Consider the following 115343-nt stretch of genomic DNA (forward strand, 5'->3'; position numbering starts at 1 on the left):
CCCCGGTCCAGCCCACCGGCGCCACCCTGAGCTGCACATCCGCCCCGGGCCACCGGCCCGCCGCCAGCAGCACCGCTCCGCTGCGCCGCATCACCGCCCGCAGCCGTCGCACCGCCCGCTCCGGCACCCGTACTGAAGCGCCGACGAGCACCACCGGCACCGACTCCAGCAGGACGGCGAGCACCTGGGCCGCGCGCGACCCCGGGTCGCTCACCACCAGACCGGTGGCCAGATCCAGACCGGCCTGTGCCGCCGCCAGCCCGCCCAGCTCCGGCACCCCGACCGCCGCCCACGCCACCGATTCCGCCGCCGCCAGAGCGGCCAGCGCCAGCAGCAGCGGCAGATCCCCGCCCGCACCCACTGCGGTACCAGGGCGAATACCTCCTCCTGGCAGCAGGCCGGAGAGCGGCGACACCACCGCACCGGCTCCCGCACCTCGCGCCTCGACTACCTGCTGACCTGTCCACACTCTTCGATATTCGCTCGAACGTTCGAATAATTCAAGCCAGCTCATCCGGTGCCCGGGTACGGTTGACCGTGTCCCGTCGCACTGAAAGTCGAGTGTTCTCACTGAACGCGAGGCGTCGTATCCGGCGACCGGTCTTCGGCCGGAGTCGTCCGCGTCGGCGCCGGTCCGGCTACTCCCCGGGATGTGCCCGGCGTTCGACGGTGATGTCGGTGGACCCGTCGCGCACCGCCCGCTCGGCCTCGACCGGGTCGGCGCCCGCGAAGACCAGGATGTCCGTGGCGACCAGCCGTACGCTCTCCCGCACCGCGACCGGCACGGCCGAGCCGCGTTCCGGGGCGTCCCGGACGATGTCCAGGGTGCGCCGGGCGGCGTGCTGGAACACGGCATGGCTTCCGCGCGCCTCCGCCAACGTGTCCAGGACCCCGGACAGCCCCCGTACCGTGGTGGCGAACGCCTTCCTGTGGCCGGGGTCGAGGATCGTGGCGCCCCGGATGAGGGTGAGGCAGCTGTTGCCGAGCAGGTCCAGATAGCGCGTGGCGGCGGTCTCCTGCTGGATGGGCTCCCGTCGGCCGCGCCAGCGCGGGGTCCGGCGGGCGACGGCGATCGCGTCGTCACGGGTACGGCCGAGGTCGTTCAACAGGGTGTAGACCGGGCGCAGTTCCTTCCACGGCTGGTCCTCCCGCTCATCGGCCGAAGCGTCCAGCGTCCGGGCCGCCAGCTCCAGCGCACGGCCCAGTCCCTTCAGTGTGGCGGCCTCGGTCCGCCTCAGCAGGGTGAACGGGTGCGGGGGGAACAGGACTTGGCTGAACACGAGCGCGACTCCCGCTCCGAGCAGGGCGTCCAGTACACGGTCGATACCGGCCTGCTGTCCGGCCGCGACGGAGATCACCGCGCCGACGGCGGCCTGCGCCATCGTGATGCGCTCGCCGTCGATGAGGAGCGCCACGAGGAGCGCGCACAGCACGGCGGCGCCGACCGCCGCGTCGCCGTGGCCGAGGAAGCGGAAGGCCACCTGCCCGACGACCACGCCCGCGATGACCCCGGACATGACCCGTACCGCGTTGGTGCCGCGCCCGCCGACCGGTGTGTTGAGGGCGACGAGGGTCGCGATCGGGGCGAAGAGCGGAACGTGGTGGTCGAAGACGTTCCCGGCGATCCACCAGGAGAGCGCGGCCGCCGCGGACTGCTGGAGCACCGGCCACAGATTGCCCTTGACGCGCGACCATGCCTCGTACATCGTCCTCCCTCCACGCCCCGGGCAGGGACGGTTCGCGGCGGGGTGCTCAGCCGGCCGGTTCGCCGCCGGGTCCGCGCTCCCCGGCCGGGCGGGCGTCGTCGAACAGGCGGGGGCCCAGCTCGTGCCAGCTCCGCAGCCCGGGAAGGCGGTCACCCGCTTCCGGGCCCCAGCTTCCGGGCGCGTACGGCAACGGCGGCTCGATCGGGTCGAGGACGGGGCCCACGATGCGCCAGCACTCCAGGACGGCGGGGAAGAAGGCGAAGCACTCGGGGTCGCCGACGACGGCCCCGTGCAGGATGTTCTCGTACGGGAGTTCCTGCCGCCCCAGCACTTGCGCGAAGTCGACGCCGATGGGCACGGTCAGCGGTCCGTCGGTGCTTCCGGGCTTGTTCAGCATCAGGTCCGCCCGGATGCCGGTGTCGCCGTCGATGCGGAAGCGGATGGTGTTCGGCGGCGTCTGGACGCCGTCGCCGCCGAAGAGTTCCAGCGGAGGCTTGCGCAGTTCGACGACGACCTCGGTGGCGGAGACGGCCAGCGCCTTGCCACTGCGGAGGTAGAAGGGGACGTCGGCCCAGCGCCAGTTGTCGACGAACATACGGGTCGCGAAGTAGGTCTCCGTGGTGGAGCCGGGCTTGACGCCCTCGACGTCCTGGTAGCCGTCGTACTGGCCGCGAACGGTCACGGCGGGGTCCATGGTGCGGGTCGCGTGCAGGGCCCGCCACTTCTCCAGCCCCTGCGCCTGGGCGTTGGTGGCGCTCGGCGGTTCCATCACGAGGAGGGCCAGGACCTGGAGCATATGGTTCTGGACCACGTCGCGCAGACAGCCCACCGCGTCGTAGAAGGAGCCGCGGTCGGCGACGTCGAAGTCCTCGGCGAGGGTGATCTGCACATTGTCCACGTAGGCGCGGTGCCAGATCGGCGCGAGCAGCGTGTTGGCGAACCGGGAGACCATCAGGCTCTCGACCGCGCGGTTGCCGAGGAAGTGGTCGACACGCAGCAGATGGGCGTTGTCGAAGTGGGCGGAGAGTTCGTCCTGGAGCTTTCGCGCGGAGTCGAGGTCGTGGCCGAACGGCTTCTCCACCACCAGCCGGGCGTTCCGGTTCAGGTCCTCGGCGGCCAGCGAGCCGGCGACCTCGGTGAACAGCGACGGCGGGATCGCCAGGTAGTACGTCACGAAGCCGCGCCCGGCCACGGCCTCGCGCAGCCGGGTGAAGGTGGCGGCGTCGGCGAAGTCCCCGGTGACGATGGACAGATTCGCCGCGAACCGGGCGAAGACCTCCCCGTCGATGTCCGTGCCCTCGGCGGTGACCGCCTCCCGCGCGTGCCGGCGCAGGGCGTCGTCGTCCCAGTCGGTGGCCGCCACCCCGATGACGGGCACGGTGAGCTTGCCGGACTCGGTGAGCCGGTACAGGGCGGGCAGCAGCATCTTCTTGGCGAGGTCGCCGGAGATACCGAAGAGCACCAGGGCGTCGGCCCGCTCCATCTCGGGCGGACTGAGCAGGGTTTCGGTCATCACGACCGTCCTTTCCGGGGGGTGGCCGCATTCGAGGGGTCGTCCGGCGTGCCCTGGTCGCGCCCGAAGCGGGCGTTCAGCGCCGCTTCGATCTGTTCGGGGTCGCGGCCCTTGGTCTCGGGCAGGTAGCGGCCGACGAAGAAGAACGCGGCCACGCAGATCGCGGCGAAGATCCAGAAGGTCTCGCCCTGGCCGAGGGCGGAGGCCACGGGGAGGAAGGCGAGGCTGACGACGAAGTTGGAGATCCAGTTGACCGCCGTGGCCACGCTGGATCCCTCCGCCCGGACGGACGGCGGGAAGATCTCGCCCAGCAGTGTCCAGAACACCGGGCCGAGGCCGCCGGCGTAGGCGGCGATGTAGATGACCATGAACAGCAGCGTCAGCACCGAGTTCATGCCGACCACGAACGCCAGCCCCAGCGTGAAGATCGAGACCGCCATGAGGGCCAGGGAGACGAGCACCATGACGCGGCGGCCGGCCCGGTCGACCAGGCGGATCGCGACGAGCGTCATGACCAGGTTGATCAGGCCGATGAACACGGAGTAGAGGATGGAGTTCGACGCGTTCAGACCCGTCTGCTGGATGATGGTCGGCGCGTAGTAGATGATCGTGTTGATGCCGCCGAACTGCTGTACGGCTGCGAGGGTGAGGCCGACGACGAGGGCCGGACGCAGGTCGGGCGTGAGCAGCCTCCTGGCCGTCCGGCCGGAGGACTCGGCGTTCCGCTTCTGCTGCTCGCGGTCCTCGGCGATCCGGTGCTGGGCCCGGGCGACCAGGGCGTCCGCCGTGGCCTCGTCGGCGACCGAGGCGATCCCCTTGCGCGCCCTCTCCGCCTGGCCGTGCGCGATGAGCCACTGCGGCGACTCGGGCAGGAACCACAGGGTCGCCGCCACCATGAGGGCGGCCGGGACCGCGCCGACGGCGAACATGGCCCGCCACATCTCGCTGCTGGAGAAGGCGAGGTTGACCAGGTACGCGATCAGGATGCCGAGGGTGATCATCAGCTGGTTCATCGTGAGCAGGCGGCCGCGGATCTTCGTCGGTGAGATCTCGGAGAGGTAGACCGGAACCGTCGCCGATGCCGCTCCGACCGCGAGGCCGAGGATGATACGGCCCACCATGAGGACGGGGTATCCGTTCGCGGTGCTCGCGATCGCCGTGCCGATGATGAACACCACGCCGATCAGGCCGAGGGTCTTCCTCCGGCCGAGGCCGTCGGAGAGCCGGCCGGCCGAGGTGGCGCCGATCACCGCGCCGATGAGCAGCACGCTGACCACGCTGCCCTGCTCGAAGGAGTTCAGGTCGAAGTCCTGCTTGATGTACAGCAGGGCGCCGGACACAACCCCGGTGTCGAAGCCGAACAGGAAGCCGCCCAGAGCGATCGCGGCCGCCCAGCGGGTGATCTTCCGCTGACCCTCAGCCGGGATCTCGGTGAGCGGCCCATGGGTGCCCGGTTCCTTGGAAAAGCCCTGGACCATGTCGCTTCCTCCGTCGTGAGCGGGCTCGCCCTGGCCACATCACCACCTTTCCGGACGAAAGGACGGTGGCGTGAAGCAATCGGGTGGCTTGAGGACAAAATGAACTGGACACCTGGCGGCCACGACGGGCCGGCGCTCGCCCGCAATCGCCGCTCCGGCAGGTGATACCGCTCCGTCCGGCCGAGCGGCGCGAGGACGGCGCGGGTGCGGCCGTCGCGCAGTTTCCGGGTCGGGTCAGCCGTGGAGGACGCCCCAGCCGCCCGCGTACGACTCGCCCGGGGCCAGCCGGATCAGGTCGGTACCGCTGCCCAGGGCGTTCGGCGGTCCCGTCATCGGCTCGACGCCGATGCCACGGCGGTGCGAGGCGGGCGGCACCTGGTCCGCCGTGTAGACCTCCAGCCATGGCTGGGCCTCGTCCAGCCAGAATCGGGTGGCGCGCCGCGAGCCTTCCAGGCGGACCCAGGCGCGCCCGTCGGCGTCGCGGTCGAGACCGGTGAAGGCGACGTCGATGGCCTGCGTCCCGATACGGCGCGGGGTGGTGAAGTCGTACTCCGTGCCCGAGACGTCGACCGTCGGGCCGGAGGGGAGCATCCGCGCGTCGACCGGCTGGTAGCGGTGGCCGGGCAGGGTCAGCACGCAGTCGTCGAGCGGTTCGCCGACCGTCAGGTAGGGGTGTGTGCCGTGGGCGTACGGGGCGGGGCGCGTGCCGGCGTTGCGGGTCACGAGCCGGACGGTGAGGCCCGTACCGGCGTCCAGGGTGTACGTGACCTCAAGGTCGAGACGGAACGGGTAGCCCGTCGACCCGTGCAGGCTGTAGGCAAGGGTGACGGCGTGCGGTTCCTGCCGGACCGGCCGCCAGGTCGTCCACCGGACGAGTCCGTGGATCGCGCAGTCCAGCTCGGGTTCGGAGACGTCGAGCTGGTGCTCCGTGCCGTCGAAGGTGTAGCGGCCGCGGTCGACCCGGTTGGGCCAGGGGATCAGCAGTTGGCCGAAGGCCGCCGGGGCCGGTTCGTCGGGGCCCTACGAGAGCAGGAGCGGTTCGCCCCGGTGGCTCAGCTCGCGCAGGCCCGCGCCCGCCTCGGTGACGGTCGCCGCGTAGTCGCCGGCCGTCAGCCGGTACTGCTCACCTGTGGTGTTCTCGCTCATGGACAGATGGCTGTCCCCCAGGAGGCGGAGTGCTGCCGGTCGGGGCCCGGTGTCGGCCGATCGGGCGGGTTTCCTGCTCCGTACGGCTCCGTTCCGGTATCGGCCCGGAAGCCTCTCAGCCTGTCTCCTCGTGGCCTGACTTCCGTCGGCGGGACGCGGGTGTCTCACGGGCGATGACCAGGCGGTCGTCGGCGCGGACGGTGCCGATCCGGGAGTCGCTGTACCGCAGGGGCTTGCCGTCGCGGACCACGGCCAGCACCGACTCGGCGATCTGCCGGGGATCGCGGCCGACCTCCGCCGGTTCCGGAGAGCGTTCGGCGACCTCCAGTCCGAGTCCGGCGGAGAGCAGCTCTTCCAGCACCGTGCCGACCGAAGGGCTCAACGATGCGACGCCGAGCAGGTGTCCGGCCGTCTCGGAGGACGTGATGACGTTGTCCGCGCCGCCTTCGCGCAGCAGGGCGACGTTCTCCGCGCGGGCCACGGAGGCGGTGATGACGGCGGTGGCGTTCATCCGTCGGGCGGTCAAAGCCGCGAGGACGGCGGTGTCGTCGCTCGCGGTGGCGATCAGCACGTGCCCCGCCTTGCCCAGCTCCGCCCGAGCCAGCACGTCGGAGCGAGTCCCGTCGCCGACGATACCGACGAGGCCGTGCCGGTTCGCCTCACCGACGGCGGACGCGGCGACGTCGACCACCACGATCTCCCGGGGCTGGGTGCCCCGTGCCCGCAGGGTGGCCACCGCGGCCCGGCCCTGGGTGCCGTAGCCGACCACCACGATGTGCTGTCGCACCTTGCTCCTCCAGGTCTGCTCGCGCCATTCGGCCCGGGTCCGCTCCGTCAGCGCGCTGATCGTGGTGCCGACCAGGACCAGCAGGAAGCCGAGGCGCAGGGGGGTGATCACCAGGGTGTTCACGATCCGTGCCGAGTCGCTGGCCGGGACGACGTCCCCGTACCCGATCGTGGTCAGGGTGACGGCCGAGTAGTAGAAGCTCGTCAGCAGACCGAGAGGGTGTCCGGTGGAGTCGCGGTAGCCGCTGCGGCCGAGGTAGACGACCACCGTGCCGAGGAGGATGAGCCCGAAGGCGAGGGCGAGCCGCGACACGATGATCCGGAACGGTCCGCGCGGCCGGTAGGGGAACCCGAACCGGGACCGCCGGCCGGCCCGGTCCTCGCCCTGAACGTCCACAGGGCCGAGTCTCCGGCACAACCGGAACGGCGACCACCGGAGGTGACCTCAACGACGGCGAGCCCTCCGCGGCTGATCTCACCGCCCGCCACCCGCGTCTCGCTGAACTGTCTGGTCTTCCCTGGGCCGCGCTCGCCCACTACGCCAGGTCGAGACCACGTGCACGAGGCCGCGAATCGGCCCGTTCGGCCATAACGGCTGACCGCGCTGTCCCGGCCGGCCCTGCTGCGGCTACGCCTCGACCTGGCGGCCGGACGCGGAAGCGACGGATCAGCCGCGGAGCGGCAGCAGCCGGGGTACGGCCCGGACGTAGACCACCATGCCGATGACCTCGACCAGGGTCTGGGTGACCACGACCACCGCGGCGACGGCCAGCGCGTCCGGCAGCGCCAGGGCGAGGGGCAGGACGACCAGGGAGTTGCGGGTCGCGCCGGTGAACACGATCGCCCGTCCGTCGCGGGCGGCCAGGCGGAACAGGCGGGCGACGCCGAGCCCGGCGAACGCCATCACGAGCAGGAACGCGACGTAGAACGGCACGACACGGCCCACGTCGCCCAGGCTGCCCGAGTCGCCGAGCTTCGGTACCTGGGAGGCGACCACGGTGAGCAGGACGGCGGCCATCAGCGGCACCATCGTCGTGCCCGCCGCGTCCGCGGCCTGCTGTCCGGCCGGGCGGCGTGCGGCCCACGCCTGGGTGAGCCAGGCCAGCGTGAGCGGAACGACGATCAGCACGACGAACGCCTCGACGAACGGTCCGGCCTCCACGACGTCGGCCAGGTCCGGGCCCATGAACAGGAACAGGTAGACCGGCAGCAGCACCATCTGGGCGAGGAGCAGCAACGGGGTGGCGGCGAGCAGGCGTTCGCTGCTGCCGCCGGCCAGCCCGCTGAAGACGATCACGTAGTCGATGCACGGGGCCAGCAGGACCAGCAGCACGCCGAGGCGGACCGCCCGGTCGTCCGGGAGGAAGGTGAACATCGCGGCGACCACCAGCGGCACCACGACGAAGTTCACCACCAGCGTCGCCGCCAGGAACCGGCCCGCCCGCACCGAGCGCACCAGTTCAGCGGCGGGCACCTGCAGGAACGTCACGTACAGCAGCGCGGCCAGCACCGGGTTGATCGCGCGCTCCAGGCCCGGCCCCGCCCCCGGCACGGCCCAGCCCACCAGATCCCCGGCGGCCAGAGCACCCACATAGACGGCGACCTGATGGCGCTCCATACCCGCGACCAGACCGGACGGTGACGACAACGTACGTACTCCTCGCGGGGTGGGTGGGGAACAGGCGCGGCGGTACCGGGTCGGCCGCCCGGGGCGTGTCCGGCGGATCAGGTCGGATCAGGTCAGACGCAGGTCGATCCAGTGCACGGTGTCGCCCTCGCGCAGCAGGTAGCGTTCGAGCTCGACGAAACCGTGCTGTTCGGCGAAGCGCAGCCCGTCCGGATTGGACGCCAGCACCACCGTCTCGATCACCTGGGCGTCCAGCGCACGGGCCTGGCCCAGGGCACGTTCGTAGAGCCGGGTGCCGAACCCGCGGCGGCGGTGCTCGGGCAGAACGCGCGCGATGACCGTCGCGGTGGCGCCGTTGTCCTCGGTGGGCGGGCGCACGGTGGTGCATCCGATCAGGACGTCTCCGAGGTAGGCGACCTCCATACGGTTTCGGCCGGTGCGGGCACGGACGTCGTCGAGCGACAGCACGTCGCCGGGGATGATCAGGTTATGGACGTACTGCCAGTCGCGGACGGAGGCGTCGTCCACCGCTTGGATTCGAAGATCGTTCACCGGAGCAGCAAAGCGGTGTCCGTCGTGCGCGTCAACCGGCGGTGCGGCCGAGCGACCCGCCCCGCCCGGGGGCCGGGAGACTCCGACGGGTTCACGATTCGTCGGCCGCGGTGTCACCGGAGGGCAGCACCGCCCTCCTTCTGCGGTACACCACTACTCCGCACACCGCGAGCAGGGCTGCTGCCACGGCGGACACCCCGAAGGCCGTCCGCTCGGCGAAGAGCCTTCCCAGCACTTCGAGCACGCCGAGCCCCGCGGTCGCGTAGATCAGCGCCCAGGCCGCTCCGCCCACGAACAGGGCGGGGAGGTAGCGGGACAACGGCATGCGCATGCTGCCCGCGAGAAAGTTGGCGGCGGTCTGGAATCCGACCGTCAGGAAGGAGACGGCCACCATCGGCGCGCCCCACCGCTGGATCGCCCGCTCGGCACGCCGGAACTTCGCCGACGAGATCCGTTCGGCGAACCTGCTGCGCCGGGCGCCGGCACCGGCGAGCCATCCGACGGCGAACGTCCCTCCGGCGCGGAGCAGGACGATGACGTACAGGGCTCCGGCCGCGAGCGCGATCCTATCCACGGCGCTCCGCCCCGGGCGCAGGCCCGAAACCCGCGTTTCCCGTTACCCGCATGAGCGTTCCCGCCCCATCGGGTGCACGACGCGCACGAGCCCGGTCACCGTCTCTCACCTGAGCCCCGCCCCTGCCTGTTCCGTCCGCCGGGTTCCCGCCCGAGGCGCCGAACCCGAACCCGCACGCCCGGGTCCTATGCCCAGGCAAGGCCAGCCTAACCGAACGCGCTTACGCCGGATCGGGGAGCCTGGTCAGCGGATGCCCGTCTCAGGTCAGGAAGTCCTTCGCGTCGACGGCCAGGACGGCGGTCTCGCGGAGCAGAGGTGTCGCCTCGTGCGGCAGCGGCTCGGCACAGCCCTCCGGGCCGTTCAGGTTCCGATCGAGAGGTACTCCGTGGTGCGGACGATGCGCTCGCGCTCGGCGAACGAGGCCAGTTGGTCGCGCACCGCGGAGCTGTCGCCGTCTCGGTTGATCGCCTCCAGCGTCTGCCGGACGGCGGTGATCACACTGCGCTGGAGATCCGAGGGGACGATGATCAGGCGGTACCCCAGCTCACGCAGGCGGTCCCGGGGGACCAGCGGAGTCTTTCCGCCGTGGAACATGTTGATCAGTTTCGGCTGCGGGATGCGCGCGGCGATCTCTTCGATCTGCTCCACGCTCTCGGGGGCTTCGACGAAGATGACGTCCGCACCCGCCTCCAGGTAGGCGTGCGAGCGCTCGATCGCGCTGTCCAGACCTTCGGTCGCGATGGCGTCGGTACGCGCGATCACCACGAAGTCCGGGTCCTGGCGCGCGTCGACGACAGCCCGGAGCCTTGCCGTCATCTCTTCCGTGCTCACCAGGGACTTGTCGTCGAGGTGTCCGCAGCGCTTGGGGAACGTCTGGTCCTCGATGTGCAGCCCGGCCACGCCCAGCCGCTCGAAGAGCCGGATCGTGCGGACGGCGTTCACGGCGTTGCCGAAGCCGGTGTCGGCGTCCACGATGACCGGCAGGCCGGTCACCTCCACGATCTGCGCCAGCCGGTCCGCGACCTCGGTGAGGCCCAGGAGCCCGATGTCCGGCACCCCGCGGCTACGGGCGATGGCTCCCCCGCTCGCGTACAGCAGCTTGCTGCCGCTCTCCTCCACCAGCCTCGCGGTGAGTCCGTCGTACGCCCCGGGCGCGAGGTGGATGTCGTCGCTCTCGATCATCCGGCGGAGGCTGGTCGTGGGGCGCATGGGGATGGGCTCCTCGGTGCTGGGGTGCGGGTGCACAAGCCGGGGGGGGGAGGCCGGGTGCCGATGGGGGCGCGCGGCTTCGGGCGCTTCCTGTATACAGGCTGTATACAGGAAGCGCCAGGGTTGACTTGCGAAGAGGGTCCGCCACCCGGTCCCATGTCGCCGGCAGGCAGGTACACATGTGGTCGGACTGCGAGGCGGCCGCACCCACAGGGGAGCCCATGAACCAGAGCACACGCGCCTACGAACGCCTCCGCAAGGAGATCGTCGACTGGGAACTGCCACCCGGCACCCACTTGAGCGAGATCCGGCTCGCCGAACGCCTCGGAGTCTCGCGCACTCCCCTGCGCCAGGCGCTGCACCAGCTGGCCGGAGACCATCTGGTCAGGATGGTGCCCGGCCGCGGGGCCTTCGTCATGGAGATCGCGCTGGAGGACGTCCGCCACCTCTTCCAGCTCCGTGAGGCGCTGGAGACCTATGCGGCACGCCTGTGCGCGCGTGCACCGCATCGCACCGGCTTCCGCGAGCTGGAGCGGGAGTTCCGCGAGCGGCACACGGCGCTCGCCGAGGAAGCCACGTCGGCGCGGATCGACGACTACTACGCGCTGGCCCAGCGACTCGACGAGCAGACCGACCGGGTCGCCGGGAATCCGCACCTGGCCGGTGCCGTGCGCTCGTTGCGTACCCAGCTCCGCAGACTGCGCCGGATCGCCCGTCGTACACCGGAAAGGCTTCTGCGCTCCGCCGATGAGCACGCGCTGATCTGCGGTGCGATCGCCGACGGGGACGAGGGGCGCGCTGCCGAGCTCACCGCCGCGCACATCAACAACAGCCTGCGCAACATTCTTGAGGCCATGGCTGAGGACGTGGGCCGGACGGGCCCGACGGTGGCCGAGGTCCGCTGAGTTCCGGGCCGCTCCCCCGGCGAGGCCGCCCCGGTCGGTCGCGGGTGGGTCCTCAAGAACCTTCGGCCCTGCGAAGTCCGGCGCCTTCCACCGGGTACGGCACATAGGTCCGCCGGTCCGGATCGATGGCGAGTCTGCCGCCCGCCGGGGGCCGGGCCCGCTGTGCGCAGTCGCGGCGCTCGCAGATGCGGCAGCCGAGGCCGATCGGGGTCGCCGCCCTGGGGTCGTCGAGGGCCACGCCCTCGGCGTAGACGAGGCGGTGGGCGTGGCGGAGTTCGCAGCCGAGGGCGACCGCGAACTCGGCGCGCGGGGCGTGGTGGCTGTAGCCGCCGCGGGTGATCGTACGGGCGACCCAGAAGTAGCGCTTGCCGTCCGGCATTTCGGCGACCTGGGTCAGGGTCCGGCCCGGCGCGGAGAACGCCTCGTAGACCGTCCACAGCGGACACGTACCGCCGAGGCGGGAGAAGTGGAAGTCGGTCGCGGACTGCCGTTTGGAGATGTTCCCGGCCCGGTCGACCCGGAGGAAGGAGAACGGCACTCCGCGGTGCCCTGTGCGTTGCAGGGTGCTCAGGCGGTGGCAGACCGTCTCGAAGCCGACGCCGAAGCGGGCGGACAGCAGCTCGATGTCGTAGCGGACGGACTCCGCGGCGGCGTGGAAAACGGTGTACGGCATGAGCAGGGCGCCGGCGAAGTAGTTCGCCAGGCCGATGCGTGCCAGCGCGGCCGACTCGGGCGAGGTCAGCTCCGGTGCGCTGTCCGCGAGTCGGTCCATCAGCAGGCGCTGTTCCAGGAAGGCCAGTTGGGTGGCGAGTTGGAAGGCCCGCTGGCCGTCGCTGAGCCAGGGGGAGAGAAAGAGGAGGCCGGTGTCGGGGTCGTAGCGGCGGGCGTCGGCGGCGCGGCCCGGTGCGGCCTGGACGACGTGGACGCCGTGGCGTTCGGCGAGCAGCGTCGTGAGGGGGTCGGCGGCCCGGCCCGGACGCAGGCCGAGGGCCTCGGAGGTGCGCTCGGCCGCCGTGTCGAGGAGGCCGAAGTGGTTGTGGTGCGCGTAGAAGAAGTCACGGACCTCGTCGTGCGGCTCCGCCGGCGGCAGCAGTGTCCGTCCCGTTTCCGGCGAGGCGAGCGCGGCCGCCTGTTCGGCGGTTTCGCGGTAGCGCAGGTGCAGGGCCACCAGCGCGCGGGCCACCTCCGGGTGGTCGCGGGCCGCCTCGGCGATCTCCTCGACGGCCGGCGCCGTCACCCCGCACGCCTCGTCGGCCAGGGCCGCGCGCAGATCGGCCGCGAGACGGTCGCCCGCGGCCTCGGAGAAGAACTCCGCGTCGACTCCGAAGACCTTCGCGATCCGGAGCAGCACGCTCGCGGTCAGCGGCCGCTGTCCCAGCTCGATCTGGTTGGCGTAGCTGGCGGAGATGCCGAGGGCGCGGGCCATGTCGACCTGGTTCATGCCCCGCTCGCGGCGGAGGCGGCGGAGCTTGGAGTGCGCGTAGACCTTGTGCTCGGTCGCTCGTCGGGCCACGTGGTCCCTGGTCCCTCCTGGTCGGGTGCCTTCCGGATGCGGCGTACGGGGGCGAGGTACGAGGGCGGCGTACGGAAGCCGCGTACGGGGCGGCGTACCGGTGCGGAAGTACTTGCGAACATAGCATCCGCCTTCTTCGCAACATTCGCAGATTCGCAGCTCATTCCTGTAGAGGCTCCACAGATTCGACAGGTGGTCGCGGGGCTCCGGAGCAGGCACTGTCCTTGACGTCAGCTCCGACAGCACCGAACACGTTTTGCGAGGAGTCCCGTGATCGACCACCAGGTACGCGTCCACCCCAGCGCCGCCCGGCTGCCCCGCGAGGAGCAGCTCGCCTGGAAGCTGGCCGTCGTCGCCACCGGCACCCAGGAGGCCGGAGAGCTCGACCCGGAGGCGTCGGCCATGGCCGCCAACCGGATCGTCGACAACGCGTCCGTCGCGGTCGCCTCCCTGCTGCGCCGCCCGGTCGCCGTCGCCCGCGCCCAGGCCCTCGCGCACTCCGCCGCCACGCCCGGCGCGTCGGTCTTCGGCTCCACCGGCCGGGTCTCGCCCGAGTGGGCGGCCTGGGCCAACGGCACCGCCGTACGGGAGCTGGACTTCCACGACACCTATCTGGCCGCCGACTACTCGCACCCCGGCGACAACATCCCGCCGCTGCTGGCGGTCGCCCAGCACACCGGGCGCTCCGGCGCCGACCTGCTGCGCGGGATCGTCGCCGCCTACGAGGTGCATGTCGCCCTGGTGAAGGGCATCTGCCTGCACGAGCACCGCATCGACCACGTCGCCCACCTGAGCGCCGCGACGGCCTGCGGCCTGGGCGCCCTGCTGCGGCTGCCGACCGGGACGGTGTACCAGGCCGTGCAGCAGGCGGTGCACACGACCACGGCCACCCGGCAGTCCCGCAAGGGCGAGATCTCCAGCTGGAAGGCGTACGCCCCGGCCTTCGCCGGCAAGGCCGCGATCGAGGCCGTGGACCGGGCGCTGCGCGGGGAGACCTCTCCTTCGCCGGTCTACGAGGGCGAGGACGGGTTCCTGGCGTGGATGCTCGACGGCCCGGGGTCCGACTACACCGTCCGGCTGCCCGGGCCCGGCGAGCCGCGGCGCGCCATCCTGGACACGTACACCAAGGAGCACTCCGCGGAGTACCAGGCCCAGGCGCTGATCGACCTGGCGCGGCGGCTGCGCGAGAAGACCGGGCCGCTGGAGAAGGTGCGCTCCGTGGTGCTGCACACCAGCCACCACACCCACAACGTCATCGGCTCCGGTGCGAACGATCCGCAGAAGTACGACCCCACCGCCAGCCGGGAGACCCTGGACCACTCGGCGCCGTACATCCTGGCCGTCGCCCTGGAGGACGGGGGCTGGCACCACGAGCGCTCCTACGCCCCCGAGCGCGCCGGCCGTCCGGAGACCGTCGCGCTCTGGCGGAAGGTCACCACGGTCGAGGACCCGGAGTGGACCCGCCGCTACCACGACCCGGACCCGGAGCGCCGGGCCTTCGGCGGCCGGATCGTGGTGACCCTGGAGGACGGCTCGGTGGTCGAGGACGAACTCGGTGTCGCCGACGCCCATCCGGCCGGTGCGCGTCCCTTCGACCGGCCCGCCTACGCCGGCAAGTTCCGCACCCTCGCCGAGGGGATCGTCGCCCCGGACGCCCAGGATCGCTTCCTTCTCGCCGCCGAGCGCGTCGCCGAACTGTCCACCACCGGCCTGGACGGACTCTTCCCGGCCGTGGGCACCGAGGCCGTCGCCGCGTACGACGCCGCCCTCCCCCAGGGCTTGTTCTGATGAACGATCCGGAGGCACACCCCATGAGCGTCACCGCACCGGACATCCGCCGCGGTCTGGCCGGTGTCGTCGTCGACACCACCGAGATCTCCACCGTCATCCAGGAGACCAACTCCCTGACCTACCGGGGCTACGCGGTCCAGGACCTGGCCGCCCACCGGGCCTTCGAGGAAGTCGCGTACCTCCTGTGGCACGGCGAGCTGCCCGACGACGCGCAACTCAACGACTTCCAGGCCCGCGAGCGCGCTCTGCGTCCGCTGGACCGCAGCACGCTGGAGCTGCTGACCCGGCTGCCCGGCACCTGTCATCCGATGGACGTGCTGCGCACCGCCGTCAGCTTCTTCGGCGCGGAGGATCCGCTGGAGGACGACGGAGCCCTAGCCGCCAACCGGGCCAAGTCCCTGGCCCTGCTGGCGAAGCTGCCCACGGTGGTCGCCGCCGACCAGCGCCGCCGCCGAGGTCTCGCGCCGATCGCGCCGGACCCGGAGCTGGGGTACGCGGAGAACTTCTTCCACATGTGCTTCGGTTCGGTGCCCGACCCGGAAGTGGTCCGCTGCTTCGAGATCTCCCTCACGCTGTACGCGGAACACAGCTTCAACGCCTCGACGTTCACCGCACGCGTCGTCACCTCCACCCTCTCCGACCTCTACAGCGCGGTGACGGCGGCGATCGGCGCGCTGAAGGGCCCGCTGCACGGCGGGGCCAACGAGGCCGTGATGCACATGCTCAACGAGATCGGCGACCCGCGGCGGGCCGGCGAGTGGCTGGACGAGGCGCTGGCCTCCCAGCGGAAGATCATGGGCTTCGGCCACCGGGTCTACAAGCACGGCGACTCCCGGGTCCCGATCATGCAGGAGGCCCTCGACCGCCTGGTCGCCCGAGCGGGCGACCCGGAGGTGACCCGGATGGCCACCCTGCACGCGGCCCTGCGCCACGCCATGGTCACCCGCAAGGGCATCCACCCGAACCTGGACTATCCGGCCGGGCTCGCGTACCACCTGATGGGCTTCGACATCCCGGTCTTCACACCGATCTTCGTGATGAGCCGCATCACCGGGTGGACCGCCCACATCACGGAACAGCTCTCCCGCAACTCGCTGATCAGGCCGCTCGCCTCCTACGACGGCCGCGAGCAGCGCCCGGTGCCGGCCGCCTGAATCGGCATTCGCACCCGAGCGGCCCTCCCCCGGCCCTACGATGCGTTCTGCCCGGACCTCGCGGCCCGGGCCCACAAAAGAATGCGCGCACAGCTGGGGGAAGCCGGTGGGAATCCGGCGCTGACCTGCAACCGTGAACGGCGTTCCACACGCCGTGAGTCGGAGTACCCGGAGGTGCGGTGTGCACCGCTTCTCACTGTCATGGTCTGCAGGACGAAGCCCCAGCCCGGCCCGGCACCTCCGTGCGCTGTCCTGAGGGACGCCGCGTGGTGTGCGCGGGTGAGGGTCGGCGGGTTCGTGTCGGCAGACCCGAAGATCCCATCGGGAAGGCACTTCATGCGCCGGACACTCACCCACCGCTCCGCGATCACCTCGGTCGCCCTGGCCCTCGCCCTCGCCGCCCCTTCCGTGGCGCTCGCACAGGAGCAGGCACAGGCACAGCCCACGTCGAACACCAACAAGGCCGTCAAGGTGACGGTCACGGTCCAGGGTCCGGACGGGCTGCTGTTCAAGGGGAAGGTCAGAACCAGAGGTCACGACGTCACCACGGCGACCGGCGGCACCCACCGGTGCGACGGCACCAATGGCGGCGCGAACCCGTCGAGGGTGCCCACGCCGACCGCCGCGCTGGACGACGCGGCCAAGAAGAACGGCTTCGCCTGGGACGGAGCGTGGTACGCGTCTTTCGACGACTTCTCCGTCGACACGATCAAGAACGTGAGCGGTGGCGGTTCCGCCTACTGGAACATCGCGGTCAACGGCACCCCCACCCCGGTCGGTGGCTGCCAGTTCAAGATAGGCGCCGGTGACCGGGTGGCCTTCACCTGGACGTCTTTCTAGTCGGTCACCTCGTCCTCCCCCTCCTCCGCGCCGGGCCTCAGCACCCGAGCCGAATCGAGCAGCGCCTCGACCACCTCGTCGAGGTCGAGGCGCCGCTCGACGAGGCGCAGTTCGGGCAGCCCGGCGCGGGTGGTGACCCGGGGCGGGGCCAGCAGGCTGCAGCAGTCCTCGTCGGGGAGTACGGAGACGTCGGCGGTGCCGATGGAGCGGGCCTCGTCGATGATCTCCTGCTTCTCCCAGGCGAGCAGCGGGCGCAGCACGGGCAGCGCGGCCGCCTCGTCCACGGCGGCCAGGTTGGCCAGCGTCTGGCTGGCCACCTGGCCGAGGCTGTCGCCGGTCACCAGTGCCTCGGCGCCGGTGCGGGCGGCGAGGGCGGCAGCCGTACGCACCATCAGGCGGCGCTGTGCGACGACCTGGAGCCGGCCGGCCCCTGCCACGGCGAGCTGTTTCTGCGCCTTGCCGAGGGCGATGACGTGCAGGTCGCCGGGTGGCTGGTAGCGGTTCAGTTCCCGTGCCAGTGCGTACGCCTTGTACACGGAGGCCGGGTTGGTGTATGGGGCCCCGTTGAAGTGGACGAAGTCGCAGGCCAGGCCGCGGCGCATGGCCCGGTGGGCGGCGACGGGCGAGTCGTAGCCGCCCGAGAGCAGCACCAGGGCGCGCCCGCTGCTGCCGACGGGCAGCCCGCTCAGGCCGGGGAGACGTTCCCAGGAGACGTAGGTCTCCTTGCGGTCGATCTCCACGGTCAGGCGGACGTCCGGCCGGGCCAGGTCGACCCGCAGGCCGGGCACCGCCGCCAGGACGCGGGCGCCGACCTCGGCGTCCACGCGGGACGAGGTCAGGGGGAACCGCTTGTCCCGGCGCTTGGTCCGTACGGCGAAGGTGGTCCCGTGCCGTTCGGGACCGCTCAAGGCGTCCACGGCCGCGGCGACGATGGCCTCCAGGTCGCTGGGGACGCGGACGGCCGGCTCGACCGAGTTGAAGCCGATCACCCTGCGCGCCCGCTCGACCAACGCCTCCCGGGGGACCTCGCCGCCCAGTACGGTCACGTTCTGGGCGGTCTTGATCCAGGTGGAGCCGCCGATGCCGCGCAGTGCGACGCGCAGGTTGTCGTGCAGCCTCTCGACGAAGAGGTGCCGGTTGCGGCCCTTGAGGAAGACCTCGCCGTGCTTCAGCAGCACGCAGGGGCCCGGCGACCCCGAGTCGGCGGCCCGGGGTGCGGGCAGGTGGCCGGTGGCTGACATGGGCATCGCTCAAAAGTCCCAGTCGTCGTCGGCGGTGTCCTCCGCCTTGCCCATGACGTACGACGACCCGGACCCGGAGAAGAAGTCGTGGTTCTCGTCGGCGCCGGGCGACAGCGCCGCCAGGATCTCCGGGTTGACCTCCGTCTCCTTTGCCGTGAAGCGGGCCGGGTAGCCGAGGTTCATCAGGGCCTTGTTCGCGTTGTAGCGGACGAAGACGGCCACGTCGTCCATCAGGCCGAGGGGTTCGTACAGCTCACCGGAGTACCGGAGTTCCAGCTCGTACAGCTCCTCCAGCAGCTCGTGGGTGAAGGCCCGCACCTCCTGCTGTCCGGCCGGGGACAGCTTCTCCAGACCGCGCTGGTACTTGTAGCCGGAGTAGTAGCCGTGCACGGCCTTGTCGCGCAGGATCAGCCGGATCATGTCGGCCGTGTTGGTGAGCAGGGCGTGCGTGGAGAAGTGCAGCGGCAGGTAGAAGCCCGCGTACAGCAGGAGGGAGGACAGGAGCGTGGAGGCGACCTTCCGCTTCAGCGGGTCGTCGCCGTAGTAGTGCGCGAGGACCTTCTTGCAGCGCTGCTGGAGTACGTCGTTGCCGACCGCCCAGCGGTAGGCGTCGTCGATCTCCCCGGTGTTGGAGAGGGTGGAGAAGACCGAGGAGTAGCTGCGGGCGTGCACGGCCTGCATGAAGGCGATGTTGGTGTACACCGCCTCCTCGTGCTCGGTGCGGGCGTCCTGGATCTGCACGATCTCGCCGACGGTGGCCTGCAGGGTGTCGAGCATGGTCAGGCCGGTGAAGACCCGCATGGTCAGGGTGCGTTCCCCGGCGGAGAGCTTCTGCTGCCAGGCGGAGAGGTCGCCGGAGAGCGGGACCTTCTCGGGCAGCCAGAAGTTGGCGGTGAGCCGGTTCCACACCTCCAGGTCCTTCTCGTCGGTGACGCGGTTCCAGTTGATCGGGCGGAGCCGGGCAGCCGGGTCGTGGCGGTAGGACGGCGGGGTGACCGAGATGTCGGTCACCGGGGCGGGGGTGGTGGTCATCGTGGGTACCTTCGGGTGCGTGCGGCGGGCGGTCACAGGGTGCAGGAGAGGCAGTTCTCGATCTCGGTGCCTTCCAGGGCCTCCTGGCGCAGCCGGATGTAGTAGAGGGTCTTGATGCCTTTGCGCCAGGCGTGGATCTGCGCCTTGTTGAGGTCGCGGGTGGTCGCGGTGTCCCGGAAGAACAGCGTGCAGCTGAGGCCCTGGTCGACGTGCTGGGTGGCTGCCGCGTAGGTGTCGATGATCTTCTCGTAGCCGATCTCGTACGCGTCCTGGAAGTACTCCAGGTTGTCGTTGTCCAGGTGCGGGGCCGGGTAGTAGACGCGGCCGAGGCGGCCTTCCTTGCGGATCTCGATCTTGGCTGCGACGGGGTGGATGGAGGCGGTCGCGTCGTTGATGTAGCTGATGGATCCGGTGGGCGGGACGGCCTGGAGGTACTGGTTGTAGATGCCGTGCGCCCGGACGGACGCCTTCAGCTCCCGCCAGTCGTCCTGGGTCGGCAGCTGAACGCCGGCCTCGGCGAAGAGCGTGCGGACCCGGTCGGTGGCCGGCTCCCAGGCACGCTCGGTGTACTTGTCGAAGTACGAGCCGTCGGCGTACGCGGAGTGCTCGAACCCGTCGAAGGCGGTGCCGCGTTCGATCGCGATCCGGTTCGAGGCGCGCAGGGCGTGGAAGGCGACGGCGTAGAAGTACAGGTTCGTGAAGTCGACGCCCTCCTCGCTGCCGTAGTGGATGCGCTGCGAGGCGAGGTAGCCGTGCAGGTTCATCTGGCCCAGGCCGATGGCGTGCGAGCGCTCGTTGCCGTGGGCCACGGAGGGCACGGCGTCGATGTCCGACTGGTCGGAGACGGAGGTCAGCCCGCGTACGGCGGTTTCCACCGTCGCGCCGAGGTCACCGGAGCCCATGGCGGCGGCGATGTTCAGCGAGCCGAGGTTGCAGGAGATGTCCTTGCCGACGGTCTCGTAGTTCGCCGCGGCGTCGTAGGTGCTGGGTGTGTTGACCTGGAGGATCTCCGAGCACAGGTTGGACATGTTGATCCAGCCGGGGATCGGGTTGGCCCGGTTCACCGTGTCCTCGAACAGCAGGTACGGGTAGCCGGACTCGAACTGGAGCTCCGCGATCGTCTTGAAGAACTCCCGCGCGCTCAGCACGGTCCTACGGATCCGCGGGTTGGCCACCAGGTCGTCGTAGTGCTCGCTGACCGAGAGGTCGGAGAGCGGCTTTCCGTACTCGCGCTCGACGTCGTACGGCGAGAACAGGTGCATGTCCTCGTTGCGCTTGGCGAGTTCGAAGGTGATGTCGGGCACGACCACGCCGAGCGAGAGGGTCTTGATGCGGATCTTCTCGTCCGCGTTCTCCCGCTTGGTGTCCAGGAACCGCATGATGTCGGGGTGGTGGGCGTGCAGATACACCGCGCCCGCGCCCTGCCGTGCGCCGAGTTGGTTGGCGTAGCTGAAGGAGTCCTCCAGCAGTTTCATCACGGGCACGACACCGGAGGACTGGTTCTCGATCTTCTTGATCGGCGCGCCCTGCTCGCGGAGGTTCGTCAGCAGCAGCGCCACTCCGCCGCCGCGCTTGCTGAGCTGGAGCGCGGAGTTGATGCCGCGTCCGATGGACTCCAGGTTGTCCTCGACCCGCAGCAGGAAGCAGGAGACCAGCTCACCGCGCTGCGCCTTGCCCGCGTTGAGGAAGGTCGGCGTCGCGGGCTGGAAGCGGCCGGTCATCATCTCGTCCACCAGCGCGGAGGCCAGCTTCTCGTCCCCGGCGCCGAGGAACAGCGCGGTGGCGACGACGCGGTCCTCGTACCGCTCCAGGAAGCGCGAGCCGTCGAACGTCTTGAGTGTGTACGAGGTGTAGTACTTGAACGCCCCGAGGAAGGTACGGAACCGGTGCTCGTGGGCGTACGCCTGCCGGTACAGGCCCTCCAGGAAGCTCCAGTCGTAACGCCGGAACGGCGCCTCCTCGTAGTAGTCGTTGCCGATCAGGTGGTCGATCTTCTCCTTCAGCGACCCGAACTCCACCGTGTTCGGGTTGACGTGCTGGAGGAAGTACTGCCGGACGGCCTCGCGGTCCTGGTCGAACTGGATGCGGCCGTCGCAGTCGTACATGTTCAGCATGGCGTTGAGCGCGTGGTAGTCCCGGCGGGTGCCGACCGATTCACGCTCGGCGGGCGGCGCGGTGATCGTCGTGCTGATGATGCTCATGCCCTCGGCCGTGCCAAGGGTTCCTGTCGTGTCCAAAACTTCCGCAGCCCTTCCCTCACGGCACGGACATCGCGGTCCGTGCCCAGCAGTTCGAATCGGTACAGCTCCGGGACCCCGCACTTCGCCGAGATGACCCGGCCGGCCAGGCAGTAGTCCACGCCGAAGTTGGTGTTCCCGGAGGCGATCACTCCGCGCAGCAGCGCTCTGTTCGCCTCGACGTTCAGGAAGCGGATCACCTGTTTCGGGACCGCGCCGGCGCGTTCACCGCCGCCGTAGGTCGGCACGATCAGGACGTACGGCTCGGTGGCCTCGGGCATGCCCTCGCGACGCGGGTGCAGGGGGATGCGGGTGGCAGGCAACTCCAGCTTCTCCACGAAGCGTTTGGTGTTCTCCGAGACGCTGGAAAAATAGATCAGACCGCTCAACGGTCGCCGCCTCCTCTCGCTCGTTCCTGTCTCCGTCGTCCGAGGACCGGAGGGGAGCGGCGGCACGTGAGGCGGAGAGCGGGGCGGCGATGAAGGCATGCCGGGCCCGGCTCCGTACGACGGCCACGCGACCCTCCCTCGGGGTCTCGAAGCGCGTGCACCGCATACGGGTGCACGCGCCGGTGGCAGGTCTTCGGACTCGCGGGCCTGTTCTGACGTACGTCAGGACGCCTAGTGGCCGTCGCTTCCCGGGCCCGTTTCCCGGACCCAGTGCGTTGTGACGGCGTTCGTTCCCGCTCACCGCTGCGGGGCAGTCCCGGATTTGCACCGGGTTCCCTCTTGCCTCGCGGGGCACAACCGTGCCCCGCGAACCACCAGCAACGACAACACTACATCTGGAGGGTTGGCGATGCACGCAACCCCAGATGTTGTGTTGCGCGACGAAGTTAGGTATACCTAACCCCTCGGCGGTCGGCTCACCCCTGCCCTCGTGCGCCCGCACGCCTCCCCGACAGGCCGAAGCGTCGCAAGCCGCTCCACATGACGCTTCTGCGGGATCATGGGAGACGCCGCTACTTGGCTCACGAGGAGGCAGACATGAAAATGCTGATCAACGTTCCCGAGACGGTAGTCGCCGATGCCCTGAGGGGTATCGCAGCAGCGCACCCCGAGCTGACCGTCGATGTGGAGAACCGGGTCGTCGCCCGGAAGGACGCGCCCGTGGCGGGGAAGGTGGGGCTCGTCTCCGGGGGCGGTTCCGGGCATGAGCCGCTGCACGCCGGGTTCGTCGGGCCCGGGATGCTGTCGGCCGCCTGTCCCGGGGAGGTCTTCACCTCCCCCGTGCCGGACCAGATGGTGCGGGCGGCGGCGGCCGTCGACAGTGGGGCGGGGGTGCTGTTCGTCGTCAAGAACTACACCGGTGACGTGCTCAACTTCGAGATGGCCGCCGAGCTGGCCGAGGACGAGGGGGTCCAGGTCGCCCAGGTGGTGGTGGACGACGATGTGGCCGTGAGCGACAGTACGTTCACCGCCGGGCGACGCGGTACGGGAGCGACGCTGTTCGTCGAGAAGATCGCCGGAGCGCTGGCGGACGAGGGCGCTCCGCTGGAGCGGGTGGCCGCGGTCGCGCGGCAGGTGAACGGGGCCTCGCGCAGCTTCGGGGTGGCGCTCGGCGCGGTCACCACGCCGGCCAAGGGCAGCCCCACCTTCGATCTGCCCACCGGGGAGCTGGAGTTGGGCATCGGGATCCATGGGGAGCCGGGGCGTGAGCGGCGGCCGATGATGACGTCCGGGGAGATCGCCGACTTCGCCGTGAACGCGATCCTGGAGGATCTGCGCCCCACCGGTCCGGTGCTGGCGCTGGTGAACGGCATGGGGGCGACACCCTTGCTGGAGCTGTACGGGTTCAACGCCGAGGTCCACCGGGTGCTGTCCGAGCGGGGCGTTCCGGTGGCTCGTACGCTCGTGGGGAACTATGTGACGTCGCTCGACATGGCAGGCTGCTCGGTGACGCTGTGCCAGGTCGACGAGGAGCTGCTGCGACTGTGGGACGCGCCGGTGCGGACGGCCGCGCTCCGCTGGGGCTGCTGAACCACGGGCCGGATCCCGTGACCGTGTACGCGACCCCGGCACGGGGCCGGTCGGCCGTACTGCCCGTGCCGCCGGGACGATCGGTCCCGGCGGGACCGAGGAACAGGAGATCATGTGCTCGACACCGACTTCTTCCGCCGCTGGATGACCGCTGTCGCGGCGTCCGTGGAGCGTGAGGCGAACCATCTGACGGAGCTGGACTCGGCGATCGGGGACGCCGATCACGGCAGCAATCTTCAGCGCGGCTTCACGGCGGTGACGGCGGTGCTGGAGAAGGACGCGCCCGCCACCCCCGGTGCGGTGCTCACCCTGGCCGGACGGCAGCTCATCTCCACCGTCGGCGGGGCGTCCGGTCCGCTGTACGGGACGCTGCTGCGCCGTACGGGCAAGGCGCTCGGCGACGCCGACGAGGTGACGCCGGAGCAGTTGGCGCAGGCGTTCGCGGCGGGCGTCGCCGCGGTGGGGCAGCTGGGCGGCGCCCAGGCCGGGGACAAGACGATGCTCGACGCGCTGCTGCCCGCGGCGGAGGCCCTCGCCACCTCGTTCGACGGGGCGGCGAACGCGGCTCGGGCGGGCGCGGAGGCGACGGTGCCGTTGCAGGCGCGCAAGGGCCGGGCCAGCTATCTCGGCGAGCGCAGCATCGGGCATCAGGACCCGGGCGCGACCTCGGCGGCGCTGCTGGTCGAGGCCCTGGCGGCGACCGCGGACGGAGTGGGCGCATGAGCGACGAGGCGCAGGTGGGCATCGTGCTGGTCTCCCACAGCGGTCCGGTCGCCGAGTCGGTCGCCGAGCTGGCCCGTGGGCTCGCCGCCGGAGGGGTGACCGCGCCGGTCGCCCCGGCCGGTGGGCTGCCGAACGGCGCGCTCGGGACGAGCTCGGAGCTGATCGGCCGGGCAGCCGCCTCGGTGGACCGGGGCGCGGGCGTGGCGGTCCTGGTGGATCTGGGCAGCGCGGTCCTCACGGTGAAGGCCATGCTCGCCGAGGGCGATGAGCTGCCCGAGAACACACGGCTGGTGGACGCGCCGTTCGTGGAGGGCGCGGTGGCCGCCGTGGTGACCGCCTCGGCGGGCGGCGACCTCGCGGCGGTGGAGGCGGCGGCCTCGGAGGCGTACGGCTACCGCAAGACGTGACGCCTCGCGTGGCGCCCCGCACTCCGCCGCAGCAAACTTGACGACATGTCGACCGGCAGGCGCAGTGCGGGGCTTCTTCTCTTCCGGGTCACGGACGCCGGGGGCGAGCGGGATGTCGAGGTGCTGATCGGGCACATGGGCGGGCCGTTCTGGGCGGCTCGGGAGGCCGCCGCCTGGTCGGTGCCGAAGGGCGAATACGGGTCGGAGGAGAGCGCGGAGGCGGCTGCTCGCCGGGAGTTCACGGAGGAGCTCGGGGTTCCGGTGCCGCCGGGTGAGTGGATCGCGCTCGGCGAGTCCCGGCAGCGCAGCGGCAAGACGGTGACCGTGTGGGCCCTGGAGGCGGAGCTGGACGTGGCGTCCGTCGTGCCGGGGACGTTCACGATGGAGTGGCCGCGCGGTTCCGGCGTGCAGCAGGAGTTCCCGGAGATGGACCGGTTCGCCTGGTGCACGCCGGAGCAGGCCGCCGAGCGGCTGATCGCCGGTCAGCGGGTCTTCGTCGACCGGCTGCGCGCTCAGGTGCGCGGGGCGGCCGCCTCCCCCGACGCGTAGGCCGGGGCCGGGGCCGGTGCCGGAACCGTGCCCACCTGGCGGCCGGCCCGCAGTTCGAGGACGTCGCCGGTGAAGCGGGACCGGAAGCTGCGGTCGTGCGAGACGACGACGACCGCGCCCCGGTACTGGTCGAGGGCCTGCTCCAGCTCCTCGACCAGGCTCAGCGCGATGTGGTTCGTCGGCTCGTCCAGCACCAGCAGATCGGCCGGCCGGGTCACCAGCCGGGCCAGGGCGAGCCTGCGTTGCTGGCCGACGGAGAGGGACGCGACGGGCACGTCGAGGTCCTCGGGGCGGAACAGCCCGAGGGCCAGGAGCTCGTCGGCGTACTCGTCGGGGAAGCCGGGGCGGCCCGCCGCGAAGGTGGCGAGCAGGGTGCGCCGGGTCGGCCGGGCGGGCAGTTCCTGCGGGAGGTAGCCGATGCGGGCACGGCGGGTGACCGTGCCCGTGTCGGGGGCCAGGTCGCCCGCGAGGACCCGCAGCAGGGTGGTCTTCCCGGCTCCGTTCTCGCCGGTCACCAGGAGGCGGGCTCCCGCTGCCACGCGCAGGGAGGGGAGACGGAGGCGGTCCCCTACGGAGACGTCGTCCAGCTCCACCAGAGGCCTCGCACCGTCCGTCGTACCGGTGGCGGCTCCGGTTGCGGTTCCGGTAGCGGCTCCGGTCGCGGTGTCGGCTCCGGTTCCGGTTCCGGTGCAGTCCGCGGTGCCGGTGGCGGTCGCGGTTGCGGTGGCGGTTCCGGTGCAGTCCGCCGCGCCGGTGGCGGTGGTGACGGTCGGGCGGCCGGTGAAGGCGAGGGGGCGGGGCGGGGGCGGCACGGGTGACCTGCGCAGGGCGTCCAGCCGGGTCCGGGCGGACCTGACCTGGCCGGACAGCTTGGCCTCGTGCGAGCGGCGGTGCTTGCCGAAGCCCTGTTTCGGGTCCCCTCCGGTGGCGGCGAGCCGCGCGCCGGCCGCCTCGACCAGCTCCTCGGTACGGGCCAGCTCCGCCAGGTACTCCTCGTGCTCCTGGGCCCAGCGGCGGCGGGCGGCGGCCTTGGCGGTGCGGTAGCCGTCCCAGCCGTCCCCGTACCGGGTGACCGTGCGCAGGTCGCGGTCGACCTCCAGGATCACCGAGGTGACACGCTCCAGGAACGCCCGGTCGTGGGTGACCGCCACGACGGTGCCCCGGTGGGCGCGCAGGTGGTCCTCCAGCCAGCCGACGGCACGGGCGTCGAGGTGGTTGGTCGGCTCGTCGAGCAGCAGCAGTTCGGGGGCGGCGGCCAGGACGCAGGCGAGGGCCAGCCGGGACCGCTCGCCGCCGGAGAGCGTGGCGAGGGCCCGGTCGCGGGTGAGGTGGGCGAGGCCGAGTCCGTGCAGAGCCGCTTCGGTGCGGGCGTCGGCCCGGTAGCCGTCGCGGTCCTCGTAGGCGGTGAGGAGGTCTCCGTACGCGGCGAGTTCCGCGTCGGTGGGCCCCGGGTCGCCGGGCTTCCGCTCCGAGAGGCCCGCCTCCGCCTCGCGGATGCGGTGTTCGAGGTCGCGCAGTTCGGCGAGGGCCGCGTCGACGGCGTCCTGCACGGTGTCGGCCGGGTCGAGGGCGAGGGTCTGGGCGAGGTGGCCGGTGCCACCGGGGAACCGGACGGTGATCTCTCCGGTGTCCGGTTGTTCCGCTCCGGCCAGCAGCCGGAGCAGGGTGGACTTTCCGGAGCCGTTCTCGCCGATGACGGCGGTCTTCTCACCGGGCCGGACGGTGAGGGTCACCTGGTCGAGTACGGAGCGGTCCCCGTACGCCTTGGAGACGTCCTTCATGGCCAGTTGAGCGCGGTCGCGCTGGGGGTGCATGGGTGCCTTTTCCCTGGGTGACGGCCCGCGACGGCGCGCACGGGGGCGCGACGCGGTGGCGGGGCGTGGATGCCGGACGGCGGAGGGGACGGCGGCGGGCGCGCGGGGCGACATCGATGCCGGCATCGGCACCGTCACCGGGCGTCTCAGTGGGACGCGTGGTGCGGCGCGCGGCGGCCGTCCGGGCCGGGAATCAGCGGAAGAAGTAGAAGCGGTACGAACCCATGCGGGCCAGTTTAGCGGCGGCCGGCCGGCCACGCCGAGAATTTCCGCCCGTCCCGGCCGTCCCGGAGCCTGGGTTGGGGCAGGCTCCGGGACGGCCGGGCGGGCGGGACCGGAGGAGGACCGGGGCGGCGGGACCGAAGGGGGGCCGGGGCGGGGTCAGCCGCTGGGGAGGATGACGGCCCGGCCGTTGATCCTGCCGTCGTGGAGGCGCTCGTAGGCGAGCGGGGCCTCGTCGAGGGAGTACGTCTCCACATGGACGTCCACCGCCCCGGCGTGGGCCAGGTCGAGGACCTCGGCGAGTTCCTTGCGCGAGCCCCAGTAGGGGGCGCTGACGTTGGTTCCGTACGGAAGCGTCCCGAAGCCGACCGGGAGCGCGCCGCCGCCGATGCCGACGATGGTGACGTCGCCGTCCACGCGGGCCACGGCCCCGGCGGTCCGCACGGTGGGCGGCGCTCCGACGAAGTCGAGGACCACATGGGCGCCGAGTCCGCCGGTCAGTTCCATGACGCGGGCGGCCGCCTTCTCGTCGGAGAGAACGGCTTCGTGCGCGCCGACGGTCCTGGCCAGGGCGAGCTTGTCCTCGGTGACGTCGAGGGCGATCACCCGGGCGGCCGTCATGGCGCGCAGCAGCTGGATCGCGACGTGGCCGAGACCGCCGGTGCCGATGACGACGGCGGTGGAACCGGGCACCAGCTTCGCCCGGGAGCGCACGATCGCGTGGTACGGGGTGAGTCCGGCGTCGGTGAGGGGCACCGTCTTGACCGGGTCGAGGTCGCCGATCGGGATCAGATGGCGGGGGTCGTCGACGATCATGTACTCGGCCATCGCGCCGGGTGCGCCGAGTCCGGGCGGCATGATGCCGAGCTCCTTGGCGCGCAGGCAGTAGTTCTCCTTGCCCTCGGCGCAGTTCACACAGGTGCCGCAGCCCCATGGCCCGTACAGCGCGACGGAGTCGCCGACCGCGAAGCCGTCGACGCCGTCACCGAGGGCGGCGACCGTGCCGACGCCCTCGTGGCCCAGGGTGAGGGGCAGCGGGAAGGGGATCTGGTCGGCGGGCCAGCTCATCACGGCGATATCGGAGTGGCAGACGCCGGCGGCGGTGCCCTTCAGCAGGACCTGGCCGGGGCCGGGCTCGGGGTCCGGGACGGTGACCACCTCGGGGGCGGCGCCGACGGCTCGGTACTGAACGGCTTTCATGGGGTCTCCTCGCCTCTTCTTTCTTGCTTCTCTTCGTTCTCTTCTTCGCCCCGTGCCCCGTGTTCTCTTCGTTCTCTTTCTCGCCCCGGTGTCCCCCGTCCGCCACTCGGGGCCCTCGGTCACGGGGCGGAGTAGCCGCCGTCCACCAGGTGGTAGCTGCCGTGGATGAAGGAGGCCTTGTCGGAGAGCAGGAAGGCGGCGAGTTCGGCGACCTCCTCGGCGGTGCCGAGCCGTCCGGCCGGGTGGAGGGAGATCAGGTGCTCGCGGGCCCCCGGGTCGGTGTTCCGCAGGAGCGGGGTGTCGATAAAGCCGGGGCCGACCGCGTTGACCCGGACGTTCTGCCCGGCGTATTCGAGCGCCGCGGTCTTGGTGAGGCCGACGACGCCGTGCTTGGCCGCGACGTAGGCGGGCGACCCCGCGAAACCGTTGGTGCCGAGGATGGAGGACATGTTGACGATCGCGCCGCCGCCCGCCGCGACGATGGCGGGCAGTTCGTAGCGCATCGAGTAAAAAACGCCGCTGAGGTTGGTGGCGACGACGCGGTTCCAGTCCTCGACCGGGTACTCGCCGGTGGGGCTGCTGGGGCCGGCGATGCCGGCGTTGTTCACGGCCAGGTGGAGGGCGCCGAAGGTGTCCACCGCGAACCGCACGCCCGCTTCGACGGAGGCCGGGTCGGTGACGTCCATCGCGACGGCGGCGGCCCTGGCTCCGGTGCTCTCCAGCTCGGCCGCGGCCTTGCGCGCGTTCTCCTCGTCGTAGTCGGCGACGACGACCGCCGCGCCGCCGGAGGCGAGCCGCCGGGCCAGGGCGAGACCGATGCCGGAGGCGCCGCCGGTGACGAGGGCGGTGCGGCCCGCGAACTCGTCCGAGGCGGCGGTCGCGGCCGCGGGGGTGGCGCTGTGGTCGGTGGGGGTGCTCATGAGCTTGCCTCTGTTTCTGCTGCTGCGGTAGCTGCTTCTGCTTCTGCTACTTCTGCTGTGGTGCGGTGCTGTTCCGGAGCGGGGCCCGGTGCGCCGAGCAGGTCGGCGGAGAGCGCGTCGAAGGCCTCGGTGACCAGGTCGGGCAGGGCGTCCGGGCGGCCTCCGCGCACCCAGGCGGCCTGGGCGGCGAGCAGGGCGCCCGCTCCCGCGGCGACGGTCACGGCGGGCCGGATGTCCTGCCGCGGATCGACGCCGAGCCGGTCCGCGACGATGGCTACCGAGTCCTCCTGGGCGTCCACCCGGATGTGGTGGAAGGCCGCGTAGAGGGTCGGCTCCTCCTCGGCGACGACCAGCAGGTCGAAGATCCGGGGGCGGCGGTGCCAGGGCTCCGCGCCGGGGTCGGCGAGCCAGTCGAGGACGGCGCGCCGGTAGGCGAGGAGCGGTGGTTCCGGGGCCGGCCGGGCGCGCAGGGCCGCGTTGATGCGGTCGCCGTCGCCCCGCAGGGAGTCGAGGGCGGCGGCCTCCTTGCTCGTGAAGTACCGGCTGAACGTACGGCGGTCGACGTCCGCGGCCTCCGCAATCTCCTCGACCGTCACGTTCCGCAGCCCCCGGTCGAGCACCAGCTCGAACGCGGCCTGCGCCAGGGTGTCGCGGGTGCGGCGCGCCTTGCGGCTGCGTCGTTCCGGGATCTTCCGTTCCGGAGTCATAGATGCACCGTACACCTGACAATGTCCCCACGCGACATAAGTCTCGTGGGGACATCCAGGGTGGCTGGTGCTGAGGGCTGTCAGACCGCCGCTACGCGCAGGGCGTCCTCGCCGGCGGTCTCGGGCCGACGGCCGCCGTCGACGGGGGCGTGGCTCAGGGCGAGCGCGGCGACGTCGTCGCGCCGGACGCCTCCGGAGAAGTCCTCCAGGTCGACGTGGAGCGCGTCGAGCAGTTCGCGCGGACCGTGCCCGGCCCAGGCCCCGACCCGCTCGTCCAGCGGGTAGAAGTCACCGGCGGTGTCGCGGGCCTCGGTCACCCCGTCGGTGACGACGAGGAGTGTCGCGCCCGGCGGGAAGTCGAAGGACTCGGTCGTCCGGGCCTCCCGGCTGAGTCCGGCGAGGCCGAGGGGGACGTACGTCCGGTGGAGCGTGACGGCCGAGGCCCGGCCGTCGTGCAGCAGGCGCGGCGGCAGGTGGCCGCAGTTCACGGCCTCCACCCGGCCGCTCCCGTCGAACCCGAGCACCAGCGCGGTCACGAAGCGTTCGGCCTCACCGGTCTGGGCGGAGAACACGTTGTGCCGGACGACGGCGTCCTCCAGCGCCTCCACCACCCCGGTGAGCGTGGGTTCGCGGATGGCCGCCTCGCGGAACGCGGCGATGGCCGCGAATCCGGCGCCGATGGCCGCGAGGCCCTTGCCCTGGACGTCACCGATGATCACGCGGGTCCCGTGGGGCGACTCGACGACCTCGTAGATGTCGCCGCCTACGAAGCGGTCCTCCTCGATCGGCTCGTAGAGGCCGTGCGCGAGGACGTGGCCGGTCGCGACGGGCAGCGGTCGCAGGATCTGGCGTTGCAGGGTGACGGCGGCGGAGCGCAGCCGGGCCATCTCCGTGGCGTGCCGGATGCGCGCCGCGCAGGCGGCGACCCCGAGGGCGCAGGCCAGTACGGCGAAGCCGATGCCGAAGACGAAGTCCCAGAAGGTGCCGTCCGCGCCGGCCCGGAAGCCGACGACGACCGCGGTGATCCACACCGCGACCCAGATGGTCTGGCGGAGGCTGCAGTAGACGGAGGCCAGCGCCGGGACGACCACGAGCAGCGGTACGACCCGCAGGTCGTTGCCCGTCCTGATGTCGAGGAACACGACCAGCAACGTCAGCAGCGTGAGACCGCCGACCAGCGTCCAGTTGCCGATCCGGCTCCGGGACACCGACGCGGCGCCCGCGTCAGGGCCGGGTACGGCACCGCTCCGGTGCCGTACCCCTCTCTGCTTCCGCGCCTGTTTCGGAACCTGCCTCAGTGCCATGTCCAGCAACCTCATGGGCACGGCCTGTCCTCCCGCTGGTGTCTCGGCGCCGCCCGCAGTTTCGGCCGGTCCCTTCCAGTTGACCGGGGCGCGGGCGTTCGCACAGGAGGGCTTAGGACCCTGAGGGGGTGCCGAAGGTCCCGTTCGGGACTTCCGGCCCGGGACCTCCGTCCTCCTGCCGGGGTGCCGCAGGTCCCGTCGTACGGGTACCGGCGGCCGGTTCCGGCGGCCCGGTCAGCGCAGCGAGGGCCTGCGGTTCCCGTCGGCCGACGGAAGCGTGGCGGGGACGAGGGCGGAGATGAATTCCGTACGCCGGCGGAGCCGGAAGCCGAGGGACTCGTAGAGCCGTACGGCCCCGGTGTTCGAGGCGGACGCATGCAGGAACGGCGTCTCGCCGCGCTCTCGGATGCCGTGTGCGACCGCCAGGACCAGTCGGCTCGCCAGCCCCTGCCCCCGTACGGACTCGTCCGTGCAGACGCCGCTGATCTCGGTCCAGCCGGGCGGGTGCAGCCGCTCCCCCGCCATCGCCACCAGCGCGCCGCCCCGGCGGATGCCGAGATAGGTGCCCAGCTCGACCGTGCGCGGCAGGAAGGGGCCCGGGCGGGTGCGTTCCACCAGGTCCAGCATCTCCGGCACGTCCTGCGGGCCCAGCAGGACCGCCTCCGGGTCGGGTGCGGCCGCCACCGACGTGTCCACCAGCTGAACGCCCTCGGCCCGGAAGATGATCTCCCAGTCCTCCGGCGGCTGCGCCTGGAACGCGGCCAGGGCGACCGAGCCGCCCGGTCCGGCGAGCGCCGCGACATCGGCCCAGTCCTGGGCGTCCGGGGCGTCCGGGAGCCCGATCCAGGGGGTGACGTCGACGGGGTAGCGCAGGACCCGCCCACGGCTCTCGGCGAAGTGGGCGTGCGGACCGGTGAGCGAGGAGCGGGCGGGGTTGTCCAGCGGGTGGAGCCGGGATGGGGTGTGGGCCCGGGGCCCGGTGTGGTTCTGGGGCATGGTCTTCCTCGTTCCGTCCTTCGCGTCGCGCGGTTCCTCGGCGGCGGGCGCTCGGCGCCGGGAGCGACACGCCCGCCGACAGCGGAAAGTCGATGGATCCGACCCGTATTCCGCGTGGGACGTCTGTTCATGACACCGCAATCAATGGGGCGCGTGGATGCGCCTGGTGCGCGCCCGCTCGGGCGAGGGTGCGCGCCCGCGTGGACCAGCAGCGAAATCGACTCATCCGTAGGCCAATACGCGCCTGTCCGGTCCCAACGACCGCCTGCCTGTGGCACTCTGGTGGCGACCGCCCCACCGGGCTCCCCCGTACCGGTGGGGCGGTTTCTGTGCCTGCCGGTGGCTCGCACCTCTCCCTGACGGCGCTTCAGAGCCGAACCCTGCCTGTTTTCGGCCAACTCGCACCGTGTGGCCAGATCAACTCCCTCCTTCACGCATGAGAGTCGTACCCCTGGGCAGGCGAACAGACCTCAGGGCCCACGAAACCAGGAACCAGGGAGCGTGAAGCGACATGACCGTGCACAACGCGCAAACCGCGCAGGCGGCCGGTACGGAGCGGGCAGGCGGCGCCGAGGAGCTTCCGTGGATCGAGGATGCCGGGAAGATCGCCCCGATGGACGCGCGCCGGCTCTCGCGTCTCTTCTTCGACCGCCTCCAGGTCCTGGAGGAGGGCACGCACGAGTACCAGTACGCGCGCAACACCCTCATCGAGATGAACCTCTCCCTCGTGCGCTTCGCCGCCAACCGCTTCCGCAACCGGGGCAGCGGCGACATGGAGGACATCGTCCAGGTCGGCACCATCGGACTGATCAAGGCGATCGACCGCTTCGACCTCTCGCGCGAGGTCGAGTTCACATCGTTCGCCGTGCCGTACATCGTCGGGGAGATCAAACGGTTCTTCCGTGACACGAGCTGGGCGGTGCACGTGCCGCGACGCCTCCAGGAGCTGCGGGTCGACCTCGCGAAGGCGAAGGAGTCCCTGGCGGGCGACCTCGACCGGGACCCCACGGTGCGGGAGCTGGCGAAGGACCTGGGGATCGAGGAGTCCGAGGTCACGGAGGGAATCGTCGCCTCCAACGGCTATACGGCGGGCTCCCTCGACATGCCGACCGACACCGCGGAGGCCGGGCCCGGCCAGAGTTCCGGGCGAACCTTCGCCGATGTGCTGGGCGAGCCGGACCCCGCCATGGAGACCGTGGAGAACCTCCACGCCCTCGCGCCCCTGCTGGGCGAACTGGACGAACGGGAGCGTCGGATCATCGACATGCGCTTCGGGCAGGAGATGACCCAGGCGCAGATAGGCGCGGAGCTCGGGATCTCGCAGATGCATGTGTCCCGGCTGCTGAGCCGGATGCTGGGCAAGCTGCGGAACGGGATGCTCACCCAGGAGTGACCTGGCCATCGCGAGCCGCGGAAGGGGCGTTGCGGTTCTGACTGATGCATCAGTCAGAACCGCAACGCCCCTTCTTTTCCAGGTCAGCCTCTGCCTGTGTTGAGGTTTTCTCAACACAGGGCTACGGTGGTCGACCATGCAGCAGGACGAGGTGGCCGCACGGGTCCGACAGGTGATCGACGAGGCGGGTGTGAGCGCGCGCGAGTTCGCGCGGCGGATCGTCATCGATCCGTCGAAGCTGTCCCGTTCCCTGAACGGGACACGTCGCTTCACCGCCGCCGAACTGGCCCGGATCGCGGACATCGGCGGCGTGGACGTCGGCCTGCTGATCGGCACGACGGGCGGTGCGGCGGGCAGCGCGACGGCGGGTGTGGCATCAGAGGCATCAGCGGTTTCGCCCGTGCGTTCCCCGTCGGCCACCCGCCCGGCCTCGCCCTCGCCCGAAGGCGGCAGGCCCCTGCAGATCGTGCGCGAGACCGTCCGGCTGATCGCCGAGCGCGGGTTCCATGCCGTGCGGGTCGCGGACATCGCCGCGGCCTGCCACACCAGCACGGCCGCGATCCACTACCACTTCCCCGGCCGTGACGAGCTGCTCGAAGCGGCGGTCCGCTGGTGCATGGACGAGGACACCCGTCGCCGTGCCGACGCCACGGCCGGTACCCGTCATGCCGGGGACGAACTGCGCCTGCTGATCGAGCTCCAGACGCCCCGCACCGAACAGCAACGGCGGCAGTGGTGCGTCTGGCTCGACCTCTGGGCCGAGGCCGCCCGGTCCACCACGGTCGGACGGCTCCATGTGGAGTACTACCGCCAGTGGCGCGGGACGGTCGCCGACGTGATCCGTCGCGGCGTCGAGCAGGGCGTGTTCCGTCCGGTCGACGTGGACGGCGCGGCCCTCGCCCTCACCGCGCTGATCGACGGACTGGCCTCCCAGGTCCTGGCCACCGAGCCCGGCCTCCCGGGCACCGGCGCACAGTCCATGCACGACGCGCTGACCGCCCACGTGGACGCCTGCCTGACCGCGCCCGACCCCACCAGCTGACGCCTCGCACCCCTCGTACCCCTAGTTCCCCGAGCTTCCCCAACTCCCGAGAGGAGACGTTTTCGTATGCCCGTGAACCAGGACGTCATCATCACCTGCGCCCTCACCGGAGCCGGCGACACCGTCGGCCGCAGCCCCCATGTCCCGGTGACGCCCGAGCAGATCGCCGCCTCCGCCGTCGAGGCCGCCGGCGCCGGGGCGGCCGTGGTCCACATCCACGTCCGCGAGCCCGAGACCGGCGCGCCCTCCCGCGATCCCCGCCTCTACCGGGAGGTCGTCGAGCGGATCAGGGAGACCGGCACCGATGTGGTCATCAACCTGACCGCCGGGATGGGCGGTGACCTCGTCATCGACCCGGAGGCCCCGCTCCGGCAGCTGCCGGGCACCGACCTGGTCGGCGGTCTCGACCGGCTGCCGCACGTCGAGGATCTGCTGCCGGACATCTGCACCCTGGACTGCGGTTCGCTCAACTTCGGTGACGGCAGCAACCTCTATGTCTCCACCCCCGACATGCTGCGGACCGGCGCGAAGCGCATCCAGGAACTCGGGGTCCGGCCCGAGCTGGAGATCTTCGACACCGGGCAGCTGTGGTTCGCCAAGCAGCTCCTCGCCGAGGGGCTGCTCGACGACCCCACGGTCTTCCAGCTCTGCATGGGCATCCCGTGGGGCGCGCCCGCCGACCCGGGCGTCCTCCAGGCGATGGTCAACATGCTTCCGCAGGGCGCCCAGTGGGCGAGCTTCGCGCTCGGCCGGATGCAGATGCCCTGGGTCGCCCAGTCGATCCTGCTCGGCGGACACGTCCGGGTCGGACTGGAGGACAACCTCTATCTGGGCAAGGGCGTCAAGGCCACCAACGGCCAGTTGGTGGAGCGCGCCGTGCGGATCACCGAATCGCTGGGTTCCCGCGTCGCCACGCCCGACGAGGCACGCGAGAAGCTCGGCCTGCGCCCGCGCGCCTGACCACATCGCCTCACCCCTCGCTCCCCCTCCCCCACATCCCCCCGCAGCCCCCACCCTTCCCCCACCTTCATTCCGGAGTGTCGCCCGTGACTGTCACCCCCTCCCCTGCCGCCGCCGACTGCCCCGCCGCCCCCTGCGCCCCGGAGGACGTACGCCGAGTGGCGTGCGTCGGGGCCGGGGTGATCGGCGGTGGCTGGGCGGCCCATTTCCTCGCCCGCGGTTACGACGTCACCGCCTGGGACCCGGCTCCGGACGCCGCCGTCCGGCTGCGTCGGCTCGTCGCCGCCGCCTGGCCCGCGCTGGAACAGCTCGGCCTGGCCGACGGAGCGTCGCAGGACCGGCTGACCGTCACCGCGACCCTCGAAGAGGCCGTGGCCGAAGCCCAGTTCGTCCAGGAGAGCGCCCCGGAAAAGCTGGACCTGAAGCGCGATCTGCTGGCCCGGCTGGACGCCGCCGCGCCCGCCGGTACGGTGATCGCCTCGTCGACCTCCGGCTATCCGATGACGGACATGCAGACGGAGGCAGCCGACCCCGGGCGGCTCGTCGTCGGGCACCCCTTCAACCCGCCCTACCTCATCCCCCTGGTCGAGGTCGTCGGCGGTGACCGGACCGCGCCCGCCGCGGTCGACTGGGCGTCGCGCTTCTACGCCGTCGCGGGCAAGTCCGTGATCACCATGGACCGCGAGGTGCCGGGCTTCATAGCCAACCGGCTCCAGGAGGCCCTGTGGCGCGAGGCCCTGCACATGGTCGCCAACGGAGAGGCGACCGTACAGGAGATAGACGCGTCGATCACCGAGGGGCCGGGGCTGCGCTGGGCCGTGATGGGCCCGATGCTCACGTTCGCGCTCGCAGGCGGCGAGGGCGGGATGGCCCATATGCTCGACCACTTCGGCCCGTCGCTGAAGTCGCCCTGGACCCGGCTCGAAGCACCCGAACTGGACCGTGCCCTGTACGAGGCGGTGGTGGCCGGCTGCGAGGAAGCCGCGGACGGCCGGAGCATCGCCGACCTGGTGGCCGAGCGGGACCGCGGCGTCATCGACGTCCTGCGGGCCACGGGCCGACTGCCCCGGTCCGCCGAGGAGGCGACCCGATGAACGAGCACACCAACCCCGGGCACACCAACCCCGAAGGCACCGGCCACGAGGACACCGGCGTCGAGGAGACGACCGTGACCGACGACGCCACGGAACTCCCCCTGATCCACCGGACCGTGCGGCCCGAGTGGATCGACTACAACGGGCATATGAGCGAGGCGTTCTACGTCCTCGTCTTCGGGTACGCCACCGACGCGATGATGATCGAGACGGGTCTGCACGCCGGCTACCGGGAGAGCACCGGCTGCTCGCTCTACACCGTCGAGTCGCATCTGCGCTATCTCCGCGACGTGGCCGAGGGTGCCCATCTCGCCGTCCGCACCCGCCTGTTGGGGGCGGACGCGAAGAAGGCGCGCTTCTGCCACGAGCTGTACGTGGTCGACGCGCCGGACGCCGTACCGGAGCCGGAGGCCGCCCCGGTGGCGACCAGCGAGCTGCTGGCGCTCCATGTGGACCAACGGGTCGGCCGCACCGCCCCGTTCCCGGATTCCGTACGGGAACGGCTGACCGCGCTCGTCGAACCGGCGCCCGAGTGGGCGGGCCGCTCGATCGCCGAGGTCCCGGCAGCCCGCTGAGCCGACCCCGGCCCCGTCAACGCCCCGTCGACGCCCCGTCGACGCCCCGTCGACGCTCGCCGTCACCGCCTGTCCTGGCGGTGGCGGCGAGCGGCGGTTCCGGGGCCGGGCATGGCGTCTCCGTTGCCGCCGTATTGCGGGGCATGAAGGGTCGTTGCGGGTTCGTGGCCAAGCGGGCGACACGCTTCCGAGGGCGCGGAGTGCGGCCTACGGTCCGTATTCAGCCCGTCACCGCCCCCGTGCGAGGTACCACATGAGCCAGCCCCTCGACTCCGTCACCGCAGGCCACACCCCCGAGGACCAGAACCGGCAGGACCCCGGCGCCGCCTGGTCGTTCGAGACCAAGCAGATCCATTCCGGCGCCGCCCCGGACCCGACGACCGGTGCCCGCGCGGTGCCGATCTACCAGTCGACGTCCTTCGTCTTCCGCGACACGCAGCACGCGGCCGACGTGTTCTCGCTGGCCGAGCCGGGCAACATCTACACCCGCATCCACAACCCCACCCAGGACGTCCTGGAGCAGCGCATCGCCGCTCTGGAGGGCGGGGTCGCCGCCGTCGCGCTGGCCTCGGGGCAGGCCGCCGAGACGCTGGCGATCCTGACGCTGGCCGGGGCCGGGGACCACATCGTCTCCTCCCCGTCGCTGTACGGCGGCACCTACAACCTCTTCCGCCACACGCTTCCCCGCTTCGGCATCGAGGTGACGTTCGTCGAGGACCCGGAGGACCTGGAGTCGTGGCGGGCCGCCGTCCGGCCCGACACGAAGGCGTTCTTCGCCGAGACGCTCGGCAATCCGCGCGGCGACGTGCTGGACGTCCGGGCCGTCGCGGACACCGCGCACCAGGCCGGGGTGCCGCTGATCGTCGACAACACCGTGCCGACGCCCTTCCTGCTGCGGCCGATCGAGCATGGCGCGGACATCGTGGTCCACTCGGCGACCAAGTTCCTCGGCGGGCACGGTACGACGATCGGCGGCGTGGTCGTGGACGCCGGCACGTTCGACTTCGGGGCGCACGCCGAACGCTTCCCCGACTTCCAGGAGCCCGACCCGAGCTACCACGGACTGCGCTACTGGCCCGATCTGGGCCCGAGCGCGTTCGCGGTGAAGCTCCGGGTGCAGCTGCTGCGCGACCTGGGCCCCGCCCTCGCGCCGCACTCGGCGTTCCTGCTGCTCCAGGGCATCGAGACGCTCAGCCTCCGGCTGGAGCGGCACACCTCCAACGCGCTGGAGCTCGCCCGTTGGCTGGAGCGGCGCGACGAGGTGTCGGCCGTGCACTACGCGGGGCTGGAGTCGAACCGCTGGTACGAGGCCGGGCAGCGCTATCTGCCGCGCGGGGCCGGGGCCGTGCTGGCCTTCGAGCTGACGGGCGGGGCGGAGGCGGGCCGACAGTTCGTGGACGCCGTCGGGCTGTTCAGCCACCTCGCCAACATCGGTGATGTACGCAGCCTGATCATCCACCCGGCCTCCACCACCCACAGTCAGCTCACCGAGGAGCAGCTCATCGCCACCGGCGCCACGCCCGGTCTGGTGCGGCTCTCGGTGGGGCTGGAGAACGTGGACGACCTCAAGGCCGATCTGGAGGCGGGGTTCCGGGCCGCGAAGGCGGCGTCCTGAACCGGACGGCCGCGCACCGCGCACTCCCCCTCGCGCCGGCCTCCGGCGGCCGGCGCGAGGGGGACCCGCCCGGTCGTCGTCGCTGGGCGGCGATCGAGGATCCGCTGCCCCTGGAGTCCGGAGTCCGGCTGCCGGGGGTGCGCCTGGCCTACGAGACCTGGGGGCAGCGGGCGGCGGACGGCTCCAACGCCGTACTGGTCCTGCACGCGTTGACGGGCGACAGCCATGTCGCCGGGCCCGCGGGGCCGGGCCATCCGACACCCGGCTGGTGGGACGCGCTGGTCGGTCCGGGCCGGGCGCTCGACACCGACCGCTGGTTCGTCGTCGCGCCCAACGTCCTGGGCGGCTGCCAGGGCAGCACCGGCCCTTCCTCCCCCGGCCCGGACGGCACGCCGTGGGGGTCCCTCTTCCCGTATCTGAGCGTGCGGGACCAGGTGGCGGCGGAGGCGGCGCTCGCCGATGTGCTGGGCATCGACCGGTGGGCGGCCGTCCTCGGCGGGTCGATGGGCGGTATGCGCGCCCTGGAGTGGGCGGTGAGCAGACCCGAGCGGACCGGTTCGCTGCTCGTGCTGGCCGCCCCGGCCGCCTCGTCCGCCGATCAGATCGCCTGGGGTTCGGTGCAGATCGGCGCGATCCGCTCCGACCCGGGGTGGCGGGGCGGCGACTACCACCGGGCGCCCCCGGGCGAGGGCCCGCACCGGGGCCTCGGGCAGGCGCGCCGGATCGCCCACATCACCTACCGCGGCGAACCCGAGCTGGACGCCCGCTTCGGCGGCCGGGCCCAGCCCGGGGAGGAGCCCGCGCACGGCGGCCGCTACCGGGTGGAGTCCTATCTCGACCATCACGCGGACAAGCTGGTGCGCCGGTTCGACGCGGGGAGCTATGTGACGCTCACCGAGGCGATGAACGGGCACGACGTCGGCCGCGGCCGGGGCGGGATCGCCCGTGCGCTGCGGCGGGCGGACATGCCCGCCCTGGTCGCGGGGGTGGACTCGGACCGGCTGTACCCACTGGCGCAGCAGGAGCGCCTGGCGGCGCTGCTGCCGGGGGCGGACGCGCCGCGCACCATCGTCTCGCCCTGCGGGCACGACGGCTTCCTCATCGAGACGGAGCAGGTGGGCACGCTCGTACGGGAGTTGCTCGCGCCGCGCACACAGCCTCGCACCGCCCCCCCGCCCCCCGCCCCCATCCCCACGTCACCCCTGACCCGATCTGACCTGACCTGACCTGACCTGCGAGGAGTTTCCATGAGCCCGGTGCCGACCGAGGACGCCTACGACCGGATACGGATGCGGCAGTGGTCCCGGGGCCGGGCGCGCTCCGCCGGGATCGAGCGCCGCGATCTGCTGAAGCTGGTCGCGGCCGCCTCCGCGGCCGTGCCGCTCGCCTCGGTCGCCGCACCGGCGCAGGCGGCCGACGGGCTGCCCGGGGTGGTCAAGCCGCTGCCCCCGGAGCTGTTCACGCTGCGCGGCACCAACGCGGAGACGAACTTCGACGCCCTGCGGGGCACCGGCCTGCTCACCCCCGCCGACCGGTTCTTCGTACGCAACCACACCGCCACCCCGCGCATCGACCGGGCCGACTGGAAACTGACGGTCTGGGGCGACGGGCTGCGGGGCGGCTCGGTGGACTTCACCTTCGCGGATCTGCGGGCCCTGCCCTCGGTGACGCGGACCGCGTTCGTGGAGTGCGCGGGCAACGGGCGCAGCTACTTCACTTCCCAGCAGGGCCAGACGGTCAGCGGCACCGCGTGGACGCTCGGGGCGATCGGGACGGCGCGCTGGCGCGGGGTGCGGCTGGCGGACGTGCTGCGCCGGGCGGGAGTCGGGCGGCACGCGGTGGACGTCCTGCCGCGCGGCCTGGACGCGGAGGTCGTCACCGACGGGGTGAACCTGGGGCGGGTGCGCCGTCCGCTGCCCGTGGCGAAGGCGCTGGACGACGTCCTGCTCGCGTACGAGATGAACGGCGAGCCGCTGCCGCCCGACCACGGCTACCCGGTCCGGCTGATCGTGCCGTCGTGGGTGGGCATCGCCAACATCAAGTGGGTCGGCGACATCGAGGTGAGCGCCGAGCCGCTGCTCACGCCGTGGAACACCGGCCTCTATCGGCTGTTCGGTCCCGGGCATCCGCCCGAGGGCAGCGCGCCGCTGGCCCGGCAGACGTTGAAGAGCGCCTTCGAACTGGCCCCCGGAGCCTCGTTCCGCGCCCACCGGCGCGCGCTGCTGACCGGGCGTTCCTGGTCGGGCGGGGCACCCGTGCGGGCCGTGGAGGTCAGCACCGACGGGGGTGCGCACTGGCGCGCGGCCCGGCTGCGGGACGAGCCGCGGGCCGGGAGCTGGGTGCGCTGGACGGCCGACTGGGTGCCGAGGGAGCGGGGGCCGGCCGTGCTGCTGGCGCGGGCGACGGACCGTTCGGGGCGCAGGCAGCCGGTGGCCACCGCGCACAACACCCAGGGCTATCTGTTCGACGCGGTGGTCCGGCACCCGGTGACGGTGGGCTGAGTCCCGTCACGCCGCCGGGCGGGCCCCGGCCAGTACGGCGCTGTGGACGGCGCGGGCGATGCGCGCGCCCCAGGTCGAGCGGGGTCCGGCGAAGGGTTCGCCGCCGTCGGGCCCCGGTTCGGGGGCGGCGACGCACACGGCGTCCGTGGGGGTGCCCGAGCAGTCGAGTCCGGCGTCCAGGAGGGCCTGGACCTTGGCCTCGGTGGCGGTGGCGACGGCGTTGACGAGGGCGGCGTCGGAGAGCGCGACGGGAAGCGTGACGACGATGTTGACCGTGCCCGGCCGGAACGGGGGCGCCTGGGCGCCGTCGGGGGCCGCCGCCCAGCCCCGTACGCCGAGACCCGCCGTGACGGTCGCCGCGACACCGCCGTCGTGGCCGGTCGTGTACGCGGCGACGTCGGCGGCGGTCATCAGCCCGGCGCCCGGGCCGGTGAGCCCCTCCGCCGCGGCGATCTCGGCGAGGTGGCGGTCCGGGTCGAGGCGCGGGTAGCCACCGGGGACCTGGGCGTTGAGGACCCAGGCCCGGGGGCCGATGCCGCCGCCGAGAACCGCGCTGCTGCAGACCCGGACGCCGGGCCCCAGCCGCCAGAGGAGGTGGTGGAGGCGGTGCCCGTCCTCGGACCGGGCGCGCAGTTCGCCGCGTTGCGCGGGCAGCCGGACGCGTACGGAGGAGATGGCGCACCCCTGGTGGCTCGGCGGGTCGGCGGGTTCGGCAGGTCGGCGGTGGTCCGTCGTCCGACCGGTCGCCGTGGTCCGCCGTTCGGCCGCCACGGTCCGCCGATCATATGCCGGAGCCGCGCCCTCACCCGATTGGCCTAACGGGTGCCGGGGCGGCCCGGCACCGCCGCACGGGGCCGAGGCCCCGCACCGGGCGTCCGGGGGCCTCGATCCGGGCAGGCGGGCGGTTGCAGCGTGCATGCGGGTGAGGCGCGATGGAATCCGGACGCGCCACCTCCGGTGGAGCCAACCACAGGGCGTGCCCGAGAGGAGGAATCGGTTATGGGAGCCGCTGACGGTTTCACGGATTCCGGAGAACTCGACGGTCTGACCGTGTACGACAACGACGGCGAGAAGGTCGGCAGTGTGGGCCGGGTGTACGTCGACGACGACACCGGCAAGCCCGACTGGGTCACGGTCAAGACCGGCCTGTTCGGCATGAAGGAGAGCTTCGTCCCGCTCGCCGGAGCCCGTCGAGTGGGCTCCGACCTGCACGTCGCCCATCCGAAGGACAGCGTCAAGGACGCACCGCGGGTGGACGCGGACGCGCACCTCTCCGTCGCGGAGGAGGAGGAGCTGTACCGGCACTACGGCCTGACCAGGAAGTCCGGCAACCTCGGCGACAACCGGTCGTCCGGCATGGACGCGCCGACCACCGCCGGGACCGGGGCGATGGGCGCGGCCGGCGCCGCGGGCGCCGCGGGCGCGGCAGGTGGGACCGGAACGGCCCCCGGAGCCAAGGCGACCGGGAAGGCGACCACGGCCGGGACGAGCGCCGGGATGGCCGGCGCGGGAACGACAGGAGCTGCGGGCATGGCAGGAGCAGGCAGCGGTACGGGCAGGCACCGCGACACGGACGCCTCCACCACGGCACGCCCGCTGGCGGGCGCCGGAGCGGGCACGTCCCGGGCGGCCGACATGAGCGGCAAGGAAGAGATGATCCGCTCCGAGGAGCAGCTGCACGTCGGCAAGGAGGAGTACGAGAGCGGCAAGGCGCGGCTGCACAAGTACGTGGTGACCGAGGAGGTCACCCGGACCGTGCCCGTGTCCCACGAAGAGGTACGCGTGGTCCGCGAACCGCTCCAGCCCGGTGAGAAGACCACCGGGACGACGGACTTCGGTGAGCAGGACGTCGAGGTCACCCTGCACGCGGAGCGCGCCACCGTACGCAAGGAGGCCGTGCCGGTGGAGCGGGTCCGGCTGGAGACCAACCGGGTCACCGAGCAGAAGGAAGTCTCCGCCGAGGTCCGCAAGGAGAAGATCGACTACGCGGACGGCAAGGACATGGGCACCGGCAAGGACGCCGGTGGCGAGTTCGGCCAGGGGCGACGCCGCTGACCAGCCCCCCAGGTGGCCATACGGCCGCTCCCACGTCCTCGGCCGCCGGGCGGACTCGTACACGGGTCCGCCCGGCGGGCTGTCCGGCGCCGTGCGCGCTCAGCGGCGTACCGGGAGGACCGTACGGCGCTCAGCGGCGCGGCAGGAACCGTACCGAGGGGCGTCCTTCGGGTCCTTCCGGGGTGACGACCGCCCGGACCCCGTAGACGTCCTCGATGAGTTCGCCGGTGATGACCTCGGCCGGGGTGCCGCCCACGACGACCCGGCCGGCCTTCATCACGGTGATCCGGTCGCAGAACATCGCGGCGAGGTTGAGGTCGTGCAGCGCGACGACGCTGGTGACGGGGAGTTCGGCGACCAGGGCGAGCAGGTCCAGCTGGTGCTGGATGTCGAGGTGGTTCGTCGGTTCGTCCAGGAGGAGTTCGCGGGGCTGCTGGGCCAGGGCCCGGGCGATCTGGACGCGTTGGCGTTCGCCTCCGGACAGGGTGTGCCAGGACTGGCCGGCCCGGTCCGTGAGCCCGGTGCGCCGCAGTGCCTCGGCGACGGCGTCCTCGTCGGTGCGGTCGGGGGCGGACCAGGCGCGCCGGTGCGGGATGCGGCCGAGGCGTACGACGTCCAGGACGCTGAGGTCGACCTGAGTGACCGCGTGCTGGTCGACGACGGCGATCCGGCGGGCGACGGTGCGGCGGCCGAGGCCGGCGAGGGGGTTCCCGTCCAGGGTGACGACACCGGTGGCCGGGGCGAGGAGGCCCGCGAGGATGCGCAGCAGGGTGGACTTGCCGGAGCCGTTGGGGCCGATGAGTCCGACGGTGGAGCCGGGCGGCGGGGCGATGTCCACGCCGTCGAGGATGAGCCGGCCGCCCGCCTCCCGGCCGACCCGCTCGGCGCGCAGGCCTCCGGAACCGTTCGTGGTGCGGCTCATGACGTGCTCCGGGTGCGGTACAGGACGAGGACGAAGGCGGGGACGCCGATCAGCGCGGTGACGACGCCGACCGGTACCTCCTGCGGGTCCAGGACGGTCCGGGCGAGGGTGTCGACCCACACCAGGAAGATCGCCCCGGCGAGCGCGGTGACCGGGAGGAGCCGCCGGTGCCCGGAGCCGGTGAGGGCGCGGGCCGCGTGCGGCAGGACCAGGCCGACGAAGCCGATCGCCCCGGCCGCGCTGACCAGGGCGGCGGTCAGCAGGGCGGTGGTGCAGAGCAGCACGATCCGGGTGCGGGCGACGTTCACGCCGAGCGCGGCGGCGGCGTCCTGCCCGAAGGCGAACGCGTCGAGCGTACGGGCGTGGGCCAGGCAGACCACCAGGCAGACGGCGAGCACGGCGGAGCAGAGGGCGACCTCGCTCCAGCCGACGCCGCTGAGCGAGCCGAGGAGCCAGAACAGCACCCCGCGGGTCTGCTCGGCGTCGGCGGAGGTCATCACGACGAAGGAGGTGAGGGCGGAGAAGAGCTGCATCGCGGCGACGCCGGAGAGGACGACCCGGTCGGTGGAGCCGCCGAGGGTGTGGCTGAGCAGCAGCACCAGGGCGAACGAGCAGATGGCCCCGACGAACGCCCCGGCCGACAGCGACACCGCTCCCCCGCCGACCCCGAGGACGACTACCACGACCGCCCCGGTCGAGGCTCCGGAGGAGACGCCGAGGACGAAGGGGTCGGCGAGCGGGTTGCGCAGCAGGGACTGCATCACCGTGCCGCACACCGCGAGCCCCGCGCCGCACACGGCGGCGAGGAGGGTGCGGGGCATACGGAGGTTCCAGATGATGCCGTCCCGGATCGGGCTGAGGTCGCCGACGCCGAACCCGAGGTGCGCCGCGACGGCGGACCAGACGTCGGGCACCGAGATCCGGGCGGGCCCGATGGTCACGGCGACCGCGACGGAGAGCAGCAGGAGCAGGACGCCGCCGACCCAGAGGAGGACGGCGAGCGGGCCGCCGCTCCACACCGGCCCGGACGGCACGGCGACCGGCTGCGGGGCGGCGGCGACGGGTTGCGCGGCGGCCGGGCGCGCTTCCGTCGCGGGGATCGCAGGCGGCGCGGGCTCCGCCGCCCTCCGCTTCGCGGCACTCACCCCGTGAGCCCGAAGTCGCGCAGTCCGGCCGCGACGCGCTCCAGGCCCTCGACGGTCCGGATGGTGGGGTTCATGGCCTGGCCGCTGAGCAGCACGTAACGGCGGTTCTTGACGGCGTCCATCGTCTTCGTGACCGGGTTGGACTCCAGGAACTCGATCTTCTTCTCGGCGCTCTCGGCGGTCTGCATCATACGGCTCAGGTCGCCGATGACCAGGACGTCGGGGTTGCGGTCGGCGACGGTCTCCCAGCTGATCTGGGGCCATTCGTCGTGGGTGTCGTCGAAGACGTTCTTCGCGCCGAGCTCCTTGGTGATGACGCCGGGGGCGCCGCAACAGCCCGCGAGATAAGGGGCCTTGGAGTCGGAGAACCAGTAGAGGAGGGAGGCGTCCGAGGCGTCGACGCCGTCGGTGGCCTTGGCCACGCGGGCCCGGAGCTTCTTCACCAGGGCGTCACCGCGCCCGGGGACGCCGAACACCCGGGCCAGCTCGCGGACTTCCGTGTAGACGCTGTCCATCGTCAGCGGTGCGGTACGGGCTCCGTCGCCGCCGCCGCTGTTGTCCTTGCCGACGCAGTCGGCGGGCGAGATGTAGGTCGGGACGCCGAGCTTCTCGAACTGTTCGCGGGGCGCGACGCCGCCCTTGGCGAGGGTCGAGGCGAAGGAGGCGCTGAGGAAGTCGGGCTCCTTGTCGAGGACCTTCTCCGAGGAGGGCCGGTTCTCCGATATGCGCTCGACGCCGGCGTTGGCCTTCTCCAGGCCCTTCATGACCGGGTCGCTCCAGGTGGCGGTACCGGCGAGCCGGTCGGCGAGCCCGAGCGAGAGCAGGATCTCGGTCGACCCCTGGTCGACGGAGACGGCCCGCTGGGGCGGAGCCTTCACGGTGACGGTGCGCCCGCAGTTCTTGAAGGTGAGCGGGAAGCCCTCGGCCTTCTCCCCGTCGGCGGCCCCGGTGCTCCCGCCCTCGCCGCAGGCGGTCAGCAGCAGGAGCCCCGCGGCGAGCAGGGCGGCGGTACGTATCGGGGCGGGAGTGGCCGTGGACAGCACGAAGGACCTCTGTGTCTCTGGGCCCAGCCGCGGAGCCCGTCGTACGTTCCCGCGCCACGGTGCGGGCGCGGGCGCCAGCAGGTCTTCGGACTCGGGTTCGTCCGGGCGGGACGCCTTCCCAGAGCACGTGGGTGCTCCAGTGGCCGTGGCCCCGCCCGTCCCCCTCACCGCTGCGCGTCAGTTCCGGTTTCGCACCGGATTCCCTGACCCCGTCGCTGGGGTTCGACTGGCCCCGGCAAGCTATCACGCGTCTTCCCGCAGATCAGACGCGGTGCGGCGGCCCGCTGGGCGCGGGGCCGGTGCGGCGCGGGATCGGCCCGCCGCACCGGCCCGGCGGACTCCGCCGTTACGGAGCCTGGAGGGCGATCACCGCGTTCTGACCGCCGAAGCCGAAGGAGTGGCTGACGGCCCGCCGTACGGGCACCTCGCGCGGGGTCTTGGTGACGCAGTCGATGTCGAACCCGGGCGCGGGGGCGTCCAGGTTCGCGATCGGCGGGACCACCCCGTGCTGGAGCGTGAGGATCGTCAGGCCCGCCTCGATGGCGCCGGCCGCCCCCATGCAGTGGCCCAGTACGCCCTTGGGGGCGGTGACGGGCGGCCGGTGCGGATAGGCCCGGCCGATGATCGCGGCTTCGGTGGCGTCGTTGAGGGGTGTCGACGTCCCGTGCGCGTTGACGTGGTCGACGTCTTCGGGCCGCCAGCCCGCGTCGTGCAGCGCACCGTCGACGGCCGCCCGCGCGATGTCCCCGGAGGGGTGGGGGCTGGTGGGGTGGTGGGCGTCGGTGGTGGCGCCGGTGCCGGCGATCAGCGCCCGGGGGGAGGCTCCTCTGGCCCGGGCGTCCTCGGCCCGCTCCAGGACCATGATCGCCGCGCCCTCGCCCATGACGATCCCGGCCCGGTCGGCGGCGAAGGGCCGGCAGAGGCGGGCGGGGTCGCCGTCCCGCAGCGCTGCCGCGCCGGAGCGGGCGAAGCCGGTCATCGCGACCGGGAACACGATCGACTCGGTGGCCCCGGCGATGGCGATGTCGCAGTGGCCCAGCGTCAGCATGTCCCGGGCCACCGACAGGGCGGTCACCCCGGACGAACAGGCCGTGCACGGGGCGAGGCTGGGGCCGGTGGCCTTCATCCGGATGGCGATCTCGGCCGCGGGCATGTTCGGGATGGTCAGCAGGATGCCCGAGGGCGAGGTGGCCTCGGGGCCGCGCCGCTCCAGGGCGACGGCCTGTTCGGTGAGTCCGGCGGACCCTCCGCTGCTGGTGCCGACCACGACGGCGACCCGGGCTCCGTCCCAGTGCTCGGGGTCGAGCCCGGCGTCGGCGACCGCCTCCCGGGCGGCCAGGACGGCGAACTTGACGTACCGGCCCATCCGGAAAGCGGTCCGGCCGCCGACCGCGTCGTCGAGGTCGATGCCGGAGACCGTGCAGGCGAAGTCGACGGCGCAGCCGTGCAGTTCGGGGACGGTGCGGGCGGGTGACTCCCCGGCGCAGACTCCGTCCCAGGTGGTGTCGGTGGTGTGGCCGACCGGGGTGATCATGCCCAGCCCCGTGACGGCGACGGCGGGTCGCTTCATCGGGTGTTGCTCACCGGCACCGTGGCCTCGGCCGCCGCGCTGCCGACGGCCGCGTCGATGTACGCGGAGATGTCGGCCAGCGTGGCGTCCTTGTACAGCTTCTCCGAGTCGGCGTCGACGCCCAGCGTCTCCTTGATGATGACGGCGAACTCGGCGACCGCGAGGGAGTCCATCTCCAGGCTGTCCATCGTGGACTCCGGCAGGATCTCGGCGGCGGGCACCTTGAACGTCCCGGTGAGTACCTCGGTGATCTTGGGGTGGATGGTCTTCATGGCGATTCCTCTCATCGGCATTTCGTCGGCATGGCGCCGGCTCGGGCATTTCCTGTGCGGCGGGTGGTCGAACGCAGCGACCCACCGCCCGAAGTAACTGGATGACGATCTTCCGGTTACGCCTTGGGGCGAACCGATTCGTCTACGCTCACCTGCGGCTTCTCGAACCATCGGGAGAGCATCGAGGTGGTTCCCCAGTACGCCAGCAGGACGCCGCGGGTGCCGAGCGCGGCCACCTTCTCGCGCAGCGGACGCCTCCGGCTGCCGCAGACGGGCCGCTCGAACTCCGCCGCGCGGCCCCGGATTCCCGCCCTGCGGCCCCGGTGCCAGGGCCCCTCGGGGTCGTCGTAGACATCCGCGTATCCGGGTCCGGCGATCGGCCAGTCCGACATCAGGCGCTCGGGAAGCGCGAAGGAGCCGACCAGGGCGGGGGTGTGCGCGGCCACGGCGGCGACCGCCTCCTCCACCGTGTCGGGCAGAAAGGTGACCTGATCGGCGGTCAGCCGTCCGGAGGCGAGCAGGTCGCCGCTGTTGCGGGCGATCCACTGGAGCGCGAAGAGCCTGCGCAGCTCGGTCAGCCGCTCGCGCGCCTCGCCCTCGGGCAGCGCGGCGACGGCCTCGGCGTACGCTTCGTCCGCCTGCCGGTAGGCGTACGCCTCGACGCCGCGCAGCGCGGCCGGGGAGGCGGCGTTCCAGCGGCCGAGCGGGTCGCCGGGCGGGGCGGCGCTCATCCGCGTCCGGGCGCGGGCGAACCAGAGGTCCTCCACGGCCGCGACGAGCCGGCCGAGGAAGGCGGGATCGTCGAGCTCGCCGGGGCCGTCGTCGGCGGCCGCTTCCCGGGCGGTGGCGCTGAACAGCATCTCGGCGGCGGCCTTGGCGTGCACGGCGAGGTTGTCGCCCTCGGCGGTGATCGCGCCCTCGATGCCGGTGAACAGTTCGGTCATGCCGTTGTTCTCCAGGAGCCCCTGGGCGCCGCACCGTTCACGGCATTCGACGATGACGCCGCGCGCCTGCCAGGTGATCCACCCCTTGGCGACGGCCACCAGGCGCTCCGCCTCGTCCCGGTCGGCCTCCGGGGCCGACTCCCAGCGGTCCAGGGCCCTGCGGTGCAGCAGGCTCATCGCGTAGACGGTGGCCATCGCCCCGGCCAGCGGCCCGTGGTGGGTGCGGTGCGCGTACACCGGGACCCGCTGCGCGGCGCGCGATCCGGAGATCATCCGGTGACCGGCGTAGCGGACGGCGATGGCCAGGGTGACCCGGGCGGAGCCGACCGCGCAGGCGCTCATGGAGAGCTTGCCGGGGGTGACCCGGCCGATGGAGGTGAGGAACCGCCTTCTGCGGTTGGGGATTTCGCTGTGGAAGCGGCCGTCGTCGCCGATCCGTCCCTGCTGTCCGGCGAGCAGCGCGTCACGCGGGACGAAGCAGCGGTCGAAGGAGGTCAGACAGTGGTCGACCGGGGAACCCATCCGGGCGGGCAGCCGGCGCACCCGGACGCCGGGCAGGGCGCGGTGGGCGTCGGTGAGCGGGGTGAGGAAGAGGAAGACTCCGCGGTCGGCGCCGTCGGCGAGCAACCGGGCTGCCACCACACCGGACTTGGGGCCTCCGGCGGGGCTGGTGTTGGGCATGAACTTCTGTGCACCGGCGTGCGGGGTGTGCAGGACGAAGCCGTCGCGTTCGGGGTCGTACGTCGCGGTGGTCTCGACGGACGCCGCGTCGTTGCCGTGCGCCACCTCCGTACAGAGGAAGGTGCCCACGCGCCGCAGGGCGAGGAAGTCCGACAAGTCGCGCAGCGTGCCCGCGTCGTGGTCGAGGAGGCTGCCGAGGAAGAGGTTGTAGTGGATGCCCGCCACGGTGGTCAGCGCCGGGTCGACGGGGCCGAGCCATTCGTGCAGGGCGGCCAGCGCCCGGGGGTCGGCGGCGAGCCTCGCGCCGCTGTCGAGCGCGTTGTTGAGGATGCGCATCCGGTGGTAGGAGAGGGCGAGTCGTTCGTCGGGGGTGCCGCCACCGGGGCGGCGAAACGGTTCTGTTGTGAGCAGCCGCCGCCAGAAGCCGTGTTCCTGACGGAAGTTCGGTCCGAAGAGCACTGCGGTGAGCAGTTCGTTCGTGGACGGCGGGGCCGCGTCGTTCATCATGACGGTCACAACACAGTAACGATCAAGGAACGGCGAGGACACCCCCCGCCGTCCCGAAATGCCCCCGTTTATCAGGCGCGTTGGAAGGCGAGGGCGACGTTGTGGCCGCCGAAGCCGAAGGAGTGGCTCAGCGCCCGCTCGACCCGCTGCTGACGGGGCTCCTTGGTCACGCAGTCGAGCGGGAAGGCGTCGGGCAGCGCGTCCAGGTTGGCGATCGGCGGAATGGCGGAACGTTCCAGCGTCAGGACGGTCGCCACCGCCTCGATCGCGCCCGCCGCCGCCAGGGTGTGTCCGACGACGCCCTTGGGCGCGGTCACCGGCGGCCGGTGCGGGAAGAGCCGGGAGATGAGGGTGGTCTCCATGGCGTCGTTGAGGGGTGTGGAGGTGCCGTGGGCGTTGATGTGGTCGACGTCGCGCGGCGTCCAGCCCGCCTGGTCGAGCGCCGCCTGGACCGCCCGCTGGGCGCCGTGTCCGTCGGGGGCCGGGGCGGTGGGGTGGTGGGCGTCCGTGCTGGACCCGGCCCCGGTGAGCAGGGCGCGTGGACGGCCGCCCCGGGCGCGGGCCCCGGCCTCGCGCTCCAGGACGAGCATCGCCGCGCCCTCGCCGATGACGAAGCCGTCGCGGTCGGCGGCGAACGGGCGGGACGCGGCCGCCGGGTCGCCGGTGCGGGTGGACAGCGCGCCCATCCGGGCGAAGGCGGTGACCACCAGCGGGGTGAGCACCGATTCCGCGCCGCCCGCCACCACCACGTCGCAGCTGCCGCCGAGCAGCAGATCGCGGGCGACGGCGACGGCGGTGGCCCCGGAGGCGCAGGCGGTGGCGGGGGCGAGGCTCGGGCCGCCCGCCTTGAGCGCGATGGCGACCTCGCCCGCCGCCGCGTTGGGGATCATCATCGGGACGAGCAGCGGGGAGACCGCCTCGGGCCCCGAGGCCGCCAGCCTGGCGGCGTTGTCGACCAGTACGGAGACCCCGCCGACGCCCACGCCGAGGACCACCCCGACCCGGCTGCCGTCCCACCGCGCCGGGTCGAGGCCGGCGTCGGCGACGGCCTGCCGGGCGGCCACCAGGGCCAGCTTCACGAACCGGGCCATCCGCCACACCGAGCGGCCGCCCACCGCCGCGTCCAGGTCGATGCCGTCCACCGGGCAGGCGAAGTCCACCGGCAGACCGGCGAGTTCCTCGCACCGCCGGGCGGTGGAGTGCCCGGAGCACAGCCCCTCCCAGAAGCTGTGCTCGTCCGCCCCTGCGGGTGTCACCAGGCCGACCCCCGTCACCGCGATGGCGGTGCCGGCTCCGGCCTCGGTGCCCTGATCAGCGGGGAGCGACATGCTGTGTTCCTTCCGTAGAATCCGTGGAAATGGTCTGCGGGGTCCCCGGCCAGCGAAGTGCCGCCGAACCCCAGGTCAGTCCGCCCCCGAAGGCGGTGAGCAGCACCCGGTCGCCGGCGCGGAGGCGGCCCTCGTCCGCCGCGTCGGCCAGGGCCAGCGGGATGGAGGCGGCGCCGGTGTTGCCGACCCGCTCCAGATGGGTGACGCAGCGCTGCGGCGCGATGCCGACCCGCTCCGCGACGGCGCGCAGGATCCGGGCGTTGGCCTGGTGCGGCACGAAGCGGTCGACCTCGGCCGGGTCCCAGCCGACCCGGTCCAGGAGCGTCCGGCAGGAGCCGGTCATCCGCTCGACGGCGTGCTGGTAGACGGTGCCGCCCTGCATCCGGAAGAACCCGTCGCCCAGGCCCGGCGGCTTTCCGCTCGCCCGTGCGCGGGCCCCGCCGCCCGGGACGGTGATCAGCTCGTAGCCCGTACCGTCGCTGCCCAGGTCGAACGCGAGCAGTTCCCCGGGGTCGCCGGAGTGCCCGGCCGCCACCAGGGCGGCGCCCGCCCCGTCGCCGAAGACGACGCCCGCCGAGCGGTCGGCCGGGTCGAGCCAGGTCGAGTAGACGTCGGCGCCGACCAGCAGGACCCGCCCGTAGAGGCCCGATGCGACCAGACCGTGGCAGACGGCGAGTCCGTAGACGAAGCCGCTGCACACGGCGGCGAGGTCGAGCGCCGGTACGGTGCCGAGTCCGAGCCGGGCCGCGAGCGCGGGGGCGGTGCCCGGACAGAGGTGGTCGGGGGTGGCGGTGGCGAGGACCACCGCGTCCACCTCGCCCGCCGCCGGGGCGCGCGCCAGCAGCCGGGCGGCCGCCTCGTAGGCGAGGTCCCCGGTGGCGACGCCCTCGCCGGCGCGGTGCCGGCTGCCGATGCCGGTGCGACGGCGGACCCAGGCGTCGTCCACGTCCCAGTCGGCGGGCAGCCGGTCGTTGCCGACCGGTTCCCCCGGCACCCAGCCCGCCACGCCCTCCAGCACCGCCGTGCGCGTCCCGGCCGCTAAGACGCCCGCCCGCGTCCCCGGTTCCGTACCGCTGTCGGCCGTCCGTCTCCTCGCCACCCGTTGCCCCGATCCCGTTGTCGTACTGCATCGGGTTGACGAACGGCGGAACGTCTCACGAGGGTGCGTTCGACTGCGCCGAACGGGTCATGACGAGGCGTCAGTTACGAGTGAGGGCTTTCCGGAGCTCGTCCGGGCCGGGCGGGTTGGCCCCTGCCCGGGAGACGGTCACGGCGGCGGAGGCCACCGCGTGACGCAGGACGCCGACCACCGTGTCCCGGTCCACGGCGCGCAGCCGCTCGCGCGCGTCCGGGCCGAGGAGGCCGTGCCCGGCGAGGGCGTGGAGCGTCCCGGACATGAACGCGTCGCCCGCGCCCACGGTGTCGGCGACCTCGACCGCCGGCGCCGCCACCGTGACCCGGCCGCCGGGCAGCACGGCCAGGGCCCCGTCGCCGCCCCGGGTGACGAGCACGACGGCGGGCCCGCGCCCCAGCCAGCGGGCCGCGACCTGTTCCGGCTCCTCCCCCGGATACAGCCACTCCAGGTCCTCGTCGCTCGCCTTGACCAGGTCGCTCAGAGCGACGTACTCCTCGACCCGGCGCACGGCCGCCGCGTGGTCGCCCATGAGGCCGGGCCGGACGTTGGGGTCGTAGCTGACGGTCGCGGTGGCCCGGGCGGCGCGCACGAGGTCCAGGACCGTTGCGGACCCGGGCTCCACCACCGCGCCGATCGACCCGGTGTGCACATGGACCGGGGCGGGTCCGACGGCGACCGGGGCGAGGGTCCAGGAGACGTCGAAGGCGTAACCGGCCTGCCCGGCCCCGTCCAGGGTGACGGCGGCCGACGGGGTGGGAGCGGTGGAGCCGTCGGTGCGGACGTCGACCCCGCCGGAGACGAGGTGTTCGCGGATGAGCCGCCCGTTCTCGTCCGGGCCGAGCTGGGTGAGCAGGACGGCGCGGTGGCCGAGGCGGGCCAGGCCGTACGCGACGTTGGCGGGGCTGCCGCCCGGGTGGACCCGGTCGGCCTCGTCCGGCAGCCGGACGATGTCGGCGACGCATTCACCGATGACCAGCAGTTCGCTGTGGTCGAGCATGGGGGTCGGTTCTCCTAAACTGCCGTGACATGGGTGTCCTGGTAGGCGGCGCGGCCTCCGAACACATTCAGCCCGATCCTGCCCCGTCCATGGGCTCCGTCGGCGGCGTCGATGACCGTACGGTCGCCTACCAGCACCTCGATACGGGTGGAGCGGGCGCGGATCCGCAGCGGCAGCGTGCTCCCGGTGCGGACGAGCAGGGGCGCCTCGGCGAGGACCGTGCTCCGCCCGCCGTCCCTGCGGAAGAGCCGGACGGTGCGCAGGTTCGGGTCCAGGTTGACCGCGTAGCCGTCCGCCGCGTCGGCGGAGGCCCGCAGCAGGAACGAACCCGCACCGCCCTCCGCCGGGCCGGGGCCGCCGAACCGGACCAACGTGGTCAGCTCGAAATCCGCGTACTCGGTGCTGGACAGCGCGGTGGAGTCACGGTCGAACTGTCCTGTCCTGCCCGCGCCGGTGGTGGTCCAGCGGCCGGCCGGAAGAACGGTCAGGGTGCCGAGGCCGCTGTTGCGGAACTCCCCCGCGGCGGGCTCCGGGTGGTCCGGGTCCTGGTCGGTGACACGGAAGACGTCCGCCAGCCGGTGCACGTCGAGGGTGACGATCCGGGCGGCGCCCCCGGTGGCGTAGAAGGACATGCCCTGCGCGTCCGGTTCCGGCAGGAGCAGGCTGGTGAGGGTGGCCCGGCCGTCGCCGCCGAAGACCTCGACGGCGCTGGTGTCCATGAACAGGTGCACGCGCAGGCGCCGTTCACCGTCGACCGTGGTGAGCGGCAGGGGTGTGGAGCTGCGGCCCGCGAAGTGTTCGGTGAAGTCCGCCGGGCCGCTCGCCGTCCGGTCCACGAAGAGTTCCCCCGCCCCGGTGTCGTAGCCGATCGTGGTGTGGCGGGCCCCGTTCGTGCGGAGCCGGAGGCCGAACTCGGTGGCCGCGCCGGAGGCGGGCAGGGCGATCTCCGCCTCGATCTCGTAGGAGCGGCCGCGCATCCCGGCGAGGGGGTCGGGTGAGCCCGGGCTCACGGTGACGTCCTCGATACGGGTGCGGTCCCGGCGCAGGGCGCGGGTCTCGGCGGCCGGTCGCTGGACAAGTCCGGTGCCGGACAAGGTCAGTTCGCGAGGCAGCCCGAGCTGGCCGTTCCACTCCCCGGTGGGGGCGCTGAAGGGGTAGTCCCAGTTGCTGAGCCAGGCGAGCTGCACGCGCCTGCCGTCCGGCAGGCCGGCGAAGGTCATGGCGGCGTAGTAGTCGCGGCCCGCCTCGGCGCGCAGCGGGGTGCCGGGGGTGTTGGTGGTGGTGAAGGTCGTGCCGTCCCAGTCGCCGAGGAAGTATTCGGCGGCCGACCCGTCGGTGCGGCGGACGGCGCCCGTGGAGATCGCCAGGACCCAGCGCGGCTGCGCGTCGTCGCCGTCGAGGGGCAGCGGGAAGAAGTCCGGGCACTCCCAGACGCCGCCGGTCACCCAGTCGCCGTAGCCGAAGGAGGAGCGGTGGGCCCAGGTGAGGAGGTCGGTGGAGGTGAAGAAGCGGACGTGGTCGCCGCCGGAGACCGCCATCACCCACTGGCCGTGCTTCTCGTCGCGGACGACCTTCGGGTCGCGGAAGTCCCAATCGCCGTCCGGACCGCCGGGGTTCTGGACGACGGGGTCCGGCCCGTGCCACTCCCAGGAGCGCCCCCGGTCCTTGCTGAACGCGATGCGCACGCTCTGGTTTCCGCCGGGCCGGTCCGGGTGGTAGCTGGTGTAGTAGGCGATCAGTCCGCTGCCGCCGCCGAAGAGCCCGCTGGTGTCGTCGGTGTCCGCCACGCACGACCCGGACCAGGTGTGGCCGTGGTCGGAGACGGGCAGCGCGACAGGCAGCTGACGCCAGTGCAGGAGGTCGGTGGAGACGGCGTGCGCCCACTCGCCGGAGTCCTGGTGGAAGAGGTGGTATTCGCCCTCGTGGAAGACCAGCCCGTTGGGGTCGCTGGTGTGCGAGGCGAGCTGGGTGTAGTGCTGGGCCGGGCGGTGGGGGCCGGTGAACCAGTTCTGCGGGGTGCGGGCGCGGACCTCCTGGAAGTGCGCGGTTCCGCCGGTCGACGTCAGGGCGGTCGTCGCGCCCGTGGTGCGGGTGACGGTGGCCTCCAGGACGGGGACGCCGTCCACGGTCACGGCGATGTCCCGGCCGAGCGCCCGCACCTCGGTCCGGTACGTGGCCCCGGCCGTGTACGGGCGTACGGGGAAGGGAGCTTGAGCGAGTACGGTGCCGGCCGCGCGGTCCAACAGGCGTACGCCGGTGGCGTCGAGCCGGGCCTCGTAGCCACCGCTCCCCCGGGCGTCCGCGCGCACGATCAGGCCCACGGTGGTGGCGCCCGCCGGACGGAGGTCGGCGCTCAGCAGGATGTCTCCGGAGGCGAAGGGGGCGGTGCGCAGGGCGGTGGAGCCCTCGGCGCGGATGCCGCGCAGGTCGGGGGTCCAGGTGCCGGAGGCGGTGGCCCAGCCGTCGAGGTCCGTGACCAGGTCGGTCAGGGCGAGGTTCTCGAAGGAGGCCGTGCCGCCCGAGACCGCGACGCCGAAGCGGCCGGAGGCGTGGGCGGTGTCGGTGGCGGTGATCACCGGGGCGTAGCCGTCGGGGGCGATGAAGTCGCTCTGCCAGCGGACCCGCAGCTCGGGCCCGTCGGCGCGGACGAGCAGGCGGTAGACCCGCCCCGGCTCGATGGCGGTCTCGTGGGTGCCGAGCGTGACGTCGCCGTCGATACGGTACAACCGCAGTCGTTTCAGGTGCGGTTGGACCTGCACGCCGTAGCCGGTGGCGCCCGTGGCGTCGGTCCGCAGGAGGAGCGTCGCCGTGGTGCCGGGGTCGTGGATCTGGAGGTCGGCGCGGTACTCGGTGTCGTACGCCGAGGTCTCCGCGACGGCCCGGCAGCCGTCGCCCGGCTCGGGCCGCACGTGCCAGCCGAGGGCGGTGGCGTCCCAGGTTCCGCCCTGGGTGCGCCAGCCGGTGGCGGTCGTGGTAACGACTCCGGTGAGGCCGGGCGGCCCGAAGAGGGCGGTGGCGCCGGTGACGCGCAGGCCGACGACGCCGCGGGTGTGGGCGGTGTCGCGGGCGGTGAGGACCTGGGCGCCGTCGAGTTCGACGGTGAGCAGGGGGCCGTCCATGGCGAGGGCGAGCCGGTGGGCGGTGCCGGTGCGGAGGTCTGCGTGGGCCGGTGGGGCGAGGTCGCGGCCGGTGGCGAGGTCGTGCAGCCTGACGCGGCCGGTCCTCGGCTCAAGGGCTGCCGCGTACCCGCCGGTGCCGTCGGGGGCCGCGCGCACGACGAGCGCCGCGGTCGCGCCGGGGTCGACGGTGACCTGGGCCGCGTAGCGGGCGACGGCTTCGACGCGCTGCTCGCTCAGAGCGAGAGCGGGCCGGTCCGCCGTGGCGGCCGCCCGCCGGCCGCCGTCGGCGCTCCGGGTCCAACTGCCGGTCAGGGCCAGCGGGTCGGGGATGGGGACAGGCGTCGGGTCCGGTGCGGGTGCGCCGGTCCGTGCCGCGGCCACGGCTCGGCCGATGAGGGGCAGCGGGGTCAGCAGGGTCAGTCCTGTCGTCGAGATGAGCGCGCGCCGAGAGATGGACATCGTCGTCTCCTCAGAGGGGTGGGTTGAGGGCCGTTCAGGGCCAGAGCGGGCGCGGTCCGTCGAAGATCGCGGCCATCTGCCAGGCGTCGAACCGTGCCACGGCGATCTCGCCGACCGCCTCGATGCCCACTCCGAGGGCGTCGGGCAGGGTGGGGTAGATCCGGGCGGTCAGGGCCCGGCCCCCGGCGAAGACCTCCAGCGCCGAGTGGTCGACGAGGATGCGCAGGTCGACCTCGCCGCTGTCGTTCAACGGCAGCTCTCCGTAACGGGGTTCGGTGTCGACGGTGGGGTCGAGACTGCTGGCCTCGCGGTGCAGGCGCAGGGTGCCGGTGCCGTCCTGCGCCCGGGCCACTTCGACGACCGTGCGCTCGGACCCGTCGCCCGAGGCTCGGACGGTGACGCGGGCGGCGGTGCCGGGGGCGAGGCGCAGGGTGGCCTCGATGTCGAGCTGGTCGCCGCGTACGGCGTCGAGTGAGGCGTACGTGCCGTCGGCGACGGGGAACGCGCCGGCATGGACCGACTCGCGGCGCAGCCGGGCCAGTTCGGGGACCGGGGCCTGGGCGAGGCTCCCGTCGGCGGCGCGTGTGACGACGCGGGGCAGCGACATCACCCCGCACCAGCCGGCCCGCGCCGTGGCGTCCTCGTCGCGGCCCTCCTGGAGCCAGCCGAACATGATGCGGCGGCCCCGGTCGTCGCGGGTGGACTGCGGCGCGTAGAAGTAGCGCCCGCCGTAGTCGAGCCGGTGCAGCCGGTCCGGGGTGAAGGTGTCGCCCTCGTAGCGGCCGGTCCAGTACAGGGGGTGGTGGGTGGTGCCCTCGTCCCAGGCGGAGAAGGCGAGGATGTCGGCGCCGTCGACGCGGAACAGGTCGACGCACTCCCACATCGTGCCGGTCCAGTCGGGGTCGGCGGCGCTGCCGGTGGACGCGTCGCCGGTCAGCAGCGGTCCGACGTACCGCCAGCTGCGCAGATCCTCGGACTCGTACAGGAAGGCCGTGCCGCCCAGGCCCCGGACGCCGGAGCCGACCAGATGCCGCCAGCGACCGTCCTCGCGCCAGACGCAGTGGTCGCGGAAGGCGGTGAGGTCGCCCGGCGGCGGGGCGGCGATGACCGGGTTGGCCGGGTCCTTGCGCCAGGTGCGCAGATCGGGCGATCCGGTGGCCACGCAGGGGAGTTCACGGTCGCCGTGCCGGCCGGAGTAGACGAGTGTGGGGGTGCCGGCGTCGTCGACGAGGACGCCGGACCAGCAGCCGTCGCGGTCCGGGCCCTCGGCGCCGGGCACCAGGGCCACGGGTCCGTCGGTCCAGGTGACGAGGTCGCGGCTGGTGGCGTGGCCCCAGTGGATGCGGTGGTGGGCGGCGGCGAGCGGGTTGTACTGGTAGAAGAGGTGGTAGACGCCGTCGCGGTGGGCCAGCCCGTTGGGGTCGTTGAGCCAGCCGCCGGGGGCGGTGAAGTGGAAGCGGGGCCGGTGCGGGTCGAGCACGGCACGCTCGGCCAGGCCCTGCGGCGCGTCCTGGTGGCGGGCGCGGGGCAGGGTGAGGTCGTGGGTCATGGTCAGCCGTTCTCGGTTTCCGGGACCGGCGCCGTCAGGACGCGGCGCGCGGTGGGGGTGGCGGGGGCGTAGAGGTGGCAGCGCACCCAGTGCGGTTCGCCGTCGTCCTCGCCGATGACATGGCGTACGGGGGTGGTGCGGCTGCAGGCGCCCTCGTCGGCGTACGGGCAGGACTCGGGGGTGAGGACGGCGGCGCGCAGGGCGGCCCGCCGGACCGGGTCGTAGGGCTCGGTGCGCTCCGGGTCGGGGACGGCGGAGAGCAGGAGCTGAGTGTAGGGGTGGGCGGGCCGGTCCATCAGGGCGAGCGAGTCGCCGCCCTCGACCAGTTCCCCGGCGAACAGCACCTGGGTCGTGTCGGCGACGTAGCGGGCCGAGGCCAGGTCGTGGGTGATGTGGAGCATGGAGATGGAGCGCTCGTCGCGCAGCCGGCGCATCAGGTTGAGGATGCCGACGCGTACGGAGACGTCGAGCATGGAGGTCGGTTCGTCGGCGAGGACCAGGCGCGGGTCGACGGCCAGGGCCCGGGCCACGGCGACGCGCTGGCGCTGCCCTCCGGAGAGTTCGTGCGGGTAGGACTGGAGCATGTCGGCGTCGAGTCCGACGGTGGTCATCAGCTCGCGCAGATCGCTCTCCTCCGCCGGCTTTCCGTGCAGCAGCAGGGGGCGGCGCAGGAAGTGCTCGACGCGGTGGACGGGGTTGAGGGATCCGAAGGGGTCCTGGAAGACCATCTGGACAGCGCCCCGGTAGGCCCGGGACGCGCCGCGCTTCTGGGTCTTCAGCACATCCTGGCCGTCGAGGCGGATCTCGCCCCGGGTCGGCTGCTCCAGGCGGGTCAGGCAGCGCGCCAGGGTGGACTTCCCGCTGCCGGACTCGCCCACGAGGGCGACGATCCGCCCGTACGGGATGTCGAGGTCGACGGCGTTCAGCGCCCGGTGGCGCGCCCGGGAGAAGAGCCCTCCGGAGGTGAAGTCCTTGGTGAGACCGCGCACGCTCATCACCGGCGTACGGGTGGTGGTGGCGGGTGCCTGGGGCGTCATCGCGGGCCTCCGGCGGTACGGGCGACGAAGCGGCCCTCGGCCACCTCGCGCAGATCGGGGATGCGGTGCGAGCAGTCGGACCGGTCCTCGGGGCAGACGGCGTGGAAACCGCAGTTGTCGGCGGTCCTGGGCGCGTCGGAGAGTCCCGAGAGGTGGACGCGGGGGCCGGTGAGCGGCGGGAAGGCGCCCATCAGGGCCTGGGTGTACGGGTGCAGGGGCTCGGCGAACAGGGCCTTGGCGGGGGCGAGTTCGACGAGGCGTCCGCCGTACATCACGCCCATGCGGTGGGAGAGCTCGATCATCAGCGACATGTCGTGGGTGATGAACAGGACGGAGAAGCCCAGCTCGCGCCGGAGGTCGCCGATCTGCGCCATGATCTCCTGCTGGACGACGACGTCCAGAGCGGTGGTCGGCTCGTCCATGATGAGGAGCGAGGGCTTCAGGGCGACGGCCATCGCGATGACGACGCGCTGGCGCATACCGCCGGAGAGCTGGTGGGGGTAGGACTTCAGCCGGGCGGGGTCGATGCCGACGAGTTCGAGGAGCTCGCCGGAACGGGCCCTGGCGTGGCGCTTCTTGAGCTTCTCGTGGGTGGTGAAGATGTCACCGATCTGCTCGCCGACGGTGAGGACCGGGTTGAGGGAGTTCATCGCGGACTGGAAGACCATGGCGATCTCGCGCCACCGGAAGGCGCGCAGTTCGCGGGGGTCCATGGCGAGGACGTCGCGGCCCTTGAAGGTCACGGAACCGGTGATGGCGGCGGGCGGCTTCAGCAGGCGCATGATCGCGTTGGCGACGGTCGACTTGCCGCAGCCGGACTCTCCGGCGAGGCCGAAGACCTCACCGGGTCCGATGGAGAAGGAGATGTCGTCGGCGCCGAGGACGCTGCGGCCGTCGCCGCCGTACGCGACCCGCAGGTTCGTCACGTCCAGTACGGGTCCGTCGAAGGACGAGGTCATGGTTCAGCTCTCCTTCCGGGCGCCGGCCGGGTCCTCGGTGACCGCCGGGGGCCCGGTGTCGACCGGTGCTTCGGTGGCGGCCGGGGTCTTGGGGCGGCGGGCGCGCAGCCGGGGGTTGGTGATCTCGTCGACCGCGTAGTTGGCCATCGCGAGGGCGAAGGCGACCAGGGCGATGCAGAGGCCGGAGGGGACGAAGACCCACCAGGCGCCGGTCATCAGGGCGCCGTCGTTGCCGGCCCAGTAGAGGTTGGTGCCCCAGCTGACGACGGAGGCGTCGCCGAGGCCGAGGAACTCCAGACCGGCCTGGGCGCCGATGCCGAAGATGACACAGCCGAGCAGGGTCGTCATGACGACCGAGGCCATGTTGGGGAGGATCTCCCGGAACATGATCCGCAGCGGGCGTTCGCCCGAGACGACGGAGGCGGCGACGAAGTCCTTGCCCCGGATCGACTTGGCCTGGGCGCGGAGCACCCGGGCGGAGCCCGCCCAGCCGGTGATCACCAGGACCAGGATGACGGTGGTGGTGCCGGGCGGCATGAACGCGGCGAGGATCACCAGCAGCGGTACGCCGGGCACCAGCAGGAACACATTGGTGATCAGCGACAGCAGGTCGTCGGTGATGCGGCCGAAGTAGGCGGCCGCCATGCCGACGAGCACGGCGAGCGCGGTGGCGGCGAGCCCGACCGAGAAGCCGACGAGCAGGGAGCTGCGGGCGCCCCAGAGAGTCAGGGCGAGGACGTCCTGCCCCTTGGCGGTGGTGCCGAGCGGGTGGGCGGCGGAGGGCTCCGAGGCACCGGTGCTGTTGATCCTGGACGGGTCGCCGGGGGCGATCACCGGGGCCAGGACCGCGAGCAGCACGAACACCGCGAGGACGGCGGCGCCGAAGAGGGCCTTTCGGTTGGCGAGCAGGGCGCGGAGCAGTCCGGCCCGGCCGCGCCTCGGCGCGGGCGGGGCGGCGGCGGCGCGTTCCCCGGAGGCTGTGCGGGTGTCGAGGACACTCATGGGGTCTTCTCCTTCTCAGCCGCTCAGCGGACGCGCACGCGCGGGTCGAGTCGGACGTAGACGAGGTCGACGAGGAAGTTGGCGACCAGCACGGCGGCGGTGATGGTGAGGAAGATCCCCTGCATCAGTGGGTAGTCCAGCCCCTGGACCGCCGCGAGCAGTTGGAAGCCGACGCCGGGGTAGGCGAAGACGACCTCGGTGAGCAGTGCGCCGCCGACGACGAAGCCGAGCGCCATGCCGAAGTTGGTGACCGAGGGGAGCATGGCGTTGCGGGCGGCGTAGCGGAACATGATCCGTCCGGTGGAGAGGCCCTTGGCCTCGGCCATGGTGATGTAGTCCTCGGCCGCGGTGGCGATCATCGTGTTGCGCATGCCGAGCATCCAGCCGCCGACCGACACCAGGACGATGGTGAGGGCGGGGAGCACGAGATGGGAGGAGGCGTTGGAGATGAACGTCCAGGACAGCTCGGGGCTCAGCCCGACGTCGAAGGCGTGCCGCAGCGGGAACCAGCCGAGCACCATGCCGAACAGGTAGAGCGCGCCCATGGCGAGCCAGAAGTACGGGAACGACCCGGCGAAGACGAGCAGCGGCGGGAAGACCGAGTCCAGGACGCCGCCTCGCCGCCAGGCGGCGAGGATGCCGAGGAGGTTGCCGATGACGACGGCGATGACCAGCGCGGTGCCTCCGAGGAGCAGGGTCCAGCCGATCTGGGAGGCGATGACCTCGGAGACGGGGGTCGGGAAGCGGGACAGGGAGATGCCCATGTTTCCGGTGCAGACGTCACCGATGTAGTCGATGTACTGCCGCCACATCGGGCGGTCATCCAGGCCGAAGAGCCGGCGGATCTGTTCGATCTGTTCCGGCTGCATCTGGCTCTGCGAGCGGGCGAACATCCGGGAGACGGGGTCGCCCGGCATGAAGCGCGGGAGCAGGAAGTTGAGGGTGATGGAGGCCCAGAAGGCCAGCAGGTAGAAGCCCAGGTTGCGCAGGAGGTAACGCACGGGGTCCCTCTCTGTGTGGCTGTGAGGGGCCGGCGTCCCCGCCGGAAGGTGCGACGGGGTGGGGACGCCGGGTGACGGGGGTGGGTCAGCGCTTGACGGGCTTCAGGCTCGTCAGGACGAGGACGGTCGTGTCGCCGCGGTTGGTGAGCGTGGCGTAGGGGTTGTCCTCGGTGGGCCAGCCGGTGAACCGGGTGTCGGTGTACGAGCCCCACTCCGGGCCCGGGAAGAGCGGCACCACGGGCGCCTGCTCGTCGAAGAGCCGCTGGAGGGCGTCGATCTGCTCGCGCTGGCCCGCCGCGTCGGAGGAGGCGGCGAAGGTGTCGAGGAGCGCGTCGGCCTTCTTCGTCCCGAAGCGGTGGTAGTTGTTCAGCGCCCGGGTGCCGACGGGCTTGACCGACTCGGTGGACAGGGTGTTGCGGTAGAACTGGTACGGGGTGGCCCCGTTGTCGCTCCAGACGATGCCGGTGTCGTAGTCACCGGTCTCGTAACCGCTCACGACCGCCGCCCAGTCGGGCGACTTCACGGTGGCGGTGACGCCGATCTCCGCGAGGTTCTGCTTGATGATGTTGGCGACGGAGAGCCAGTCGGAGGAGGCGGAGCCGACCGAGATGTCGAAGGCGAACGGCTTGCCGTTCTTGAGGGTGCGCTTGCCGTCCTCGCCCTTCTTGTATCCGGCCGCGTCCAGCGCCTTGCCCGCGGCGACCGCGTCGTGCTTCGTCCAGGTGCAGGATTTCGCCAGGGACTTGTCGCGCCATGTGTCGTAACCGCCGGACAGGCCGGTGCAGTCGGCCGGTTCGGTGTAGCCGTTCATGCCGACCTTCGTGACGCTCTCCCGGTCGACGGCCTGGCTGAGGGCCTTGCGCACCGCCGTGTCGTCGAAGGGGGCCCTGGTGGTGTTCATCGTCCACTCGACCAGCGAACCGGTGCGCGGGTACCAGTACTTGTTGTGCTCGGGGTTCTTGGCGACGAAGCTCTTGTCGATGTCGGGGATGAAGGACTGGGTCCAGTCCGCCTCCCCGTTGACGAAGGCGAGGTTGGCGCTGTCGTTGCCGGAGAAGCCGAGGACCCGGATGCCTTCGACGGCCTGCTTGTCCGGCTGCCAGTACTCGGGGTTCTTCCGCAGCTCGTAGGACTGGCTCTGGAAGGCGGCGACCTGGGTGTACGGGCCGGTGCCGACCGGGTTCGGGTTGGTGTCCTTCGCCGGGTCCTTCACCTTCTCCCACACGTGCTTGGGCACGATGACCTGCTTGCCGAGTTCGAAGACGCCCGGCGAGTAGGGCTTGTTGAGCGTGAAGACGACCTTCCCGGCCCCTTCCGCCCGCGCCGACTCCAGGTACTCGTAGCCGCCGAGCAGCTTCTTCTGGAGGGCGAAGGTGTACGCCACGTCCTCGGCGGTCAGCGGCTTGCCGTCGGACCACTTGACGCCGGGGCGCAGGGTGAAGGTGACGGTCTTCCCGTCGGGAGCGGTCTCCCAGGAGGTCGCCAGCCACGGGGTGGTCTTCCCGTCGGCGGGGTTGTAGACGAGCATCGCCTCGTAGACGGCCTGGCTGGTGAGCGGGGCGACCACCTGGCCGGGGGCGAACGGGTTGAAGTTGCGGGTGAAGGTGGCGAAGTCCTCACGGGGAATGGTGAGGAGCTGCTTGCCGGAGGTGTCCGCCGCACCGGACGCCCCGGCGCCGCTGCAGCCGGAGAGCAGCAGGGCCGTGGCGGCGGTGGCGAGCAGGGCCGCTCTCCGGGCACGCCGGACACGCCGGGCACGTATCGACGATGACATAATGAGGTCTCTTCTCTCTCTTCACATGGACCGAAGACGGGTGAGGATTCCCGTCGGGCTGATTCGCAGTCAGACCGACGAGCGTTCGATCAGCGGGCAGTCGACCGTCACCTGTGTGGTGTCGAGCGGCTCGCCCGCTGTGAGAGCGCCGAGCATGTCGACGCCTTTCGCCCCCATGACTTCGAACGGCAGGGCGACCGTGGTGAGGCCGGGCCGCAGGTAGGCGGCGATGAGTTCCTGGTTGTCGAAGCCGATGACGGCGATGTCGTCCGGGATACGCAGTCCGCGTTCCTTGATGGCGTCGTAGGCGCCCATGGCCGTGCGGTCGTTGCCGCAGAACAGCGCGGTCGGCCGGTCGGAGCGGTCCAGCAGGGCGCGGGCGGCGGCGTATCCGGCGTCGGCGGTGGCGTGCCCCGGGGCGATGAGGCCCTCGTCGATCGGAAGACCGGCCTCGCGCAGCGCCTGCTCGTAGCCCTGGCGGCGTCCGACGGCCGCCGGAATGCCCGCGTCCAGGTTGATGAACCCGATCCGCCGGTGGCCCGCCTCGATGAGCCGCCGGGTCGCGGTGCGGCCGCCCGCGACCTCGTCGGGGACCACCGAGGGCAGGGCGCCCCGGGCGTCGAAGCAGTTGACCAGGACGACCGGGACCTCGCGGGCGGCGGGCGGCAGGGTGACGGCCCGGTGCCAGGTGGTGGCGTACAGCAGCCCCTCGGCCCGCTGCTCCAGGAGCTTGTCGAAGGCGGCGGCCTCCATGGCGGGGTCGCTGTCGCCCGCCGTGATGAGCAGGAACTTCCCGTCCGCCCAGGCCCGGTCCTGCGCCCCCTTGATCACGTCGACCGCGAAGGGGGCGGTGACGATCTCGGTGATCAGCCCGTACCACTCGCTGCGCTTGGCGGCGAGCGCCCGCGCCCCGGCGTTGGGCCGGTAGCCCAGCTCCGCGATGGCCGCGCGGATCCGGGCCCGGGTCTCCTCCGGGATCGCGGCATCCGCCCGCCCGTTGAGGACGAACGAGACCGTGGTGCGCGAGACCCCCGCACGCGTGGCGACATCGCTCATCGTCACGCGACGCGCGCTGCTGCTGGCCACTTTGCCTACCCTCTGCGTCCCGCCGATGGCGGACCGTTCCTGGTTACGCGCTTTAGTAACGCGCGTTAGTACGATGTTGCACGCAAGTTACGAGCGGTGAACCAGCGGTGTCAAGGGGTCTGCCGGACAGCGTTTCCACAAGTGTGCCGGACAGGGGTCCCCGGACGGGGCTTCTACGGGCGGGCCGACACCGCTGCGGAAGCTTCCGTCTCCGTGTGCGGTACAGCACCCGGGAGCGGCTTCGCGGGAGCGGCGCGGCGGACCCAGAGCAGGGCTCCGGCCATCACGACAGCGGCGGCCAGCAGCCAGGGCAGCGGGCCCGTGGGCAGGGTGCCGGCGGCCAGTCCGGCGCCGGCGGCGACCAGTTGCAGGGAGAGCGACTGGACGGAGAGGGCGGTGGCGCGGCCCGAAGCGTCGACCCGGCGGTGCAGCAGGTCGTTCTCGTTGGGGCCTGCGGCTCCGAGGCCGAGGTACACCAGCCCGTAGCCGGTGACGGCGACCGCCGTGGCGAGCGTGCTCATCGAGTGCGCGGTGAGGCCGAGCAGGGTCAGGCCCAGCGCCACCAGCCCGAGGCTCGCGAGCACCGCACGCTCACTGCCGCCGGTGAACCGGGCGACGAACGGGGCGAGTTGACTGCCCAGGGCGTGGCAGAGGTATCCGGCGCAGGCGAGCCCGGCGAAGACCAGGGCCCCGGACTCGGCCGTTCCCATGACGGCGGCGGCCCGGCCGGGGGTGAGCAGTTCGAGGGCCGCGAGCGCGGCTCCGGCGGCGCTCGCGGTCAGCAGGATCCGCCGGATCAGGGCGTCCCGGGCGCCGAGCCGGAGACCGGCGGCGATGGCCGCGGGCACTCCGCCCACGACCCGGCGCAGCGTGGTCCGGGGCCGGGGCGGTTCGGGCAGAGCGCTGAGCACGTAGAGCACGAAGACGACCTCGATCAGCGCGCCGAGCAGGGCGGGCACGGAGAGCGGGATGACCAGGCCACCGGTCGTGTCGGCCAGCCACTCCCCCGCGCCGGGGGCGAGGCCGAGCAGCCAGGGCAGCCCGCCGCCGAGCAGGGTGCCGAGCGCGAGGGCGGCCGAGGTGGCGGAGCCGCCGCGCGCCAGGCCCGTACGCAGGTCGGCGTCGGGGCCCGCGTGGGCGTGGACGGTGTCGACGTACCAGGCCTCGGCGGGCCCGCTGGACAGCGCGCGGGCGAGGCCCATCAGCCCCATGCCGAGCACGATGGCCCAGGCCGCCGCGCCGAGGCCGATGAGGGTGAAGGCGGCGAGGTTGAGCAGCCCGGCGACGGCCAGGGCGGGGCGTCGCCCGATGACGTCGGACAGTCCGCCGGTGGGCAGCTCCATCGCGGCGGCCGTGAGGGAGTGGACGGCGTAGAAGGCGGCGACGGCGGCGAGGCCCACGCCCCGTTCGGTGAAGAGGAGGACTCCCGTCGCGATGGACATGCCGATGGGAAACCAGAAGAGGAAGGAGACCGTGACGAACCGGCGGCGCGTGGTCGCGCCGTCCAGGCCGTGACCGGTGGCGGCGGTGGCGGTGGCCGGTCCGCCGGTCATGAGGCGTCTTTGGCAGCGGTGGCGTCCGGGCCCGCGGCGTCCGTCGCCCCGGATTCGGCGGGGGCGTCCGCGCGGTCCTGACCGGCCACCGGGTCCGGGGCCAGCGGGAGTCCGGCGGCGAACAGTACGACCTGTTCGGCGCGGGGGTCTTCGGCGTCGCGGGCGGTCAGCTCGTCCGTCTTCGCCCGGAACACCCCCCACAGCTCGGCGAGCGATTCGGGGGTCAGCCGGGGCATGAAATCGTTGACGCCCGACGGCTCCTGCCACTCCCGGCCCAGCCGGCCGCTCTCCAGGTCCGCCTCGTGGCGGTCCAGCGACCGCTGGAGGTGCTCGATCTGACGGCGGTGCAGGACACTGAGGAGCGTGCTGCCGCCGGGGCTGCGGCGCATCGCCTCGTTGCTCCACGAGGTCATGTCGTGCACGGACTTCCAGCGCCGCTCCCGGCTGTCGCGGTGGTCGGCCTCGACGACGAACGCGTACTTGGCGAGCACCCGCAGGTGGTAGCTGGTGGAGGCCGAGGACTCCCCCGTCCTGACCGCGAGCTCGCTGGCGGTGGCCGGGCCGTGCTGCCGCAGCAGCCCGAGCAGGGTGAGGCGCAGGGGGTGGGTGAGGGCCTTGAGGGCGGCCCCGTCCTGTGCCGGATCGAGTACGCGACGACCGCCTTCGCTGTCCATGACCGCAGCGTAGAACGGGAAGCACACTTTCCCAAAGTATTTTTGCAGAATATTTTTGGGAAACTTGGGCGGCGGTGGTCGGCGGTCGGACGGCGACGGTCAGGAGTCGGCGGGAACCTCCCGCCGCACCCGGAGAACCTCCATCACATCCCGGCACCAGTCACGGTTGGCGCGCTCGAAGTCCCGCCCACGTCGGCAGGTGAGATACGGGCCGACACGCGCGCCGCGGAGCAGGAACTCCGCCTCGTCCAGACCGTCGCGCATCCTGCGCAACTGCTCCTCGAACAGTGCGGCCTTGGCCTCGGCGAACGCGTACCGCTCGGTGAGGCGCTCGATCAGCACATCGGCGTCGAGGTGGTCGGCCGCCTGGACCTGGACCAGCAGGTCCTCCCGCAGGAACGCGGGCTTGGCGGCGGTGGACGCGAAGCTCTCCAGCTCGGCCAGCCCCTCGCCGGTGACGCGGAACAGCCGCTTGTTGGGACGCGCCTCCTGGACGACCTCGCGCCCCGCGACCAGACCCTCCTTCTCCAGCCTGGCCAGCTCCGCGTAGACCTGCTGCGGCAGGGCGTGCCAGAAGTTCGCGACGCCCGCCGCGAACGCCTTCGTGACCTGGTAACCGCTCAGCTCCTCGTCGAGCAGCGCCGCCAGCACCGCGTGGCGCAACGCCATCGGATCGCCTCCCTCTCCACCCTGTCCGGAACACCGAGCCTCATGATAGTCATGAAACTGACTAGTCACTTTCATGACTATGCAACGCGCCTCAGCGAGGGCGCACCTCATCGAGGAGGATCTATGACCACCGCAGTGGACCGCTTCCGCGCCGCCGTCGACAGCCGCGACCTCGGCGCCCTGGACGATCTGTTCACCGAGGACATCCGGCTCTACAGCCCGGTGAAGTTCACCCCGTTCGAGGGCCGGCCGGCGGTGCTGGGCCTCTTCGGCGTCCTGCTGCGCACCTTCGAGGACTTCCGGTACGTCGGTGAGTTCGCGGGCGCCTCGCAGACGAGCGCCGACGGGTCCGAGGCCCCGTCGGCGGTCCTGCTCTTCCGGGCCACGGTCGGCGGCAAGGAGATCCACGGCATCGACCTCCTGCACCTGGCCGAGGACGGACGCATCAAGGAGTTCACCGTGATGGTCCGTCCGGCCTCCGCCGTCCAGGCGCTGGGCGAGGCGGTGCTCGCCGGACTGGTCGCCGACGGCCTCGTCCCCGCCCCGTAGAACCCGGGGCTCAGCTCGCCCGCGCCGCCTCCAGGGCGTCCGCGACCAGGCCCAGGAACCGGGCGTGGTCGCGGGGCCCGTAGAGGGGCTCGGGGTTCCACGGGACGACGGGCGTCGGCGCGCCCTCGCTCCCCCGCAGTTCCTCCAGCGGGGCGGCGTGGGCGCGGATGTCGGTCAGGATCACCTCGGGGCGCAGCGCGAAGGTGTCGGAGCGGTTCTGCGTGGACCAGTTGGCCCCCGGGCCCTCGGCCGGCTCCACGACCTGGACGCCCAGTTCGGTGAGTACGCGTAGCTCGGGCCACATCCTGGGGCGGGCGACATGCGCCTGGTCCGGGCCGGCCGGGGAGAGGGCGAGCACCCGGGGCGCGTCGCCGGACGTGGCGGCGACGACGGAGCGCAGCCGCTCCCGGGCGGCGTCCAGCTCCCGGTCCGCGCCCGGCCGTTCCGTGGCGCCGAGCGAGCGGGCCAGCGCGGCGAACCGGTCGCCGATCTCACCGAACGTACGGGCCTGGCTGACGTCGAGGACGACCACCGGAACCCGCTCCTCCAGCGGCTTGGCGGTCTCGGGGGCCAGCCCATAGACATGACCGCCGCCGTAGCTGACGGCCACCACGAGCTCCGGTCCGGTGCTCAGCAGCCGCTCGACGTCGAGGGCGGCCCCCGCACCGACGTACTCGACCTCGTCCAGCGGCAGGGTCCCGGTCTTCGCCGTGTCGGGGTCCGGCCCGTCGTGGTCGGAGCCGAATATGCCCACCGGCCGGATTCCGAGGTCCCACAGGGTGGCCCCGGCCTGAACATAGGCCAGCACCCGCTCCGGCGGCCGGGGGGCCGTCGACTGCTGACCCCGGTCGTCGGAGAACCGCCATTCGCTCTGTTCCGTCACGTCACACACGCCCCTCTGCCGCCGACTGCCGTTCCATTCGTGCGAGTTCGTACACGTGTACCTGCCCACCTCGTCGCCCCCACACCCCTCTGGCCAGGGAACAAACGTCCGTCAGCCGGTTTCGGCCACGATGGGCGGCACCCGTCACCGAATGTTAGAAATGAGGCACCCTCAGTCATCGGGCAGCCCCATGCCGGCCCCCTCCGGACGGAGTCAACTCCCCATGCGCGCGACCTTCTTGAAGGCAGCTCTGGCCGTCGGCGTCGTCGCGTCGCTCTGTGCGGCCTCGGCGGACGCGCCGGCCACGGCAGGGGTCACGGCACGTGCGGCGGCGGGAGCGGCGAGGACGGCGCGGTGTCCGGTGGTCGACGTACTGATCGTCCACACACCGAAGGCCGCGAAGCGGGTCGGCGGCGAGCACCGGGTACCCGCCTCGGCCCAGCGGATCGCGACGCGGATGAACCGGTCCCTGGCGGCGGGCGGGCTCTGCGGCATCATCCGCGTCGTCCACCCGTACACGGCGACCGACTACGAGGGCTCGGAGGAGTTCCGTACAGTGCACGCCACCCTCAAGGACCACACGGCGGGGTTCGGACGGCAGGTGCACGAACAGCGCGCGCGGTACGGCGCCGACCTGGTCACGCTCGTCGTGGACCGGCCGCAGCGGGGCGGCGGCACGGCGGACTACACACCGGCGCTCGACGCCTCGACGGACGAGTTCGCCTACGCGGTCGTCGACGTCGACGGGATCGACCTGGATTCGGCGAGCCACGAGATCGGCCACAACCTGGGCCTCGCCCATGACCGCACGACGCTGGCGGGCAACGCGGACGGCTCGATGAGCGTGAGCCGGAACCGCCCGTACAACACCGGCTGGATCACCGAGGACGGCAAGCGCTACACGATCATGGCGTACCGCTCCGCGTGCGGGGACCACTGCCGGCGGATCAGCCGGTTCTCCAGCGCGACGCAGACCTGGAAGGGTCACCGGCTGGGCGACGCGGACAACGACGGTGTGCGGGTGCTGCGCGAGACGATGCCGATCGTCGCCGGATACCGCGACAAGGCCTGACCCGGCCGCGCCCGGAGGACGTCCCGCCGGTCAGGGGCAGGGGCGCTTCCCCCGATGGCGTACCACCCGTTGGCGCGTCACCCATGGGCGCGTCACCCGTTGCGGGGGCGCGCGCCGTCCAGCGTCAGGTCCACGATCCGGCGCGCGAGCCCCCGGTCCAGCGGCGCCCCGGTCAGCAGGACCCGCGCGAACAGCGGCCCGGCCAGGGTCTCGGCCACCAGCCGGGGGTCGGTGTCCGGGGCCAGCTCGCCGCGCTCGACCCCGCGCCGCACGATGTCCTCGCCGCGCTCCAGCCGGGCGTCCCAGTACGGCAGCCGCTCCGCCTCGACGGACCCCGCGTCGGGCGAGGCGCCGAGCTGGAGCAGGGCCGCGCCCTGCGGCGAGGCGAGATAGTCCGAGACCGCCGACATCAGCTGGGTCAGGTCCTGGCGCACGTCCCCCGTGTCGGGCGCGGGCAGCGCGTCGTCGGCGTGCGAGCCGAGGGCGTCGAGCAGCAGGTTCTCGCGGGTCTTCCACCGTCGGTACACCGAGGTCTCGTGCACCCCCGCCGCCCGGGCGACCGCCGCGACCGTGGTGCCGGTGAGCCCTTCCGACGTGAGCAGGTCGACGGTCGCCGCCAGTACGGCCTGTCGCATGCGTTCGCCCCGGCGGCGCAGCGGCGCGGGGCTCTTCTCGGTGGTCACCCGCGAACCATATCGCAGGGCTACTTGCTTTAAGGAGAGGCCGGGCTTACGTTTCAAAGCAAGGCGACTTGCGATAGCTCGCCGATCCGAACCGTAAGGACCCGTCATGGAACGCATGCGCGCCGCGCGTCTGCACCTCCCCAGCCGCACGCTCACCGTGGAGGAGGTGGACAGGCCGACGCCCGGCCCCGGCGAGGTGCTGGTGAAGGTCGGGGCGGCGGGGGTGTGTCTCTCGGATGTGCATCTCGTCGACGGCACCCTGAGCCCGATGTATCTGGAGGGGGACACGGTCACGCTGGGCCACGAGGTGGCCGGGACCGTGGCGGAGCCGGGGCCGGACGTCGAGGGCTGGGCGGTCGGTGACCGGGTGGTCCTCCAGGCCGGCGAGGAGCGCCGGGGCCGGACGTACACCCGGGGGGTCGACTACGACGGCGGCTGGGCCGAGTACGCCCTCGCCGGCGCGTCCACGCTCGTCGCCCTGTCCGACTCGCTGCCCTTCGAACAGGCCGCGATCATCCCGGACGCGGTCTCGACGCCGTGGGCGGCGGTGACCGCCACCGGTGACGTACGGGCGGCGGAGGCCGTGGGCGTCTGGGGGGTGGGCGGTCTCGGCGCGCACGCCGTGCAGCTGCTGCGGGCGGTGGGCGCGCACCCGGTCGTCGCGGTGGACCCCGCCCCGGCGGCCCGGCGGCGGGCCCTGGAGTTCGGGGCCGACCTCGCGCTGGATCCCGCCGATCCGCTGTTCCGCGAGAAGGTGCTCGGGGCGACGGGCGGTGCGGGCCTGGCGGCGGCGTTCGACTTCGCCGGGGTGCCTCCGGTCCGCGAGCAGGCGCTGACGGCGCTGGCGCCGAAGGGGCGGCTGGTGCTGGTGGGGCTGACCGACCAGCCGCTGACCGTGCCCGACGGCACGCTGTTCAGTTATCTCCAGCACCGGATCCTGGGCCACTACGGCTCGGAGGGCCACCATGTGCCGCAGCTCGTCCGGCTCGCCGAGGGCGGTCGGCTGGACTTCTCCCGGTCGATCACCGATGTGCTGCCGCTGGACGATGTGGCGTCGGCGGTGCGGCGGATGGAGACCAAGGAGGGCGACCCGGTCAGGATCGTTCTGCGGCCGTGACGGGCTCGTCCGGAGCCGCCACGACCGACTCGTCCGAAGCCGCCCCGGCGGACTCGTCCGCGGCGGCCGTGACGGGCTCGTCCGCCGCGGTGCCGGATTCCCGTTCCCGCTCCGGCTCGCGCCGCTCCAGCTCGACGTTGAACTGGGCGCCGGCCAGCAGGGACAGATTGGCGAACCAGACCCAGATGAGGAAGACGACCAGCCCGGCGAGCGATCCGTACAGCCTGCTGTAGCTGCCGATGCGGGTCGCGTACAGCGCGAATCCCGCCGAGGAGGCCAGCCACAGGAAGGCGGCCAGGACGCCGCCGGGCAGGCCCCTGCGGATGCCGCGCGCGGAGCGCGGGCCGGTGCGGAAGAGCACCAGGATCAGACAGGCGACGAGGCAGAGCAGCACCGGCCATTTCAGGACCGCCCACAGGGTCTCGCCCCCGTGCGGCAGGCCGATGCGACGGCCGAGCCAGCGGGCCAGCGGGCCGGTCAGGACCAGCGCGAGGGCACTGGTCATCAGCAGGACGAGCAGACCGATCGCCGAGACGACGATGATGTGGGCCTTGCGCAGCGCCGGGCGGGTGTCCCGCACCTGGTGCATGGCGTGCATCGCCCGCCGGAACACCGCCAGATAGCTGCACGCGGACCACACGGCGCTCACGCTGCCGGTCGCCACGAGCACCCAGACGGCGGTGCGCTGCTCGGTCGCCGCCTCCAGCGGGCGGCGCAGCGCCTCGCCGGACTCCGCCGGGGCGAAGGCGGTGATGTCGGCGATCAGGGCACTGGTCGCGTCGGGGTTGGCCAGGCCGATCACGGACACTGTGACCAGGAGCGCCGGGAGCAGGGAGAGGATGGCGTAGTACGTCAGGGCGGCGGCCCAGTCGGTGACGTCGTCGTTCCACAGCGAGACCGGGGTGCGGCGCAGGGCGGTGCGCCAGCGGCGGGGTGCGGCGCGTCCGGCGGTGGGGGTGGCGCTTTCCGCGGCGGACGCGGTCTGGGTGGGCAAGCTGGTACTCCGGGGACGTGGGCGGACGCTGTGGGCGGTGTGGCCGGTCCGTTCCCGGACCCGCCTACCCCGCTCGATCCTCTCCTGCCACGTCGCGGCCGATGCACACCCCTCCCGGCCGGGGACCCTCCGGCGCCCCGGAGGGTCAGTCGTTGACGGCCGTGAGCAGGACCACGGCGTCCTGGAGCGCCAGCAGCCCGTGCCGTTCCTGCGGGATCGGGTGCAGGGTTCCGGCGGGCAGTTCGGCGTCGCCGGAGGCGGCGGTCAGGCGGACGCTGCCGCGCAGCACGAGGAGCGAGGCGGCGGGCGGCGCGTTGTGCTCGTCGAGTGCCGTCCCCTCGGTGAGGGCGATCACCGTCTGCCGCAAGGGGGGCTCCTGGAGCAGCAGGTGGGCACTGCGGCCGTGCGCGGAGGCGCGGGCCGCGGTCAGATGTTCCTCGGCGAGTGCGTTGAGGTCGTCCATGTGCCCACTGTGCCGCAGCCGTGGCGGCGCCGCGATCCACGGGCTCAGCGGGGCGCCTTAGCGGTGGAGCCGCGCACCACCAGCTCCGGCTCGAACAGCAGCTCGTCGGGCGGGACCGAGCCGCCCTGGATGCCCGCGCAGAGCAGTTCGACGGCGGCCCGGCCCATGGCCTCGATGGGCTGGCGGATCGTGGTGAGCGGGGGTTCGGTGCAGTTCATGAACGCCGAGTCGTCGTAGCCGACGACCGAGACGTCCGACGGCACTCCGAGGCCGCGCCTGCGGGCCGCCCGCACGGCCCCGAGCGCCAGGGGGTCGCTGGCGCAGATGATGCCGGTGACGCCCCGCTCAAGAAGTCGGGAGGCCGCCGCCTGGCCGCCCTCCAGGGAGAACATCGAGCGCTCGACATGCGCCTCGGCCAGCTCCCCGCCGGTGGCCGACGCGACGGATCGGGCCGCGGCGAGCTTGCGGCGCGAGGGCACATGGTCGGAGGGGCCCATGACCACGCCGATGCGCTCGTGTCCGAGGGAGGCGAGGTGGCGCCAGGCGCGCTCGATCGCGACCGCGTCGTCGCAGGAGACGCAGGGGAAGTCCAGTCCTTCTATGGGGGCGTTGATCAGGACGACGGGGATGCGGCGCTCGGCGAGCCGGTGGTAGTGCTCATGGGCCTCGTCGGCCTGGGCGAACAGGCCGCCGGCGAAGACCACTCCGGAGACCTGTTGCTGGAGCAGGAGGTCCACGTAGTCCGCTTCGGAGACTCCGCCCTTGGTCTGGGTGCACAGCACGGGGGTCAGGCCCTGCTGGGCGAGGGCGCCGCCGATCACCTCGGCGAAGGCGGGGAAGATCGGGTTCTGCAGTTCGGGCAGGACGAGACCGACGAGCCGGGCGCGCTCGCCGCGCAGTTGGGTGGGCCGCTCGTAGCCGAGGACGTCCAGGGCCGTCAGCACGGACTGCCGGGTGGTCCGGGACACCCCGGGCTTGCCGTTGAGCACCCGGCTCACCGTGGCCTCGCTGACCCCAACCTTCTTGGCAACCTGAGCAAGTCGTCGCGTCATGCCGCAAGACTAGCGTAAGCACTGCAAACAATTGACTTATCAACGCAAGGATTGCGCACATAAGGGACGCTTCCCAGCCATCGGGAAGCGTCCCCTTGCCGATGCGTGCGGCCTCTCCGGCGGCCTCTCCCTCGACCTACGGGTTGGTGATGATCTTGAAGGTGGAGGTGGTGTTCCTGACGTCCTGGGCGTTGTCGCTGAGCTTCAGACCGTTGAAGGTCACCTCGCCGACGGCGGGACCCTGCCCCGCCTCCGGCATCTCGTTGGCCCACAGTCCGAAGCCGGACTTGGCGTCGAAGGCGTCACCGCTCTTGCGCGCTCCGGAGATGGAGACGTCGGTGAGCACGGTGTCCTTGATCGGGAACTGCGGCTGTCCGCCGACGTAGTTCGTCTGGAACATGATCCCGCTGTAGGTGGGATCGACGATGTCGACGTTGTCGATGCGAATGCCCTGGAACACCTTGGACGCCGAGAACAGCCAGATGCCGGGGAAGGTCTGCGTTCCCCAGAAGTGACCGCCCGCGCGCACGATCGAGATGTTCTCCAGCCTCGTCGGTTCGGTCCCGAAGCCGTTCATCGGGTAGCCGAAGTCCAGCGAACTGACCGTGATCCCGGAGTACACCAGGGTGTCGGCGATGTGGATGTTGCGGAAGGTGTTGTCGTAGCCGCCGTAGACGGCGACTCCCGCCGCGCGCCAGGTGAGGATCGAGGTCAGGTTCTCGTAGACGTTGTTCTTCATGTCCGCGCCGCCGGCGTCGATCGCCGAGAAGAGCGCGAAGCTGTCGTCACCGGTGGCCCGCGCCTCGTTGTTGGTCACGAGGTTGTCGGTGGACCCGTTGGTCATGTTGACGCCGTCGGCGAACATGTTGCGGATCCGGGAGTTCTTGATGGTGACGTCGTCGGTGTTGGCGCCCCAGTAGAGGCACACCATGTGCTCGTTCCAGATGTTGTCGATCACGATGTCCGACACATTGGAGAAGTCGAACACCTTGCCCGGCCCGTCGATCCGGGACGTGTAGTTGCCGAAGTACGCGAAGTTCGCGAACGACGACCCCTTGGCACTGGCCTCGGCCCGGAAGCCGATGTCGGTGTTGTCCTGTGTGGCGGGGGCGTTGAACCGGGTGTACCAGGGCCCGGCACCGACCACCTGGACGGCCTTGCCGTACACCTGGAACTTGCTCGCCGTGCTGTACTCCCCCGCCGGCAGGTAGACGCCCACGAGGGTGCCGGTGGTGTCCATGCGGACCTTGTCCAGGGCGTTCTGGACGTCCTGGTGGGTGAACCCGGCCGGCACGGTGTACGTGGCGGGGTCCGGGTTGGCGACCGGTGCGACCTGCTCCAGGTTGATGAAGTCGATCGCGTACGTGGAGGTGTTGGCGCTGTCCTTCTGGAGCCGGATCTTCGATCCCGCCGGGACGGTCTTGCCCAGCATCACGTTCGCCTCGTCGTAGATGTGACGGGGCGCCCCGGAGCCCGGGGAGTTGCCGGGGGCGGTCTCGTTCCCGTACAGCCAGGCGTACTTGGAGGTGAGGTCGATCGCCTTGAGGAAGACGCCGTCCACATAGACGTTCAGCGTGGAGTCGATGCCGTCGCCGCCCGGGGCGTCGGGGATGGAGAACCGGGTCACCAGGGTGTTGGTCGAGGCCCTGGTGGTGAACTCCACGTAGTTTCCGGTGTTGTTGAGCGTGACGGCCTTGCGTCCCGAGGCCTCGCCCGCGATATCGCCGACGGTCCGGTTCGGGCCGACGACCTGGGCGCCGCCACCGGTCGTACCGTCCTCCGCCTCGTACATGTCGTACGGCATGTTGGCGCCGCGTCCGACGAAGAGCGCCTGGGCGGAGGTGTTGTTCTCGCGCTTGACCGGGAGTTCGTTGGCGTCGTCCGCGATCACGGTCCGTACGGTGTACGAGCCGTTGGCCGCGGTCCAGGTGCCGAGCGAGACCGGTGCGGCGGTGGCTCCCGCCGCGATGGCCCCGTTGTGGGCGCCGGTGAGCGTCTTCACCGTGGCGCCCTTACTGTCGACGAGGGTCAGCGTGATGCCGTGGCTGCCGCCCGCCGAGGCCACCGTGCCCTGGTTCTTGAGCGCGACGGAGAAGGTGACCGTGTCGCCGGCGGACGCGGCCGAGGGCGAGGTGGTGACCGCGGCGGCCACCAGGTCGGAGCTGGAGACCGGCTTCACGACGAGCGGTGCGGCGCTGGTGTAGGTGTTGTTGGTCTCGTTCTGCTCGATGACCTCGTCCGCCGGGTCGGCGACCGCGCTCAGTGCGTAACTGCCCGCGTTCCGGGCCCCGATGGAGGCGCTGACCTCGGTGGAGGCGCCCGACGCCAGTGCCCCGACGGAGGCCGTGGCGACCTTGCTGGAGCCGAGGCGGAACTCGACCTCGCTCGCCGGGGCGGCGAGCGCTCCGGCGTTGCGGACGGTCGCGGTCAGGGTGACCTCGTCCGTCTCGACCGGTGCGGCGGGGTCGGCGGTGATGCCGGTGACCTGGAGGTCCGGGTTGGCCGCCGGAGCGCCCAGCACCTGGAACTCCGCCACCTGGCCGGCCCCGGAGCCGCTGTTGGCGGTGAACTTCAGCTGGATGTCGGCGACGCGTGCGGTGACCGGGATGGTCACCGTGTTGCCGGACGCGGGGCTGAAGTCGTAATCCTTGGCGGCGGAGAGGGAGTTGAAGGACGAGGAGTTCTGTTCGCGGCCGAGGACCTCGATCCGCTGGGTGCGCGGACCCCAGCTGCTGTCGGGGTTGAGCTTGACGACGATGTTCTCGGTGTCGGCGTTGGAGCCGAGCTTCACGGTGAGGGTGTTCGGGTAACTGCCGCCCGCGCCCTCCCAGTAGGTGGAGGTGCTGTTGTCGTTGGCGTTCTCCGCGACGAAGGTGTGGACCACGGAGGAGGCGGTGATCGGCTTGTTCACGGCGAGGTTGGACGCCGAGCCGCTCTGCCCGTTGCGGGTGACGGTGTTGCTGTCGCCGGAGACGTTGCCCGCCGCGTCCCTCGCCCGTACGACGTAACTGACCGTCGTGGACGCCGACCGGCTGTCGGTGTACGTCAGCACATCGCCCGCGACACTGCCGCGCAGCACGTTGTTGGCGTAGACGTCGTAGCCGGTCACGCCCTTGTTGTCGGTGGACGCCTGCCAGGTCAGCTTGACCGAGCCGCTCGACGGTTCGGTGTACGCCAGCGCGGAGGGTGCGGTGGGGGCCTGGGTGTCGCCGGTGTCGCCGCTGCGGGTGACGGTGTTGCTGTTGCCCGAGACGTTGCCCGCCGCGTCCTTGGCGCGGACGAAGTAGCTGACGTCCTGCCCGGCCGGGCGGGTGTCGGTGTACGTGGTGACGTCGCCCGCGACGCTGGTGAGGAGGGCGCCGTCGGCGTAGATGTCGTAGCCGGTGACGGCCTTGTCGTCCGTCGACGCCTTCCAGGTCAGCCGGATCTGCCCGGTGTCGGGTTCGGTGAACGCGAGTCCGGTCGGTGCGGTCGGGGCCTGCGTGTCGCCGGTGGTGGGCCCGTAGATCTCCAGCTCGGCCAACTGGGCCGCCTGTGCCGCGGTGTTGGCGGTGAACAGGACGCGGACGTAGCGGGTGGTAGTGGCGTCGAAGGTGATCGTCGCCGACTGTCCGCCCGCCGCGTCGAAGCGGTGGCCCCTGGACGCGGTGAGGTCGGTGAAGTCCGTGCCGTTGGCGCTGGCCTGGAGCTTCAGGGTCTGACTGCGCGCGGCCCAGCCGTCGGGCAGCCGCAGGACCACCCGGTCCACGCCGAGCGATGCGCCCAGGTCCGCCTGGATCCACTGCGGGAACCGGTCGTCGCGGCTCGCCCAGTAGCTGTCGCGGTTGGCGTCGTTGGCGTTGGCCGGGGTCTGCGCGCCGTTGCTGCTGCTGGCGGTGAGGGTCTTGCCCGCGGCGAGGTCGGCCGAGGACTCACCCGCGCCCCGGACCTCCAGTTCGGAGAGCTGGGCCGCCGGCCAGCCGGTGTTGGCGGTGATGTCGACGCGGACGAACCGGGTCAGGGTGGCCGGGAACGCGATGGTGACCTCGTTCCCGGCGCCCGGGGCGAAGGTGTACGTCGCGGAGTTCTTCAGGGTCGCGAAGCTGGTGCCGTCCGCGCTGCCCTGGAGGGACAGGGTCTGGGTGCGGGTCTCCCAGCCCGCCGGAAGGGTCAGCTTCACCTCGTCGACGCGGGTGCCCGCGCCCAGGTCCGCCTGGACCCACTGGGGCAGTCCGTCTCCGGCGCTCTCCCAGTACGTGGACCGGTTGCCGTCGGTGATGTTGGACGCGCCGTACTCGGCGTGGGCGCTGCTCGCGGCCGCGGCCCGGCCCGCGGCGAGGTTGGGGCCGTCGGCCGCCGAGGCGGTGAGCGACGGCCAGCCGATCATCAGAAGACTGGTCGTGACCAAGACGGATATCGCCCGCCATCTCCAGCGTTGGGCTCTCATAGCTCCCCGATCTTCGGCCTCGGCGCAGGGCGCGTCGAGGGCGCGGCTCTGTGACCGCAGCCAGGGAACACGGATTTCTGCGCATGCTGCGGCCTGTTTTGCGTTGTGCCGTCAGAGAGTTGCAGAGAAATGAGAGACCGTCCACCGTTCCGGCAACAGCCGAACGGCCGGGCCGGGGAGCGGATTCCGCCGCGCGGTCACCGCTCCCCGGCCCCGCGAACGGGCCGCCGGTCCGTCCGTCCGACGGACCGTCAGAGGCCGCCGGTGTACAGCAGCCGGTCGGGCGAGCCCTGGCCGAGGCCGGAGAGCACGTCCTCGGTGGCCGTGTCCGTCAGCCACCGGGCGACGGCGGCGGGCGAGGCCGAGGGGTTCTCCTGCTTGTGGAGCGCGGCGACGCCCGCGACGTGCGGGCTGGCCATGGAGGTGCCGTTCAGCGAGACGGTGCCGCCGCCGAGGCGGGCGGAGACGATGTCGGCGCCGGGGGCGTACAGCTCCAGACAGGAGCCCCAGTTGCTGAACGAGGTCTCGCGGTCCTGCCGGTCGCTCGCGCCGACCGTGACCACGCCGTCCGCGGCCGCCGGAGACACGTCGCAGGCGTCCCGGTCGTCGTTGCCGGCGGCCACGACGGGCAGCACGCCCGCGTCGGCGACGGCCTCGACCGCCGCGTCGACCGCGGTGGAGCGGGCGCCGCCGAGCGAGGCGTTCAGCACGGCGGGGGCCTTGGTACGCGCGGCGTCCTTGGCCACCCAGTCGAACCCGGCGAGGATGCCGGCCCAGGTGCCCCGGCCCTCGCAGTTCAGGACGCGTACGTTGACCAGCGAGGCGTCCTTGGCGACGCCGGAGGTCGCGCCGCCGACCGTGCCCGCGACATGCGTGCCGTGTCCGTTGCAGTCCATGCCGCCCCGGCCGTCCCCGACGGCGTCGTACCCGTTCACGACCCGGCCGCCGAACTCGCTGTGCGCGGCGTCGATCCCGGTGTCGACGACGTACGCCTTCACACCCTTGCCGGTGGCCGTGGTGGTGAAAGTGTCGTCCAGCGGCAGGGCGCGCTGATCGATGCGGTCGGTGCCCCAGCCGGCCGCGGGGGCCCGCAGCAGGTTCGCGGCGGTGGGCGCGGGGACGGTCACCTCGGCGTTCTCCTCGACGGCGAGGACGCCGGGGACGGTCCGTACCGCTTCGAGCTCGGTGGCGGTGAGCGTGGCTGCGAAGCCGTGCAAGACATTTCCGTACGTGAACAACGGGCTGAGCCCGAACTCCCGCAGGAAGGTCTCCGGCGAGAGTTCGGGCTCCAGAGTGACGATGTACTGCCCGGGTACGGCCCGGGTGGACTGCTCCACCAGGACCCCTTCCGGTCCGGTGTCGGCCGAGGCCGGAATCGGTGCGGCGATCAGCGGAGCGACCAGCAGCAGGGCGGCCGTGGCCCATCGGGCGGGCAGGCGCATGCATTCTCCTCGGGGTGGGGATCCGTTCGCGGTGCGAGTGCATCCGCGAACTGCGAACACCCGTTCCTTCGTCCCCGTCCGCCGGTCGCCTTAGCGGGTTCAGCCGGACAGCGCAACGCCCGCGGTCAGCTCCAGCTCTTCGAGGTCACGCTCGGCGGTGGCCCGAGGGTCCTGACTCGCCCAGCTGCCCACGGCCACCTCGGCGGTGATGCCGGGCCCGAAACCGGCGATGAGCCCCTGCGCGGACTCGGCGGCGCCGCCGTCGTCGAAGAGCCGCGCCAGCGCGTCGAAGACGACGGAGCTGGCGATGTTGCCGCGTTCGGTGAGGGTGGCCCTGCTGTAGCGGAACATCTCGGGCGGCAGCTTCAGGAAGTGGCAGAGGTCGTCCAGGATGCGCGGCCCGCCCGCGTGGACGATGAAGAAGTCCATGTTCGGGACGGACCAGCCGTGCAGGTCGACCAGGTCCTGGAGCACCGGGGCGAGCATCTCCATGGTGCCCGGGACCCGCTTGTCCAGCAGGAAGTGGAACCCGGTGTCGCGGACCGCGTAGGAGATCCAGTCCTCGGTGTCGGGCACCAGGTGGGAGCCGTTGCGCTCCAGCCGCATGCCGGTGCCGCCCTGCCCCCGTACGACGGCCGCGGAGAGGGCGTCCCCGAAGAGTCCGTTGGAGAGCAGCGAGCCGACGCCGATGTCGGTGGGCTGGTAGCACAGCGAGCAGAACTCGCAGGAGACGATGAGGACGTTGGCGTCGGGGTAGGCCAGGCAGAAGTCGTGCGCGCGGTTGATGGCCGCGCCGCCCGCCGCGCAGCCGAGCTGGGCGATGGGCAGTTGGCGGGTCTCGGCCCTGAAGCCCATGGTGTTGATGATCCACGCGGTCAGCGAGGGCATCATGAAGCCCGTGCAGGAGACGTAGACGATCAGGTCGATCTCGGAGGGGTCGGTCTCGGCGTTGGCGAGGGCCGCGCGGACGACTTCGGGGACCCGGGTCTTGGCCTCGGCCTCGTACACCCGGTTGCGGAGCTCGAATCCGGGGTGCTTCAGGGTCTCCTCGATGGGCTGCACGAGGTGCCGGGTCTGGACGCCGGTGTTCTGGATGAGCCGCAGGACGAGGTCGCGCTGCGGGTGCCCGGCGTGGGTCTCCCGGGCCAGGTCCAGGGTCTGCTGCATCGTGATGACGTGCTCGGGCACAGCGATGGCCGGTCGGCACAGGGTCGCCATGGGTTCTCCTCGTTCTCTGGAGCGGAGGCTCTCGTCACCATGTGACGGGCAGGGCGAGCGGGTAACGCCAGATGGACGTCGTGTTCCACTGGATGTCCTCGGACGGCACGTCCAGACGCAGGGCCGGGAAGCGGGTCAGCAGCGTGGAGAAGGCCACTTCCAGTTCCATGGTGGCCAGCGGCGCGCCCAGGCAGTGGTGGGCGCCCCAGCCGAACGTCATATGGGGGATGGACGGGCGGTCGGGGTCCAGCTCGTCGGGGCGGTCGAACTTGGCGGCGTCCCGGTTGGCCGTCAGATAGGACACGTGCACCACGTCGCCGGCCTTGATGAGGACGCCGCCGAGCTCCACGTCCTCCAGGGCGATGCGCGGGATGCCGACGCCCTTGCGGAAGGGGATGTGGCGCAGCAACTCCTCCAGGGTGCGGGGCAGCCGCTGCGGTTCGGCCTGGAGGGACCGCAGGAGTTCCGGGCGGGTGAGCAGGGTGAAGGCGATGTTGCCGAGCTGGTAGGTCGTGGTGTCCTGGCCGGTGATGAGCAGGACCATCGCCATGACGGCCAGTTCGTCGTCGTCGAGCAGTTCGGCGCCGTCCCGGGCGGTGGCCAGGGTGCTGATGAGGTCGTCGCCCGGGGAGCGGCGCCGGTCGGCGGTCAGCTCCTGGAAGTAGCCGCGCAGCTCCGCCTTGGCGCGGACCGCGTCCTGCTTGCCCGCGGCCCCGACGTTCATCATCGTCATGGCGTGGGCCCGGAGCCAAGGGCGGTCGGCCTCGGGGATGTCGAGCGCCTCGCAGATGGTGATCAGCGGCAGCGGCGAGGAGACCCGGGCGACGAAGTCGGCCGGTGAGCCCTCGTCCGCCATCTCGTCCAGCAGCCGGTCCACCACCCGCTGGGTCCCGCCGCGCATCTGCTCGACGCGGCGGGGGGTGAAGCTCTTGGCGACCAGGCTGCGCAGCCGGCTGCTGGCGGGCGGGTCCATGAGGTTGATGGACTCCGCCTGGACGATCGGCTCCGGGGTCATCCGGGGGAAGTCACGGCCGAGGACGGCGCTGCGGCTGAACCGCCGGTCGGTGGTGACCGTGCGGACGTCCTCGTAGCGGGTGACCAGCCAGGCCTCGCCCTCTCCGTACGCCATCCGGATGCGGGACACCGGCTCCTCGGTCAGCAATTGCCTGAGCTGGGGGTCGAACTCCAACTGCTGCGCGTAGTCGAACGGACAGCTCCGGACGGTTTCCTTGTTCTGCACCGAGGTGTTCTCCACCGAGGTTTCTCCCCATGACCGCTTCGAGAATGAAGGCGTGCCGGATCGGGACCCGGCACCAGACCTCACCCTCTGTCCCCCGTCACCTGCCGAAACATGTCAGTGGCACACCTCAGTCAGCCGATCAGGGGGGCGCACGCCCCGGCGCTCAGCCGGTCGACTTCGCGACGGGCAGTGCTTCGGCCCGGTCCAGGACGTGGTGACGGCCGATCGGGAGCATCAGGGGCCGGCCCGAGACGGGGTCCTCGATGATGCGGCTGTCGAGGTCGAACACGGCCCGTACGGTGTCCTCCGTCAGCACCTCGGCGGGGGTGCCGGACGCGTGCAGTCCGCCGTCGGCCAGGGCGATCAGGTGATCGGCGTACCGGGCGGCGAGGTTGAGGTCGTGCAGGACCATCACGATGGTGGTGCCGCGTGACCGGTTGAGGTCGGTCAGCAGGTCGAGGACCTCGATCTGGTGACTGGCGTCGAGGAAGGTGGTCGGCTCGTCGAGCAGCAGCAGATCGGTCTGCTGGGCCAGCGCCATGGCGATCCACACGCGCTGGCGCTGGCCGCCGGAGAGCTCGTCCACCGCGCGCTCGGCGAGCGGTTCGGTGTGCGTGGCCTCCAGAGCCGCGGCCACGGCGGCGTCGTCCTTCTCGTTCCAGCGGGAGAAGATGGACTGGTGCGGGTGGCGGCCGCGGCCGACGAGGTCGGAGACGGTGATGCCCTCCGGCGCGACGGGCGACTGCGGCAGCAGGCCGAGGGTGCGGGCCAGCTCCTTGGCGGGCAGCCGGTGCACCTCCTTGCCGTCCAGGACGACGCGGCCGGCCCGGGGCGCGAGCAGCCGGGACATGGAGCGCAGCAGCGTCGACTTGCCGCAGGCGTTGGCGCCGACGATCACGGTGATCCGGCCGGGCGGTACGGCCAGGTCGAGGGAGTCGACGACGGTGCGTTCGCCGTAGCCGAGGGTGAGTCCTTCGGCGGTCAGTCGGTGGTGCGTGGTCATAGCGAGCCTCCCGCCCGGTTGGTGCGGATGATCAGGTAGACGAGGTAGGTGGCTCCGAGGACGCCGGTGACGACGCCGACCGGATAGCGCTCGCCGAAGGCGAACTGGCCGCAGAAGTCGGCGACGAGGACCAGCAGCGAGCCGACGAGTCCGGCGGGCACCAGCAGCGAGCCGCCCGCTCCGACGATCCGGGCCGCGATGGGGCCGGAGAGGAACGCCACGAACGCGATGGGTCCGGCCGCCGCGGTGGCGAAGGCGATCAGCCCGACGGCGGCGACGATCACGGTGATCCGGGTGCGCTCGACCCGTACGCCGAGGGCGGAGGCGGTGTCGTCGCCGAGTTGCAGCGCGGAGAGGTTACGGGCCTGGCCCAGCAGCAGCGGGGTGAGGACGGCCGCCGCGGCGAGCGCGGGCAGCACCTGGTCCCAGGTGGCTCCGTTGAGGCTGCCGGTCAGCCAGCGCATCGCCTCCTGGAGATCCCATTCGGCGGCCCGGGACAGGACGTAGGAGGTGATGCTGTCGAGCATCGCGGAGATCCCGATGCCGATCAGGATGAGCCGGGTGCCGACGACGCCGCCCTTGAACGCCAGCGAGTACACCAGCAGGGCGACGCCGAGGCCGGCGGCGATGGCGAGGACGGAGACCTGGACCTCGCCGAGGGACAGCGTGACGATGGCGATGGCCGCGGCGGCGCTCGCCCCGGAGCTGATGCCGATGATGTCGGGGCTGGCGAGGGGGTTGCGGAGCATCGTCTGGAAGGTGACGCCCGCGAGCCCGAAACTGAATCCGGTGACCAGGGCGAGGACGGCGCGGGGCAGCCGCAGCCGGCCCACCGTGAACGACGCGCCCGGCACCTGCTCGCCGAGGATCACCCGGAACACGTCGCCGGGCGGGTAGAACGTGCGGCCCGCCATCAGGGTCACGGCGAACGCGGCGACGACGAGGACCACCAGCACCAGGGCGACGAGGCGGCGGCGCGAGGCGGCGCGGACGCGACGGCGGGTGGCGGCCTCGACGGACGCCGGCCGGGTGAGGACAGGGGCGCTCACAGGGCACGTACCTTCTGTCGGCGGACGATGTAGATGAAGAACGGGGCCCCGACCAGGGCGGTCACGATGCCGACGTCGATCTCCGAGGGGCGCGCCACGATCCGGCCGACGACGTCGGCGGCGGTGAGCAGGACCGCGCCGAGCACCGCGGAGAGCGGCAGGAGCCAGCGGTGGTCCACGCCGACGAGCAGCCGGCAGGTGTGCGGGACGACGAGGCCGACGAAGCCGATCGGACCGGCGACGGCGGTGGCGGCCCCGCAGAGCAGTACGGCGCCGAGGGCGGCCACGGCCCGTGCCACGGCGACACGTTCACCGAGTCCTGCGGCCAACTCGTCTCCCAGCGCCAGGGAGTTGAGGGCGCGGGCCGACAGCAGGCAGACCGCGAAGCCGACGGCGAGGAACGGCGCGACCTGGCCGATGCGTTCGAAGGACGCGCCGCCGACGCCGCCGATCTGCCAGAGCTTGAAGCTTCCGGCGATGTCGTTGCGCGGCAGGATGACCGCGCTGACGAGCGAGGCGAAGGCGGCGGAGGTGGCGGCCCCGGCGAGGGCCAGCTTGAGCGGTGTCGCCCCTCCCCTGCCGAGGGTCCCGACGGTGTAGACGAAGAGGGCCGACAGGGCCGCGCCGACGATGGCGACCCAGATGTATCCGGTCGGCGAGGTGAGCCCGAAGAACGCGACCGCCGTGACGACGGCGAGGGAGGCCCCCATGTTGACGCCGAGGATGCCGGGGTCGGCCAGCGGGTTTCGGGTCACGCCCTGCATCACGCCGCCCGCGAGGCCGAGGGCCGCGCCGATGACGACGGCGAGGACGGTACGGGGAACGCGCTTGGTCGCGGCCGCCTGTCCCAGGGTGTCGTCGGAGCCGCCGAGCGCCGCGACGACGTCGGACCAGGGCACGTCGCGGGAGCCGAAGGCGACGGACGCGACCATGACGGCGGCCAGGGCGAGCACGGAGAGCAGGACCCACAGCAGGCGCACGCCCGCCGGGCGCCCGGTGACGGCGTCCGGCGGGGTACGGGTGTCGAGCGTGGTCACTTGACCTTGTCCGCGGCCTTGGCGAGGGCGGCGGCGTAGTCGTCCAGCACGTAACCGATCGACAGGGGCGTCGGGTTCGCGGCGGTGGCCAGCGGGCTGGTGCCGGGCAGGAGGTAGACGGAACCGCGCTCGACGGCCGGGATCTTCGAGAGCAGCGGGTCCTCGGTGACCGTCTTCAGCAGTTCGCCGGTGTCGTCGCCGTAGCCGGTGATGATGTCGACGTCGTCGAACGCGTCGATCTGTTCGGCGCTCTTGGTCAGAGCGAACTTCTTCGTGCCCTCGGAGGCCTTCGCGATGGACCCGGGGATCTTCATCCCGAGGTCCTGGAAGAACTGGGTGCGGGTGTCATGGGCGGTGTAGAAGCCGACCTGGCTGACGTCGTTGGGGTCGACGTGCGTCATGAACATCGCCGACTTGCCCTTGAGCTGCGGGTACTTGGCGGCGGTCTTGGCTATGTCCCCGTCGAGCTTCTCGATCAGCTTCTCACCCTCGTCGGCCAGTCCGATCGCCTTGCTGTTCGTCCGGATGATCTCGCGCCACGGGGTCGCCCAGGGGGCGTCCGGGTAGGCGACCACGGGGGCGATCTCGCTGAGGGTCTCGTAGTCCTTCTTCGTCAGACCCGAGTACGCGGCCAGGATGACGTCCGGCTTCGTGTCCGCCACGGCCTCGAAGTCGATGCCGTCGGTCTCGTCGAAGAGGACCGGCGTATCGGCCTTCAGCTCGTCGAGCTTCTCCTCGACCCAGGGCAGCACGCCGTCGTCGTTGTCGTCGCCGAAGTTGGCCGCGGACATGCCGACGGGCACGACGCCGAGCGCGAGCGGCACTTCGTGGTTGGCCCAGTTGACGGTGGCGACGCGCTTCGGCTTGGCCGGGATGGTGGTCTTGCCCAGGGCGTGCTCGACGGTCAGGGGGAACGCGCCGCCGGAACGGCTCTCGTCGTCCTTGTTCCCGGCGTCGGTGGTCCCGCCGCAGGCGGAGACGCCGACGAGGGCGGCGGCCACGATGAGCAGGCGGAGGCGGTGTGAAGACATGGGTGTGTACCCGGCTTTCCGGATGTCGGGGTGCCGCTTCTCGCGCGTCCGGGCGTGGGCTGCCGTCGTGGAACGTAGCGCGATGCGTGCGTCAAGGGCTTAGGTAAGGCTTGCCTTGGCACTTTATGAGAGTCGCCCTGACTGTCGCAATCAAGCGTTTGAGACATGCGCTGTAGCGATCGGGACATGCGGAACCCCTACCCCCGCCCCTCGGGGCGGGTCGACCACGGCAGCTGATCCGCCCATGGCCCGGCGTTCAGGAGTCACTCCGACCGGAACGTCCCCGGGGTGAGTCCGGTCGTACGCCGGAAGGCGACGCCGAACGCGCTCGCCGAGCGGTAGCCGACCTGTTCGGCCACGCTCTCCACGTCCCACCCGCGGGCCAGCAGGCCGATCGCGTGCTGGGCTCGGACCGCCGCCACCCAGCGCACGAAGCTCGTGCCCGTCTCGGCGGTGAACGCCCGGGTGACCGTGCGGGCGCTGACGCCCAGGGCCGACGCCCACTCCGTCAGGGTCCGCTGGTCGGCCGGGTCCTCGCGCACCGCGTCGGCGATCGGGCGGAGCAGATCCGAGGTCGGGACGCGTACGAGCAGTTCGCGGGGCGACGGAGTGAGCACGTCGAGCACCAGCGCCTCGGTCGCGGCCCGCGAGGCGGCGGCGAGTCCGGGTTCGCCGAGCCGTTCCAGCAGCAGGCGCAGCAGCGGGGTGATCTCGACGGCGACGGGGGTGTCGGAGATCGACGCGGTGGTACGGAAGCCGAAGAAGCTGGCGCGCAGCCAGGTGCCGGCGCTCGCCGAACCGGTGTGCAACGTGCCCGCGGGCATCCAGAGGCCGAGTGTCGGAGTGATCGTCCAGACGCGTTCGCCGACCACCGCCGTGGAGGCGCCGCGCTCGTTCCAGAGCAGTTCGTGGAAGGGGTGGGAGTGCGCGTCCCAGAGCGTGTCGTGGGAGACGACCTCGCCGTAGTCCTTGATGACGAACGGCGTCTCCACCGAACCGGGTGCGAGCGCGGGAAGCGTCCGGGTCTCCTGGGTCACGGGACCAGCCTAGAAGAGCCGCCCGGGAGACCGGCCGCCCCCGCCCGGTGAACCCGTCCGTTACGGCCGATCATGCGTCACTTTTAAGTCAGTCGATTGATTTAAATAGAGGGATGCACTTGGCTGGGCCCACAGGGGCCGACACCGGCTTCGGCTTCGGCGCCGTACCGAGAAGACCGAGGAGACAGCCATGAGAGACGCACACGATGCCCGCAAGGGCCCCGGAGCGCCCGCACGGCGGGTACGCCGGTGAGCCGGGCGGCGGCCCGCACCGACCGGGCCGCCGGAACCCGCGAGGCGATCATGGCGGCGGCCGAACGGCTCTTCGCGGAACAGGGCCTGTCCGCGGTGTCGAACCGGCAGATCGCCGAGGCGGCCGGACAGGGCAATGTGACGGCCGTCAGTTATCACTTCGGCACCAGGAACGATCTGGTCCGCGCCCTGATGACCCGGCACGGCGAACACGTCGAGCTGATCCGGGCCCGGCACGTCGCCGCCGCCGAGGGCGCTCAGGACGTGACGACGTGGGTGGGCTGTCTGGTCCGTCCGGTCACCGAGTACCTGTCGTCGCTCGGCTCCCCCTCGTGGCAGGCGCGGTTCGCCGTCCAGGTCATGACGGACCCGATGATGCGCGCACTGGTCACCGACGAGGCCCTCACCCGGCCCTGTCTGAGGCGGACCCTCGACGGCCTCGGCCGCTGCCTGGACACGCTGCCGGCCGAGGTCCGCGCCCAGCGCGGCACGATGGCCCGCCATCTGATCACCCACACCTGCGCGGAACGGGAGCGCGCGCGGGCCGACGGGATCGTCACCTCTCCCGCCACCTCGTGGCAGGACACGGCCGACGCGTTGTGCGACGCGATCACCGGCCTGCTCACCGCTCCGGTCACCTCCCCCCACCCCGGCAATTCCCCCCACTCCAGGAAGCAGGACCCCGTATGAGGATCACGGTCGACGAAGAGAAGTGCTGCGGAGCCGGCCAGTGTGTGCTGATCGCTCCGGAGGTGTTCGACCAGCGCGAGGACGACGGCATCGTCGTCCTCCTCGACGCCGAACCGCCGCAGGAACGGCATGCCGCCGTGCGCGAGTCCGCGGAGGTGTGCCCCGCGCTGGCCATCCACCTCGACGAGGCCAGGTGAACCCGCCCGGGAGCGTCCTGGTCGTCGGCGCGGGCGCGGCCGGTCTCAGCACGGTGGAGGCGCTGCGGCGCAAGGGGTTCGCGGGGCGGATCACCGTCCTCGGCGACGAGGACACCGCACCGTACGACCGGCCGCCGCTGTCCAAGCAGGTGCTGGCCGGGGACTGGCCGGCCGAGCGTGCGCGGCTGCGCGCCCAGGAGGCGCTCGACGCCCTCGACGCCGGCTTCCTGCTCGGCGAGGCGGCCCGCTCCCTCGACGCCGCCACCCGGACCGTCCGTACCTCGGCCGGGCGGGAACTCGCCGCGGACGTCGTCGTGCTGGCGACCGGTCTGCGCCCACGCGCTCTTCCCGACGTGGGCGGCGTACGGGTGCTGCGCACCCTGGCGGAGGCGACGGCGTTGCGCGGTGAACTGCTCGGGGCCTCCCGGGTCGTGGTCGTCGGCAACGGAGTCCTAGGAAGCGAGATCGCCGCCACCGTACGGGGGATGGGCCCCGCCGTGACCCTGGTGGGCCCTCAGCCAGCCCCGATGGCCGACCAGATCGGCTCCAGCGTGGCGCGGCGTCTGGCCGCCCTGCACCAGCGGCACGGCGTCGAGCTGCGCGACAGCACCCTGGTGGACGGCACGGTCGCGGAGGCCGGCTCGTCGCGCGGGGTGCGTCTGGCGTCCGGAGAAATAGTCGGGGCCGATCTCGTGGTGGCGGCGGTCGGGTCTCGGCCGGCCACCGACTGGCTGTCGGGCAGCGGACTGCGGATCGCGGACGGAGTGGTCTGCGACTCCCGCTGCCGGGCGGCCGAGGGTGTCTACGCCGTGGGCGACGTGGCTCGCTGGCACCACGAGGCGCTGGGGGTGTCGCTCCGGCTGGAGAACCGCACCAACGCCGGCGAACAGGCCCTGGCCGTCGCGGCGGACATCCTCGGCGCGGACCGACCGTTCACCCCGGTCCCGTACTACTGGAGCGACCAGTACGACGTGAAGATCCAGGTGTACGGACTGCCGACACCCGACGCCGATGCCGAGGTCGTCGAAGGCTCCCTCGACGAGGGGCGGTTCGTCGTCCGCTACACGCAGGGCGACGTTCCGGTCGGCGTGCTCGGCTGGAACATGCCGAAGCAGACCCGACCGCACCGGCAGACGCTGCTGGAGCGCTACACCCGCGCATCGGCTCCGACGGCTCCCACGCCCTCGTGAGCGCGCGGCCGGACCACCGCCGCGCCTCGCTCTCCCCCACTCCCCCCACCGGAGGCAGCTCCATGACCATCGACTCACCCGCCGCCGTCCCGAGCGGCATCCCCGACTTCCCGCAGCCCCGCTCGGCGCGCTGCCCCTTCGATCCCTCCCCCGAACTGCGCGCGCTGACGGATCACGGCCCGCTCACCCGGGTCCGGTCCTGGGGCGGGACCACGCCCTGGGCGGTGACCGGTCACGCGGAGCAGAAGGCTCTGCTGTCGGACCCCCGGCTCAGTGCGGAGTTCTCCCACCCGGGCTTTCCCAGTCCGGTGGACCCGCGACACGCGCACGCCGGTGGCACCGATCTCAGCTTCGTCGGCATGGACGACCCCGAGCACGCCCGCCTGCGCCGCATGGTCAGCGGAGCGTTCACGGTCAAACGGGTCGAGGCCCTGCGCCCGGTCGTGCAGCGGATGGCCGACGAGCACATCGACCGGCTGCTGTCCGGCCCCCGCCCCGCCGACCTGGTCACGGCACTGGCCCTGCCGATCCCGTCCCTCGTCATCTCCGAGATGCTCGGCGTCCCCTACGCCGACCACGCGTTCTTCCAGACCAACAGCAAGACCCTGGTCTCGGCCGTCGCGACGGCCGAGGAACGCGGCCTGGCCCATCGGGCCCTCGTCGACTACCTCCACCGGCTCGTCGGCGAGAAGCTCGACAGTCCCGGCGACGATCTGCTGTCCGCCCTCGCCGAACGGATCCGGGCCGGGGAGCTGACCCGGGCCGGAGCCGCCGCCATGGGCGTCCTGCTGCTGCTCGGCGGCCACGAGACCACCGCCAACATGATCAGCCTCGGCACCCTGCTCCTGCTCGACCACCCCGATCAGCTGGCCCGTATCCGGGACACCGACGACCCGGCCGTCGTCGCCGCGGCCGTGGAGGAGCTGCTGCGCTATCTGTCCATCGTCCACCTGGGACGCCGCAGGACCGCGCTGGAGGACATCGAGATCGGCGGCCACACCATCAGTGCGGGCGACGGGGTGATCCTCCTCGGCGAGCTGGCCAACCGCGACCCGGCCGTCTTCCCCGACCCCGACCGCCTCGACATCACCCGCAACGCCCGTCTGCATCAAGCGTTCGGCGCCGGTACCCACCACTGCGTCGGCCAGCCGCTGGCCAGGATGGAGCTCCAGGTCATCTATCCCACGCTGTTCCGGCGGATCCCCACCCTGCGCGCCGCCGAGGGGAGCGACCGGATGCCCTTCAAGTACGACGCCGTCGTCTACGGCCTCCATGCGCTGCCCGTGACCTGGTAAGGGCCCCGAGCGCCGGCCGGTCCCGCACGTCCCGGCCGGCGCCTGCGCGGTACGGACCGGGGGCGCGCGGAGTGACCGGGCCCTTCCCGTCTGCCTCAACCCGACGTTTGCGCCCGGCCGGTTACGTCCTTCAGGTGAAGAGGCCACCGCTTTCGTCGCGTACGCCGTCGCCCGGCCCGACAGTGAGGGGGCCGACCGGGCACCGAGCCGCGGTCGGAGGGAACGTGACGTGCGGAGAAAGGTGACGGATTCATGGGCACTGAGGCCACCAGGCGGGTCGCGCTCGTCTTCTCCCTGTTCGACGCCAATGCCAACGGCGTCCTGGAGCAGGACGATTTCGATCTCATGGCCGACCGCGTCGTCCGCGAGGCGCACGCGTCGGACATGGCGGCGAAGGACGCGATGCGCGCGGCGTTCAGGCGGTACTGGACGACCCTGCTCACCGAGCTGGACGCCAACGGGGACGGCGAGATCAGCTTCGAGGAGTTCACGGCGTGCGTGCTCTCACCGGAGCGGTTCGACGCCACCATCGCCGTGTTCGCCGAGGCGCTGGCCGCGCTGGGCGACCCGGACGGCGACGGGCTGATCGAACGCCCGCTGTTCATGGCGCTGATGCGGGCGATCGGCTTCGAGGCCGAGAACATCGACGCGCTCTTCGACGCCTTCGAGCCGACCGACGGGGACCGGATCCGGGTGGAGACGTGGGTCGCCGGGATCAAGGACTACTACGCCCCGGGCAAGGCCGGAATCCCCGGCGACCACCTGGTGGTCGGCACCGCGGTCTGACCGAGGGCACCCGGGAGGGACGGACGGGGCGGACGCCTCGGGCACGATCGACGCGGTGAACGCCTCGCCCGGGCGTTCACCGCGTCGGTGTCAGCTCTCGCCGAGGGGCGGACGCTCCGTTCCGGGCGCGCGCCGACGGCGGTCCTCCGGAGGGCCGGCGGGCGGATGGTGGCCGATGAGGAGGACGGCCAGGCCCGCGGCGGCCATCAGGCCGGACAGGGTGACGAAGCCGGCGGAGAACGTGGCCACTTGTGCCGCCACGCCCAGCATGAGGGATCCGAGGCCGGTGCCCGCGTCGTAGCCGATGTTCCAGGCGACCGAGGTGATGTGCCGGTTCTCGGCGCCCGCGTAGTCGAACGCCTGGACAAGGGTGAGGCTCTGGAGCCCTCCGTACGCCACCCCCAGCAGAAGCAGTCCGGACAGCAGGGCGGCGACGGGGCTGCTGTCCGCGTCGACGGCGAAGGCGATCAGCGCCAGCCCCGCGCCCGCGGTGAGGGCGAGAGCGCCGGTGATGGGCCGCGGGGCGATCCGGTCGGCGAGTTCTCCGCAGCCCCAGCGGGCCAGCGCGGCGGTGCCGGTGAGGGCGAGCAGCCCCGTGGCGGCGAGCGCGGGAGTGGCGGTGAACTGCGGGGCGAAGGTGAGTACGGCTCCGCCCGCCGCCGTGACCAGGAGCAGCACGGCCAGGGGACGCCGAATGCGCCGGAGCACCGCGGTCGCGCGGGCCGGGTGCCGGGCGGTGCCGTCCTGGGTGGCCGGGGTGTCGGCGCGCGCTTCGACGGCGTGGCCGAGGGCGCGCACCCAGGGCAGGGCGAGGACGGGGAGCACGCCGCAGGCGATGACCGCGGGCAGGGCGAAGGTGTCGGTCAGCCAGGGAGCGGCCGGGGTGAGGACGACCTGTGGCAGGGCGACGGCGAGACCGTAGAGGCCGATGACCGCCCCCTGGCGTCCGCGCGGAGCCAGTACGGCCGCCGCCGTGGCACCGCAGACGGTGACGATGCCGAAGCCCGCTCCTCGCAGTGCGGTCGTCAGCAGGACGGGCAGCAGATGGTCGCTGAGGGCTTGCAGGAGGGAGGGCAGGCCGAGCAGGAGAGCGCCGAGGACGAGGGTGCGGGTCCAGCCGAGCTTGCGGAGCGCGGCCCTGACGCACAGCTGGGCCAGGACGGTGGCGGCCATCAGGACGGCGGTGACGAGTCCGGCGCCGAACGCGTCGGCTCCTCCGTGGACGGCCCATGCCGGGGAGACCGGCAGCAGGAGGGCGAATCCGGAGAAGCAGAACAGCATCGTCAGCAGCAGGTGCGGGATGCCGGGGGCCCGGGCGACGGATTGCTTGGCGGGTACGGACATGAGTGTCGGCTTGCCCTGTTCGCATGCGGGGACGAGGAGCGAGAACGCGGTGGTGGCGGTCGGGCCGGGCGGTGGGTGTGGGCCGTTGCGGTCGCCCTGACCGGGCGGGGGCCGGGTCGGTTCAGTCCACGGACAGGGCGCGCAGGAACCGGTCCACCCGCTTCTTCGTGTCGATCCCCTCGGGCCCCCTGCCGAACGCAAGACAGGAAGACCGTCAGCCCGTCAGCAGGTCCGGGTTGCCCGCCAGTGCGGCCAGGCGGCCCTGCGGGTCCGGGACGAGGCGGCGTTCGGTCAGGTCGAGGACTCCGGCCACCCCGGTGATCTCCGCGGCGACCGTGCCGTCCTCCTTGACGATCCGCTGCTCCAGGGTGAACGTCTTGCCGGTGCCGTAGTCGAACCGGCAGGTGACCCGGACCCGCTCGCCGCCGCGCAGCTCGCGCCGGTACTTGACGGTGACCTCCAGCTGGACCGGCCCGATCCCGTCGGCCAGCAGCTTCTCCTGGGGCAGTCCGGCGGCCCGCAGCAACTCCCAGCGGGCGTGCTCCGCGTACTGGAGGTAGACGGCCTGGTTCAGGTGGCCCTGGGTGTCGAGTTCGTAGCCGCGCACGGTCACGTCAACGGAGAAGGTCATGACCGTGCGAACGCCTGCGGGCAGCGGTCCATTCCGGTGGCCGGTCCGGCCCGGTGGCCGGTCGCGTCCGGTGACCGGTCCGATCCCGCCCGGTCACCCGGCCAGTGCCGCGAGCTCCGCGTTGGCGCGCTCGGTGACCAGGGCGAGGACTCGGCCGGCGACGGCCAGGTCCTCGGCGGGTATCCCGCCCCAGACGCGGGCGGTGATGGGCGCGGTCTCCGCGCTGACGGCGGCGAGGAGCTCGCGACCCGCGTCGGAGGGGCGAAGATGCTCACCGTCGAGGACGAGCAGTCGCTCGGCCCGCAGCTCGTCGAGCGTGGCGCGGATGTCGGCCGGATCCGCCTTGAGGGAGTTCTGGACCTGGGCGAGGAGCTCGCCCGGCGTCTGCGGGGTGTCGGCGGTGACGGCTGCGCGCAGGGCGACCTGCTGCTGGAACGTGGCGCCGTGCCGGGCCAGGACCTTCTCCAGGACGCCTCGGGCGGCGTAGTGGGCCAGGGCGAGGTCGCGGGCGTTGGCGACGGGTGCGGTGGCTGCGTCGGTGGTCATGGTGTCGTCCTCCGGTTGCTCTCGTCGTTCGGTACAGATGGAGCGAGAGGTGCGTCGAGCAGGGCCGTCAGTTCGGCGGTGAACGCGCGTGTCCGCGGGGTGTCGAGGCCGCCGAGCGGCTCCAGCAACTGCTGGAGCAGTTCCTGGACCACCTCGATGGCCTGTCGCGTGACGGCCTCGCCCTGTTCGGTGAGCGCCAGTTGCACGGCGCGCGGATCACGGGGGTCGCGGGTGCGGTCGATCAGCCCGGCCGACTCCAGGGCCCGCGCCAGCTTGGAGACGTACAACGCCTCCAGGCCCGTGTGGTCGGCGAGTCGGCGCTGACTGGGACGCTCGCCGTCGCGCTGCATGCCGTGCAGCGACGCGACCAGCGCGTACTGCGCATGGGTGAGGCCCAGCGGAGTCATCGCCCGATCGACCGCGACGCGCCACTTGTTGGCGAGCCGCCACACCAGGAATCCGGGTGTGGGACTCGGGGAACTCCTGCTCATGACGGATAGAGTACATGGCTATCATAGCCATGGCTACTATTTTCAGGGCCCTCACCCGAGGCGTCCGGACGCTCAGCCGGCGACCCTCCGCACCGTGCGCAGCAGGTACTCCTTGCGGTGCAGCGGGTCGTGGTCCGTGCGCGGGCGGTCCGGGACCGGTCCGGTGACCGGGCGGTAGTCGGCGAAGGCGGACTCCAGCACCCCCTCCCCCCGGGTCAACCCCGGGAGCAGCTGCTGGAGTTCGTGGACCCGCGCCGCCGGAATCTCGCCCTCCAGGGTGCAGAGTCCACCGCTCGTCACCGGCGACCCCGGGACCGCGCGGAGCCGGGCGAGGACCGGGGCGAGCGGGCCGTACGTGTCGGCGGGCAGTTCCAGCCGGAAGCGGTGCATCGGCTCGTACACCCGGGTTCCGGCCCGGCGCAACGCGTCCATCAGGACGAGCGGGGTGAGATTGCGGAAATCGCCCGCCGTGCTCGACATGCTTTTGTCGAACGTGCCGTGGGAATGGCTCTGTCGGGGCCAGTATCCGGAATGCGTCTGGGTGACGACGCAATCGGTGACCTGCCAACCATGAATTCCCTGGCTCAGGGTGGCGTGCACGGTGTCCTCGACCGCCCGCATCAGCGAATAGGGCATCGAGCCCAGTTCCACTTCGCGGCGGAATTCCACGCCGCTGCCGTACGGGGCCGGTTCCACGCGCAGTCCGACGGTGGCGAGGAAGGGGTTGGGGTCCTTGTCGATGAATTCGACGGCGGACCCGGTGGAGACGGGACGCTCCCGGCAGATGGTGGTGGTCTCCCGGAAGGTGACCGCCACGCCGAACTCCTCGGCCAGCGTCTGCTGGACGACCTCCTTCTGCACCTCCCCGTACAGCGAGAGGGAGACCTCCTGGCGGACGTCGTCGTGCCGGACGCCGATCAGCGGGTCCTGTTCGGCGAGCCTGCCGAGCGCGAGGTGGAGCGCGCCGCGGTGCTCCGGGCGGGCGGGCACGACGATCGTCTCCAGGGTCGGCGGTGCGAAGTGCCGGGCTCCGGCCGCCGCCGGGACCGTGCCGACGGTGTCGCCGACGCGGATGCCGGCCAGGCCGCGCAGTCTGCCGATGCGGCCCGCGCCGACCGAGGCGGCGATCGTCTCCGTACCGTCCTCGAACACCTCGATCGCGGAGACCTTGCCCTCGCCCGCCGTTCCGTCCGCGCTCCGGAACGGCAGGACGTCCCGGGTGCGCACGGTTCCCTCGACCATACGGACGTACGCGTTCCGCTCGCCGCCCGCGCCGCGGTCCACCTTGAACACCCTGCCTTGGACCGGGCCTTCGGCGTCGCCGCGCGCGGCGGGCAGCAGCCCGGTGATGCCGGTGATCAGATCCTCGACGCCCGCTCCGGTGGCGGCGGAGCCGAAGAAGACCGGGTGGACGAGGCAGCGGGCGGTCTGGTCGGCCAGCGCGGCGCGCAGCCGGGCGACGGTGAGGGCCGCCGGGTCGTCGACGTACAGGGCGAGCAGCTCGTCGTCGTGGGCGGTGAGCCGATCGGCGAGCGCACCGGTGAAGGCCGGGTCGTCGTCGGTGAACGCGGTACTGGTCGCCTCGCGGGTGCCGAGGCGGTCGGTGGAGCCCATCGCGACGATGTCCCGGGAGAGCCGGTCCGCGATGCTCGTGAGCAGGGAGCCGTAGCGCGCTCCGGCCCGGTCGGTCTTGTTGACGAAGAGCAGCGTCGGGATCCGCAGCCGACGCAGGGTGCGCATCAGGACGCGGGTCTGGGCCTGGACACCCTCGACCGCGGAGACGACCAGGACGGCTCCGTCGAGCACGCCGAGGGCCCGCTCCACCTCGGCGATGAAGTCCGGGTGGCCGGGGGTGTCGATGAGGTTGACCGTGGTGTCGCCGGCGGTGAAGGAGACGACGGCGGATTTGATGGTGATGCCGCGGCGGCGCTCCAGGGCGAGCGAGTCGGTCCGTGTGCTGCCGTCGTCGACGCTGCCGATGGTGTCGATGACTCCGGCGGTGTACAGCAGCCGCTCGGTCAGGCTTGTCTTACCGGCGTCGACATGCGCCAGAATTCCCAGATTCAACGTGTGCACGAAGCTTCATGTCCTTGAGAGAAAGGTCAGTTTCTGTCGGAAGGAACACGAAAGCTCCGCGCATGTTCAAACTCCTGGGTCGTGCTGATGGCTTGCGGGGAGTAGATCAGGGGGCCGTTGCCGGTCGCAACCGGATTTATTACGCCCGTAGGTGCGGGAAGCGCCATTCGGTGCGGCTGCGCAGGGTTTCGCCGGGGCGCAGCACGGTGCTGGGGTGGTCGGGGCGGTTGGGCGAGTCCGGCAGGTGCTGGGTCTCCAGGCAGAGCGATCCGTGGCGTTGGTGGCGGCGGCCCGTGCCGTCGGTGAACGCGCCGTCGAGCTGGTTGGCGGTGTAGACCTGGAGGCCCGGTTCGGTGGTCCAGAGCTCCAGGGTCCGCCGGTCGCCGGGGGCGGTGAGGCGGGCGGCCCGGCGCAGGGCTCCGGGGGCGGCGGGGCGCAGGACCCAGCAGTGGTCGAAGCCGCCGGCCCGCTCCAGTTGGGCGTCGGGGTGGTCGAGGCGTTCGCCGATGCGGTGCGGGGCGGTGAGGTCGAACGGGGTGCCGGACACCGGGGCGGGCGGGCCCTCCGGGATGGAGTCGGCGTCGATGGGGAGGTAGGCGTCGGCGTCGACCTGGAGGGTGTGGCCGAGGATGTCGTCGTCGCCGAGGTTGAGGTAGGCGTGGTTGGTGAGGTTGACGACGGTGGGCCGGTCGGTGACGGCCGTGTAGTCGACGGCGAGGGTCCCGGTGGTGTCCAGGGTGTAGGTGGCGCTGACGTCGAGCGCTCCGGGGAAGCCCATGTCGCCGTCGGGGCTGTGCAGGGTGAGCCGGAGGACGGCGGCGGTGTCGGTACGGTGTCCGGCGGCCTGCCAGACCTTGGTGTGGAAGCCGTCGGGGCCGCCGTGCAGGGCGTGGCCCCGGTCGTTGGCGGGGATGTGGTGGGTGGCCCCGTCGAGGGTGAAGCGGCCGTGGGCGATGCGGTTGGCGTACCGGCCGACGACGGCCCCGAAGTACGGGTTCTTGTCGGTGTAGTCGTCGAGCGCGGGCAGCGAGCGGACGACCGGGCCGGGTTCTCCGGCGGTGTCCGGCACGGTGAGGCTGTGCAGGACACCGCCGTAGGTGAGGACCTCGGCCCGGACGCCGGCGCCCGAGTCGAGGGTCCAGAGGTCGATCTCGCTCTGCCCGTGGGCGCGGCCGAACGGTTTGCGGTGCACGGTGGGCATGAGGAGTTCCTTGGGGGTGGGGAAGGGACCTCGTGGCAGGGGCCGTCGGGCCTCGGACTTCGGGCCTCGGCAGCGGCCGCTAGCGGGCCGGTCCGGAGGCCTCGCGGGGCGTGGTGGACTCGCGGACGACGAGGCGGTAGCCGGGGCGGGGCCGGCGGGGTTCGGCGACCGGGGTGCCCGCGAGGCGTTCGACGAGGCTGTCGACGGCGAGCCGGGCGATGGCCGCCTTGTCCGGCGCGATGGTGGTGAGGGTGGTGGCCCCGTACCGGCTCTCCTCGATGTCGTCGAAGCCGACGACGGCGATGTCGTCCGGGATGGTGAGGCCGCGTTCGGTGATGGTGCGCATGGCCCCGGTCGCGATCATGTCGTTGTACGCGAACACGGCGTCGGGCCGCTCGCCCCGGTCGAGGAGGGAGGCCATGGCGGCGGCCCCGTCCTCGCGTCCGTAGCCGTCGGTGACGACGACCAGGGACTCGTCCGGTTCGATGCCGGAGGCGGCCAGCTCCTCGCGCCATCCGCGCAGCCTGAGGTGGGCGGGCTGGCGTTCCTGGCCGGTGCGGGAGCCGAGGAAGGCGATCCGGCGGTGGCCGAGGGCGACGAGGTGGGCGACGGCCTCGCGGGCGGCGGCCACGTTGTCGATGGCGATGTGGTCGTAGGGGGCTTCGTACTCGCGCTCGCCGAGCAGCACCAGCGGCGCGGTCTCGGTGCGGGCCATCAGGTCCTCGGTCTCCAGGTGGATGGGGCTGAGGATGAGGCCGTCGATGACATGGGAGCGGAAGCCCTGGCAGACCAGCAGTTCCTTCTCCCGCTGGCCCGCGGTGTGGTCGACCAGGACGGTGTAGTCGTGCCGGGCGGCCGCGTCGACGACCTCGCCGGCCAGCTCCGCGAAGTACGGGTTGCCGAATTCGGGGACGGCCAGGGCGATGATGCCGGTGCGGCCCTTGCGCAGATGACGGGCGGTGAGGTTCGGCCGGTAGCCGAGCTCGTCGATCGCCTGCTGGACCTTGGCCCGCATCTTCGGGGTGACGTGCTGGTAGTTGTTGACCACGTTCGACACGGTCTTGATGGACACGCCCGCCCGTTGAGCTACGTCCTTGAGGCTGACGCCCACGGCACTCCTTGTTGCTTGGTTCGACTCGGCCCGATCCGCACGGTTCAGGTGGTTCTGCGGCTGCGCGCGAGGTAACGCTGCGCCACCACGACAACGATAAGGAAGCCGCCGCTGACCACCGACTGGTACGAGGAGTTGAGCGAGCCGATCTGGTTGATGAGGTTCTGGATCACGGCGAGCAGCAGGACGCCCCAGAGGGTGCCGCTGACCGAGCCCGCTCCGCCGATGAGGAGGGTGCCGCCGATGACGACGGCGGAGATCGCGTCCAGCTCCATGCCGACGCCGACGATGGTGACACCGGAGGAGAGGCGGGCGGCGTTCAGCGCTCCGGCGAGTCCGGCGAGCAGTCCGCTGAGGGTGTAGACGAGGATCTTCGTCCGGGCGACGGGCAGGCCCATCAGGGTGGCCGCGTCGCTGCTGCCGCCGACCGCGAACAGGGTCTGCCCGAACGAGGTCCGCTGGAGGAGCAGCCCACCGGCTCCGAAGAGGGCCAGCGCGATGAGGATCGGGTAGCCGAAGCCCCAGACGCTGCCCTGGCCGAGCTCGGCGAACGCGGAGTCCTTGGGGACCAGGTAGGTGGTGGCGCCCTCGTCGGTGAAGGCGAGCAGCATGCCGCGCGCCGCGAGGAGGGTGGCGAGCGTGACGATGAAGGGCGCCATGTTGGCGCGGGCGATGAGCAGGCCGTTGACCAGCCCGATCGTGCCGCAGACCACCAGGGGTACGAGCAGGGCGGCGAGGAAGCCCCATTGCGAGGCCCAGGCCGCTAGGACGCCGCCGAGGGCGAAGACGGAGCCGACGGAGAGGTCGATGCCGCCGGTGATGATGACCAGGGTCATGCCGAGGGCGACGATCGCGAGGAACGAGGCCTGGACGGTGACGCCCCGGGCGTTGTCGAGGCTGGCGAAGGTCGGGTAGACGAACGAGGCGATGAGGATCACGGTCAGCAGGACCGCGAGGACGCCCTGACGCTGGACGAGTTCGCCGACACGGGAGCCGGTGGAGCGCTCGGGCCGGGGTTCGGTGCGCGAGGGGGCGTTCTTGAGCGGCGCCGGCGTCTGGGGGGCCGGGGCGGCGGGTGTGGTGTTCTTCATCGGGACCGACGCTCCCGGGCGACGTAGACGGCGGCGATGATGATGGCCGCCTGGGCGATCTGTGCGGTGGAGTCGGGCAGGTCGTGCTTGACGAGGGTGGCGCGCAGCAGCTGCATCAGCAGGGCGCCCGCGACGGTGCCGAGCACCCGGATGGAGCCGCCGTTCAGCGGGGTGCCGCCGACGACGACGGCCGTGATGGCGGAGAGCTCCATGAGGGTGCCGAGCGAGGACGGGTCGCTGGCGGTGAGCCGGGCGGTGGCGAGGATGCCGGCGAGGGCGGCCATCACCCCGCAGAGGATGTAGACGCCGATCAGGACGCGTTTGACGGGCAGCCCGGACAGCGCGGCGGCCGAGCGGTTGCCGCCGATGGCGACGATCTGGCGGCCGAAGGTGGTGCGCTGCACCAGGAACGCGACGGCCAGCGCGAGGACGCCCGCGATGAGGACGACCGTCGGGATGCCGAGGAAGGAGCCGGTGCCGAGCGCGAGGATGTCCGGGTTGACGATCTGCTTGAGCTGACCGTCCGCCATGACGAGGGCGAGGCCCCGGCCGCCGACGAACAGGGCGAGCGTGGCGACGATGGGTTGCAGACCGACGAGCGAGACGAGCGTCCCGTTGATCGCGCCGACCACCGCACCGGCGAGCAGCGCGATCAGGAGCGCGGGAACGAGTCCGTAGCCGAGGTAGAGCGGCAGCAGGGCGGCGGCGAGCGCCATGGTGGAGCCGACGGAGAGGTCGATGCCCTCGGTGCCGATGACCAGGGCCATGCCGAGCGCGACGATCACGATGGGCGCGACCTGGACGAGCTGGGTACGCAGGTTGTCGGCCGTCATGAAGTGCTCGGTGAACAGGGCGTTGAACAGCAGGACGACGGCGACGGCCGCGTACACGCCGTACTCCTGGTACCAGGCGGGGTCGCGGAGCCGGGCCAGCGGCTTCGCGGGGCGTGGCAGGGTGGCCTGGGTGGTCATCGGGGGTCCTCCTGGCCGGCCGGGACCTTCCCGCCGGTGTCGGGCGTGTGGTCGGCGAGCACTTCGAGCAGGCGGCTCTCGTCCACCTCGTCGCCGGCGAGTTCACCGGCGACCGCGCCGCCGCGCAGGACGACGATGCGGTCGGCGCCCTCGATCAGCTCCTCGATGTCGGAGGAGATCAGCAGTACGGCGAGGCCTTCGCGGGCGAGTTCGTCGATGAGGGATTGCACCTCGGCCTTGGCGCCGACGTCGATGCCCCGGGTGGGCTCGTCGAGCAGCAGCACCTTGGGCTCCAGGCAGAGCCAGCGGGCCAGCAGCACCTTCTGCTGGTTGCCGCCGGAGAGTTCTCCAACCTTCTGTTCGGGGCTGGATGCCTTGATCCGCAGCCGCTTCATGAAGATGTCGACGATGCGGTCCTGCTTGGCACGGGAGACGATGCCGGCCCGGGAGAGCCGGGGCATGGCGGCGAGCACGATGTTCTCGCGGACGGAGAGTCCGGGGACGATGCCCTCGGCCTTGCGGTCCTCGGGGAGCATGCTGATGCCCGCGCGGATGGCGGCGGCCGGGGTGGGGCGGCCGATGCGCTTGCCGTCGACGGTGATCTCGCCGCCGTCCAGCGGCAGCGCGCCGGTCAGCGCCTTGGCGGTCTCGCTGCGGCCGGAGCCCAGCAGCCCGCCGAGTCCCAGCACCTCACCGGCGTACAACTCCACGGATATGTCGTGCAGTTGGTGGCGGCGGTCGAGGCCGGTGGCGGTGAGGACGGGGGTGCGGGCCACCTCGTGTCCGGCGGCGTCGAAGTTGGTGAGGCCCTCGCGGCGCACCTCGGCCATGTCGCGGCCGAGCATCATCGACACCAGCTGCATCCGCTCCAGCGGGGCGAGTTCGCCGGTGTGGATGTGGCGGCCGTCGCGCAGGACGGTGACCCGGTCGCAGATCCGGTAGAGCTCGTCCATGCGGTGGCTGACGTAGAGGACGGCGATGCCCTGCCCGCGCAGGTTCTCGATGACCCGGAAGAGGGTCTCGACCTCGCGGGGCTCCAGCGACGAGGTGGGTTCGTCCATGATGACGACCTGGGCCCGTACGGAGACGGCGCGGGCGAGCGCGACCATCTGCTGGGTGCCGATGCCGAGGGTGTGCAACGGGCGCTTGGGGTCGACGCGGACGCCGAAGCCGTCGAGGAGTTCGGCGGTCTCGCGGTTCATCCGGGCGAAGTCGATGAGCCCGAAACGGTTCTTCGGCTCCCGGCCCAGGAAGATGTTGCGCGCCACGCTCATCAGCGGGACGAGGTTCACCTCCTGGTAGATGGTGGAGATCCCGGCCTGCTGCGCCTCGAACGGGCGGGCGAAGCGGACCGGTTCGCCGGCCACCCGCACCTCGCCCTCGTCGCTGCGGTAGACGCCGGTGAGCACCTTGATCAGGGTGGACTTGCCGGCCCCGTTCTCGCCGACGAGCGCGTGGACCTCGCCCGCGCGCAGCGCGAAGGAGACGCCGTCCAGGGCGACGACGCCCGGGAACCGCTTGCTCACCGAGCGCGCTTCCAGGACGGGGTCCGCCACGGCGGCGGCACCGGCGCCGGCGGTCTCCGGATGCTGGGGTGTCGCTTGGGTTGGTGCCATGAATCCTGGCCTTCCGGTGTTACGGGAAACGGTGCCGGGCCGCCGTGACGCCTCGGGAATGCCCCGGGGTCGCGGCGGCCGGCCGTCCGGTGGGGTCAGTACGCTCCGCCGAGCGATTCCTTGGCGTTGGCCTCGTCGTACTCGCGGTCGGTGATGATCACGTTCTCCGGGATCTCCTCGCCGGCGTAGAACTTCTGCGCGGTGGCGAAGGCGAGCGGGCCGAAGCGCGGGTTGGACTCGATGACGGCGTTGTACTCGCCGTTGACCAGGGCCTGGACGGCGTTGCGGGTGCCGTCGACCGAGACGATCTTGACGTCCTTGCCGGGCTTCTTCCCGGCCGCCTTCAGCGCGGTGACCGCGCCGAGGCCCATCTCGTCGTTCTCGGCGTAGACGGCGGTGATGTCGGGCTTGGACTGGATGAGCTGTTCCATGACCTGCTGGCCCTTGTCGCGGGCGAACTCGCCGGTCTGCTGGGCGACGATCTCCAGGCCGGGGGCCTCGGCCTTGACCTGGTCGACGAAGCCCTTGGTGCGGTCGGTGGTGACGTTGTTGCCGGACGCGCCGAGCAGGATCGCGACCTTGCCCTTGCCGCCGGTGACCTTGATCATCGCGTCGGCGGCGCGCTTGCCCTGCTCGACGAAGTCGGAGCCGAGGAAGGCCACGTAGTCCTTGCAGGCGGTGGAGTTGACCTTGCGGTCGATGGTGAGGACGGGCACCTTCTTGGCGGCCGCCGCCTTCAACGCGGGCTCCAGGCCGTCGGAGTTGAGCGGGGCGACGATGAGGAACTGGGCCCCCTGGGACAGCATGTCCTGGATGTCGCTGATCTGCTTCGACAGCTGGGACTGCGCGTTGGTGGTGAGGAGCTTCTTGACGCCGATCTTCTTCGCCTCGTCCTTGATGGACTGGGTCTCGGCGATCCGGAAGGGGTTGGCCTCCTTCTCCGACTGGGAGAAGCCGACCACGGCGTCCTTCAGGTCCAGCTTGGGCGCGCCGTAGGTCTCCAGCTTGCAGCCCGAACCGGACGAGGAATCGGGGGTCTTGGCCTCCTGCGCGCCCTGACTGCTGTCGCCGCCCGCGTTGTTGGAGGTCTCCGACTTGGCGCAGCCGGCGGCGGCCAGCGTGGTGACGGCGAGGACACAGGCCACGGCGAGGGTACGGGATCGACGCTGGATCATCATGCGCGGAACGCTCCTTGGCGGGTTGACGGCACGCTGATCGGCGTGCGGTCGGGCATGCGGGACGAGGCATCGGCTGCTCTGCGGCCGATGCCGCTGCATTCCTCACACCCCTGCTCCGTACTGCGGGAACAGCGGTCGTGAGAGCCTGCGCGGCCTGTCGGCGGCTCGGTTTACAACGTTATATAGGCGGTGCGGCACGGGCGGCAAGAGCGTTGTCGATGCGTTTCCAAAATGTGTCGGCCGAGGGCCCGGGCCGGTGCGCGGCAATCGGCCCGCCCTACGGCAACGGGTCCTGCGCGACCTCTGGACAGCCGCCCGGCACCGTGCTGTCATACCGCCGGACGCCACATTTCCAACGTTGCAAGAACGGCTGCCGTACGCCGGACCGACCGCGCGACGGCGACCTTCGGCATGCGCCCGACCGGCCGCCCCACCGCTCCCCCGGCCGGGCGGTCCCGCACACGCTCGCCCGCGCGCCACCACCCCCACCGAGCCCGGCCGCGGCACAGCCGGCCGGGCCGAGAGCAGGAGCCGCACCGATGCCCCTGAACCGCAGGCAGCTCATCACCACCGCGGTGGCCACGGCCGTCGCGACCGGCACGGCAAGCCGGTGGGCGACCGCCGCGACGCCCGACCGCCACCGGGCGTCGGCCGCCCGGGGCGGCCACTACTCCCCCAACGCCGCGCCCCTGCGTCCCACCGCGTTCCTGAAGCTGCCGCCGGGCAGGGTGGCGGCGCGCGGCTGGCTGGCCGGGCAGCTGAAGCTCCAACTGGAGGGGCTGTGCGGCCGGTACGAGGAGTTCTCGCACTTCCTGGACTTCACGGCGACCGGCTGGGTGCGCCCGGACCGGGGCGGCTGGGAGGAAGTCCCGTACTGGCTGCGCGGATACGCCGATCTCGCGATCGTCACCGGTGACGCGAGCGCGCTGGCGACCACCCGCCGCTGGATGGACGCGATTCTCGCCACCGGTCAGTCCGACGGCTTCTTCGGCCCGAAGGCGCTGCGGACCTCGCTGAACGGCGGGCCCGACTTCTGGCCGTTCCTGCCCCTGATCCAGGCCCTGCGCTCCTGGCAGGAGTACAGCGGCGACACCCGGATCATCCCGTTCCTGAGCCGCTTCTTCCGCTACATGAACGCCCAGGGCCCGGGCGCCTTCGACACCAGCTGGATCGCGCTGCGCTGGGGCGACGGCCTGGACAGCGTCATGTGGCTCTACAACCGCACCAGCGACGCCTTCCTCCTGGACCTCGTCGACAAGATCCACCGGTACGGGGCCGACTGGGGCGACAACCTGGTCGACCCGCACAACGTGAACATCGCCCAGGGTTTCCGCGAGCCGGCCCAGTTCGCGCTGCGCAGCGGCTCCGCCACCGACACCCGGAACACCTACGGCACGTACGCGAAGGCCATGGACGCCTACGGCCAGTTCCCCGGCGGCGGCTTCGCGGGCGACGAGAACGCCCGGCCGGGCCACGGCGACCCGCGCCAGGGCTTCGAGACCTGCGGGATCGTCGAGTTCATGGCAAGCCACCAGCTGCTCACCCGGATCACCGGAGACCCGCTGTGGGCGGACCGCTGCGAGGAGCTGGCGTTCAACTCGCTCCCGGCCTCGCTCGATCCGTCGGGCAAGGCCGTCCACTACATCACCTGCGCCAACAGCGTGGACCTGGACGACGAGCCCAAGCGGGACCGCCAGTTCCAGAACCCCTTCGCGATGCTGGCGTATCTGCCGGGCGTCGACCAGTACCGCTGCTGCCCGCACAACTACGGCATGGGCTGGCCGTACTTCACCGAGGAGCTGTGGCTCGCCACCCCGGACGGCGGTCTCGCCGCGGCGATGTACGCGCCGAGCGAGGTGACGGCGAAGGTGGCGGACGGCACGGAGGTGACGTTCACCGAGGAGACCGGCTACCCCTTCACGGACACGGTCGAGCTCACCCTCGCCTCGCCGAGGCCGCTGGACTTCCCATTGGTCCTGCGCGTCCCGGCCTGGTGCGCGGACCCGGAGATCCGGGTCAACGGTCAGCGGGTCGCCGCGCCCGCCGGACCGGCCTTCACCCGGATCGAGCGGACCTGGTCCGGCGGCGACAAGGTCACCCTGCGGCTGCCGCAGCGCACCGCCGTACGCACCTGGGCGGACAACCACGGCTCCGTCAGCGTGGACCACGGGCCACTCACGTACTCCCTGCGCATCGGGGAGGAGTACGAGCGGATCGGCGGCAGCGATACGTTCCCCGAGTACGCGGTCCACGCCACGAGCCCGTGGAACTACGGCCTCGTCCTGGACACCGCCCGCCCCACCGCCTCCCTGCGCCACCGCTCCACGGGCCGGGCCCCCGGCGACAACCCGTTCACCCATTCCGGAACCCCGCTCACGATGACCGCCCGGGCCCGTCGCATCCCCGAGTGGACGGCGGACGACGAGCACGTGGTCGCCCCTCTCCAGGCCGGCCCGGCGCGCTCGACGGAGTCGGTCGAGGAGGTCACGCTCGTCCCGATGGGCGCGGCCCGGCTGCGGATCACGTCGTTCCCGACTGCGGCCCCGGACGGCGAACCGTGGCTCGCGGACCGCTGGTACCGGATCGCGAACCGGCACTCCGGGAAGGTGCTCGGCGTGGACGGCATGTCGACCGCGAACAGCGCGCACGTGGTCCAGTTCGGCGACACGGGGACGGCCGACCATCTGTGGCGGCTGGTGGCCAACGGCGACGGCTGGTACCGGATCCGCAACCAGCACTCCGGCAAGGTGCTGGGCGTCGACCTGATGTCGACCGAGAACAGCGCGCACGTCGTGCAGTTCGACGACAACGACACCGCCGACCATCTGTGGCAGCTCGTCCCGGACGGCGACGGCTGGTACCGGATCCGCAACCGGAACTCGGACAAGGTGCTCGGCGTGGACGGGATGTCCACCGCCGACAGCGCCCATGTCGTCCAGTACGACGACAACGGAACGGCCGACCATCTGTGGCGGCTGCTGTGAGAGCCCTCTGACGTACCGCTCGCCCCTTCCCGTACAGCCGTAGAAAGGGATGTTCGACCATGCGACCAGCACCCGCACCCCGCCATCGCTCCTGGTGGCGGAGATTAACGGCCACCACCGGCCTGCTCGCCCTGGTGGCCACCGCCCTCGTGGGGACCGGTATGTCGCTGGCCGCCGCCGCGCCCGCCGCCTGGGAGCCGAAGCCGGCGCCCATGACGACGCCGTGGACGAACGAGGTCCCGGTGGACGAGCCGCTGCCGGAGTATCCGCGCCCGCAGCTGACCCGCCCGGACTGGACGAATCTCAACGGCATCTGGGACTTCGCGGTCACCGGCCGTGACGCCGGGCAGCCCGCGACGTTCCCGGAGCAGATCCGGGTCCCGTTCGTCGCCGAGTCCGCGCTCTCCGGCATCCAGCGCCGGATCACCGAGAACGACAAGCTCTGGTACAAGCGGACCTTCAGCGTCCCCGCGAACTGGGATGGCCGCCGGGTGAAACTGCACTTCGGGGCCTCCGACTGGCAGACCACGGTCTGGGTCAACGGCACCGAGGTCGGAGCGCACAAGGGCGGCTTCGACTCCTTCGCGTACGACATCACGCCGCAGCTCAACGGCGGGACGAACACCGTCGTGGTCTCCGTGTACGACCCGAGCCAGACCGGCGGCCAGGCGGTCGGCAAGCAGCGCATCAACGATGTGAAGCCGCATCCGGGCGGCGGCATCTTCTACACCGCGGCCTCCGGCATCTGGCAGACGGTCTGGCTGGAGCCGGTGGCGTCCGCCCACATCACCCGCCTCGACATGACGCCGAACCTGGACGACAGCACCCTGCGGGTGAAGGTCCAGACGGCGGGCGCGGCGGGCGGAAGCGCGCGTATCACCGTCTCCGACGGCGGTACGGTCGTGGGCACGGCGACCGGCGCGGTGGGCGGGGAGATCTCCGTACCCGTTCCGAATCCGCGGCTGTGGAGCCCCGAGGACCCGTTCCTGTACGACGTGAAGGCGGATCTCCTCGACGGCTCGGCCGTCACCGACACCGTGGGCGGTTACACCGGCATGCGGTCGATCGGGATCGCCAAGGTGGACAACATCCTGCGGCCGGTGCTCAACGGGGAGTTCGTGTTCCAGACGGGCACCCTGGACCAGGGCTACTGGCCGGACGGCATCTACACCGCGCCGAGCGACGAGGCGCTGAAACACGACCTCCAGGCGCACAAGGACCTCGGGTTCAACATGGTCCGCAAGCACATCAAGGTGGAGCCGCAACGGTGGTTCTACTGGGCGGACAAGCTGGGTCTGCTGGTGTGGCAGGACATGCCGTCGATGGACACCGGCAAGGTGCCGGACGGGCCGGCGCGCACCCAGTGGGAGGCGGAGTACCGCAACATCATCGACCAGCACCGCAGTTCGCCCTCGGTGGTGATGTGGGTCAACCAGAACGAGGGCTGGGGGCAGTACGACCAGGCCAGGATCGCCGACGAGGTCAAGGCCCAGGACCCCTCGCGTCTCGTGAACAACATGAGCGGGGTCAACTGCTGCGGCTCGGTCGACGGCGGCAACGGCGACGTGGTGGACAACCACATCTACGTCGGCCCCGGCAACACCGCGCCGAGCGCCACCCGGGCGGCCGTGCTCGGGGAGTTCGGCGGACTGGGCTACAAGGTGCCGGGCCACGAGTGGTATCCGGGCGGCGGTTTCAGCTACGAGGACCAGCCGAGCATCGCCGCGCTCAACAACCGGTTCGTCGGCCTTCTGGACGCCATCCGGATCGGCCAACTGCCCGCCGGGCTCTCCGCGTCCGTCTACACGGAGATCACGGACGTCGAGAACGAGGCGAACGGGCTGCTGACGTACGACCGCCAGGTGGTGAAGGTCGACACTGCCCGGGTGAAGGCCGCCAACGAGGCCCTCATCCACGCGTCCCGGAACCCCGCTCCCCCGGTGGACCTCCCCACCGGGCAGTACAAGTCGCTGCGGGTCACGACGCCGGGACACACCACCAAGCATCTGCGCCACTACGAGGGGCTGGCCGCAACCGCGGTGGTCGACGGCGGGAGTCCGGCCGTGCTGAAGGCGGACGCCACCTGGAAGATCGTCCCGGGGCTCGCCAACAGCAACTGCTACTCCTTCGAGTCCCGGAACTACCCCGGTGAGTTCCTCCGCCACCGGGAGTTCCGGGTGCGCCGCGACGCCGACGACGACTCCGCGCTGTTCAAGGCGGATGCGACGTGGTGCGCGGTCGCGGGTAACGGCGGGGTGCGGTTCACCAGCGCCAATCTGCCGGGCGGCTATCTGCGCCACATCGACTCGGAGGTGTGGCTGGCCACTCCGGGCGGCGGGCAGCCCTTCGACAACCCCGCGCTGTTCACCGAGGACACGACGTGGGCGGTGGACGCCCCGTGGGCGCCGTGATCTGACCACGGGCACGGGCAGGGGCCCGGCTGCGGCGGAGGACGTTCTCTCCGTCGCAGCCGGGCCCCTTTCACGGGAGCCGTACGGCCGGGCTCAGAAGGCCAGAAGGTCAGAAGCGGTTCGGGGCGCGCTCCGGGACCGGGGACCCGGGGAGCACGTCCGGCTTCTGGTTCTGGCGTGCCTGTGCGTTCGACTCGGCGGTCGCCTTGCAGGTCACATCCTTCGCGGGCAGCTTGCCGGACGCCAGGTAGCGGTTGACCGCGCCGTCCGTGCAGGCGTTGCCGCTCGGGTAGACGCCGTGGCCCTCGCCGCCGAGGACCGTGACCATCTTCGAGCCCTTCAGCTGGGCGTGCAGGGCCTGGCCGCTGGGCAGCGGGGTCTGCGAGTCCCACTCGTTCTGGACGACGAGTGAGCCGACCTTGTTCTTGACCACGGTCACCGGCTCGGCGGACTTCCCCCAGAAGGCGCAGGGCTTGATGCTGGACGCGAAGTCCCCGTAGAGCGGGTAGCGGCCCTTGTCCTCGATGGCGTCACGCCGGTAGGTCTCCGGATCGCGGGACCACGCGGCCGAGTTGTCGCCGCACACCACGGCCCAGAAGCTGGCGGTCCCGTTGTCGACGGGGGTCTCGGCGGCGAGCGCGGCCTTTCCGGCCCACTCGGGCGCCCCGGACCCGCCGCCCTCGGTGATCCGGGCCAGCTTCTTCGCGGAGGCCGGCTTGCCCGCCGCGGCCTTCTTCAGCTCCACGACCGACTCGGAGGCGTACTTCGGGGTGAAGGCCAGCCCGCGCATCCCGTCACGGATGTCGTCGCCGGTGGTGGGCTGTCCGTCCACCACGATCGGGTCCTCGTCGGCCTGCGCGACGAGGTTCCAGAAGGTCCGGTCGACCTTCTTCGGGGTGTCGCCGAGGCCGTACGTCTTCGAGCGGGCGGCGGCCCACTCGGTCCACCGGTCGAACGCGGGTTCCGCGCCCTCGGCCCACCACTGGATCATCCCGCGCCAGGCGCGCTGCGGGTCGACCGCGCTGTCCAGCACGAACCGGTCGGCCCTGGCCGGGAAGAGCTGGGCGTAGACGGCCCCCAGATAGGTGCCGTAGGAGTAGCCGAAGTAGGAGATCTTCTTCTCGCCGAGGATCGCCCGCACCAGGTCCATGTCGCGGGCGGTGTTGCGGGTCGTGATGTGCGGAAGGCGGTCCCCCATCTTCTTCCGGCACTTGTCCGCCACCGTGCGCGCCCAGGCGACGTCCTTGGCGTACGTCTCCGCCTTGTACGGCCTCAGCCAGTTCTCCTGCTCCGGTGTGAGGTTGCAGGAGACCGGACTGGAGCGGCCGACGCCGCGCGGGTCGAAGCCGACCAGGTCATAGCTCTTGAGCACGGACTTGGGCAGCTCCTACTTCATCATCATCGGCATCCACAGCCCCTCGCCGCCGGGGCCGCCGGGGTTGGAGAGCAGGATGCCGCGCCGCTTGCCGGGCTCGGCGGTCCTGATCCGGGATATCGCCAGGTCGATCCGCTTGCCTCCGGGCTTGCGGTAGTCCAGCGGAACCTTGACCGTGGCGCACTGGTAGGCGGCCGGGGAGTCGGCCTCGCACCGCTTCCAGTCGGGCTTCTGCTTCGCGTAGCGGTCGAGCGCGCTCTTGGCGGCGGGCGGGGCGACGGCCGAGGGGGTCCCGGCCGAGGGGGCGGCGGCCGGGGCCGCGGTGGCCGGCGAGGCGGCGAGCGCCGGGGCCAGCGCCGCCGTCAGACTCACGGCCACCAGGGGCGCGAGACGTCGTCTGCGCACGATATCGATCCTTCCAGTCGTATGTTCGGACAGGAGGATCTTGTCGGACCTGTGCACGTCTGCGTATCCCTCCCGGGGCCCCACCTCCGTACGTCTCGGGAATGACGGCAACGGGCGTGAATGGTCCGCCGGTTGGAGAACCATTCACGCCCGTGGCGGGTCCGCTGCCCTCCCGGCGCGCCCCGGCACACTCCGGGGTGCGCCGGGAGGGGACCCAGCGTCCTTGCGGATTACGGCTTCTGACGGCCGTTCAGCGCGGACACCTCCTCCGCGGTCAGCGCCTTGTCGTACACCGCGACCTGATCGACGGAGCCGTTCCAGAAGTCGCCCTTGGCGCCGTCGTACTGGGCCCGTCCGACGGAGAGCGGGCCGGTGCTCACATCGGCCGGTCCGGCCTCGGTGGTGGCGGCGGGCTTCCCGTCGACGTACAGCGTGATCGCGTCGCCCTTGCGGACCCCGACCAGGTGGTACCACTTACCGGTCTCCGGGACGATCTCCAGGCGGGCGCGCTTGCCGCCCGGGGTGGAGAAGGCGAACGCGCCCTGTCCGTACTGGAGATAGAAGGGGTTCTCGGTGCGCCGGCCGTCCTGGCTGACGACGGTGGCGTAGTTGCCCGGTACGGCGTCCAGCGAGGCCCACGCGGAGACCGTGTAGTCCTTCGTGGTGTCAACGACCGGACCGGCGCTCTGCGCGTACTGCCCCTCGCCGTCGAACTTCAGCGCCGAGCCCGTGACGCCGGGGGCCCAGGTCGTGCCGCCCTCCAGTGCGAGGTGTGCCTTGTTCGGGCCGCTGTCGCGGGCGGTGGCGCCCTTGTTCTCGTCGAGCGACCAGGAGCCGCCGCCCTTCAGCTCGTCGCGCTCACCGGCGTCGGCACCTGCGGCGATCACCTGGCGGTTGATCTCCCGGACTTTCTTCGGGTCGACCTTGATGTCCCGACGGTCGTACGTCCAGAGCCCGTTGAGCTCGTTCTCCAGGTCGCTGACCTGGGTGTAGACGGAGCCGGACAGCTCGGCGCCGGCGGCGGCGAGATAGTACGTACGGGTGTTGTCGACGTACTTCGCGGTGAGGGCGGCCTTGTCGGCCACCCCGCTGTAGATGTTGGCAGGCGCGCCCGGCCACATGTGACCCGGCGTCCGGAGCGTGAAGCCGCCGTGCTCGCCGTCCATCGCGGCGCGGCGGTCGTCCGGGAAGGCCGGGTCGTTGTTCACGTAGTCGTGGTGGTCGATGATCTCGCCCTTGCCGGAATCACCCTTGGACGCACAGCAGTTGACCCCGCTGTGCGCGTTGACCACGCGGGACGGGTCCAACGCCTTGACGTCCTCGGCGATCTTGCCGGTCTCGGTCCGGTCCCACTCGCCCCAGCCCTCGTTGAAGACGATCCAGCCGCTGATCGAGGGGTAGTTGTGGAACTGCTTCATCAGCTCCTTGCCCTGGGTGAGGAAGGCGTTCTTGCCGGCGTCGTTGTCGATGTCGGCGTTGACGAAGTCCTGCCAGACCAGCAGCCCGAGTCGGTCTGCGTGGTAGTACCAGCGCGGCGACTCCACCTTGATGTGCTTGCGTACGGCGTTGAAGCCGAGGTCCTTCTGGGCCTTCAGGTCGAAGGTGAGGGCCGCGTCGCTGGGCTGGGTGTACAGCCCGTCGGGCCAGAAGCCCTGGTCGAGCATGGCGAGGGAGAAGAAGGGCTTCCCGTTGAGGACGAGCTTCTGGTAGCCGCCGACCTTGTCGATCTTCAGCTGGCGCATCCCGAAGTAGCTCTCGACGCTGTCCTTGGAGCGGCCGTCGGTGAGGGAGACGTCCAGGTCGTACAGGTAGGGGTCGTCGGGCGACCAGAGGTGCTGGTTCTTGACCGGCAGACTGAGCTTGCGGTTGGCCGGGCCGGTGACCGTGCCGACGACCTTGCCCTTGCGGTCGCGGGCGACGGCGGTGATCCGGGCGTCGGCGGAGGCCTTCGCGGAGTTGACGGTGACCGCGAGGCGGCCGGTGTCGATGTCCGGGGTGGTGGTCAGGGAGTCGATGGCGGCGGGGGCTACCGGCTCCATCCACACGGTCTGCCAGATGCCGGAGGACGGGGTGTAGACGATGCCGCCGGGGTTGGTGGACTGCTTGCCCTTGGGCTGGTTCGGGCCCGTCTTGTCGGTGACGGCGACGACGATCTCCTGGGGGCCGCCGCCCTTGAGCGCGTCGGTGATGTCGGCGCTGAACCCGGTGTAACCGCCGGTGTGTTCGGCGACCTTGGTGCCGTTGACCCAGACGGTGGACCGATAGTCGACCGCGTCGAAGTTGAGCTTGAGCCGCTTGTCCTTGCCGGACGCGCCCTTGCCGCTCTTGGCGCCCTTGCCGACCGACCAGTTCTTCGGCACGGTGATGAGCTTGCGGTAGAACATGTGGTCCTCGTCGCGTTCCAGACCGGAGAGCTGGGA

The 115343-nt window shown here is 71.9% G+C and carries 94 protein-coding genes, 3 pseudogenes and 3 riboswitches (1 of these 100 running past the window's edge); of the genes and pseudogenes, 27 read left to right on the top strand and 70 right to left on the bottom strand.

Annotated elements, in window-relative coordinates:
- From G3I54_RS30635 to G3I54_RS30680, 11 genes and pseudogenes are all read right to left on the bottom strand, one after another.
- Positions 1-361, bottom strand: a pseudogene (locus G3I54_RS30635) (hypothetical protein); the annotation flags it as partial.
- A 277-nt stretch (positions 362-638) separates the two neighbouring features.
- A complete protein-coding gene (locus G3I54_RS30640) occupies positions 639-1706 on the bottom strand; it encodes an FUSC family protein (RefSeq protein ID WP_164619314.1) in 1068 nt (355 codons plus the stop codon).
- Between the two features lie 46 nt (positions 1707-1752).
- Positions 1753-3219 (bottom strand): glucose-6-phosphate dehydrogenase, encoded by a 1467-nt coding sequence (gene zwf / locus G3I54_RS30645; protein WP_164619315.1) that lies wholly within the window; start codon positions 3217-3219, stop codon positions 1753-1755.
- Complete coding sequence (locus tag G3I54_RS30650) at positions 3219-4697, bottom strand: sugar porter family MFS transporter (RefSeq protein ID WP_164619317.1); 1479 nt, start codon at positions 4695-4697, stop codon at positions 3219-3221. Before G3I54_RS30650 ends, zwf begins: the two co-directional genes overlap by 1 nt.
- A 234-nt stretch (positions 4698-4931) precedes the next feature.
- Positions 4932-5681: an aldose 1-epimerase family protein gene (locus G3I54_RS30655; protein WP_275408031.1), complete on the bottom strand. Its 750-nt coding sequence runs from the start codon at positions 5679-5681 to the stop codon at positions 4932-4934.
- Positions 5682-5717: 36 nt separating this feature from the next.
- Positions 5718-5843, bottom strand: coding sequence for a hypothetical protein (locus G3I54_RS40060; RefSeq protein WP_275408029.1), 126 nt, complete (start codon positions 5841-5843; stop codon positions 5718-5720).
- A 115-nt stretch (positions 5844-5958) separates the two neighbouring features.
- Complete coding sequence (locus G3I54_RS30660) at positions 5959-7026, bottom strand: potassium channel protein (protein WP_164619319.1); 1068 nt, start codon at positions 7024-7026, stop codon at positions 5959-5961.
- A 270-nt stretch (positions 7027-7296) separates the two neighbouring features.
- Positions 7297-8247 carry a bile acid:sodium symporter gene (locus G3I54_RS30665; protein ID WP_239144666.1) on the bottom strand — a complete coding sequence of 317 codons (951 nt, stop codon included), beginning with the start codon at positions 8245-8247 and terminating at the stop codon, positions 7297-7299.
- A 117-nt stretch (positions 8248-8364) separates the two neighbouring features.
- Positions 8365-8808: a GNAT family N-acetyltransferase gene (locus tag G3I54_RS30670; protein WP_164619323.1), complete on the bottom strand. Its 444-nt coding sequence runs from the start codon at positions 8806-8808 to the stop codon at positions 8365-8367.
- Positions 8809-8899: 91 nt separating this feature from the next.
- Positions 8900-9382 (bottom strand): VTT domain-containing protein, encoded by a 483-nt coding sequence (locus G3I54_RS30675; RefSeq protein WP_164619325.1) that lies wholly within the window; start codon positions 9380-9382, stop codon positions 8900-8902.
- A 360-nt stretch (positions 9383-9742) separates the two neighbouring features.
- Entirely contained in the window at positions 9743-10591 is an 849-nt protein-coding gene (locus G3I54_RS30680; RefSeq protein WP_164619327.1) for an oxaloacetate decarboxylase, read from the bottom strand.
- A gap of 221 nt (positions 10592-10812) precedes the next feature.
- Between G3I54_RS30680 and G3I54_RS30685 the strand changes: the two genes are divergently transcribed.
- Positions 10813-11496, top strand: coding sequence for a GntR family transcriptional regulator (locus tag G3I54_RS30685; RefSeq protein WP_164619329.1), 684 nt, complete (start codon positions 10813-10815; stop codon positions 11494-11496).
- A 52-nt stretch (positions 11497-11548) separates the two neighbouring features.
- Here the strand turns inward: G3I54_RS30685 and G3I54_RS30690 are convergent, their stop codons facing one another.
- On the bottom strand, positions 11549-13009 hold the full coding sequence (locus G3I54_RS30690; protein WP_164619331.1) for a helix-turn-helix transcriptional regulator: 1461 nt from the start codon (positions 13007-13009) through the stop codon (positions 11549-11551).
- A gap of 270 nt (positions 13010-13279) precedes the next feature.
- On the opposite strand from G3I54_RS30690, the gene G3I54_RS30695 reads away from it, so the two are divergent.
- The 3 genes from G3I54_RS30695 to G3I54_RS30705 all read left to right on the top strand — a co-directional run bounded on the left by G3I54_RS30695 (position 13280) and on the right by G3I54_RS30705 (position 16794).
- Positions 13280-14797 carry an MmgE/PrpD family protein gene (locus tag G3I54_RS30695; protein WP_164619333.1) on the top strand — a complete coding sequence of 506 codons (1518 nt, stop codon included), beginning with the start codon at positions 13280-13282 and terminating at the stop codon, positions 14795-14797.
- A gap of 23 nt (positions 14798-14820) precedes the next feature.
- Positions 14821-15954 (top strand): bifunctional 2-methylcitrate synthase/citrate synthase, encoded by a 1134-nt coding sequence (locus tag G3I54_RS30700; protein WP_164619341.1) that lies wholly within the window; start codon positions 14821-14823, stop codon positions 15952-15954.
- 96 nt (positions 15955-16050) lie between these two features.
- Positions 16051-16124, top strand: a riboswitch (cobalamin riboswitch).
- A gap of 166 nt (positions 16125-16290) precedes the next feature.
- Complete coding sequence (locus tag G3I54_RS30705) at positions 16291-16794, top strand: DUF4430 domain-containing protein (protein ID WP_164619343.1); 504 nt, start codon at positions 16291-16293, stop codon at positions 16792-16794.
- Here G3I54_RS30705 and thiI read toward each other — a convergent pair.
- Genes thiI through nrdI form a run of 4 tightly spaced genes read right to left on the bottom strand, consistent with a single transcriptional unit; the run spans position 16791 to position 21693 of the window.
- Positions 16791-18035 carry a tRNA uracil 4-sulfurtransferase ThiI gene (thiI, locus tag G3I54_RS30710; RefSeq protein ID WP_164619546.1) on the bottom strand — a complete coding sequence of 415 codons (1245 nt, stop codon included), beginning with the start codon at positions 18033-18035 and terminating at the stop codon, positions 16791-16793. The two genes, G3I54_RS30705 and thiI, sit on opposite strands and share 4 nt — an antisense overlap.
- A 9-nt stretch (positions 18036-18044) precedes the next feature.
- A complete protein-coding gene (nrdF, locus tag G3I54_RS30715; RefSeq protein WP_164619345.1) occupies positions 18045-19067 on the bottom strand; it encodes a class 1b ribonucleoside-diphosphate reductase subunit beta in 1023 nt (340 codons plus the stop codon).
- Positions 19068-19099: 32 nt separating this feature from the next.
- Complete coding sequence (gene nrdE / locus G3I54_RS30720; RefSeq protein ID WP_164619347.1) at positions 19100-21268, bottom strand: class 1b ribonucleoside-diphosphate reductase subunit alpha; 2169 nt, start codon at positions 21266-21268, stop codon at positions 19100-19102.
- Positions 21265-21693 (bottom strand): class Ib ribonucleoside-diphosphate reductase assembly flavoprotein NrdI, encoded by a 429-nt coding sequence (nrdI, locus tag G3I54_RS30725; RefSeq protein WP_164619349.1) that lies wholly within the window; start codon positions 21691-21693, stop codon positions 21265-21267. Before nrdI ends, nrdE begins: the two co-directional genes overlap by 4 nt.
- A 166-nt stretch (positions 21694-21859) precedes the next feature.
- Positions 21860-22084: riboswitch (cobalamin riboswitch) on the bottom strand.
- A gap of 206 nt (positions 22085-22290) precedes the next feature.
- Between nrdI and dhaK the strand changes: the two genes are divergently transcribed.
- From dhaK to G3I54_RS30745, 4 genes are all read left to right on the top strand, one after another.
- Positions 22291-23283, top strand: coding sequence for a dihydroxyacetone kinase subunit DhaK (gene dhaK, locus G3I54_RS30730; RefSeq protein WP_164619351.1), 993 nt, complete (start codon positions 22291-22293; stop codon positions 23281-23283).
- Positions 23284-23397: 114 nt separating this feature from the next.
- On the top strand, positions 23398-24006 hold the full coding sequence (dhaL, locus tag G3I54_RS30735; RefSeq protein ID WP_164619353.1) for a dihydroxyacetone kinase subunit DhaL: 609 nt from the start codon (positions 23398-23400) through the stop codon (positions 24004-24006).
- The gene (locus G3I54_RS30740; RefSeq protein WP_164619355.1) at positions 24003-24413 is read left to right on the top strand and encodes a PTS fructose transporter subunit IIA; all 411 of its coding nucleotides are present in this window, start codon (positions 24003-24005) and stop codon (positions 24411-24413) included. Before dhaL ends, G3I54_RS30740 begins: the two co-directional genes overlap by 4 nt.
- A gap of 45 nt (positions 24414-24458) precedes the next feature.
- Complete coding sequence (locus G3I54_RS30745; RefSeq protein ID WP_164619357.1) at positions 24459-24962, top strand: NUDIX domain-containing protein; 504 nt, start codon at positions 24459-24461, stop codon at positions 24960-24962.
- Here the strand turns inward: G3I54_RS30745 and G3I54_RS30750 are convergent.
- The 6 genes from G3I54_RS30750 to G3I54_RS30775 form a co-directional block, all read right to left on the bottom strand.
- Entirely contained in the window at positions 24926-26776 is a 1851-nt protein-coding gene (locus tag G3I54_RS30750; protein ID WP_164619359.1) for an ABC-F family ATP-binding cassette domain-containing protein, read from the bottom strand. The genes G3I54_RS30745 and G3I54_RS30750 overlap by 37 nt on opposite strands.
- A gap of 381 nt (positions 26777-27157) precedes the next feature.
- Positions 27158-28198 carry an NAD(P)-dependent alcohol dehydrogenase gene (locus G3I54_RS30755; protein WP_164619361.1) on the bottom strand — a complete coding sequence of 347 codons (1041 nt, stop codon included), beginning with the start codon at positions 28196-28198 and terminating at the stop codon, positions 27158-27160.
- Positions 28199-28317: 119 nt separating this feature from the next.
- Positions 28318-29118, bottom strand: coding sequence for an SDR family NAD(P)-dependent oxidoreductase (locus G3I54_RS30760; protein WP_164619363.1), 801 nt, complete (start codon positions 29116-29118; stop codon positions 28318-28320).
- Entirely contained in the window at positions 29115-29825 is a 711-nt protein-coding gene (locus G3I54_RS30765; protein WP_164619364.1) for a TetR family transcriptional regulator, read from the bottom strand. Before G3I54_RS30765 ends, G3I54_RS30760 begins: the two co-directional genes overlap by 4 nt.
- A gap of 80 nt (positions 29826-29905) precedes the next feature.
- Entirely contained in the window at positions 29906-31129 is a 1224-nt protein-coding gene (locus tag G3I54_RS30770) for a PP2C family protein-serine/threonine phosphatase (protein WP_164619366.1), read from the bottom strand.
- Positions 31130-31363: 234 nt separating this feature from the next.
- Complete coding sequence (locus G3I54_RS30775; protein WP_164619368.1) at positions 31364-32125, bottom strand: GNAT family N-acetyltransferase; 762 nt, start codon at positions 32123-32125, stop codon at positions 31364-31366.
- A gap of 511 nt (positions 32126-32636) precedes the next feature.
- Here G3I54_RS30775 and G3I54_RS30780 point away from each other — a divergent pair.
- From G3I54_RS30780 to G3I54_RS30815, 8 genes are all read left to right on the top strand, one after another.
- Positions 32637-33518 carry an RNA polymerase sigma factor SigF gene (locus G3I54_RS30780; RefSeq protein WP_164619370.1) on the top strand — a complete coding sequence of 294 codons (882 nt, stop codon included), beginning with the start codon at positions 32637-32639 and terminating at the stop codon, positions 33516-33518.
- Between the two features lie 136 nt (positions 33519-33654).
- Entirely contained in the window at positions 33655-34560 is a 906-nt protein-coding gene (locus tag G3I54_RS30785; protein WP_164619373.1) for a TetR/AcrR family transcriptional regulator, read from the top strand.
- A 66-nt stretch (positions 34561-34626) separates the two neighbouring features.
- Positions 34627-35520 carry a 3-keto-5-aminohexanoate cleavage protein gene (locus G3I54_RS30790; protein ID WP_203687406.1) on the top strand — a complete coding sequence of 298 codons (894 nt, stop codon included), beginning with the start codon at positions 34627-34629 and terminating at the stop codon, positions 35518-35520.
- A gap of 86 nt (positions 35521-35606) precedes the next feature.
- Complete coding sequence (locus G3I54_RS30795) at positions 35607-36614, top strand: 3-hydroxyacyl-CoA dehydrogenase NAD-binding domain-containing protein (protein ID WP_164619376.1); 1008 nt, start codon at positions 35607-35609, stop codon at positions 36612-36614.
- On the top strand, positions 36611-37189 hold the full coding sequence (locus G3I54_RS30800; protein ID WP_239144661.1) for a thioesterase family protein: 579 nt from the start codon (positions 36611-36613) through the stop codon (positions 37187-37189). Before G3I54_RS30795 ends, G3I54_RS30800 begins: the two co-directional genes overlap by 4 nt.
- A gap of 253 nt (positions 37190-37442) precedes the next feature.
- Positions 37443-38804 carry a bifunctional o-acetylhomoserine/o-acetylserine sulfhydrylase gene (locus G3I54_RS30805; RefSeq protein ID WP_164619378.1) on the top strand — a complete coding sequence of 454 codons (1362 nt, stop codon included), beginning with the start codon at positions 37443-37445 and terminating at the stop codon, positions 38802-38804.
- On the top strand, positions 38801-40030 hold the full coding sequence (locus tag G3I54_RS30810) for a homoserine O-acetyltransferase (protein WP_164619551.1): 1230 nt from the start codon (positions 38801-38803) through the stop codon (positions 40028-40030). The genes G3I54_RS30805 and G3I54_RS30810 overlap by 4 nt, the downstream gene beginning before the upstream one ends.
- Positions 40031-40051: 21 nt before the next feature.
- Positions 40052-41305, top strand: a complete 1254-nt coding sequence (locus G3I54_RS30815; RefSeq protein ID WP_164619379.1) for a sulfite oxidase — start codon at positions 40052-40054, stop codon at positions 41303-41305.
- A gap of 6 nt (positions 41306-41311) precedes the next feature.
- Here G3I54_RS30815 and G3I54_RS30820 read toward each other — a convergent pair whose 3' ends face one another.
- Entirely contained in the window at positions 41312-41980 is a 669-nt protein-coding gene (locus tag G3I54_RS30820; RefSeq protein WP_164619553.1) for an adenosylcobinamide amidohydrolase, read from the bottom strand.
- A gap of 324 nt (positions 41981-42304) precedes the next feature.
- On the opposite strand from G3I54_RS30820, the gene G3I54_RS30825 reads away from it, so the two are divergent.
- Complete coding sequence (locus G3I54_RS30825) at positions 42305-43360, top strand: PRC and DUF2382 domain-containing protein (protein ID WP_164619380.1); 1056 nt, start codon at positions 42305-42307, stop codon at positions 43358-43360.
- A 130-nt stretch (positions 43361-43490) separates the two neighbouring features.
- On the opposite strand, the gene G3I54_RS30830 is transcribed toward G3I54_RS30825, so the two are convergent.
- The 20 genes from G3I54_RS30830 to G3I54_RS30925 all read right to left on the bottom strand — a co-directional run bounded on the left by G3I54_RS30830 (position 43491) and on the right by G3I54_RS30925 (position 68786).
- Positions 43491-44282, bottom strand: coding sequence for an ABC transporter ATP-binding protein (locus G3I54_RS30830; protein WP_164619381.1), 792 nt, complete (start codon positions 44280-44282; stop codon positions 43491-43493).
- Positions 44279-45316: an iron chelate uptake ABC transporter family permease subunit gene (locus tag G3I54_RS30835; protein ID WP_343240476.1), complete on the bottom strand. Its 1038-nt coding sequence runs from the start codon at positions 45314-45316 to the stop codon at positions 44279-44281. The genes G3I54_RS30830 and G3I54_RS30835 overlap by 4 nt, the downstream gene beginning before the upstream one ends.
- Before the next feature lie 107 nt (positions 45317-45423).
- On the bottom strand, positions 45424-46470 hold the full coding sequence (locus G3I54_RS30840) for an ABC transporter substrate-binding protein (protein ID WP_164619383.1): 1047 nt from the start codon (positions 46468-46470) through the stop codon (positions 45424-45426).
- A gap of 58 nt (positions 46471-46528) precedes the next feature.
- Positions 46529-46716: riboswitch (cobalamin riboswitch) on the bottom strand.
- Positions 46717-46816: 100 nt separating this feature from the next.
- The gene (locus G3I54_RS30845) at positions 46817-48040 is read right to left on the bottom strand and encodes a beta-ketoacyl-[acyl-carrier-protein] synthase family protein (RefSeq protein ID WP_164619384.1); all 1224 of its coding nucleotides are present in this window, start codon (positions 48038-48040) and stop codon (positions 46817-46819) included.
- The gene (locus G3I54_RS30850; RefSeq protein WP_164619385.1) at positions 48037-48312 is read right to left on the bottom strand and encodes an acyl carrier protein; all 276 of its coding nucleotides are present in this window, start codon (positions 48310-48312) and stop codon (positions 48037-48039) included. The genes G3I54_RS30845 and G3I54_RS30850 overlap by 4 nt, the downstream gene beginning before the upstream one ends.
- Positions 48313-48428: 116 nt before the next feature.
- Complete coding sequence (locus G3I54_RS30855; RefSeq protein WP_203687417.1) at positions 48429-50441, bottom strand: acyl-CoA dehydrogenase; 2013 nt, start codon at positions 50439-50441, stop codon at positions 48429-48431.
- Positions 50442-50515: 74 nt separating this feature from the next.
- Positions 50516-51772 carry a beta-ketoacyl-[acyl-carrier-protein] synthase family protein gene (locus G3I54_RS30860; RefSeq protein WP_164619387.1) on the bottom strand — a complete coding sequence of 419 codons (1257 nt, stop codon included), beginning with the start codon at positions 51770-51772 and terminating at the stop codon, positions 50516-50518.
- Positions 51756-52790: a beta-ketoacyl-ACP synthase 3 gene (locus tag G3I54_RS30865; protein ID WP_164619388.1), complete on the bottom strand. Its 1035-nt coding sequence runs from the start codon at positions 52788-52790 to the stop codon at positions 51756-51758. Before G3I54_RS30865 ends, G3I54_RS30860 begins: the two co-directional genes overlap by 17 nt.
- A 181-nt stretch (positions 52791-52971) precedes the next feature.
- Positions 52972-53904: a carbohydrate kinase gene (locus tag G3I54_RS30870; RefSeq protein WP_164619389.1), complete on the bottom strand. Its 933-nt coding sequence runs from the start codon at positions 53902-53904 to the stop codon at positions 52972-52974.
- 14 nt (positions 53905-53918) lie between these two features.
- The gene (locus G3I54_RS30875; RefSeq protein ID WP_164619390.1) at positions 53919-57482 is read right to left on the bottom strand and encodes a glycoside hydrolase family 32 protein; all 3564 of its coding nucleotides are present in this window, start codon (positions 57480-57482) and stop codon (positions 53919-53921) included.
- A gap of 34 nt (positions 57483-57516) precedes the next feature.
- Positions 57517-59031, bottom strand: coding sequence for a glycoside hydrolase family 32 protein (locus G3I54_RS30880; protein ID WP_164619391.1), 1515 nt, complete (start codon positions 59029-59031; stop codon positions 57517-57519).
- A 2-nt stretch (positions 59032-59033) separates the two neighbouring features.
- Positions 59034-60068, bottom strand: a complete 1035-nt coding sequence (locus tag G3I54_RS30885; RefSeq protein ID WP_164619392.1) for an ABC transporter ATP-binding protein — start codon at positions 60066-60068, stop codon at positions 59034-59036.
- The gene (locus G3I54_RS30890; RefSeq protein WP_164619393.1) at positions 60065-61027 is read right to left on the bottom strand and encodes an ABC transporter ATP-binding protein; all 963 of its coding nucleotides are present in this window, start codon (positions 61025-61027) and stop codon (positions 60065-60067) included. Before G3I54_RS30890 ends, G3I54_RS30885 begins: the two co-directional genes overlap by 4 nt.
- 3 nt (positions 61028-61030) lie before the next feature.
- Positions 61031-62029 (bottom strand): ABC transporter permease, encoded by a 999-nt coding sequence (locus tag G3I54_RS30895; protein ID WP_239144662.1) that lies wholly within the window; start codon positions 62027-62029, stop codon positions 61031-61033.
- A 23-nt stretch (positions 62030-62052) separates the two neighbouring features.
- Positions 62053-63030: an ABC transporter permease gene (locus tag G3I54_RS30900; protein WP_164619395.1), complete on the bottom strand. Its 978-nt coding sequence runs from the start codon at positions 63028-63030 to the stop codon at positions 62053-62055.
- 85 nt (positions 63031-63115) lie between these two features.
- A complete protein-coding gene (locus G3I54_RS30905) occupies positions 63116-64804 on the bottom strand; it encodes an ABC transporter substrate-binding protein (protein ID WP_203687407.1) in 1689 nt (562 codons plus the stop codon).
- Positions 64805-64873: 69 nt separating this feature from the next.
- On the bottom strand, positions 64874-65890 hold the full coding sequence (locus G3I54_RS30910; protein WP_343240474.1) for a LacI family DNA-binding transcriptional regulator: 1017 nt from the start codon (positions 65888-65890) through the stop codon (positions 64874-64876).
- A 173-nt stretch (positions 65891-66063) separates the two neighbouring features.
- A complete protein-coding gene (locus tag G3I54_RS30915) occupies positions 66064-67443 on the bottom strand; it encodes an MFS transporter (RefSeq protein WP_164619397.1) in 1380 nt (459 codons plus the stop codon).
- Positions 67440-68117, bottom strand: a complete 678-nt coding sequence (locus tag G3I54_RS30920; RefSeq protein ID WP_164619399.1) for a helix-turn-helix domain-containing protein — start codon at positions 68115-68117, stop codon at positions 67440-67442. The genes G3I54_RS30915 and G3I54_RS30920 overlap by 4 nt, the downstream gene beginning before the upstream one ends.
- A gap of 99 nt (positions 68118-68216) precedes the next feature.
- The gene (locus tag G3I54_RS30925) at positions 68217-68786 is read right to left on the bottom strand and encodes a PadR family transcriptional regulator (RefSeq protein WP_164619401.1); all 570 of its coding nucleotides are present in this window, start codon (positions 68784-68786) and stop codon (positions 68217-68219) included.
- Positions 68787-68909: 123 nt separating this feature from the next.
- On the opposite strand from G3I54_RS30925, the gene G3I54_RS30930 reads away from it, so the two are divergent.
- Positions 68910-69335 carry a nuclear transport factor 2 family protein gene (locus tag G3I54_RS30930; protein ID WP_164619403.1) on the top strand — a complete coding sequence of 142 codons (426 nt, stop codon included), beginning with the start codon at positions 68910-68912 and terminating at the stop codon, positions 69333-69335.
- 10 nt (positions 69336-69345) lie between these two features.
- Here G3I54_RS30930 and G3I54_RS30935 read toward each other — a convergent pair whose 3' ends face one another.
- Positions 69346-70218, bottom strand: a complete 873-nt coding sequence (locus G3I54_RS30935; protein WP_164619405.1) for an ABC transporter substrate-binding protein — start codon at positions 70216-70218, stop codon at positions 69346-69348.
- A 223-nt stretch (positions 70219-70441) separates the two neighbouring features.
- On the opposite strand from G3I54_RS30935, the gene G3I54_RS30940 reads away from it, so the two are divergent.
- Positions 70442-71290, top strand: coding sequence for a M12 family metallo-peptidase (locus G3I54_RS30940; RefSeq protein ID WP_164619407.1), 849 nt, complete (start codon positions 70442-70444; stop codon positions 71288-71290).
- Between the two features lie 92 nt (positions 71291-71382).
- Here G3I54_RS30940 and G3I54_RS30945 read toward each other — a convergent pair whose 3' ends face one another.
- Complete coding sequence (locus tag G3I54_RS30945) at positions 71383-71973, bottom strand: TetR-like C-terminal domain-containing protein (RefSeq protein ID WP_164619408.1); 591 nt, start codon at positions 71971-71973, stop codon at positions 71383-71385.
- Positions 71974-72079: 106 nt separating this feature from the next.
- On the opposite strand from G3I54_RS30945, the gene G3I54_RS30950 reads away from it, so the two are divergent.
- Positions 72080-73090, top strand: a complete 1011-nt coding sequence (locus G3I54_RS30950) for a zinc-binding dehydrogenase (RefSeq protein ID WP_164619410.1) — start codon at positions 72080-72082, stop codon at positions 73088-73090.
- Here G3I54_RS30950 and G3I54_RS30955 read toward each other — a convergent pair.
- The 12 genes and pseudogenes from G3I54_RS30955 to G3I54_RS31010 all read right to left on the bottom strand — a co-directional run bounded on the left by G3I54_RS30955 (position 73068) and on the right by G3I54_RS31010 (position 89082).
- Positions 73068-74084, bottom strand: a complete 1017-nt coding sequence (locus tag G3I54_RS30955; RefSeq protein WP_164619412.1) for a YihY/virulence factor BrkB family protein — start codon at positions 74082-74084, stop codon at positions 73068-73070. The genes G3I54_RS30950 and G3I54_RS30955 overlap by 23 nt on opposite strands.
- Before the next feature lie 145 nt (positions 74085-74229).
- Positions 74230-74547, bottom strand: a complete 318-nt coding sequence (locus G3I54_RS30960) for a cupin (RefSeq protein ID WP_164619414.1) — start codon at positions 74545-74547, stop codon at positions 74230-74232.
- A 44-nt stretch (positions 74548-74591) separates the two neighbouring features.
- A complete protein-coding gene (locus G3I54_RS30965; RefSeq protein WP_164619416.1) occupies positions 74592-75599 on the bottom strand; it encodes a LacI family DNA-binding transcriptional regulator in 1008 nt (335 codons plus the stop codon).
- Positions 75600-75735: 136 nt separating this feature from the next.
- The gene (locus G3I54_RS30970) at positions 75736-80025 is read right to left on the bottom strand and encodes a discoidin domain-containing protein (RefSeq protein ID WP_164619418.1); all 4290 of its coding nucleotides are present in this window, start codon (positions 80023-80025) and stop codon (positions 75736-75738) included.
- A 251-nt stretch (positions 80026-80276) separates the two neighbouring features.
- Positions 80277-81467, bottom strand: a complete 1191-nt coding sequence (locus tag G3I54_RS30975) for a S8 family peptidase (RefSeq protein ID WP_164619420.1) — start codon at positions 81465-81467, stop codon at positions 80277-80279.
- 99 nt (positions 81468-81566) lie between these two features.
- Positions 81567-82697, bottom strand: a pseudogene (locus G3I54_RS30980) (type III polyketide synthase); the annotation flags it as partial.
- Between the two features lie 22 nt (positions 82698-82719).
- The gene (locus G3I54_RS30985) at positions 82720-83940 is read right to left on the bottom strand and encodes a cytochrome P450 (protein ID WP_103510388.1); all 1221 of its coding nucleotides are present in this window, start codon (positions 83938-83940) and stop codon (positions 82720-82722) included.
- 148 nt (positions 83941-84088) lie between these two features.
- Positions 84089-84928, bottom strand: coding sequence for an ABC transporter ATP-binding protein (locus G3I54_RS30990; protein ID WP_164619424.1), 840 nt, complete (start codon positions 84926-84928; stop codon positions 84089-84091).
- The gene (locus G3I54_RS30995; protein ID WP_164619426.1) at positions 84925-85977 is read right to left on the bottom strand and encodes an iron chelate uptake ABC transporter family permease subunit; all 1053 of its coding nucleotides are present in this window, start codon (positions 85975-85977) and stop codon (positions 84925-84927) included. Before G3I54_RS30995 ends, G3I54_RS30990 begins: the two co-directional genes overlap by 4 nt.
- Positions 85974-87014: an iron ABC transporter permease gene (locus tag G3I54_RS31000; protein ID WP_164619428.1), complete on the bottom strand. Its 1041-nt coding sequence runs from the start codon at positions 87012-87014 to the stop codon at positions 85974-85976. The genes G3I54_RS30995 and G3I54_RS31000 overlap by 4 nt, the downstream gene beginning before the upstream one ends.
- Positions 87011-88045 (bottom strand): iron-siderophore ABC transporter substrate-binding protein, encoded by a 1035-nt coding sequence (locus G3I54_RS31005; RefSeq protein WP_164619430.1) that lies wholly within the window; start codon positions 88043-88045, stop codon positions 87011-87013. Before G3I54_RS31005 ends, G3I54_RS31000 begins: the two co-directional genes overlap by 4 nt.
- Before the next feature lie 263 nt (positions 88046-88308).
- Complete coding sequence (locus G3I54_RS31010) at positions 88309-89082, bottom strand: AraC family transcriptional regulator (protein ID WP_164619432.1); 774 nt, start codon at positions 89080-89082, stop codon at positions 88309-88311.
- A gap of 303 nt (positions 89083-89385) precedes the next feature.
- On the opposite strand from G3I54_RS31010, the gene G3I54_RS31015 reads away from it, so the two are divergent.
- The 5 genes from G3I54_RS31015 to G3I54_RS31035 all read left to right on the top strand — a co-directional run bounded on the left by G3I54_RS31015 (position 89386) and on the right by G3I54_RS31035 (position 93492).
- A complete protein-coding gene (locus G3I54_RS31015; protein WP_164619558.1) occupies positions 89386-90024 on the top strand; it encodes a helix-turn-helix domain-containing protein in 639 nt (212 codons plus the stop codon).
- On the top strand, positions 90021-90221 hold the full coding sequence (locus G3I54_RS31020) for a ferredoxin (RefSeq protein ID WP_164619434.1): 201 nt from the start codon (positions 90021-90023) through the stop codon (positions 90219-90221). The genes G3I54_RS31015 and G3I54_RS31020 overlap by 4 nt, the downstream gene beginning before the upstream one ends.
- Complete coding sequence (locus G3I54_RS31025) at positions 90218-91411, top strand: FAD-dependent oxidoreductase (protein WP_164619436.1); 1194 nt, start codon at positions 90218-90220, stop codon at positions 91409-91411. The genes G3I54_RS31020 and G3I54_RS31025 overlap by 4 nt, the downstream gene beginning before the upstream one ends.
- A 62-nt stretch (positions 91412-91473) precedes the next feature.
- The gene (locus G3I54_RS31030) at positions 91474-92706 is read left to right on the top strand and encodes a cytochrome P450 (protein WP_164619438.1); all 1233 of its coding nucleotides are present in this window, start codon (positions 91474-91476) and stop codon (positions 92704-92706) included.
- A gap of 252 nt (positions 92707-92958) precedes the next feature.
- The gene (locus G3I54_RS31035; protein WP_164619440.1) at positions 92959-93492 is read left to right on the top strand and encodes an EF-hand domain-containing protein; all 534 of its coding nucleotides are present in this window, start codon (positions 92959-92961) and stop codon (positions 93490-93492) included.
- 90 nt (positions 93493-93582) lie between these two features.
- Here G3I54_RS31035 and G3I54_RS31040 read toward each other — a convergent pair whose 3' ends face one another.
- The 11 genes from G3I54_RS31040 to G3I54_RS31090 all read right to left on the bottom strand — a co-directional run bounded on the left by G3I54_RS31040 (position 93583) and on the right by G3I54_RS31090 (position 105748).
- On the bottom strand, positions 93583-94836 hold the full coding sequence (locus tag G3I54_RS31040; protein ID WP_164619442.1) for an MFS transporter: 1254 nt from the start codon (positions 94834-94836) through the stop codon (positions 93583-93585).
- Positions 94837-95050: 214 nt separating this feature from the next.
- Complete coding sequence (locus G3I54_RS31045; RefSeq protein ID WP_164619444.1) at positions 95051-95467, bottom strand: acyl-CoA thioesterase; 417 nt, start codon at positions 95465-95467, stop codon at positions 95051-95053.
- Between the two features lie 93 nt (positions 95468-95560).
- A complete protein-coding gene (locus G3I54_RS31050; protein WP_164619445.1) occupies positions 95561-96013 on the bottom strand; it encodes a MarR family transcriptional regulator in 453 nt (150 codons plus the stop codon).
- Complete coding sequence (locus G3I54_RS31055; RefSeq protein WP_164619447.1) at positions 96010-96504, bottom strand: MarR family transcriptional regulator; 495 nt, start codon at positions 96502-96504, stop codon at positions 96010-96012. Before G3I54_RS31055 ends, G3I54_RS31050 begins: the two co-directional genes overlap by 4 nt.
- Before the next feature lie 72 nt (positions 96505-96576).
- Positions 96577-98580 carry a TetM/TetW/TetO/TetS family tetracycline resistance ribosomal protection protein gene (locus tag G3I54_RS31060; protein WP_164619449.1) on the bottom strand — a complete coding sequence of 668 codons (2004 nt, stop codon included), beginning with the start codon at positions 98578-98580 and terminating at the stop codon, positions 96577-96579.
- Positions 98581-98719: 139 nt separating this feature from the next.
- Positions 98720-99781, bottom strand: a complete 1062-nt coding sequence (locus tag G3I54_RS31065) for an aldose epimerase family protein (protein WP_164619451.1) — start codon at positions 99779-99781, stop codon at positions 98720-98722.
- Positions 99782-99860: 79 nt separating this feature from the next.
- Positions 99861-100892 (bottom strand): LacI family DNA-binding transcriptional regulator, encoded by a 1032-nt coding sequence (locus tag G3I54_RS31070; protein ID WP_164619453.1) that lies wholly within the window; start codon positions 100890-100892, stop codon positions 99861-99863.
- Positions 100893-100936: 44 nt separating this feature from the next.
- Positions 100937-101983, bottom strand: a complete 1047-nt coding sequence (locus G3I54_RS31075) for an ABC transporter permease (RefSeq protein ID WP_164619455.1) — start codon at positions 101981-101983, stop codon at positions 100937-100939.
- The gene (locus tag G3I54_RS31080) at positions 101980-102954 is read right to left on the bottom strand and encodes an ABC transporter permease (RefSeq protein WP_032788741.1); all 975 of its coding nucleotides are present in this window, start codon (positions 102952-102954) and stop codon (positions 101980-101982) included. The genes G3I54_RS31075 and G3I54_RS31080 overlap by 4 nt, the downstream gene beginning before the upstream one ends.
- Positions 102951-104570: a sugar ABC transporter ATP-binding protein gene (locus G3I54_RS31085; RefSeq protein ID WP_164619457.1), complete on the bottom strand. Its 1620-nt coding sequence runs from the start codon at positions 104568-104570 to the stop codon at positions 102951-102953. Before G3I54_RS31085 ends, G3I54_RS31080 begins: the two co-directional genes overlap by 4 nt.
- Before the next feature lie 95 nt (positions 104571-104665).
- The gene (locus tag G3I54_RS31090; protein ID WP_164619459.1) at positions 104666-105748 is read right to left on the bottom strand and encodes an ABC transporter substrate-binding protein; all 1083 of its coding nucleotides are present in this window, start codon (positions 105746-105748) and stop codon (positions 104666-104668) included.
- Positions 105749-106287: 539 nt separating this feature from the next.
- Here G3I54_RS31090 and G3I54_RS31095 point away from each other — a divergent pair.
- Complete coding sequence (locus G3I54_RS31095; RefSeq protein ID WP_164619461.1) at positions 106288-108732, top strand: RICIN domain-containing protein; 2445 nt, start codon at positions 106288-106290, stop codon at positions 108730-108732.
- A 59-nt stretch (positions 108733-108791) separates the two neighbouring features.
- A complete protein-coding gene (locus tag G3I54_RS31100) occupies positions 108792-111143 on the top strand; it encodes an AbfB domain-containing protein (protein ID WP_164619463.1) in 2352 nt (783 codons plus the stop codon).
- Positions 111144-111252: 109 nt separating this feature from the next.
- On the opposite strand, the pseudogene G3I54_RS31105 reads toward G3I54_RS31100, so the two are convergent.
- Together G3I54_RS31105 and G3I54_RS31110 are read right to left on the bottom strand one after the other, a co-directional pair.
- A pseudogene (locus tag G3I54_RS31105) lies at positions 111253-112899 on the bottom strand (alpha/beta hydrolase).
- Positions 112900-113153: 254 nt separating this feature from the next.
- Positions 113154-115343, bottom strand: the 3' portion of a protein-coding gene (locus tag G3I54_RS31110; protein ID WP_203687408.1) for a LamG-like jellyroll fold domain-containing protein. 1182 nt of this gene lie beyond the right edge of the window; only the last 2190 of its 3372 coding nucleotides appear in the window; its start codon lies off the right edge, out of view; its stop codon occupies positions 113154-113156.

Origin of the sequence: Streptomyces sp. SID14515 (assembly GCF_010548505.1) — a bacterium.
Taxonomy (GTDB): domain Bacteria; phylum Actinomycetota; class Actinomycetes; order Streptomycetales; family Streptomycetaceae; genus Streptomyces; species Streptomyces caviscabies.

What these genes read in the sequence shown, in the direction of transcription:
- G3I54_RS30705 (WP_164619343.1), top strand. Translation starts at nt 16,291, where the DNA reads ATGCGCCGGACACTCACCCACCGCTCCGCGATCACCTCGGTCGCCCTG.
- G3I54_RS30780 (WP_164619370.1), top strand. Translation starts at nt 32,637, where the DNA reads ATGACCGTGCACAACGCGCAAACCGCGCAGGCGGCCGGTACGGAGCGG.
- thiI (WP_164619546.1), bottom strand. Translation starts at nt 18,035, where the DNA reads ATGTCAGCCACCGGCCACCTGCCCGCACCCCGGGCCGCCGACTCGGGG.
- G3I54_RS30930 (WP_164619403.1), top strand. Translation starts at nt 68,910, where the DNA reads ATGACCACCGCAGTGGACCGCTTCCGCGCCGCCGTCGACAGCCGCGAC.
- G3I54_RS30950 (WP_164619410.1), top strand. Translation starts at nt 72,080, where the DNA reads ATGGAACGCATGCGCGCCGCGCGTCTGCACCTCCCCAGCCGCACGCTC.
- G3I54_RS30650 (WP_164619317.1), bottom strand. Translation starts at nt 4,697, where the DNA reads ATGGTCCAGGGCTTTTCCAAGGAACCGGGCACCCATGGGCCGCTCACC.
- G3I54_RS30885 (WP_164619392.1), bottom strand. Translation starts at nt 60,068, where the DNA reads ATGACGCCCCAGGCACCCGCCACCACCACCCGTACGCCGGTGATGAGC.
- G3I54_RS30790 (WP_203687406.1), top strand. Translation starts at nt 34,627, where the DNA reads ATGCCCGTGAACCAGGACGTCATCATCACCTGCGCCCTCACCGGAGCC.
- G3I54_RS30990 (WP_164619424.1), bottom strand. Translation starts at nt 84,928, where the DNA reads ATGACCACGCACCACCGACTGACCGCCGAAGGACTCACCCTCGGCTAC.
- G3I54_RS30915 (WP_164619397.1), bottom strand. Translation starts at nt 67,443, where the DNA reads ATGACCGGCGGACCGGCCACCGCCACCGCCGCCACCGGTCACGGCCTG.
- G3I54_RS31005 (WP_164619430.1), bottom strand. Translation starts at nt 88,045, where the DNA reads ATGTCTTCACACCGCCTCCGCCTGCTCATCGTGGCCGCCGCCCTCGTC.
- G3I54_RS30890 (WP_164619393.1), bottom strand. Translation starts at nt 61,027, where the DNA reads ATGACCTCGTCCTTCGACGGACCCGTACTGGACGTGACGAACCTGCGG.
- G3I54_RS30665 (WP_239144666.1), bottom strand. Translation starts at nt 8,247, where the DNA reads ATGGAGCGCCATCAGGTCGCCGTCTATGTGGGTGCTCTGGCCGCCGGG.
- G3I54_RS30925 (WP_164619401.1), bottom strand. Translation starts at nt 68,786, where the DNA reads ATGGCGTTGCGCCACGCGGTGCTGGCGGCGCTGCTCGACGAGGAGCTG.
- G3I54_RS30875 (WP_164619390.1), bottom strand. Translation starts at nt 57,482, where the DNA reads ATGTCCATCTCTCGGCGCGCGCTCATCTCGACGACAGGACTGACCCTG.
- G3I54_RS31015 (WP_164619558.1), top strand. Translation starts at nt 89,386, where the DNA reads ATGGCGGCGGCCGAACGGCTCTTCGCGGAACAGGGCCTGTCCGCGGTG.
- G3I54_RS30870 (WP_164619389.1), bottom strand. Translation starts at nt 53,904, where the DNA reads ATGCTCGACCACAGCGAACTGCTGGTCATCGGTGAATGCGTCGCCGAC.
- nrdF (WP_164619345.1), bottom strand. Translation starts at nt 19,067, where the DNA reads ATGACCACCACCCCCGCCCCGGTGACCGACATCTCGGTCACCCCGCCG.
- G3I54_RS30700 (WP_164619341.1), top strand. Translation starts at nt 14,821, where the DNA reads ATGAGCGTCACCGCACCGGACATCCGCCGCGGTCTGGCCGGTGTCGTC.
- G3I54_RS30755 (WP_164619361.1), bottom strand. Translation starts at nt 28,198, where the DNA reads ATGAAAGCCGTTCAGTACCGAGCCGTCGGCGCCGCCCCCGAGGTGGTC.
- G3I54_RS30785 (WP_164619373.1), top strand. Translation starts at nt 33,655, where the DNA reads ATGCAGCAGGACGAGGTGGCCGCACGGGTCCGACAGGTGATCGACGAG.
- G3I54_RS30965 (WP_164619416.1), bottom strand. Translation starts at nt 75,599, where the DNA reads ATGACGCGACGACTTGCTCAGGTTGCCAAGAAGGTTGGGGTCAGCGAG.
- G3I54_RS31030 (WP_164619438.1), top strand. Translation starts at nt 91,474, where the DNA reads ATGACCATCGACTCACCCGCCGCCGTCCCGAGCGGCATCCCCGACTTC.
- G3I54_RS30845 (WP_164619384.1), bottom strand. Translation starts at nt 48,040, where the DNA reads ATGAAGCGACCCGCCGTCGCCGTCACGGGGCTGGGCATGATCACCCCG.
- zwf (WP_164619315.1), bottom strand. Translation starts at nt 3,219, where the DNA reads ATGACCGAAACCCTGCTCAGTCCGCCCGAGATGGAGCGGGCCGACGCC.
- G3I54_RS30770 (WP_164619366.1), bottom strand. Translation starts at nt 31,129, where the DNA reads ATGGCACTGAGGCAGGTTCCGAAACAGGCGCGGAAGCAGAGAGGGGTA.
- G3I54_RS30750 (WP_164619359.1), bottom strand. Translation starts at nt 26,776, where the DNA reads ATGCACCCCCAGCGCGACCGCGCTCAACTGGCCATGAAGGACGTCTCC.
- G3I54_RS31095 (WP_164619461.1), top strand. Translation starts at nt 106,288, where the DNA reads ATGCCCCTGAACCGCAGGCAGCTCATCACCACCGCGGTGGCCACGGCC.
- G3I54_RS31085 (WP_164619457.1), bottom strand. Translation starts at nt 104,570, where the DNA reads ATGGCACCAACCCAAGCGACACCCCAGCATCCGGAGACCGCCGGCGCC.
- G3I54_RS30860 (WP_164619387.1), bottom strand. Translation starts at nt 51,772, where the DNA reads ATGTCGCTCCCCGCTGATCAGGGCACCGAGGCCGGAGCCGGCACCGCC.
- G3I54_RS31020 (WP_164619434.1), top strand. Translation starts at nt 90,021, where the DNA reads ATGAGGATCACGGTCGACGAAGAGAAGTGCTGCGGAGCCGGCCAGTGT.
- G3I54_RS30920 (WP_164619399.1), bottom strand. Translation starts at nt 68,117, where the DNA reads ATGGACAGCGAAGGCGGTCGTCGCGTACTCGATCCGGCACAGGACGGG.
- G3I54_RS30830 (WP_164619381.1), bottom strand. Translation starts at nt 44,282, where the DNA reads ATGAGCCGCACCACGAACGGTTCCGGAGGCCTGCGCGCCGAGCGGGTC.
- G3I54_RS30760 (WP_164619363.1), bottom strand. Translation starts at nt 29,118, where the DNA reads ATGAGCACCCCCACCGACCACAGCGCCACCCCCGCGGCCGCGACCGCC.
- G3I54_RS31045 (WP_164619444.1), bottom strand. Translation starts at nt 95,467, where the DNA reads ATGACCTTCTCCGTTGACGTGACCGTGCGCGGCTACGAACTCGACACC.
- G3I54_RS31065 (WP_164619451.1), bottom strand. Translation starts at nt 99,781, where the DNA reads ATGCCCACCGTGCACCGCAAACCGTTCGGCCGCGCCCACGGGCAGAGC.
- G3I54_RS30940 (WP_164619407.1), top strand. Translation starts at nt 70,442, where the DNA reads ATGCGCGCGACCTTCTTGAAGGCAGCTCTGGCCGTCGGCGTCGTCGCG.
- G3I54_RS30850 (WP_164619385.1), bottom strand. Translation starts at nt 48,312, where the DNA reads ATGAAGACCATCCACCCCAAGATCACCGAGGTACTCACCGGGACGTTC.
- G3I54_RS30895 (WP_239144662.1), bottom strand. Translation starts at nt 62,029, where the DNA reads ATGAGTGTCCTCGACACCCGCACAGCCTCCGGGGAACGCGCCGCCGCC.
- G3I54_RS30880 (WP_164619391.1), bottom strand. Translation starts at nt 59,031, where the DNA reads ATGACCCACGACCTCACCCTGCCCCGCGCCCGCCACCAGGACGCGCCG.
- G3I54_RS30805 (WP_164619378.1), top strand. Translation starts at nt 37,443, where the DNA reads ATGAGCCAGCCCCTCGACTCCGTCACCGCAGGCCACACCCCCGAGGAC.
- G3I54_RS30765 (WP_164619364.1), bottom strand. Translation starts at nt 29,825, where the DNA reads ATGACTCCGGAACGGAAGATCCCGGAACGACGCAGCCGCAAGGCGCGC.
- G3I54_RS30960 (WP_164619414.1), bottom strand. Translation starts at nt 74,547, where the DNA reads ATGGACGACCTCAACGCACTCGCCGAGGAACATCTGACCGCGGCCCGC.
- nrdE (WP_164619347.1), bottom strand. Translation starts at nt 21,268, where the DNA reads ATGAGCATCATCAGCACGACGATCACCGCGCCGCCCGCCGAGCGTGAA.
- G3I54_RS30800 (WP_239144661.1), top strand. Translation starts at nt 36,611, where the DNA reads ATGAACGAGCACACCAACCCCGGGCACACCAACCCCGAAGGCACCGGC.
- G3I54_RS30680 (WP_164619327.1), bottom strand. Translation starts at nt 10,591, where the DNA reads ATGCGCCCCACGACCAGCCTCCGCCGGATGATCGAGAGCGACGACATC.
- G3I54_RS30640 (WP_164619314.1), bottom strand. Translation starts at nt 1,706, where the DNA reads ATGTACGAGGCATGGTCGCGCGTCAAGGGCAATCTGTGGCCGGTGCTC.
- G3I54_RS30970 (WP_164619418.1), bottom strand. Translation starts at nt 80,025, where the DNA reads ATGAGAGCCCAACGCTGGAGATGGCGGGCGATATCCGTCTTGGTCACG.
- G3I54_RS30745 (WP_164619357.1), top strand. Translation starts at nt 24,459, where the DNA reads ATGTCGACCGGCAGGCGCAGTGCGGGGCTTCTTCTCTTCCGGGTCACG.
- G3I54_RS31080 (WP_032788741.1), bottom strand. Translation starts at nt 102,954, where the DNA reads ATGACCACCCAGGCCACCCTGCCACGCCCCGCGAAGCCGCTGGCCCGG.
- G3I54_RS30825 (WP_164619380.1), top strand. Translation starts at nt 42,305, where the DNA reads ATGGGAGCCGCTGACGGTTTCACGGATTCCGGAGAACTCGACGGTCTG.
- G3I54_RS31075 (WP_164619455.1), bottom strand. Translation starts at nt 101,983, where the DNA reads ATGAAGAACACCACACCCGCCGCCCCGGCCCCCCAGACGCCGGCGCCG.
- G3I54_RS31035 (WP_164619440.1), top strand. Translation starts at nt 92,959, where the DNA reads ATGGGCACTGAGGCCACCAGGCGGGTCGCGCTCGTCTTCTCCCTGTTC.
- dhaK (WP_164619351.1), top strand. Translation starts at nt 22,291, where the DNA reads ATGAAAATGCTGATCAACGTTCCCGAGACGGTAGTCGCCGATGCCCTG.
- G3I54_RS31100 (WP_164619463.1), top strand. Translation starts at nt 108,792, where the DNA reads ATGCGACCAGCACCCGCACCCCGCCATCGCTCCTGGTGGCGGAGATTA.
- G3I54_RS30740 (WP_164619355.1), top strand. Translation starts at nt 24,003, where the DNA reads ATGAGCGACGAGGCGCAGGTGGGCATCGTGCTGGTCTCCCACAGCGGT.
- G3I54_RS30905 (WP_203687407.1), bottom strand. Translation starts at nt 64,804, where the DNA reads ATGTCATCGTCGATACGTGCCCGGCGTGTCCGGCGTGCCCGGAGAGCG.
- G3I54_RS30775 (WP_164619368.1), bottom strand. Translation starts at nt 32,125, where the DNA reads ATGCCCCAGAACCACACCGGGCCCCGGGCCCACACCCCATCCCGGCTC.
- G3I54_RS31040 (WP_164619442.1), bottom strand. Translation starts at nt 94,836, where the DNA reads ATGTCCGTACCCGCCAAGCAATCCGTCGCCCGGGCCCCCGGCATCCCG.
- G3I54_RS31050 (WP_164619445.1), bottom strand. Translation starts at nt 96,013, where the DNA reads ATGACCACCGACGCAGCCACCGCACCCGTCGCCAACGCCCGCGACCTC.
- G3I54_RS31090 (WP_164619459.1), bottom strand. Translation starts at nt 105,748, where the DNA reads ATGATGATCCAGCGTCGATCCCGTACCCTCGCCGTGGCCTGTGTCCTC.
- G3I54_RS30855 (WP_203687417.1), bottom strand. Translation starts at nt 50,441, where the DNA reads ATGAACGACGCGGCCCCGCCGTCCACGAACGAACTGCTCACCGCAGTG.
- G3I54_RS30815 (WP_164619379.1), top strand. Translation starts at nt 40,052, where the DNA reads ATGAGCCCGGTGCCGACCGAGGACGCCTACGACCGGATACGGATGCGG.
- G3I54_RS40060 (WP_275408029.1), bottom strand. Translation starts at nt 5,843, where the DNA reads ATGAGCGAGAACACCACAGGTGAGCAGTACCGGCTGACGGCCGGCGAC.
- G3I54_RS30685 (WP_164619329.1), top strand. Translation starts at nt 10,813, where the DNA reads ATGAACCAGAGCACACGCGCCTACGAACGCCTCCGCAAGGAGATCGTC.
- G3I54_RS31055 (WP_164619447.1), bottom strand. Translation starts at nt 96,504, where the DNA reads ATGAGCAGGAGTTCCCCGAGTCCCACACCCGGATTCCTGGTGTGGCGG.
- G3I54_RS30975 (WP_164619420.1), bottom strand. Translation starts at nt 81,467, where the DNA reads ATGCGCCTGCCCGCCCGATGGGCCACGGCCGCCCTGCTGCTGGTCGCT.